General features: G+C 70.2%; 108 protein-coding genes (1 of these 108 cut by a window edge). 56 read left to right on the top strand and 52 right to left on the bottom strand.

Annotated features, from left to right (window positions below; all coding sequences use genetic code 11):
• The 4 genes from ACH34T_RS32775 to ACH34T_RS32760 all read left to right on the top strand — a co-directional run.
• Positions 1–693, top strand: the 3' portion of a protein-coding gene (locus ACH34T_RS32775) for an LLM class flavin-dependent oxidoreductase (protein ID WP_396024818.1). Its footprint begins 276 nt before the window's first position; only the last 693 of its 969 coding nucleotides appear in the window; its start codon lies beyond the left edge, outside the window; it ends in the stop codon at positions 691–693.
• Positions 694–764: 71 nt separating this feature from the next.
• The gene (locus ACH34T_RS32770) at positions 765–2,129 is read left to right on the top strand and encodes a transaminase (RefSeq protein WP_396024817.1); all 1,365 of its coding nucleotides are present in this window, start codon (positions 765–767) and stop codon (positions 2,127–2,129) included.
• A gap of 2 nt (positions 2,130–2,131) precedes the next feature.
• Positions 2,132–3,430, top strand: a complete 1,299-nt coding sequence (locus ACH34T_RS32765; protein WP_396024816.1) for a hypothetical protein — start codon at positions 2,132–2,134, stop codon at positions 3,428–3,430.
• 64 nt (positions 3,431–3,494) lie between these two features.
• Positions 3,495–4,628: an NAD(P)/FAD-dependent oxidoreductase gene (locus ACH34T_RS32760; protein ID WP_396024815.1), complete on the top strand. Its 1,134-nt coding sequence runs from the start codon at positions 3,495–3,497 to the stop codon at positions 4,626–4,628.
• 10 nt (positions 4,629–4,638) lie between these two features.
• Here ACH34T_RS32760 and ACH34T_RS32755 read toward each other — a convergent pair whose 3' ends face one another.
• Positions 4,639–5,325, bottom strand: coding sequence for a response regulator (locus tag ACH34T_RS32755; RefSeq protein WP_396024814.1), 687 nt, complete (start codon positions 5,323–5,325; stop codon positions 4,639–4,641).
• Positions 5,322–6,431: a sensor histidine kinase gene (locus tag ACH34T_RS32750; protein WP_396024813.1), complete on the bottom strand. Its 1,110-nt coding sequence runs from the start codon at positions 6,429–6,431 to the stop codon at positions 5,322–5,324. Before ACH34T_RS32750 ends, ACH34T_RS32755 begins: the two co-directional genes overlap by 4 nt.
• Before the next feature lie 199 nt (positions 6,432–6,630).
• On the opposite strand from ACH34T_RS32750, the gene ACH34T_RS32745 reads away from it, so the two are divergent.
• Positions 6,631–8,877 carry an MMPL family transporter gene (locus tag ACH34T_RS32745; protein ID WP_396024812.1) on the top strand — a complete coding sequence of 749 codons (2,247 nt, stop codon included), beginning with the start codon at positions 6,631–6,633 and terminating at the stop codon, positions 8,875–8,877.
• 94 nt (positions 8,878–8,971) lie between these two features.
• Here ACH34T_RS32745 and ACH34T_RS32740 read toward each other — a convergent pair whose 3' ends face one another.
• The 4 genes from ACH34T_RS32740 to ACH34T_RS32725 are packed head-to-tail and all read right to left on the bottom strand — an operon-like array spanning position 8,972 to position 14,181.
• Positions 8,972–10,750 (bottom strand): dipeptide ABC transporter ATP-binding protein, encoded by a 1,779-nt coding sequence (locus ACH34T_RS32740; RefSeq protein ID WP_396024811.1) that lies wholly within the window; start codon positions 10,748–10,750, stop codon positions 8,972–8,974.
• Between the two features lies 1 nt (position 10,751).
• Positions 10,752–11,597, bottom strand: coding sequence for an ABC transporter permease (locus tag ACH34T_RS32735; RefSeq protein ID WP_396024810.1), 846 nt, complete (start codon positions 11,595–11,597; stop codon positions 10,752–10,754).
• Positions 11,598–11,608: 11 nt separating this feature from the next.
• Positions 11,609–12,589: an ABC transporter permease gene (locus ACH34T_RS32730; RefSeq protein WP_396024867.1), complete on the bottom strand. Its 981-nt coding sequence runs from the start codon at positions 12,587–12,589 to the stop codon at positions 11,609–11,611.
• Positions 12,590–12,621: 32 nt separating this feature from the next.
• Positions 12,622–14,181, bottom strand: a complete 1,560-nt coding sequence (locus ACH34T_RS32725; protein ID WP_396024809.1) for an ABC transporter substrate-binding protein — start codon at positions 14,179–14,181, stop codon at positions 12,622–12,624.
• Between the two features lie 275 nt (positions 14,182–14,456).
• Between ACH34T_RS32725 and ACH34T_RS32720 the strand changes: the two genes are divergently transcribed.
• The gene (locus ACH34T_RS32720; RefSeq protein WP_396024808.1) at positions 14,457–14,921 is read left to right on the top strand and encodes a hypothetical protein; all 465 of its coding nucleotides are present in this window, start codon (positions 14,457–14,459) and stop codon (positions 14,919–14,921) included.
• Between the two features lie 177 nt (positions 14,922–15,098).
• Here the strand turns inward: ACH34T_RS32720 and ACH34T_RS32715 are convergent, their stop codons facing one another.
• A complete protein-coding gene (locus ACH34T_RS32715) occupies positions 15,099–16,109 on the bottom strand; it encodes a LacI family DNA-binding transcriptional regulator (protein WP_396024807.1) in 1,011 nt (336 codons plus the stop codon).
• Positions 16,110–16,289: 180 nt separating this feature from the next.
• Here ACH34T_RS32715 and ACH34T_RS32710 point away from each other — a divergent pair, with 180 nt between their 5' ends.
• From ACH34T_RS32710 to ACH34T_RS32700, 3 genes are all read left to right on the top strand, one after another.
• Positions 16,290–17,084: a class I SAM-dependent methyltransferase gene (locus tag ACH34T_RS32710; protein ID WP_396024806.1), complete on the top strand. Its 795-nt coding sequence runs from the start codon at positions 16,290–16,292 to the stop codon at positions 17,082–17,084.
• 119 nt (positions 17,085–17,203) lie between these two features.
• A complete protein-coding gene (locus tag ACH34T_RS32705; RefSeq protein ID WP_396024805.1) occupies positions 17,204–18,253 on the top strand; it encodes an LLM class flavin-dependent oxidoreductase in 1,050 nt (349 codons plus the stop codon).
• Between the two features lie 94 nt (positions 18,254–18,347).
• Positions 18,348–19,190: a hypothetical protein gene (locus tag ACH34T_RS32700; protein ID WP_396024804.1), complete on the top strand. Its 843-nt coding sequence runs from the start codon at positions 18,348–18,350 to the stop codon at positions 19,188–19,190.
• Here the strand turns inward: ACH34T_RS32700 and ACH34T_RS32695 are convergent.
• From ACH34T_RS32695 to ACH34T_RS32685, 3 genes are all read right to left on the bottom strand, one after another.
• Positions 19,170–19,616 carry a hypothetical protein gene (locus ACH34T_RS32695; RefSeq protein WP_396024803.1) on the bottom strand — a complete coding sequence of 149 codons (447 nt, stop codon included), beginning with the start codon at positions 19,614–19,616 and terminating at the stop codon, positions 19,170–19,172. The two genes, ACH34T_RS32700 and ACH34T_RS32695, sit on opposite strands and share 21 nt — an antisense overlap.
• A 281-nt stretch (positions 19,617–19,897) precedes the next feature.
• Positions 19,898–20,401: a lytic polysaccharide monooxygenase auxiliary activity family 9 protein gene (locus ACH34T_RS32690; RefSeq protein WP_396024802.1), complete on the bottom strand. Its 504-nt coding sequence runs from the start codon at positions 20,399–20,401 to the stop codon at positions 19,898–19,900.
• 276 nt (positions 20,402–20,677) lie between these two features.
• Positions 20,678–21,295, bottom strand: coding sequence for a MarR family transcriptional regulator (locus tag ACH34T_RS32685; RefSeq protein WP_396024801.1), 618 nt, complete (start codon positions 21,293–21,295; stop codon positions 20,678–20,680).
• 67 nt (positions 21,296–21,362) lie between these two features.
• Between ACH34T_RS32685 and ACH34T_RS32680 the strand changes: the two genes are divergently transcribed.
• The gene (locus ACH34T_RS32680; RefSeq protein ID WP_396024800.1) at positions 21,363–21,944 is read left to right on the top strand and encodes a protoglobin domain-containing protein; all 582 of its coding nucleotides are present in this window, start codon (positions 21,363–21,365) and stop codon (positions 21,942–21,944) included.
• Positions 21,945–22,043: 99 nt separating this feature from the next.
• Here the strand turns inward: ACH34T_RS32680 and ACH34T_RS32675 are convergent, their stop codons facing one another.
• Positions 22,044–22,622 carry a hypothetical protein gene (locus ACH34T_RS32675; RefSeq protein ID WP_396024799.1) on the bottom strand — a complete coding sequence of 193 codons (579 nt, stop codon included), beginning with the start codon at positions 22,620–22,622 and terminating at the stop codon, positions 22,044–22,046.
• The gene (locus ACH34T_RS32670) at positions 22,615–23,034 is read right to left on the bottom strand and encodes a hypothetical protein (RefSeq protein ID WP_396024798.1); all 420 of its coding nucleotides are present in this window, start codon (positions 23,032–23,034) and stop codon (positions 22,615–22,617) included. The genes ACH34T_RS32675 and ACH34T_RS32670 overlap by 8 nt, the downstream gene beginning before the upstream one ends.
• 106 nt (positions 23,035–23,140) lie before the next feature.
• Between ACH34T_RS32670 and ACH34T_RS32665 the strand changes: the two genes are divergently transcribed.
• Complete coding sequence (locus tag ACH34T_RS32665; protein ID WP_396024797.1) at positions 23,141–24,487, top strand: sensor histidine kinase; 1,347 nt, start codon at positions 23,141–23,143, stop codon at positions 24,485–24,487.
• Complete coding sequence (locus ACH34T_RS32660; protein ID WP_396024796.1) at positions 24,484–25,086, top strand: DNA-binding response regulator; 603 nt, start codon at positions 24,484–24,486, stop codon at positions 25,084–25,086. Before ACH34T_RS32665 ends, ACH34T_RS32660 begins: the two co-directional genes overlap by 4 nt.
• Positions 25,087–25,128: 42 nt before the next feature.
• On the opposite strand, the gene ACH34T_RS32655 is transcribed toward ACH34T_RS32660, so the two are convergent.
• Entirely contained in the window at positions 25,129–25,767 is a 639-nt protein-coding gene (locus tag ACH34T_RS32655; RefSeq protein WP_396024795.1) for a DUF305 domain-containing protein, read from the bottom strand.
• Between the two features lie 235 nt (positions 25,768–26,002).
• Here ACH34T_RS32655 and ACH34T_RS32650 point away from each other — a divergent pair, with 235 nt between their 5' ends.
• The 3 genes from ACH34T_RS32650 (at position 26,003) to ACH34T_RS32640 (ending at position 29,526) form a co-directional block, all read left to right on the top strand.
• A complete protein-coding gene (locus tag ACH34T_RS32650) occupies positions 26,003–27,391 on the top strand; it encodes an LVIVD repeat-containing protein (RefSeq protein WP_396024794.1) in 1,389 nt (462 codons plus the stop codon).
• A gap of 293 nt (positions 27,392–27,684) precedes the next feature.
• A complete protein-coding gene (locus ACH34T_RS32645) occupies positions 27,685–28,188 on the top strand; it encodes a GNAT family N-acetyltransferase (protein ID WP_396024793.1) in 504 nt (167 codons plus the stop codon).
• Between the two features lie 123 nt (positions 28,189–28,311).
• Positions 28,312–29,526, top strand: a complete 1,215-nt coding sequence (locus tag ACH34T_RS32640) for a DUF5005 domain-containing protein (protein ID WP_396024792.1) — start codon at positions 28,312–28,314, stop codon at positions 29,524–29,526.
• Between the two features lie 62 nt (positions 29,527–29,588).
• Here the strand turns inward: ACH34T_RS32640 and ACH34T_RS32635 are convergent, their stop codons facing one another.
• Genes ACH34T_RS32635 through ACH34T_RS32615 form a run of 5 tightly spaced genes read right to left on the bottom strand, consistent with a single transcriptional unit; the run spans position 29,589 to position 34,746 of the window.
• Complete coding sequence (locus ACH34T_RS32635) at positions 29,589–30,752, bottom strand: PfkB family carbohydrate kinase (protein WP_396024791.1); 1,164 nt, start codon at positions 30,750–30,752, stop codon at positions 29,589–29,591.
• Between the two features lie 20 nt (positions 30,753–30,772).
• Positions 30,773–31,765: an ABC transporter substrate-binding protein gene (locus ACH34T_RS32630; RefSeq protein WP_396024790.1), complete on the bottom strand. Its 993-nt coding sequence runs from the start codon at positions 31,763–31,765 to the stop codon at positions 30,773–30,775.
• A 13-nt stretch (positions 31,766–31,778) separates the two neighbouring features.
• The gene (locus ACH34T_RS32625) at positions 31,779–32,849 is read right to left on the bottom strand and encodes an ABC transporter permease (RefSeq protein WP_396024789.1); all 1,071 of its coding nucleotides are present in this window, start codon (positions 32,847–32,849) and stop codon (positions 31,779–31,781) included.
• Positions 32,846–33,703 carry an ATP-binding cassette domain-containing protein gene (locus ACH34T_RS32620; RefSeq protein WP_396024788.1) on the bottom strand — a complete coding sequence of 286 codons (858 nt, stop codon included), beginning with the start codon at positions 33,701–33,703 and terminating at the stop codon, positions 32,846–32,848. The genes ACH34T_RS32625 and ACH34T_RS32620 overlap by 4 nt, the downstream gene beginning before the upstream one ends.
• Positions 33,700–34,746: a class I mannose-6-phosphate isomerase gene (locus tag ACH34T_RS32615; protein ID WP_396024787.1), complete on the bottom strand. Its 1,047-nt coding sequence runs from the start codon at positions 34,744–34,746 to the stop codon at positions 33,700–33,702. The genes ACH34T_RS32620 and ACH34T_RS32615 overlap by 4 nt, the downstream gene beginning before the upstream one ends.
• Positions 34,747–35,062: 316 nt before the next feature.
• Here ACH34T_RS32615 and ACH34T_RS32610 point away from each other — a divergent pair, with 316 nt between their 5' ends.
• Entirely contained in the window at positions 35,063–36,082 is a 1,020-nt protein-coding gene (locus ACH34T_RS32610; RefSeq protein WP_396024786.1) for a LacI family DNA-binding transcriptional regulator, read from the top strand.
• A 78-nt stretch (positions 36,083–36,160) separates the two neighbouring features.
• On the opposite strand, the gene ACH34T_RS32605 is transcribed toward ACH34T_RS32610, so the two are convergent.
• Complete coding sequence (locus ACH34T_RS32605) at positions 36,161–36,550, bottom strand: ATP-binding protein (protein WP_396024785.1); 390 nt, start codon at positions 36,548–36,550, stop codon at positions 36,161–36,163.
• 142 nt (positions 36,551–36,692) lie between these two features.
• On the opposite strand from ACH34T_RS32605, the gene ACH34T_RS32600 reads away from it, so the two are divergent.
• The 4 genes from ACH34T_RS32600 to ACH34T_RS32585 are packed head-to-tail and all read left to right on the top strand — an operon-like array spanning position 36,693 to position 37,880.
• The gene (locus ACH34T_RS32600) at positions 36,693–37,001 is read left to right on the top strand and encodes a helix-turn-helix domain-containing protein (RefSeq protein WP_396024784.1); all 309 of its coding nucleotides are present in this window, start codon (positions 36,693–36,695) and stop codon (positions 36,999–37,001) included.
• Complete coding sequence (locus tag ACH34T_RS32595; RefSeq protein WP_396024783.1) at positions 36,941–37,507, top strand: DUF5753 domain-containing protein; 567 nt, start codon at positions 36,941–36,943, stop codon at positions 37,505–37,507. Before ACH34T_RS32600 ends, ACH34T_RS32595 begins: the two co-directional genes overlap by 61 nt.
• On the top strand, positions 37,504–37,635 hold the full coding sequence (locus ACH34T_RS32590) for a DUF397 domain-containing protein (protein WP_396024782.1): 132 nt from the start codon (positions 37,504–37,506) through the stop codon (positions 37,633–37,635). The genes ACH34T_RS32595 and ACH34T_RS32590 overlap by 4 nt, the downstream gene beginning before the upstream one ends.
• Positions 37,636–37,691: 56 nt before the next feature.
• Complete coding sequence (locus tag ACH34T_RS32585) at positions 37,692–37,880, top strand: DUF397 domain-containing protein (RefSeq protein WP_396024781.1); 189 nt, start codon at positions 37,692–37,694, stop codon at positions 37,878–37,880.
• Positions 37,881–37,931: 51 nt separating this feature from the next.
• Here ACH34T_RS32585 and ACH34T_RS32580 read toward each other — a convergent pair whose 3' ends face one another.
• From ACH34T_RS32580 to ACH34T_RS32480, 21 genes are all read right to left on the bottom strand, one after another.
• Entirely contained in the window at positions 37,932–38,444 is a 513-nt protein-coding gene (locus ACH34T_RS32580; protein ID WP_396024780.1) for a hypothetical protein, read from the bottom strand.
• On the bottom strand, positions 38,441–38,815 hold the full coding sequence (locus ACH34T_RS32575; protein WP_396024779.1) for a hypothetical protein: 375 nt from the start codon (positions 38,813–38,815) through the stop codon (positions 38,441–38,443). Before ACH34T_RS32575 ends, ACH34T_RS32580 begins: the two co-directional genes overlap by 4 nt.
• A gap of 58 nt (positions 38,816–38,873) precedes the next feature.
• Positions 38,874–39,953, bottom strand: coding sequence for a hypothetical protein (locus tag ACH34T_RS32570; protein ID WP_396024778.1), 1,080 nt, complete (start codon positions 39,951–39,953; stop codon positions 38,874–38,876).
• A 285-nt stretch (positions 39,954–40,238) separates the two neighbouring features.
• Positions 40,239–43,949 (bottom strand): discoidin domain-containing protein, encoded by a 3,711-nt coding sequence (locus tag ACH34T_RS32565; protein WP_396024777.1) that lies wholly within the window; start codon positions 43,947–43,949, stop codon positions 40,239–40,241.
• Between the two features lie 123 nt (positions 43,950–44,072).
• Complete coding sequence (locus ACH34T_RS32560; RefSeq protein ID WP_396024776.1) at positions 44,073–44,840, bottom strand: N-acyl homoserine lactonase family protein; 768 nt, start codon at positions 44,838–44,840, stop codon at positions 44,073–44,075.
• A complete protein-coding gene (locus ACH34T_RS32555) occupies positions 44,837–46,006 on the bottom strand; it encodes an Ldh family oxidoreductase (RefSeq protein ID WP_396024775.1) in 1,170 nt (389 codons plus the stop codon). The genes ACH34T_RS32560 and ACH34T_RS32555 overlap by 4 nt, the downstream gene beginning before the upstream one ends.
• An 8-nt stretch (positions 46,007–46,014) precedes the next feature.
• Positions 46,015–47,454, bottom strand: coding sequence for an aldehyde dehydrogenase family protein (locus tag ACH34T_RS32550; protein WP_396024774.1), 1,440 nt, complete (start codon positions 47,452–47,454; stop codon positions 46,015–46,017).
• Positions 47,451–48,917, bottom strand: coding sequence for an amidase (locus ACH34T_RS32545; protein WP_396024773.1), 1,467 nt, complete (start codon positions 48,915–48,917; stop codon positions 47,451–47,453). Before ACH34T_RS32545 ends, ACH34T_RS32550 begins: the two co-directional genes overlap by 4 nt.
• Positions 48,918–48,925: 8 nt before the next feature.
• Entirely contained in the window at positions 48,926–50,317 is a 1,392-nt protein-coding gene (locus tag ACH34T_RS32540; RefSeq protein ID WP_396024772.1) for a 3-oxoacid CoA-transferase, read from the bottom strand.
• Positions 50,314–50,760 carry a Zn-ribbon domain-containing OB-fold protein gene (locus tag ACH34T_RS32535; RefSeq protein ID WP_396024771.1) on the bottom strand — a complete coding sequence of 149 codons (447 nt, stop codon included), beginning with the start codon at positions 50,758–50,760 and terminating at the stop codon, positions 50,314–50,316. Before ACH34T_RS32535 ends, ACH34T_RS32540 begins: the two co-directional genes overlap by 4 nt.
• Entirely contained in the window at positions 50,757–51,929 is a 1,173-nt protein-coding gene (locus ACH34T_RS32530) for a thiolase domain-containing protein (protein WP_396024770.1), read from the bottom strand. The genes ACH34T_RS32535 and ACH34T_RS32530 overlap by 4 nt, the downstream gene beginning before the upstream one ends.
• A complete protein-coding gene (locus ACH34T_RS32525; protein ID WP_396024769.1) occupies positions 51,926–54,262 on the bottom strand; it encodes a CoA transferase in 2,337 nt (778 codons plus the stop codon). Before ACH34T_RS32525 ends, ACH34T_RS32530 begins: the two co-directional genes overlap by 4 nt.
• Positions 54,263–54,348: 86 nt before the next feature.
• Positions 54,349–55,155, bottom strand: a complete 807-nt coding sequence (locus tag ACH34T_RS32520; protein WP_396024768.1) for an enoyl-CoA hydratase/isomerase family protein — start codon at positions 55,153–55,155, stop codon at positions 54,349–54,351.
• Positions 55,156–55,167: 12 nt separating this feature from the next.
• Positions 55,168–55,593 carry a Zn-ribbon domain-containing OB-fold protein gene (locus tag ACH34T_RS32515; protein ID WP_396024767.1) on the bottom strand — a complete coding sequence of 142 codons (426 nt, stop codon included), beginning with the start codon at positions 55,591–55,593 and terminating at the stop codon, positions 55,168–55,170.
• Positions 55,594–55,605: 12 nt separating this feature from the next.
• A complete protein-coding gene (locus tag ACH34T_RS32510; RefSeq protein ID WP_396024766.1) occupies positions 55,606–56,736 on the bottom strand; it encodes a thiolase family protein in 1,131 nt (376 codons plus the stop codon).
• 53 nt (positions 56,737–56,789) lie between these two features.
• Positions 56,790–57,470 carry a GntR family transcriptional regulator gene (locus ACH34T_RS32505; protein WP_396024765.1) on the bottom strand — a complete coding sequence of 227 codons (681 nt, stop codon included), beginning with the start codon at positions 57,468–57,470 and terminating at the stop codon, positions 56,790–56,792.
• Between the two features lie 143 nt (positions 57,471–57,613).
• Positions 57,614–58,654 carry an ABC transporter ATP-binding protein gene (locus tag ACH34T_RS32500; RefSeq protein WP_396024866.1) on the bottom strand — a complete coding sequence of 347 codons (1,041 nt, stop codon included), beginning with the start codon at positions 58,652–58,654 and terminating at the stop codon, positions 57,614–57,616.
• 110 nt (positions 58,655–58,764) lie between these two features.
• On the bottom strand, positions 58,765–59,832 hold the full coding sequence (locus ACH34T_RS32495) for an ABC transporter ATP-binding protein (protein ID WP_396024764.1): 1,068 nt from the start codon (positions 59,830–59,832) through the stop codon (positions 58,765–58,767).
• Positions 59,832–60,755 carry an ABC transporter permease gene (locus ACH34T_RS32490; RefSeq protein ID WP_396024763.1) on the bottom strand — a complete coding sequence of 308 codons (924 nt, stop codon included), beginning with the start codon at positions 60,753–60,755 and terminating at the stop codon, positions 59,832–59,834. Before ACH34T_RS32490 ends, ACH34T_RS32495 begins: the two co-directional genes overlap by 1 nt.
• Positions 60,752–61,696, bottom strand: coding sequence for an ABC transporter permease (locus ACH34T_RS32485; RefSeq protein ID WP_396024762.1), 945 nt, complete (start codon positions 61,694–61,696; stop codon positions 60,752–60,754). Before ACH34T_RS32485 ends, ACH34T_RS32490 begins: the two co-directional genes overlap by 4 nt.
• Positions 61,697–61,816: 120 nt before the next feature.
• Complete coding sequence (locus tag ACH34T_RS32480) at positions 61,817–63,400, bottom strand: ABC transporter substrate-binding protein (RefSeq protein ID WP_396024761.1); 1,584 nt, start codon at positions 63,398–63,400, stop codon at positions 61,817–61,819.
• Positions 63,401–63,803: 403 nt separating this feature from the next.
• Between ACH34T_RS32480 and ACH34T_RS32475 the strand changes: the two genes are divergently transcribed.
• Positions 63,804–64,625, top strand: a complete 822-nt coding sequence (locus tag ACH34T_RS32475; RefSeq protein WP_396024760.1) for an SAM-dependent methyltransferase — start codon at positions 63,804–63,806, stop codon at positions 64,623–64,625.
• A gap of 84 nt (positions 64,626–64,709) precedes the next feature.
• Positions 64,710–65,612 carry a helix-turn-helix domain-containing protein gene (locus ACH34T_RS32470; protein WP_396024759.1) on the top strand — a complete coding sequence of 301 codons (903 nt, stop codon included), beginning with the start codon at positions 64,710–64,712 and terminating at the stop codon, positions 65,610–65,612.
• 101 nt (positions 65,613–65,713) lie between these two features.
• On the opposite strand, the gene ACH34T_RS32465 is transcribed toward ACH34T_RS32470, so the two are convergent.
• The gene (locus ACH34T_RS32465; RefSeq protein ID WP_396024758.1) at positions 65,714–67,216 is read right to left on the bottom strand and encodes an MDR family MFS transporter; all 1,503 of its coding nucleotides are present in this window, start codon (positions 67,214–67,216) and stop codon (positions 65,714–65,716) included.
• Between the two features lie 422 nt (positions 67,217–67,638).
• On the opposite strand from ACH34T_RS32465, the gene ACH34T_RS32460 reads away from it, so the two are divergent.
• On the top strand, positions 67,639–68,742 hold the full coding sequence (locus ACH34T_RS32460) for a hypothetical protein (protein ID WP_396024757.1): 1,104 nt from the start codon (positions 67,639–67,641) through the stop codon (positions 68,740–68,742).
• Positions 68,743–68,752: 10 nt separating this feature from the next.
• On the opposite strand, the gene ACH34T_RS32455 is transcribed toward ACH34T_RS32460, so the two are convergent.
• The 3 genes from ACH34T_RS32455 to ACH34T_RS32445 all read right to left on the bottom strand — a co-directional run bounded on the left by ACH34T_RS32455 (position 68,753) and on the right by ACH34T_RS32445 (position 72,535).
• Positions 68,753–69,754: a bile acid:sodium symporter family protein gene (locus tag ACH34T_RS32455; protein WP_396024756.1), complete on the bottom strand. Its 1,002-nt coding sequence runs from the start codon at positions 69,752–69,754 to the stop codon at positions 68,753–68,755.
• Between the two features lie 52 nt (positions 69,755–69,806).
• A complete protein-coding gene (locus ACH34T_RS32450; RefSeq protein ID WP_396024755.1) occupies positions 69,807–70,679 on the bottom strand; it encodes an oxaloacetate decarboxylase in 873 nt (290 codons plus the stop codon).
• Between the two features lie 176 nt (positions 70,680–70,855).
• Positions 70,856–72,535: a PLP-dependent aminotransferase family protein gene (locus ACH34T_RS32445; RefSeq protein WP_396024754.1), complete on the bottom strand. Its 1,680-nt coding sequence runs from the start codon at positions 72,533–72,535 to the stop codon at positions 70,856–70,858.
• A 57-nt stretch (positions 72,536–72,592) separates the two neighbouring features.
• On the opposite strand from ACH34T_RS32445, the gene ACH34T_RS32440 reads away from it, so the two are divergent.
• Entirely contained in the window at positions 72,593–73,213 is a 621-nt protein-coding gene (locus tag ACH34T_RS32440; protein WP_396024753.1) for a LysE family translocator, read from the top strand.
• Here the strand turns inward: ACH34T_RS32440 and ACH34T_RS32435 are convergent.
• On the bottom strand, positions 73,195–73,707 hold the full coding sequence (locus tag ACH34T_RS32435) for an Lrp/AsnC family transcriptional regulator (RefSeq protein ID WP_396024752.1): 513 nt from the start codon (positions 73,705–73,707) through the stop codon (positions 73,195–73,197). The two genes, ACH34T_RS32440 and ACH34T_RS32435, sit on opposite strands and share 19 nt — an antisense overlap.
• A gap of 117 nt (positions 73,708–73,824) precedes the next feature.
• Between ACH34T_RS32435 and pdhA the strand changes: the two genes are divergently transcribed.
• From pdhA to ACH34T_RS32415, 4 genes are all read left to right on the top strand, one after another.
• Positions 73,825–74,922: a pyruvate dehydrogenase (acetyl-transferring) E1 component subunit alpha gene (gene pdhA / locus ACH34T_RS32430; protein ID WP_396024751.1), complete on the top strand. Its 1,098-nt coding sequence runs from the start codon at positions 73,825–73,827 to the stop codon at positions 74,920–74,922.
• Positions 74,919–75,929, top strand: a complete 1,011-nt coding sequence (locus tag ACH34T_RS32425; RefSeq protein ID WP_396024750.1) for an alpha-ketoacid dehydrogenase subunit beta — start codon at positions 74,919–74,921, stop codon at positions 75,927–75,929. Before pdhA ends, ACH34T_RS32425 begins: the two co-directional genes overlap by 4 nt.
• Positions 75,926–77,218, top strand: a complete 1,293-nt coding sequence (locus ACH34T_RS32420; RefSeq protein ID WP_396024749.1) for a dihydrolipoamide acetyltransferase family protein — start codon at positions 75,926–75,928, stop codon at positions 77,216–77,218. The genes ACH34T_RS32425 and ACH34T_RS32420 overlap by 4 nt, the downstream gene beginning before the upstream one ends.
• A 242-nt stretch (positions 77,219–77,460) precedes the next feature.
• Positions 77,461–79,350, top strand: coding sequence for an amidohydrolase (locus tag ACH34T_RS32415; RefSeq protein ID WP_396024748.1), 1,890 nt, complete (start codon positions 77,461–77,463; stop codon positions 79,348–79,350).
• 58 nt (positions 79,351–79,408) lie between these two features.
• On the opposite strand, the gene ACH34T_RS32410 is transcribed toward ACH34T_RS32415, so the two are convergent.
• Positions 79,409–80,053 (bottom strand): TetR/AcrR family transcriptional regulator, encoded by a 645-nt coding sequence (locus tag ACH34T_RS32410; RefSeq protein ID WP_396024747.1) that lies wholly within the window; start codon positions 80,051–80,053, stop codon positions 79,409–79,411.
• A 113-nt stretch (positions 80,054–80,166) separates the two neighbouring features.
• Between ACH34T_RS32410 and paaZ the strand changes: the two genes are divergently transcribed.
• From paaZ to paaE, 6 genes are read left to right on the top strand one after another with little or no spacing between them, the layout of a single operon-like run.
• Positions 80,167–82,233, top strand: a complete 2,067-nt coding sequence (paaZ, locus tag ACH34T_RS32405; protein WP_396024746.1) for a phenylacetic acid degradation bifunctional protein PaaZ — start codon at positions 80,167–80,169, stop codon at positions 82,231–82,233.
• Between the two features lie 2 nt (positions 82,234–82,235).
• Entirely contained in the window at positions 82,236–83,219 is a 984-nt protein-coding gene (gene paaA, locus ACH34T_RS32400) for a 1,2-phenylacetyl-CoA epoxidase subunit PaaA (protein ID WP_396024745.1), read from the top strand.
• On the top strand, positions 83,219–83,503 hold the full coding sequence (gene paaB / locus ACH34T_RS32395; RefSeq protein WP_396024744.1) for a 1,2-phenylacetyl-CoA epoxidase subunit PaaB: 285 nt from the start codon (positions 83,219–83,221) through the stop codon (positions 83,501–83,503). Before paaA ends, paaB begins: the two co-directional genes overlap by 1 nt.
• Positions 83,504–83,510: 7 nt before the next feature.
• Positions 83,511–84,395, top strand: coding sequence for a 1,2-phenylacetyl-CoA epoxidase subunit PaaC (gene paaC / locus ACH34T_RS32390; RefSeq protein ID WP_396024743.1), 885 nt, complete (start codon positions 83,511–83,513; stop codon positions 84,393–84,395).
• A complete protein-coding gene (gene paaD / locus ACH34T_RS32385; RefSeq protein WP_396024742.1) occupies positions 84,389–84,877 on the top strand; it encodes a 1,2-phenylacetyl-CoA epoxidase subunit PaaD in 489 nt (162 codons plus the stop codon). The genes paaC and paaD overlap by 7 nt, the downstream gene beginning before the upstream one ends.
• Positions 84,878–84,879: 2 nt before the next feature.
• Entirely contained in the window at positions 84,880–85,932 is a 1,053-nt protein-coding gene (gene paaE / locus ACH34T_RS32380) for a 1,2-phenylacetyl-CoA epoxidase subunit PaaE (RefSeq protein ID WP_396024741.1), read from the top strand.
• Positions 85,933–86,072: 140 nt separating this feature from the next.
• Here paaE and ACH34T_RS32375 read toward each other — a convergent pair whose 3' ends face one another.
• Positions 86,073–86,456, bottom strand: coding sequence for a peptidase inhibitor family I36 protein (locus tag ACH34T_RS32375; RefSeq protein WP_396024740.1), 384 nt, complete (start codon positions 86,454–86,456; stop codon positions 86,073–86,075).
• A 160-nt stretch (positions 86,457–86,616) separates the two neighbouring features.
• Here ACH34T_RS32375 and ACH34T_RS32370 point away from each other — a divergent pair, with 160 nt between their 5' ends.
• The 5 genes from ACH34T_RS32370 to ACH34T_RS32350 all read left to right on the top strand — a co-directional run bounded on the left by ACH34T_RS32370 (position 86,617) and on the right by ACH34T_RS32350 (position 92,572).
• Positions 86,617–87,693 (top strand): ArsR/SmtB family transcription factor, encoded by a 1,077-nt coding sequence (locus ACH34T_RS32370; protein WP_396024739.1) that lies wholly within the window; start codon positions 86,617–86,619, stop codon positions 87,691–87,693.
• A gap of 19 nt (positions 87,694–87,712) precedes the next feature.
• Complete coding sequence (locus ACH34T_RS32365; protein WP_396024738.1) at positions 87,713–88,465, top strand: hypothetical protein; 753 nt, start codon at positions 87,713–87,715, stop codon at positions 88,463–88,465.
• Positions 88,466–89,379: 914 nt separating this feature from the next.
• Positions 89,380–90,108, top strand: a complete 729-nt coding sequence (locus ACH34T_RS32360; RefSeq protein ID WP_396024737.1) for a class I SAM-dependent methyltransferase — start codon at positions 89,380–89,382, stop codon at positions 90,106–90,108.
• A gap of 220 nt (positions 90,109–90,328) precedes the next feature.
• Positions 90,329–91,606, top strand: coding sequence for an aspartyl protease family protein (locus ACH34T_RS32355; protein WP_396024736.1), 1,278 nt, complete (start codon positions 90,329–90,331; stop codon positions 91,604–91,606).
• Positions 91,607–92,110: 504 nt separating this feature from the next.
• Positions 92,111–92,572 (top strand): hypothetical protein, encoded by a 462-nt coding sequence (locus ACH34T_RS32350; protein ID WP_396024735.1) that lies wholly within the window; start codon positions 92,111–92,113, stop codon positions 92,570–92,572.
• An 89-nt stretch (positions 92,573–92,661) separates the two neighbouring features.
• Here the strand turns inward: ACH34T_RS32350 and ACH34T_RS32345 are convergent, their stop codons facing one another.
• Both ACH34T_RS32345 and ACH34T_RS32340 read right to left on the bottom strand, forming a co-directional pair.
• Positions 92,662–92,856: a DUF397 domain-containing protein gene (locus tag ACH34T_RS32345; RefSeq protein WP_396024734.1), complete on the bottom strand. Its 195-nt coding sequence runs from the start codon at positions 92,854–92,856 to the stop codon at positions 92,662–92,664.
• Positions 92,853–93,629, bottom strand: a complete 777-nt coding sequence (locus tag ACH34T_RS32340; RefSeq protein WP_396024733.1) for a helix-turn-helix domain-containing protein — start codon at positions 93,627–93,629, stop codon at positions 92,853–92,855. The genes ACH34T_RS32345 and ACH34T_RS32340 overlap by 4 nt, the downstream gene beginning before the upstream one ends.
• Before the next feature lie 247 nt (positions 93,630–93,876).
• Here ACH34T_RS32340 and ACH34T_RS32335 point away from each other — a divergent pair, with 247 nt between their 5' ends.
• The 3 genes from ACH34T_RS32335 to ACH34T_RS32325 all read left to right on the top strand — a co-directional run bounded on the left by ACH34T_RS32335 (position 93,877) and on the right by ACH34T_RS32325 (position 95,581).
• On the top strand, positions 93,877–94,179 hold the full coding sequence (locus tag ACH34T_RS32335) for a hypothetical protein (protein WP_396024732.1): 303 nt from the start codon (positions 93,877–93,879) through the stop codon (positions 94,177–94,179).
• A 392-nt stretch (positions 94,180–94,571) separates the two neighbouring features.
• Positions 94,572–95,378, top strand: a complete 807-nt coding sequence (locus tag ACH34T_RS32330; RefSeq protein WP_396024731.1) for a hypothetical protein — start codon at positions 94,572–94,574, stop codon at positions 95,376–95,378.
• Between the two features lie 17 nt (positions 95,379–95,395).
• Positions 95,396–95,581 carry a BldC family transcriptional regulator gene (locus ACH34T_RS32325; RefSeq protein WP_396024865.1) on the top strand — a complete coding sequence of 62 codons (186 nt, stop codon included), beginning with the start codon at positions 95,396–95,398 and terminating at the stop codon, positions 95,579–95,581.
• Between the two features lie 65 nt (positions 95,582–95,646).
• Here ACH34T_RS32325 and ACH34T_RS32320 read toward each other — a convergent pair whose 3' ends face one another.
• On the bottom strand, positions 95,647–96,144 hold the full coding sequence (locus ACH34T_RS32320; RefSeq protein ID WP_396024730.1) for a GNAT family N-acetyltransferase: 498 nt from the start codon (positions 96,142–96,144) through the stop codon (positions 95,647–95,649).
• Between the two features lie 175 nt (positions 96,145–96,319).
• Between ACH34T_RS32320 and ACH34T_RS32315 the strand changes: the two genes are divergently transcribed.
• From ACH34T_RS32315 to ACH34T_RS32300, 4 genes are all read left to right on the top strand, one after another.
• A complete protein-coding gene (locus tag ACH34T_RS32315; protein WP_396024729.1) occupies positions 96,320–97,156 on the top strand; it encodes a peptidoglycan-binding protein in 837 nt (278 codons plus the stop codon).
• A gap of 42 nt (positions 97,157–97,198) precedes the next feature.
• Positions 97,199–98,089 carry a peptidase inhibitor family I36 protein gene (locus ACH34T_RS32310; RefSeq protein WP_396024728.1) on the top strand — a complete coding sequence of 297 codons (891 nt, stop codon included), beginning with the start codon at positions 97,199–97,201 and terminating at the stop codon, positions 98,087–98,089.
• Between the two features lie 31 nt (positions 98,090–98,120).
• A complete protein-coding gene (locus tag ACH34T_RS32305) occupies positions 98,121–99,074 on the top strand; it encodes a SpoIID/LytB domain-containing protein (protein WP_396024727.1) in 954 nt (317 codons plus the stop codon).
• 229 nt (positions 99,075–99,303) lie between these two features.
• Positions 99,304–100,407 carry an NBR1-Ig-like domain-containing protein gene (locus ACH34T_RS32300; RefSeq protein WP_396024726.1) on the top strand — a complete coding sequence of 368 codons (1,104 nt, stop codon included), beginning with the start codon at positions 99,304–99,306 and terminating at the stop codon, positions 100,405–100,407.
• A 178-nt stretch (positions 100,408–100,585) separates the two neighbouring features.
• Here ACH34T_RS32300 and ACH34T_RS32295 read toward each other — a convergent pair whose 3' ends face one another.
• Positions 100,586–101,503, bottom strand: a complete 918-nt coding sequence (locus ACH34T_RS32295) for a LysR family transcriptional regulator (RefSeq protein WP_396024725.1) — start codon at positions 101,501–101,503, stop codon at positions 100,586–100,588.
• 98 nt (positions 101,504–101,601) lie between these two features.
• On the opposite strand from ACH34T_RS32295, the gene ACH34T_RS32290 reads away from it, so the two are divergent.
• From ACH34T_RS32290 to ACH34T_RS32245, 10 genes are all read left to right on the top strand, one after another.
• Positions 101,602–103,065: an amidase gene (locus ACH34T_RS32290; protein WP_396024724.1), complete on the top strand. Its 1,464-nt coding sequence runs from the start codon at positions 101,602–101,604 to the stop codon at positions 103,063–103,065.
• Positions 103,046–103,951, top strand: coding sequence for an inositol monophosphatase family protein (locus ACH34T_RS32285; protein ID WP_396024723.1), 906 nt, complete (start codon positions 103,046–103,048; stop codon positions 103,949–103,951). Before ACH34T_RS32290 ends, ACH34T_RS32285 begins: the two co-directional genes overlap by 20 nt.
• 26 nt (positions 103,952–103,977) lie before the next feature.
• Positions 103,978–104,946 carry an aldo/keto reductase gene (locus ACH34T_RS32280; protein WP_396024722.1) on the top strand — a complete coding sequence of 323 codons (969 nt, stop codon included), beginning with the start codon at positions 103,978–103,980 and terminating at the stop codon, positions 104,944–104,946.
• The gene (gene paaK / locus ACH34T_RS32275; RefSeq protein WP_396024721.1) at positions 104,943–106,283 is read left to right on the top strand and encodes a phenylacetate--CoA ligase PaaK; all 1,341 of its coding nucleotides are present in this window, start codon (positions 104,943–104,945) and stop codon (positions 106,281–106,283) included. Before ACH34T_RS32280 ends, paaK begins: the two co-directional genes overlap by 4 nt.
• 77 nt (positions 106,284–106,360) lie before the next feature.
• Positions 106,361–107,155, top strand: a complete 795-nt coding sequence (locus tag ACH34T_RS32270; protein ID WP_396024720.1) for an ABC transporter ATP-binding protein — start codon at positions 106,361–106,363, stop codon at positions 107,153–107,155.
• A gap of 5 nt (positions 107,156–107,160) precedes the next feature.
• The gene (locus ACH34T_RS32265) at positions 107,161–108,093 is read left to right on the top strand and encodes an ABC transporter permease (RefSeq protein ID WP_396024719.1); all 933 of its coding nucleotides are present in this window, start codon (positions 107,161–107,163) and stop codon (positions 108,091–108,093) included.
• A complete protein-coding gene (locus ACH34T_RS32260; RefSeq protein ID WP_396024718.1) occupies positions 108,090–109,190 on the top strand; it encodes an ABC transporter substrate-binding protein in 1,101 nt (366 codons plus the stop codon). The genes ACH34T_RS32265 and ACH34T_RS32260 overlap by 4 nt, the downstream gene beginning before the upstream one ends.
• Entirely contained in the window at positions 109,187–109,825 is a 639-nt protein-coding gene (locus ACH34T_RS32255; RefSeq protein ID WP_396024717.1) for an NADPH-dependent F420 reductase, read from the top strand. The genes ACH34T_RS32260 and ACH34T_RS32255 overlap by 4 nt, the downstream gene beginning before the upstream one ends.
• 15 nt (positions 109,826–109,840) lie before the next feature.
• Entirely contained in the window at positions 109,841–111,247 is a 1,407-nt protein-coding gene (locus tag ACH34T_RS32250) for an amidase family protein (RefSeq protein ID WP_396024716.1), read from the top strand.
• Positions 111,248–111,270: 23 nt separating this feature from the next.
• Entirely contained in the window at positions 111,271–112,098 is an 828-nt protein-coding gene (locus ACH34T_RS32245) for an enoyl-CoA hydratase-related protein (protein WP_396024715.1), read from the top strand.
• Positions 112,099–112,120: 22 nt separating this feature from the next.
• Here ACH34T_RS32245 and ACH34T_RS32240 read toward each other — a convergent pair.
• The coding region (locus ACH34T_RS32240; RefSeq protein WP_396024714.1) for a phytoene desaturase family protein at positions 112,121–113,008 on the bottom strand (888 nt) is incomplete at its 5' end.

The following is a 113,008-nucleotide window of genomic DNA, read 5'->3' as shown; positions in this document are numbered from 1 at the left end:
CAGCTGTCCGGCGGACGGCTCATCGTCGGGCTCGGCGTCGGCAACGACTACCACCGGGAGAACCTCGCCAAGGTGGGGATCCCGACGGACCGGCCCGTCCGGCGGCTCATCGAGGGCATCGGCGTGATGCGCGCCCTGTGGAGCGGGACGGAGGCCAGCTACGACGGAGAGCTGTACTCGTTCTCCGGTGTCCGGGCACAGCCCGACCCGGTGCAGAAGCCGGGCCCGCCCATCTGGATCGGGGCCAGGGCCGAGTCGGCCGTCCGGCGCGCCGTGCGCATCGCCGACGGCTGGACCGGCGCCGCCCCCGCGGCCATGGACGACTTCCTTGAGCAGCTCACGATCGTCAAGCAGGCGCTGGCCGACGAGGGGCGCGACCCGGCCGAATTCACCATCTCCAGGAGCATCTACGTCGCGGTCGAGGACACCGAGGAGCAGGCGCGGCAGAAGCTGATCCCCGCGTTCGACCGGTCGTTCGGCGGGAACCCCGTCTACGACGCGGCCGGAATGGCCGACCGGGTCGCCGTGTTCGGCTCGGCGGAGCAGTGCGCGCAGCGGCTGGGCGAGCTGTTCGACGCGGGCGTGCACGAGCTCGTCCTCTATCCGATGTACGACCGGATGGACCAGCTTGAGGCGTTCGGCGAGCTGGTGTCCTCGCTGACGACCGGAGCACAGCGCGCTCCGCGCTCATGACGGCCGAGCCCAGAGCGACGACGAACGACCGGCCGAGCCCTGCGCCACCGGGTACTTTGCCGCCGGAAACCGTGCCGCCGGGCATCGATCCGGAGCGGCTCGCCGCGCTGCTGGAGGCGGAACGGGCCAACTGGATCAGGGCCAGGCCGCGGGCGGCGGCGCTGCACGAGCGGGCGCGCCGCTCCCAGCTGCACGGCACCCCGCAGCACTGGATCAGCCAGTTCCCGCCCCCGGTGCCCCTCGTCGTTGACCGCGCGGCGGGCGCCCGCCTCTATGACATCGACGGGCACGAGTACGCCGACTTCGGCATGGCCGCCACGGCTGCGCTCTGGGGGCACGACCATCCCGCGATCGTCGCGGCGCTACGGGACCAGCTCGACAAGGGCAGCGTCACCCTCTGGCCGGGCGAGGACCACGTCGCGGTGGCCGAGGAGCTGGCGCGCCGCTTCGGCCTGCCGTTCTGGCAGTTCGCCGTGTCGGCGACGGACGCCAACCGCTTTGCGATGCTGCTCGCCAAGGTCACCACCGGACGGCAGAAGGTCCTGGTGTTCAACCGTGCCTACCACGGTTCGCTGGAGCAGGCCGCCGCCGTGCTGACCCCGGACGGCATGATCCCGGAGCCCGGCGTCGAGCTCAACGGCGTGGACGTCCGCCAGACCACGAAGATGGTCGAGTTCAACGATCTCGGCGCGCTCGAACGGGCCCTCGCCCCGCGTGACGTCGCCGCGGTGCTCGCCGAGCCGGTGATGACGAACGGCGGCGCGGTGATCCGTCCGGAGCCGGGGTTCCACGCCGCGCTCCGCGACCTCACCCGGCGCACCGGCACGCTGCTGATCATCGACGAGACGCAGACGATCCCGGCCGGGCCCGGCGGCTGCACCCGCGAGTTCGGCCTGGACCCCGACCTGATCACCCTGGGCAAGCCCATCGCGGGCGGCATCCCGGCGGGCGTGTACGGGATGTCCGACGCGGTGGCCGCCGCGGCGGAGCGCTACACCGAGCACGGGGACGGCGGCCTCGGCAGCACCATGGCGGGCGGGCCGCTCGCCGTCCGGGCCATGCGGGCGGTGCTCACCGAGGTGATGACCGACAAGAACTACGCCCACATGGGCCGCCTGGCCGAACGCTACGAACGCGACATCGCGGCGGTCATCGCCGAGCACGGCCTGCCGTGGCACGTCGGACGGCTCGGCGGCCGCGTCTCGTACGCGTTCACCCCGTCCCCGCCGCGCAACGCCGGGCAGCTGTACCCGCGGGTCGGCGCGGCGGCGCGCGACGCGCTGTGGCTGTACCTCGCCAACCGCGGGATCGTGATCAACGCCATGAGCGGCGGCGCGCTGATGTCGCCGATGACGGCCGAGTCCGATGTGGAACGGCACGGCGCGCTGTTCGCCGAGGCGATCAGCGCTCTCACCGGCAGGGAAGGGCGGCGGTAGTCGTGGACGATCTGACCGAGGCGCAGATCGCACGATTCCGTGCGGACGTCGACCGTTCCCGGACGCCAGGCGCGTACGAGCCGGGCCGCTGGTCGGTGGCGCCCGCGAACCGCGACAGCGCGGTGACCGGCGCGATGCCCGAACGCGTCCGGCTCCGCGACACGTCCATGCGGGCGATCGAGTCGCTGCCCGGCGTCGTCGCGACCCCTGAGGAGAAGCTCGCGTTCCTGCGGCTGCTCGCCCGGTCGGGGGTGCCGGAGATCGTCCTGGCCACGCCGATCCGGTCCGGGCATCACGGTGACGGGCACCCGCTGGACGCCGTCCGCGCCGACCTGGCACTGGTCAGGGAGGAGCAGCCGGACTGCGTCGTGTACTGCCCGTTCGTGTCCGCGACGGACGGCGTCGACCTCGCGCGGGACCTCGGGTTCGACGGCGTCCAGGTGGCCGTGGCCGCCTTCGGCCCGGCGGCGGGGATCTACCGCGCGTCCGTTCCGGCGTCCCGGGAAGAGGTCGTCGCGCAGGCGGCCGAGGTCGCCGGGCACGCGCACGCCCAGGGCTTGCGGGTCGCGGTGGCGTTCACGATGGTGTCCTTCCTGCCGGACGAGGCGCTGGCCGAGACCGCGTCGATCATGGCGGAGGCGGGCGCCGACGAGATCACCCTGTTCGACGGGCCGGGCGGGGTCGGCCCCGAGGCGTTCGGACGGCTCGTCCACACGACCCTGAAGGCCGCGCCGGACGTCGAGGTCGGCCTCCACCCGCACAACACGTTCGGCCTCGGCGTCGCGAACGCCGTGTCCGCGGCGCGGGCCGGGGCGGTCGTCGTCGAGTCCTCGGTGAACGGGTACTGCGGCGGCCCGGGCAACGCCGATCTCGCCGCGACGGCCGCCGCGTTCGAGGCGCTCTACGGGGTGGACACGGGCATCCGGCTCGCCGCCCTGACCGGCCTGTCGAGGGCGGGCGCGGTGCTGACCGGCCGCGCACCGGCGGCCAACCAGCCGATCACCGGCCGGGACGCGTTCTGCTGGGGCGGCGGCGACTGGGTCATCGTGGAGTCCGAGGTGGATCCGCTGATGCACAACTCCGTCGAGCCCGCCCTGTTCGGCAACGAGCGCCGGATCCCGCTGACCCCGCAGAGCGGCCCGCGCGCGACCGCGGCCGCCCTGCGCCGTCTCGGCGTCGAGGCCGATCCGGCGCTGGTCCCGGCCATCGTGGAGCGGTGCCACGCTGAGCTCGCCAGGCTCGGACGGCTCCTCACCGACGAGGAGATCCGCGCCGTGGCGCACTCCGTCCGCACCGCCTGAACCGCCGTCCGCACGGCCTGAACCGCCCTCGCCAAGCCGGAGGACGGCTGCCATTCTGAGGGGCATGCGGATACTCGTCGTAGGCGCGGGGATCATCGGGGCCGCGCTCGCGGACCGGCTGACCCGTCCGGCGCCCGGCTCGCGCTCCCCCGACGAGGTCACGGTGGTCGAGGCGGACGAGCCCGGCGCCGGAACGTCCGGCACCAGCTACGCCTGGTTCAACGCCAACGACCCCGCCGACCCGGCCTACCACCGGCTGCGGACGGCGGCGATGTCCACCTGGCGGGACCTGGCCGCCGGTTTCGGCGACCCGGACTGGTACCGGCCGTCCGGCAACACCACGTGGGAGGCGGACGACGACGCGAAATCCGACCTGGCCGACCGGGTCGCCCGGCTCACCGACCTCGGCTACGCCGCCGAACTGGTCGACCTCGACCGGCTGCGCCACCTCGAACCGCGCGTCCATGCCCCAAAGGACGCCCTCATCGCGCACTACCGCGACGAGGGTTACGTGCACGGAGGCCCCGCCGCGCGCGCTCTGGCCGGACGCGCACGCGAAGCGGGCGCGAGCATCGTCACCGGCCACCGCGCGGTCGCCCTCACCACCGACGGCGACCGCGTGACCGGCGTGCGGCTGGACGACGGCCGGAACCTGCACGCCGACCTCACGATCTGCGCGGCGGGCAGGCACAGCCCCGCGCTCCTCGCCACCGCCGGAGTGCCCCTTCGGCTGGTCGATCCGTCCGCGCCCGGCTCGGCCGCCCCGTGCCTCGTCGCCTTCACCTCGGCGGCGGAGGGCGTCGTGAACGGGCTCGTCCACGCCCCCGGGCTGTCGGTCAGGTCGGCGGAGCACGGGGGCCTCAACCTGGAGGCCGTCGACCTGGACGCCGGAGTCGACGAGTCCGCGTCCCCGGCGCTGCTACGGACGGTCGGCGCCGAACTCCTCGCGCGGGCGCGCACGGTCATCCCCGGCCTCACGGCCGACGTCGTCGAGGTGCGGCGGTGCGTCCGTCCGCTGCCCGTCGACGGGTACCCGCTCATCGGCCTCCAGCGGCCCGGCCTCTACACGGCCGTCACCCACAGCGGCATCACGCTCGGCCCGCAGCTCGCCGTCCTGATCGACCAGGAGATCCACGGCGACGCGTCACCCGCGCTCGCCCCCTACCGCCCGGACCGCGAGCCCCTCCACCGAGCGTGACCAGCCCGGATCAGGAGTTCGACCGGCCGCGGCGCGGCTCGGATCCCCCCTGCGGCTGGACGAGCCCCGCGTCGTAGGCGAAGACGATGGCGGCGGCCCGGTCGCGGGCCCCCAGCTTGGTGAACAGCGTGCCGATATGGGTCTTGATCGTGGTCTCCGCGAGGAACAGCCGATCGGCGATCTCCCGGTTGGACGCGCCGCGCGCCATCAGGCGCAGCACGTCGAGCTCGCGTTCGGTGAGCGCGTGGACCCGGTTGTCCTGGCGCGCCGCCGGCCTGGCCACCCGCCGGTAGGAGTCGAGGATCGGGCCGAGGAGCGTGCCGTCGATCCAGGTGCCGCCGGACGCGACCGTCCGCACCGCCTCGATGAGGTTCTCGGGCGTGGCGGACTTCAGCTCGAACCCCCGCGCGCCCGCGTCGACCGCCGACCAGAGCAGGTCCTCGTCGTCGAAGGTGGTGAGGATGCACACCGGCGGGCCGTCCGCGGCCCGCAGCCGGCGCGTCGCCTCGATCCCGTCGGTGCCGGGCATGCGGACGTCCATGCAGACCACGTCGGGCGTGCACTCGGCGGCGGCCTGGACGACGTCGCCGCCGTCGTCGCGCTCCCCCACGACCTGGATGTCCGGCTGGCTGCGCAGGATGAGCCCGAACCCGGCGCGGACCATCGGCTGGTCGTCGACCAGGAGCACCCGGATCACGCGGACGCCCCGGCGAGGCGGCGGGGCAGGCGTGCCAGGACGACCCAGTTCCCATCGTCCGGACGGGCCTCGAAGTAGCCGTTGAGTGCGGCCACCCGGTGTTCGAGCCCGGAGAGCCCCATGCCGCTGCCGACGTGCGCGGAGCCCGGGCGGAGCGCGTTCTCGACCCGCACGGTCACCCTTTCCTGGTCGATTCCGATGCGGATCGTCGCCTCCGGCGCGGGGGCGTGTTTGGCGACGTTGGTGAGGGCCTCCCGCAGCACATCGTGGAGGACGATGCGCGGCGCGGTCGACACGCCGTCCAGGTTCCCGGCGACATCGATGTCGATGCGCATTCCGGCGTCGCGGTAGGTGGCCAACAGGACGTCCAATTCACCAGGATCGACAGGGGCGAGCGAGTGCGTGCCCTGGCGCATGAGTATCAAAGCCTGGCGCAGTTCGTCCATTCCCTTGCGGCCCACGTCCTCGGCCTGTCGCAGCGCGTCCGCGGCCTCCGCGGGCGACGAGTCGAGGATCATCCGCGCCCCGGACAGGTGCAGCAGGACGACGGTGAAGCTGTGCCCCACCAGGTCGTGCAGGTCCCGCGCGATGCGCTGGCGGTCCTCGGCCACGGCGGTCTCGGCCAGCCTGGTGCGGGTGCGTTCCAGCTCGTCGATCAGCGCCCACTGCTGCCCGACCACCCGGCCGAAGGCCCATCCGATCAGCAGCCCGCCGAACCAGAGCCAGGCGCCGACGCTTTTGTGCCAGGCATCGCCCCCGAACGCCCAGATCAGGAACGGCGACACCTGGCACAGCACCATCACGACGGTGTCGAGCCGTCGCGGCCGACCGGACGCGACCACCGCCAGCGCGACCACCACCACGAGGTAGGCGCTCTGGGTGACGACGGTCACGCCGCCCACCGCGGCCGGGATCGTCACCCACGTGAGCAGGAGCCAGCCCGGCATCGACCGCCACTTCGCCCGGACGATCAGCGCCGGGACCATCAGCAGCGCCAGAATCCAGCCCCAGTCCACCGCGTAGGCGAGGTTGAGGACACCCAAGCCGGTGGCCAGCACGGCCGCCCCGATGACGAACTCGTCGCGGTCGCGGAGCAGTGAACGCATGTCAGGAACATAGGCCAAGGCCACGGCCCCCGGTTCCGACCAGGGTGCCCGCGCGCCTCCTCCCACGGGAGGAGCGGGCCGCCGTTTCCCGTACCGGGGGCCCGCCCGCCCGGCACCCGGGGCCGAGGACGCCGGGGCCCGCCCGCTCTTAGCTTCGTCGGGACGCGTCCGGATCGGCCGGGCCGTGAAGGAGGTCATGATGTTCACCGCACTCGGGAGGCTCGCCGTCCGGCGCGCCAGGCTGCTCCTCTTCGGCTCCCTGGTCGCGTTCGCGGCGGCCGTGATCCTCGGCGGCGGGGTCTTCGGGAGCCTGAAGTCCGGCGGGTTCGACGATCCGGGGTCGGATTCCGCGCGGGCCGCCGAGACGCTCAAGCACGAGTTCGACGCCGGAACCGCCGACATCCTGCTCGTCGTCACCGCGGACGGCGGCGACGTCGACTCCCCCGAGGCGGCGGCCGCCGGACGGGCGCTGACCGCGGGACTCACCCGCGTCGAAGGAATCGACCAAGTGCAGTCTTATTGGGGGCCCGGGTCGCCGCCGTCCCTGCGCTCCGGCGACCGCGGCTCCGCGCTGATGCTCGCCCGCGCCCCCGGCGAGGACGAGGCCCAGAGCGCGGCCGTCCAGCGGGTGCGGGACAAGCTCGCCGGGGACCGGGGCGCGGTCGACGTCAAGATCGGCGGCGAGGCCGCCATCGGCGAGGCCCTCGGCACCGGTCTTGAGGAGGACCTGGCGCTCGCCGAGATGATCGCCATCCCGCTGACGCTGCTGCTGCTCCTGCTGGTGTTCCGCGGCGTCGTCGCGGCCCTGCTGCCGCTCGTCGTCGGCGGCGCGGCGACGTTCGGCGCGTTCTTCGTCCTGTGGGCGATCTCCCGGTTCAACGACGTCTCCATGTACTCGATCAACCTCGTCACGGCGCTGGGCCTCGGGCTGGCCGTCGACTACTCGCTGCTCATGGTCTCCCGGTTCCGCGAGGAGCTGGACAAGGGTCACGGGGTCGACGCGGCCGTCGTCCGCACCGTGGAGTCCGCCGGACGGACCGTCGTGTTCTCCGGGGTGACCGTGGCCGTGGCGCTGACTGCGCTCGTCCTGTTCCCGCTCTTCTTCCTGCGCTCGTTCGCCTACGCCGGCGTCGGCGTGGTGCTGGTCGCCGTGCTCGTCGCCGTGATCACCCTCCCCGCGCTGCTGAAGGTGCTGGGCCACCGCGTCAACGCGTGGCGGCTGCCGGGCCTGCGTCAGGCCGGCGGGAGCGAGTCCCGCCGGTGGGCTGCCGTCGCCCGACGGGTGCTCCGCCGCCCCGGCCTGGTCAGCGTCGCGGTGCTCGCGCTGCTGCTGGTTCTCAGCGGCCCGCTCCTCGGCGTGCAGTTCGGCAACCCCGACGCCCGCGTGCTGCCGTCCGGCGACGCCGCCCGGCAGGCGACCGAGCAGGTCCAGCGCGACTTCGGCTTCGCCGCCGAAGCCAACCCGGTCGTGATCAACGGGACGCCGGACCCGGCCGCCACCGAGGCGTACTTCGCGGACGCATCACGCGTCGAGCACGTCGCCAGGGTCGTCACCGCACGCGGCACCTGGACGGACGGGCGCCAGGTCGCCGGCCCCACGGCGCAGTCGGCACGCTACGCCGCCGAGTCCGGTCAGTGGTTCGAGGTCGTGCCCACCGCGATGCCGATGTCGCAGGACGCCCAGGACCTCGTGCACGACCTGCGCGCCCTCGACCCGCCGTTCGAGGCCCTCGTCGGCGGCAGCACGGCCGATCTCGTCGACACCAAGCACGCGATCTTCTCCGTCGCCCCGTGGGCCGGGCTCTGGATCGCCCTCGCGACGCTCGTCCTGCTGTTCCTGATGTTCGGCAGCTTCCTCGTCCCGGTGAAGGCGATCGCGCTCAACACCCTCAACCTGACGGCCATGCTCGGCGCCATGGTCTGGATCTTCCAGGACGGCAACCTCTCCGGCACCCTCGGATTCACCGCCACCGGCCTCACCGACACCGCGATGCCGTTGCTCATGTTCGCCGTCGCGTTCGGCCTGTCGATGGACTACGAGGTCTTCCTGCTCGCGCGGATCAAGGAGGAGTACGACCGCACCGGCGACAACCGCACCGCGATCGTCACCGGCCTCGCCAAGACGGGACGGATCGTCACCGCCGCCGCGCTCGTCCTGTCCATCACCTTCTTCGCCTTCGCCACCAGCGGCGTCACCTTCATGAAGATGTTCGGCCTCGGCCTCGGGATCGCCGTGCTGATCGACGCGTTCATCGTCCGTGCGACCCTCGTCCCGGCCCTGATGAAGCTCGCCGGAAACGCGAACTGGTGGGCACCGACCTGGGCCCGCCACCTGCACACCCGAATAGGAATGGACGAAACCGCGCCCCCCTCACCCACCACCGAACCCTCCGAACCCCCGTCCCCCCGCAAGGAACTCACCCCCACCGGGGACGACAGGCCCTGACCAACCCGCCCGCAGGCTCGGCGACCGCGTCCCACTCGGGAGCGGTCGTCGGCCCATCGGCATCTGCTTCCCGGACGGCGGCGGACGCCGTTCGTCAGAGTGCGCGCTCGAACGTGTCGGGTACCTCAAGGGTGGCGGCGAGGAGACTCCGCGTGTAGGGGTGCGACGGCGCCGTGAGCACCCGGTCGGTCGTGCCGGACTCGACGACCCGGCCCTCGCTCAGCACGACGACGCTGTCCGCGATGCTGCGCACCACCGCCAGGTTGTGCGTGACGAAGATCATCGACAGTCCGTCGTCGAGGAGCGAGCGCAGCAGTTCCACCACGGACGCCTGCACCGACACGTCGAGGGCGGAGGTCACCTCGTCGCAGATGAGCAGCTTCGGCCCGCAGACGAGGGCGCGCGCGATCGCGACGCGCTGGCGTTGTCCTCCGGACAGTTCCGCCGGGCGGCGACCGGCGAGCCGTGCGGGGATCTCCACGCGTTCGAGCGCCTCCCGCACCCGCTTTCCGCCCTCGCGCGCGCTCATCCCGAAGTAGTGCCGCAGCGGGACGAGCAGGCTGCTCTCCACACTGCGATGGGGATTGAGCGAGCTGTACGGATTCTGGAAAACGTACTGCAATTCGCGGCGGGTCTCCTTGCCGCGCTCAGCCGCTCTGGCCGGAATCGGGCGACCCTCGAACGTGAGAGTCCCTTTGTGCTCTTCGTGCAGACCGACGAGGCAGCGCGAAAGTGTGGTCTTGCCGCTGCCCGACTCACCGACAAGGGCCAGGCATTCGCCTCGGGCGAGGCTGAAGGAAACGTCGAACAAGATCTGTCTGCCGCCGTAGCCTGCGTTCAGCTCGGAAATGGAGAACACGTCTTTTCCGCCACCGGAGACAGCGGGTGTCTCGGCTGAGAGCCGCGGAATTCGGGGGGTGCGGATCACCTCGTCGATGCGCAGGCAGCGTGTCAGCGTCCCCGATGGTCCGGGCACGAGTTCGGGACGGGTCGTCCCGCATTCGGCCGCTGCGTGCTCGCAGCGCGGCGCGAAGACGCAGCCCTGCCTGCTCTCGTCCGCGCTGCTCGGGGCGCGCCCGGGAATCGGGACGAGCCGCTGCCGATGGGTCGCGGACGGGACGGCGGCCAGCAGCGCGCGCGTGTACGGGTGGGCGCCGCGGACGAGCACGTCCCGGTCGCCGCCGCTCTCGACCACCTCTCCCCCGTACATGACGGTGACGTGGTCGGCGACGTCGGCCACGACGGCGAGGTCGTGGGAGACGTAGATCGCCGCCATGTCGTGGTCGCGGCAGAGGTCGCGGACCAGCTCCAGCACGCGGGCCTGGGTGGAGACGTCGAGTCCGGTGGTCGGCTCGTCGAGCACGATGAGCCGCGGCCCGGCGGCGATCGCCATCGCGATGGCGACGCGCTGCTGCTGGCCGCCGGAGAGCTGCCGGGGACGGCGCTTGAGGAACGCCCGGTCGCTCGGCAGCCCCACGGTCTCCAGCAGCCGCCGGACGCGCGGCAGCGCCTCGCGTTTCGGCGCCCGCAGGCCCTCGGTGAGCTGGGTCGCGAGGCTCAGGCTCGGGTTCAGCGCGGTCGCCGGGTCCTGCGCGACGTGGGCGACCTTGCTCCCCCGCGCGCGACGCAGTTCCGCTTCCGGGAGGGTGAGCAGGTCGACGCCGTCGATGACCACTCGCCCGCCCGTGATGGTCGTGCCCTTTCGCGCGAATCCCAGCAGGGCGAGCGCGAGAGTGCTCTTTCCGGAGCCCGATTCGCCGACCACGCCCATGACCTCGCCGCGGCCGAGTTGGAAAGAGACGTCCTGGACGATGTCATTCCCGGTGGCGTCGACCGTTACGGTGACGCCCGAGACCTCCACCTCTTTCGGCACGTCAGTTTCTCCCTTCCGTGCGGCCGACCGTTCTGGCGACGGATTCGGCTATCAGGTTTCCGCCGAGCGCCATCATGAGAATCAGCGCGATCGGCGCCAGCACCGGAAGGGGAGCGACCGGAAGGCCGTCCTGGTTCTCGCCGACCATCAGGCCCCAGTCCGCCGCGGGCGGCGCGATGCCGAACCCGAGATAGCTCAGCGACGCGATCGCCGAGACCGCCCAGACGAGCCGCATACCGGTCTCGACCATGAGCGGCGAGGTCACGCCTGGCAGCACTTCGCGGACGAGGATGTGCGTCGGCGGCAGGCCGTTCGCTTTCGCCCACAGCACGTACTCACTGCCGATCACCGGAAGGGCCGCTCCGCGCATCACGCGAGAGACACCGGGCACGAACGCCACTCCGACGAGCACCGCGGTCAGCAGCGTGCTCCGGCCGAGCATGGACACGAAGAGGAGCACGAAAAGGATTTCGGGGAAACTCAGCAGGACGTCCATGGCGCGCATGAGCAACGCGTCGACGGCTCCCCCTTTGTAGGCGGCGGTGAGGCCGACGAGGGTGCCGAGGAAAACGCCGAGACCGGCCGCGAGGATCGCCATCCACGAAAGGCTGAGGCCGCCGTGGAGCAGGCGGCTCAGGACGTCGCGGCCGAGGACGTCCGTGCCCAGCGGGAACCGCCCGCCCGGACCTTCCAGAGGCGGCCCGACAATGGCGTCAGGGGCGTGGCGCGCGAGAAAGTGCCCGAACACGATGACGAGTCCGACGATCGTGAGAAGCGCGATGCCCAGCCGGGCCTGCCCGGTGCGGACGGCGCGGCCGAGGACCGAGAGATCGCCTTTCGTTTCCACATTTCGCTCCTTCATCGCGTTCTGCTCATCGCCGCGAGGACGTCAGCGAGAAGGTTGAAGAGGTAGTAGGTGGTCGCGAGTATGAGGATGCAGGCCTGCATGACGGGCAGGTCATGGGAGTTCACGGCGTTGACCACCGCCGTCCCGAGCCCCGGATAGGAGTAGACCTCCTCGACCACGACGACTCCGGTAATGGTGATCGCCGCGACGAGGCCGGCCGCCGGAAGGCTCGCCGCGACCGCGTTGGGAAGGGCGTGCCGGAACAGGATTCGCCGTCCGCTGAGCCCCTTCAATATCGCCGTCTGGACGTAGTCGCTGTTCATCGCGTCGATGAAGGAGGCGCGGACCAGGCGTCCGAGATACATGACGCCCAGGAGCGTGAGGGAGGCGACCGGAAGGACGAGCTTCGCCGGATACCACCAGGGCATGTCCCCGGGCGGAATGTCCGAGACTCCCGGGAGGACGCCGAGAACGGACGTGGCGAAGAACGCGATGAGCAGCATTCCCACGACGAAGGCGGGGAGCGCGGTGAAAAGCGAAGAGGCCGCGACGAACGCCTTGTCCAGCACGCCGTCGCGCTTGTGAGCGGTGAAGACGCCGACGAGCACCGCCAGCGGGATGATGAGGGCCATCGAGACGAAGCCCAGCGTGTACGAGTTGAACATTCTCGGGCCGACGATGTCCGCCACGGGCTCGCCGTTTTCGAGAGACGTCCCCATCTGCCCGGTGAGGACGCCGGTGAGCCATTGCCAGTACTGGGCGACGAGCGGCCGGTCGAGCCCGAGCTGCTGCCGAAGGCGGGCCACCTGGTCGGCGGTCGCGTCCTTGCCGAGGATGATCCGCGCCACGTCTCCCGGCAGCGCCTGCGTCACGAGGAACAGCAGCACCGAGACCAGGAAGAGAATGAGCACGCCCGCAAGGAGACGGCGTACCAGCCAAGGGACCGTCGCGCCATTCGGAGTCGATGGTGAACCGCGATGGGAAATGCGCATCAGCGCCGCCGGTTTCGACATGACGGCCTACGTCACTTTCCGACTGTCACGTTCGACAGGAAGGAGAGGGGGCGGCCGCTCACGTCCGTCACCAGCCCCCGGACCCTGCTGCGATAGGGCAGCAGAACGTTGACGAACGCGGGCGTTATCATCGGCCCCTGCTCGTACTCGATCTTGTGCATCCGGTTCATGATCGGGCACTGCCGCGATTCAGGCGCCGCGAACAGTTCTTCGGCGAGCCTGCCGAATTCGCGGTCGTCCCAGTGCGTGGCGTTCGCGACGCGCCGGGGCAGCAGCGACGTGATCACGTACGGCAGGTAGGGCAGCGTGTTGAAGTCGACGTACACCGGCCACTTGCCCCATTTCGACAGGAACTCCTGCGGCGTGATGACGTTGACGTCGACCTTCACTCCCGCCTTCGCGGCGTTCTCCGAGAACACCTGGGCCATTTCCTGCATGCCGGGCAGAAGCCCGTCGGTCGCGATCGAGAACGACAGGTCGCTCTGACCGGCCTCGGCGAGGAGTTTCTTCGCCTGCCCGATGTCCTGTTGGCGCTGAGGAACGTCCGGCGCCGGGCATTGCGGCGTCCCCGCCTCATGGTCGCTCGCCACCCGCGCGTATCCGCCGAAGGCGTTGGACACCACTTCCCGCCGATCGATGAGAAGGCGCAGCGCCTGCCGCACGCGCACGTCGTCGAATGGCGCCACGGTCGTGTTGAGGCCGATCCGCAGCGTGAAATCGCCCTTGCTGTCGAGCAGCTCGACGCCGTCCTTGCCCCCGAGCGACTTCGCGATGGCGGGGGTCGCGCCCGAGGCCACGTCGACCTGGTCGGAGAGCAGCGCGTTCGCCTGCGCCTGCTGGCTCTGGTACTCGATGATCTCGACCGCTTCGAGCTTGGGCTTGGCGCCCCAGTAGCCGTCGAACCGCTTCAGGCTGGACTGCCGTCCGGCGGTGAAGCTCCTGACGGCGAACGGGCCGGTGCCGATCGGCTTCGCGGGCGCGGTGCCCGCCTTGGTCATGGGGAGGAACACGTTCGCCCAGACGTCCTTGAACGGGCCGAAGGGCCTGCTCAGGCCGACCCGGACGGTCAGCCGGTCCACCGCCTCGACCTCGTCCGGGTCGATCATCTCGATCAGCGCCAGCCCCTGAACGGCGTGCTCGGGGTCGCGCAGGTACTTGATGCTCGCCACGACGTCGGCGGAGGTGAAGTCGCTCCCGTCGGAGAACGTGACGCCGGGGCGGAGCTTGATCGTCCACACGGTGAGGTCGGCGTTCGGCGTCATCTCGGTGGCGAGGCGCCATTCGAGCCTCCCCGTGGGGCTCAGGTGGGTGAGGCCCTCGTAGAGCAGGGCGCTCCGGAGTTCCTGGGTGGGGCTCTGGTTGCTCGCGTAGGGGTTCAGGCTCTCGCCCGCGTCGGTGGAGGCGGCGATGCGGAGCGTGCCGCTGCTGCCGCCGCCCGCCCGGTCCGGAGGGGCGCAGCCCGCGAGCGTCGCCGCGGTGAGAGCGACGCCGGTCGCGGCGGCGAGCAGCCTGACCGGCGGACGTCCGGCGCGCGGCCTGACCGGAGGATTTCCGGCGGGCGTGCCTGACACGGGGACGGATCCGAAGCGTGGGGGTCTGCGCATCACCGGGTCACTCCTGTTCCGAGATCTAATCCGTTAGATCAGGTTCCCCGTTACCTGAACCCGGACGAGCTTCGCCACAGAGTACGTCGGCATCTGGCCTGGGGGAAGAGGTGCGCGACAATCCCTTGGCGGCACCGTCTCGCCGATGTCTAATCGATTAGAACGCTGCTACTCTCGGCGCAGGCCGCCCGGGCGCGAACCAGAGGCGAACCAGAGGCGAACCAGAGGAAAGAAGAGGGACGATGACCAGTCCGTACGAGCACCTGTTCGTCAGGAAGATGCAGAACTGCCTCGACGACCTCGTCAACGAGGGCGCCGCCGCCGGTGTCGTCGAACCGGACAACGTGGGCGCGGCGCTCGCCCTGATGCGGGCGAAGGAGGTCCCGCAGAGCAAGATCCACCTGACCTACACGTGGATCGGGAAGTGCGACGACCCCGTGCAGTGGGTCAAGGAGCACGAGCACGACTACGACGAGGTCCTGATCTGGCACGGCAACGATCCGGACGACGTGGACGACCTCGGCGCGGAGATCTACCTCGACATCGAAGGCGTCCGTCACACGATCACGACGAGCGGCGCCGTGTACCTCCCGGCCGGCGTCCGGCACTGCCCGCTCGGCTTCAACCGCGTCGACCGCCCGTTCCGGTTCAGCGCCCTGTCGTTGAGCCCGACCTACGGGTCGGACGAGCACGAGCCCCCGCGGTAAAGGCCCTGCCGCGGGACCCCGCCCCGCCGTGTGCTCGCGCGGCGGGGCGGCCCCATGCGAAGCGGCCTCACGCCGCGGAGCGGCCCCACGCGGAGCGGCCCCACGCGGAGCGGCCCCACGCCGCGGGGCGGCCTCACGCGGAGCGGCCTCACGCGGCGGAGCGGAAACGGGGCGCGATCAGCAGCCGCAGGTCACGCCGATGCTGAGCGTGCCGTCCAGGACCACGGACGGCACCGGCCCCCCGTCCCCGTAGAAGGTCTCCTCCAGGACGTCGAAGGCGCGTGCCGCGAGGTCCTCCAGCGGAAGGCTGACGGTGGTCAGCGGAAAGCTCCCGAGCCGCGCCTCGCGGACGCCGTCGAAGCCCACGACCGCGAGGTCGTCGGGCACGCGCAGGCCCAGGCTCGTCGCCGCGCGGATCGTCACGAACGCCTGCTCGTCCGTCGTGGCGTAGATCGCGCGGGGACGGTTCGCGCGCTCCAGGACCGGCCGCACCGTCCGCTCCGCCTCGACCCTGTCGAAGGAGACCCGGACGAGCCCGCCGTCCGTGGGCAGTCCCGCGCGCTCCATCGCCCGGCGCCAGCCGCCCTCCCGGCCTTCCGCCGGTCCCCCCTCGATGCCGCCCGCCACGCAGACGATGTCCTCGTAGCCGTGCCAGAGCAGGTGCTCGACGGCGAGTTCCGCGCCCTCCAGGTCGTTGAAGACCACGCTCGGCGAGGCGGTGTCGGGGGCGGCCCACTGCAGGTAGACGCGGGGGGTCTCGTCCTCCGGCGGCGGCTCCTCGCCGGTCGTCACGAAGATCCCGCGCGGGCGCAGCTCAGCGAAGGCCTCGCTGTATTCGTCGCCCAGGGACGACTCGTAGCCGATGTTGCCGAGCAGCGTCAGCATGCCCCGGCGGCGCCCCTCCGCCTCGATGTGGCGCGAGAGCTCGCCGAAGAAGGCGTTCGCCGTGTCGGGAACCAGCAGGCCGATGAGGTTGGACCGGCCACCGCTCAACGCGCCGGCGAGCGGATTGCGCCGGTAGCCGAGCATCTGGATCGCTTCCTCGACCTTGACCCGCGTCTTGGCGGAGACAGGACGGGGACCACCGTTGAGGACATAGCTGACGACGGCCGTCGACGTCCCCGCCAGGCGCCCGACGTCGAGGAGGGTGGGCCTGCGCCCGGGACGCGCCCCGCCATTGGTCCCCACGTCCCTGCTCCCTGTCACCGTCTGCGGTCACCCCTGGTTCCGGCCACCGTTCGCGCGGTCGCACGTCGTCCCAGAATACGCGGGACGGCGACCACCGGCCGTTCTGCCAGGACCGGGCCGGTCAGGCTCCCGGTGGGCTGGAAGTAGCCTTGGGCGGTGTTCTCGGCTCAAGGTCCGTCTTTGCGTGAACTGGCGATCCAGGCGATGTCCTCGGTCGAGCGCGGCTACGACCTGCTCGCACCGAAGTTCGACCACACGCCGTTCCGCACCCCGGACGGCATTCTCGATGCGACGCTCGACGCGCTGCGTCCGCTCGGGCCGTTCGGACAAGGGCTGGACGTGTGCTGCGGCACCGGCGCGGGGATGCGGGTCCTCGGGGCCCTGTGCCAGGACGGCATCACCGGCGTCGACTTCAGCGCCGGCATGCTCGCTCAAGCGCGCGACCAGGCGCGCGGCCAAGCGCGCGGCCAAGCGCGCGGCCAAGCGCGCGGCCAAGCGCGCGGCCAAGCGCGCGGCCAAGCGCGCGGCCAAGCGCGCGACGCGCATCCGGACGCCGGGTGGGTGCGGGCCGACGTCCGTGCCTTGCCCTTCGCCGCGGGCTTCGATCTCGCGGTCACCTTCGGGGCGCTCGGGCACTTCCTGCCCGCCGAACGGCCCGCGCTGTTCGCCGGGGTGCACCGCGCGCTGCGGCCCGGCGGGCTGTTCGCCTTCCCGATCGGCGGGCCGCCGCCCATCGTCTCGGGCTGGTATTGGGCGCTGCTCGCCTTCGACCTGGCCATGCGTGCGCGCAATGCCGTGTGGCGTCCGCGGTTCGTCATGTACTACCGCACGTGCCCGTTGCACGCCGTCCGCGATGACCTGGCGGCAGCCGGATTCAGCGTGACGACCATTCCGCTGGCGGCGCTGGGCCAACGCGACGACGGCAGCCCGCGCTACCGGCTCGTCCTGGCGCGTAAGGCGGCTGTTGAGCCGTAACGGCTCGATTTTGGGGGATGTGCACGGGAAGTGACCCTTTGGGCACACGGCAGCACCTACGATCTCCCACAGCCCCCGAACCGTGCGCTAAGGCGCGCACCACAAGGAGACGTTTCCTCGTGAAGTTCAGCTACGCCATGCTTCCCGACTACCCCCTCTCCGAGTCGCTGGCCTCCATCAGGCTCGCCGACGAGCTCGGCTTCCACGCGGTGTACGCGGCCGACGAGCCGTGGCACAAGGACCTGTGGCTGCTGTTCGCGGCGGCCGCGGCGGGCACCTCGCAGATCCGGCTCGGCCCGTCGGTGTCGGCGGTGACGCTGCGCGAGCCGTCGCTGATCGCGCAGGCCGCCGCGACGCTGGACGAGCTGACCGGCGGCCGCGCCGAGGTCGTCCTCGGCAGCGGCAACTTCGGGGTGCTCGCCCAGTACAAGATCGACTGGGCGACCACCAAGCCGCTCACGCGGGTGAAGGAGGCCGTCGCGGTCGTCCGGACCCTGCTGGACGAGGGCGCCATCACCCGCGACGGCGAGTTCTACTCCTACGACGGGCTGTTCACGTTCGCGCGTCCCGTCCAGAAGCACGTGCCGGTCAAGATCGGCGCGATGCGCGGGCCGAAGTCGTTCGAGGCGGCCGGCGAGCTGTCGGACGGCGTGCACCACGCGCTGAGCTACTCCCGCGGCGCGTACGAGTACGCGGTCGAGCACGTCAAGGTGGGCGCCGAGCGCGCGGGCAAGGACTGGCGGACGCTCGACATCGGCGCCTGGGTGGTGTTCGCCGTCGGCCCCGACTCGGCCGCGGCCAAGGAGGCGGCGCGCAGCATGGTCGGCCTGTACGCGTCGGCGATGCCGCCCGAGCAGCTGGAGCGCAACGGCGTCGACCCGGCGGAGATGGCCCCGATCATCGAGGCGATCGGCGCGGGCGACCTGGCCGGCGGCATCGAGAAGACCACCCCGGAGATCACCGAGCGGCTGTCCCTGGCGGGCACCCCGGACGAGGTCCGCGCCAAGATCGAGAGCGACATCGCCCCGGCGGGCGTCAACCACATGATCTGCGCGATCACCGATCCGGCGCTGGTGAAGACCTTCACCGGGCGGGACCTCACCGGCGTCCCCGACGTGGACGGCCAGCTCCGCCTGATCCACGAGCACCTGATGCCCGCGTTCGCCTAGCGTCTGGCACGGCCCCGTGGCGCGGCTCCGTGGCGCGGCGCCTCGCGCCACGGGGCCGGATTGGTCATAGCTGGGAATGGGAATCAGGGTGAATATGTCCATCGCGCGGGATTTCTGGGTCGTTCTCGAACCGCTCCACTCGGTGACGTACTTTTCGCCCGAGTGCATCGACGGGAACAAGGACGTCGGCCTCAAAGGATTCTGGATGGGCTACTTCGGGAGCCGCGGCGCCCCGCTGGGCCCCGCGCCTTCCGGTGTGATCGAGGCGACCTTCTACGGTTTCCACCCTGGCCGGGTGCGGCGAGCGGTGCCGGACGCTTGGACGTTCGCCTCCCCCGAAAACATCCTGCGCATGCGGGAGGCGACCGCCGCGAAGGCGCTCCGGCGGCTGGCGCAGGGATTCGACGAGGTGGCGGCCGAGGCGGTGCCGCGGCTGCGCACGGCCGTCGAGGCGGCCGACGCCGCCGGGCGGACGCTGTTCGCGGCCAACCGCGACCTGACCCTGCCGGACGATCCCGTCGCGGCGCTGTGGCAGCTGGCGACGACGCTGCGGGAGCACCGCGGCGACGGGCACGTCGCCGTCCTGACGGCCGAAGGCCTGAACGGTCTGGAGGCGAATGTCCTGGCCTCCGCCGTGGGCAACGTCCCCGTGGAATTGCTGCTGCAAAGCCGCGGATGGTCGCGCGAGGAATGGGACGAGGCAGCCGAGGCGCTCGCCGCCCGCGGGCTCGTGGACGGCGAAGGCGCGACCGAAGCGGGCCGGTCCCTGAGAGCGGACATCGAACGCCGCACGGACGCGCTGGCCGTGCCGCCTTACCGGGCACTGAACGACCCCGGGAGCCTCCACCGAATGCTCGCGCCATTCACCCGCGCGGTAGTGGACGGCAGGGAGATGCCTTTCCCCAATCCGATCGGTCTACCGCGTCCGCCTGCGTAGACCTGAGCTGGCCGCGCGCCAGTGGGCTTTCGAGCCCGTCCGGACGCCGTCGGCGGCCGCCGGGCCCGCCTCCAATGCCCACTGGCCGGAAATGATCCGTTCGCGCAGCTCGTCGGCGCAGCCCGCGTGGACGATGCGGATGCGGCCGTCCATGCTCCGGACGGCCGTCCACCGCTGGGTTCGCCGGTCGTAGACGATCCCCCACCCGCCCGCGTGGGAGCTGTTGAATTCGTGCCTGATCTCCGCCAGCTCCTGGTCATGGCCGTCGAAATAGCCGCTGCCCGCGAAATCGTCAGGGCCCTCGAAACGGCCGGGGACGCCGAAATGGCCGGGGACGCCGAAATGGCCGGGGTCGCCGAAATGATCAGGCCCGTCGAAATGGTCGCGCGGATCGGCGGATGGGCGGTACGAAGGGTCGGATGGCATAGCGGCGTTCCTGTCGCGCTGGGGGTGGAGTTCCCGGTGCGCGCCTGGAGGGAACGCGCCGGTCACGACGGGTGACCGCGACTGCCTCCGCCCCGCCGGCGACCGCCGTACGCGGGTGATCGAACGCGGTGGAGCGGAGTTGTCACCCATAGCGATGGTCCCCCACGCCGAGGCCCTGTGCCCAATGTCACCCGGCCATAATCCGGAGGCTATGGCCCCTGCGGGTCGTTCGTGGGTCCGCGCTGCGGATGTTAATCAGGCGGATGTGAATCAGGCGGATGTCACTGCACCTGCAGGTCGACACAGGCGTAGAAGGCATTGCCGGTGTCGGCGATGTTCCAGACCGCGAGGACCTTCTGCCGGCCGGTCACTCTACCGAGATTGACCGTGTGGGACGAGGCGCGGGCATCGTACTTCCCGAGGCTCTTGCCGTTGATGAAGTACTCGTAGTCCCTGGTGCTGTGCCGGGCGGTGAACGTCCAGTTGAAGGTCACCGTGTTGCCGACCGTGCTGGGGCGCCACGGCTTGCTGTCGTCGTCGAGATCGGAGAAGCGGGCGTTTCCGCCGCTGCAACTCTGCAGGCCCTTCGGCCCTTCGACGCTCTGCGGCTCCCACTGGATCTGACCGCACTGGACGATCCGCTGCGCGCATTGGGCCTGCCGGCTCGACGGCGACGAGACGTAGCCGTGGGCGTACGCCGAGGTGGCGGGCAGGACCACGGTGATGAGGGGGGCGATTCCGACGCCTGCGGCGACCGCGGCGACCTTGCGACGTGCTGACTTCATGGCGGGGGGTCCTTATCAATAGGAAATTTTCCTATTTGGGTAGTTGAACGTTAACCCTCCGTCCGATAGGCGGCAAGACTTCGCTTGCGAGCGCGGATTAGCACGGGACAAACCGGCGCAGGCCAGCGACCGAACCAGCGCACCGCCGCGAAATAATCGTCAAAGTCTCCCGAGCATCAGGCGATCAATAGGCGATATCTGCCTAATGGCGTGCCCCGATCGGGTAGGCGTTCCATGGCCGGGTGAGGCAGCCGTGGTCCGCGATCCGAATGGTCGTCAGCCGGGCGCCGGGTCGGCCAGGAGAGTCGTGTCGGGCTGGTGTTCGGGGCAATTGACCCGCAGATCGCCGGCGTCGAGCCGCAGGTTCAGCAGCGCGCAATGGTGGTGCCCGTCGGGCGTCTCATGGAATCGGCAGGTCAGGCAGGTGCGGGCCACGGTGATGACGCCTTCGCGGTGCAGGTGCGCGATGAGGAGCAGGAGCGAGTTCAGGACCGTCTCGCCCGCGCCGTCCGGTAGTGCGCCGACGGCGGAGACCAGTTCCCCGCGCCGGCCGGCGATGCCGTCCGCGGCCTCCAGGCCCGCCGGGGTCAGGGACAGCCGCTGCCTGCGCCGGTCGGCCGGATCGGGACGTCGCGTCACCAGCCCCTTCGAGATCAGCGCGGTCACCGCGTCACTGACCGTGGGCTGCGCGACCTGCAGTTCGCGGTGCAGCGCGTCGATGTGCGCGGCCGGCGGCGGCCCGGCCGCGAGCACCGTGAGCAGCTGCGACTGCAACGGGCTGAGCCGCCGGGCGCTCGCCACCTGCTGGCTGAAGGACCGGTAGGCAACGGTCAGCCGTTCGAGAGCGTCGACCGTCTTCTCTGCGACTTCTTCGCTGTTCGGCGGTCGATCCATGCTTGACATCCTATAGGACTCCTCTCTATAAACACATAGGAGTCCTATTAATGGAGAGGCGGCACCCATGACCACGCAGGTCCCGGCCGGATACACCTATGGCTCGACACCGCCCAGCCCGGTCTCGATGGACGAGCTGGCCCAGCTGGAGGCGAGCGTCCTGTTCACCGCCGAGGACGCGGAGGCCCTGCGCATGGCGGGGGACGTCCTGGAGGACCAGGTCGAGGACGTCCTGGACGTCTGGTACGGGTTCGTCGCCTCCCACCCGCACCTCGTCGCCTACTTCGCCACGCCCGACGGCGCGGTCCTGGGGGACTACCTGGCGCGCGTCCGCGGACGGTTCGGCCAGTGGATCATGGACACCTGCCGCCGCCCGCACGACGAGGAATGGCTCTCCTACGCCCACGAGATCGGCCTGCGGCACACCTACGACAAGAAGAACCAGACCGACGGCGCCCCGTCCGTGCCCCACATTCCGCTGCGCCACATGGTGGCCTTCATCTACCCGATCACGGCGACGATGCGTCCGTTCCTCGCTAAGAAGGGCCACGGCGAAGCGGACGTCGAGCGCATGTACCAGGCCTGGTTCAAGGCGGTCACGCTGCAGGTCGTCCTGTGGCTCAGGCCGTACTCCGCCGACAGATGGTGACGCCCCGCAGCGCACGGCGGTCGCAACGCACGGCCGCGCCGATCACGGCCGGAACCGGCGTGATCGGCGCGGTGATTGGGTCGGGCGCGGTGGGGAGGGTCAAGGGAGGAAGACCAGGCCGGCGGCGATGAGGACGTCCACCACGGCGCACCATTGGGCGTACGAGCGGAGCACGACCTTGTCGAGCTTGAGGTGGACGAGGTCCCAGAGGCCGTGCGCGAACCAGCCGGCCGCCACGATGTAGCGTCCCGCGTCCGTGTCGATGACCAGGCCGATCAGCGCCACCGCGCCGAACCCGATCATGCCCAGCGCCTGGGCCTGGAGAGGCTTCGACCGGAACATGCGTCCCTTCACGGCGCCCCACACCAGGACGGCCAGCGCCACGGCCGCCGCGACCGCCGCGGGGTCGGCCACGTCCACCGCCTCCAGGACGGTGAAGGACGCGATCAGGACGGCGAGCACCGCCCATGACCCCCGCCGCCACTGGAACGTCTCGACCACCAGGTACAGCAGGGGCAGCAGGCAGAGCGCCCGCGCCAGGGACGTGACCTGCTCCGTCCCGCCCCCGCCCAGGTTCGGGACGGCCATCGCGGCCGCGAGGGCGGCGGGCCAGAAGCGCCGGGCGGCGGTGGTGACGGCCGGCCGGAGGCGCCGTCCGGCGGTGACGGTGTCAGACATGACGGGCGCTCCCGTACTCGGCGCGGCGGCGCAGCATGATCAGGAACATCGCGGGCAGCATCACGAGATGCTCCAGGAGCATCAGTGAGTCACCCGGGATCGCGCCCAGCCACAGCAGCGGGAACAGGACGGCGAGCGGCGCGACCATGGCGCCCGTCATCTCCAGGGAGCTCGCCCAGCCGTGCCCGCGATAGCGCATCCAGATGACCATCCCGGCCGACATCTCGGCGGCCATCTCCAGCGAGGACCACTCGGCGCCCCCGGGGAACTCCAGGTCGGCGAGGGTGAGGAGGCCGCGGACGGCGATGCCGAGAACGGCCATCCCGACGACCATCGCCGCGATCATCTCCAAGTAGTGGCGCAGGAAGTGCCGCCAGGCGATCGTTCGCGGGCGGCCGGTGTCCGTCGTCATCACGATGTCCCTTCGGTACGGGGGTGGGGTATCTTCGGGTTCTACGGTGGTGGACGCCGGGAACGTCCGGCAGTGCCGGAACCGCACGGAAGAGCAGGGAGACGTCATGGGATCCGATGACATTTGTCATGCGCCCCCCGGCGCCGGGGCCCGCCGCCTCCCGCTCCCCGACGCGAGCGGCCGCGAGACCGGCGGCCGCGAGACGGACGGGCGCGAGACCGGCGGGCCCGGCTCGGGCGGCCTGGAGCGATTCCGCCGCCACACCCGCTGGACCCTGACCGGGACGTTCGTCCTCTTCATGGCCCTGTTCGCCAAGGACTGGATCGCGCATCCCGACCTTGCCGCCTGGGGACGCGCCGTCGCCGCCGTGGCGCTGCTCGTCCTGACCGCGGCGCTGGTGGTGCTGATCGGGCGGCGGCTGCCGTCCGCCGGGGCGGTCGTGGGGCGTCCGCCGGTGGCGTGGCTGGCGGCCGGAGGGGCGGCCGCGACTGTGCTGGGCGTGATCCCGCTGGCGCTCCCCGATCAGCGGCTGTGGCCGCTCGCGCCCGCGGTGATGGCGTCGGTCGCCGCGACGTTCCTGCCGCCGGAGCGGCGCCGGGTGCTGATCGCGGCCGCGATCGTCGCCGCCGCGGCGATCGGCGGGACGGCGGGCGCGGCCACCGGCGACGGATGGCGGCTCGCGACCGCGTTCCCCGCCGGGCTCGTCGCCTTCACCGCGTGGACGATGCTCGGGATGCTCTGGGCCTGGGACGTCGCCGACCGGCTGAACCAGGCGCGCGGGATGGCCGCGGAGCTGGCGGTCAAGGACGAGCGGCTCCGCTTCGCCGCCGACCTGCACGACATCCAGGGCCACCATCTGCAGGTCATCGCGCTGAAGAGCGAGCTGGCCGCCCGGCTCGCCGACGCCGACCCGGCGCGGGCCGCCGCCCAGATGGCGGAGGTGCGGCAGCTCGCGGTCGACGCCCTGCGCGACACCCGCGCCGTCGTGCAGGGATACCGCCGCACGACGCTGGACGCGGAACTCGCCAACGCGGCCAAGGTCCTGTCCGCCGCCGGAATCGACGCCCGTGTGGAACAGGAGACGAGCCCCGACGCCCTGCCGGACGCCGGACGCCACCTCCTGGGCCTCGTGATGCGCGAGGCGACCACCAACCTGCTGCGGCACAGCCGGGCACGGCACGCCACCATCCGCTACGAGGCGGCGGACGGCACGGCCCGCATCCAAATCCGCAACGACGGCGCGTCCACCACGCCCGGCACGTCTGGATCGGGGACGGGGACCGGGACCGGGCTTCGTGCCCTCGCCGACCGGCTGGAACAGGCAGGCGGCGCGCTGACCTGGCGGCACGACGGCGACTGGTTCGAGCTGACCGGCTCCCTGCCGATGCCGCGGCCGATGCCGCGGCCGCCGTCGCCGCCGCTGCCGCTGCCCGCGACGGGGGACGTCCGATGATCCGGCTGCTGATCGCCGACGACGAGGACCTGCTCCGCGGCGCCCTCGCCGCCCTGCTGGAGCTTGAGGACGATCTGACCGTCGCCGCCGAGGCCGCGACCAGCACCGACGCCGTCCGGCTGGCCCGCGAGCACCGTCCCGACATCGCCGTGCTCGACCTGGAGATGCCGCCCGCGGACGGGCTGCACGCCGCCGAGCGGATCCGCGCCGAGCTGCCCACCCAGATCATCCTGGTCACGCGGCACGCCCGCCCGGGGGTGCTGCGGCGCGCGCTGGCCGCCGGGGTGCGGGGCTTCGTGCCGAAGACGACGCCCGTGACGCGGCTCGCCGAGATCGTCCGGGACGTCGCGGCGGGCCGCCGCTACGTCGACCCCGACATCGCCGCGTCCGCGCTGACGGAGAACGACTGCCCGCTGACCGGCCGGGAGCTGGAGGTGCTGCGCGCGTCCCGGACGGGCGCGTCGGTCAACGAGATCGCCGCCGAGGTGCACCTCGCGCCCGGGACGGTCCGCAACTACCTGTCGTCCGCCATGGCGAAGCTGGGCGTGGGCTCCCGGCACGCCGCCGCGCACCGCGCCTGGGAAGAGGGCTGGATCTGACCGGCACGCGGATCGCGGACCGCGGATCGCGGACGGTACCGATCAGCCCGCCAGCAGCCCCTGCATGCGGCCGATTTCGGCCATCTGCGTCGACTGGACGTCCCGCGCCATCTCCTGGACGGTGACGTCGGTGCCCTTGTCCAGGACGTCCTTCACCATGGTGAGCGCGCCCTGGTGATGGGTGATCATCAGCGTCAGGTAGAGCTTGTCGAACGCGGCGCCGTTCGCGTCCCGCAACCGCTTGAGCTGGTCCGGCGTCGCCATCCCCGGCATCCCGGCGTGCGCGCCGTGGTCGCGGCCGTGGGCCTTCAGGACGGCCTTGGAGTTCTGCTCAAGCCACGACTTCATCGCCCCGATCTCGACCTTCTGCGCCGTGTCGATCCGGGACGCCAGCGACCGCACCCGCCGGTCGGACGCCCGGTCCGGGGCCAGCGCGGACATCTCCAGCGCCTGCGCGTGGTGCGGGATCATCATCTGCACGAACCTGACCTCGGCCGCGGTGGGCGGCGCGGCCTCGCGCGGGCCCGCGACCCTGGTCTTGTTGGGCTCGCCCGGACGGCCCGGGACGACCACGGTCCTCGACGGCGCGGCCTCGGGGTCGTCGTCACCGCCGCCGCACCCCGTCAGGACGCCCGCGGCCATCGCGACCGCCGCGCCCGCCACCGCGATCCGGTGCCTCATCGAACCTCCCGCGTCCCGCCGGCGCCACCCGGACCGTATCCGCTGGACGGGGTGCAACAAAAGGCCTTGGATCTCAAGACGCTCACATAAATGCCCAGACCTAGGCAGAGACCCCAAAACCCTCCATACTCCAGGAAGATCAGGAACCGTGTTCACGACCTGTTCACGGGCCTTCTGGACAAAGGAGTCAGGGGTGACGGCAGCTCCCCAGCGAAGAACCAGACGCAGAACCCTCTTGAGTACCCTCACGGGCATCCTGCTGGTGTTCTCGTCCGTGCTCGTCCCGGCGGCGTCAGCCGGCCGGGCCCCGGGCGGGGACGACATCACCAAGACCCCCAACATGCACCATCTGGCGAACATCCCCAAACAGGGGCCGCTCGCCGCCCCCGCCGCGTACGGCTCGGACTGGGCCTTCAAGGGCCGGTACGCCTTCGGCGGCAACTACGAAGGCTTCACCGTCTACGACATCAGCCGGCCGACGCAGCCGAAGGTCGTCACCGTCGTGCACTGCCCCGGCTCGCAGAACGACGTCTCGATCGCCGGGGACCTGCTGTTCCTGTCGACGGACAGCTCGCGGAGCGACGACTCGTGCCAGTCTGTGCCGAAGCCCGCGACCGAGAAGTCGGCGTGGGAGGGCATCAAGATCTTCGACATCAGCGACGTGCGCAACCCGCGGTACGTCAAGGCCGTCGAGACCAAGTGCGGCTCGCACACCAACACGCTCGTCCCGAGCAAGCGCAACGCCTACATCTACGTGTCCTCGTACTCGCCGAACGACACCTATCCGGACTGCAAGACCCCGCACGACCTCATCTCGATCGTGAAGGTCCCGCTGCGGCACCCGGAGGCGGCGTCGGTGGCGGCCGAGCCGGTGCTGTTCCCGGACGGCGGCAACCCCGGCGACCCGCCGGACACGCAGTGGCCGAACCAGACCCGGGCCACCTCGGGCTGCCACGACCTCACCGCCTACCCCGACCGCGACCTGATGGCCGGGGCCTGCATGGGCGACGGCGTGCTGTTCGACATCTCCGACCCGCTGGAGCCGCGCACCATCACCACCGTGCGCGACGACGACAACTTCGCGTTCTGGCACTCGGCGACGTTCAACAACAGCGCCACGAAGATCGTCTTCACCGATGAGCTGGGCGGCGGCTCGGCGGCGACCTGCAACCCGGAGATCGGGCCCGAGAAGGGCGCCAACGCCATCTACGACATCGTCGGGAAGGGCAAGCACCGGAAGCTGAAGTTCCGCAGTTACTTCAAGATTCCGCGGCACAACACCGCGAACGAGAACTGCGTGGCCCACAACGGCTCGCTGATCCCGGTGAAGGGCAAGGACATCATGGTGCAGTCCTGGTACCAGGGCGGCATCTCGGTCATGGACTTCACCGATTCCCGGAACCCGAAGGAAATCGCCTGGCTCGACCGCGGCGAGTGGGCGAACAACCTCCAGTACCTGGCCGGAACGTGGTCGACGTACTACTACAACGGCTACATCTACTCCAACGAGATCCAGCGGGGCCTGGACGTCATCGACCTCCGGGACCACCGCACCGACAAGGCCAAGCGCGTCAGGCTGGACGTTCTCAACGCCCAGTCCCAGCCGAACTACTTCGACGACTGACCGACGCCTGACCTGCCCACTCGGGTCCCCGGCCCCGCCGAGCTCATCGCTCCGCGGCGCCGGGGACCCGTCACTTTCCCTCCGGACACGTCACTTCCCATCCGTCCGCACCCGCCGCAGGACGCCTTCTTCGGGCGATGGCGGGGTGATGGCCTGGGCATTCTCCGGCGGCGGCGTGGCGCAGCCGGTCGGTGGTGAATGGGTGGCGGTTCCGTGCGGCCACGGATGCCGCGCCCAGGTCGTCGGCGGGAAGATCGACGAGTCATCGCCCGCCGATTCCTGAGGAGGCACAAATGGATTACGGCCAGTTCGTCAAGAAGCTCGTCCTGCCCCCGGGCTTCGCCGTCCCCACTCGATTGACCTATGACGGCATCGAGGCCAGGGCAATCTCGCGCGCCGATCTGTCCGAGGACGTGCGCGGCATCAATGCCAGCATCGAGATCATCCGCCGGACCCGCGGCGGCGACTGGCCGACGGAAGAGGTCACCGAGGAATTCAATTACATCGACCTGGTGTGGCACGAATGCGAGTTCCGGGAAGGGTACTCGTTCGCGTACGCCGTCTACGACGCGTCCGGCGCGTATCTCGGCTGCTGCTACCTGTATCCCATGGGACGGCGCACCCCGCTGACCGAGGAATCGGCGGGATACGACGTGGACGTGAGCTGGTGGGTGACACCGTCCGCGTACGCGAATGGCCACTACACCGGCCTGTACCGGGCGTTGCGCCAATGGCTCGCCGAGGACCTCCCGTTCAAGGAGCCGTACTTCTCCAACCGGGAGATCCCAGCCGTCTGACCTGGCCCGCCGGGCACAGACCGCACCCCCGATTCCCTTGACGGACGTGTGCGCCCTTGGTCTAATCACCACGACAGCTGACAACGTTGTCACCCCCCCTCTGAGCCAGGAGGCGATTCCACGTTGAGCAGTAGAGGGTCCACACGCGTCGCCCGCGACGCGACGAGAATGCGCAGGCGCCCCCGCCTCGCACTCGCGGCGGCGCTACTCGCCGGTGCGACGTGCGGCGCGGGCGCCGTCGCGCCGGGCGCGCTGGCGAGCCCAGTGCCGCACGGCGGCGGCGGGCGGCACGCGCCCGTCGTCGTGAGCGCCACCCCTGACCAGCGGCTGGACGCCGCCTGGCGCCGGTTCGGAAACACCGGCGGTGGCTGGCACAACCGCGGCGGCTGGGCGGCGGCCGACGGGACGTACTCGACGAGACTGCCGGGCGGCCAAATCGCCTGGCTCTTCAACGACACCTTCCTCGGCCCCGTCAACCCCGACGAGAGCCTGCCCTCGCGCGCCGGATTCGTCCACAACTCGATCGTCCTCGCCGGACGCGACGGCCTTCCACAGACAACGTTGACAGGTGGGACGCAGCAGAAACCCGAGTCACTCGTCGGCGCGACGCCGACCAAGCCGCCGTGGGACCCGGACGGGGCGAACGACCGCTGGTACTGGAACACCGACGGCATCGTCGACGGCGGAAAGCTCCGCGTGTTCGAGCTCGCGCAGGCGCCGTCCGACGACGAGCCGCCGTTCAACTTCCAGTGGGTCGGCACCGACATCGCGACGTTCTCGCACGACCTGCGCTCCGCGCGGGTGACGCCCAGCTACGACGAGGGCAACGTGCAGTGGGGCGTCGAGCTGATCCGCCACGGCGGCTACATCTACATCTACGGCGTCGAAGGCGTCCCGTTCAACAAGTACATGCACATCGCGCGCGCCCGCGTCGGCCACCTCGTCGAGCGCTCGTGGGAGTTCTACACCGGCTCGGGCTGGTCGCGTGACCCGACCGCGTCCGCGCGCGTGCTGGACGACGTCGGCTCCTCCTACGGCGTCACGCCGGTGGACGGCTACTTCGTCCTCACGACGAGCAACGCGACGCTCGGCCACGAGGTCTACGTGGCGACCGCGCCGACGCCGACCGGTCCGTTCACCAACCGCAAGGCCGTCTACACGGCGCCGGAGGGCGGCGGCAACATCTACGCGCCGTACAACATCGCCGCGCACCCGGACCTGAGCCGCCGCGGCGAGCTCGTGATCTCCTACAACGTCAACAGCCAGAGGATCGAAGACCTGTACGCGAACATCAACAACAACCGCGCCCGCTACCTCCGCCTGCGCTTCGCACGGTAGGCCGGGATGACGATCGGGCCGTCCTCCAGGAAGGAGGACGGCCCGATTCGGCTGCGACGTGTTCAGAGAAGGTCTTCGAGCTCCGCGCCGGTCGGCGGATCCGCTCCGGGACGCGCACAAGTGATGGCCGCGGACGCCAGCGCCATCGCAATCGGCAGCGACAACGATGTCTCGTCACCGTCCGCGAGATCGGCACGGCGCGCGGGGTCGAGCAGCCCAGCGGTCAGCAGCCCCGCCAGCAGGCCCGACATGAACGCGTCCCCCGCGCCCACGGTGTCGGCCACCTCAACCTCCAGGGCGGGACGTTCGACCTGGCCGGACGCGGTGACGGCGACGCAGCCGCCCGGCCCCCGGGTGACGACGACGAGCGCGGGACCGAGACCGAGCCACCGGCGGGCGACGTCCACCTGGTCGTCCCCGGGATAGAGCCAGGCGAGGTCCTCTTCGCTCGCCTTGACGACATCGGCGAGGGCGACCTGCCGCTCGACCCGCCGCCGTTCGGACTCCGGGTCGCCGAGCAGCGACGGCCTGATGTTCGGGTCGTAGGCGACCGTGGGCGCCGCGGCCATCGCCACCTCGGCTGGACGCCCTCCTGCCAGCCCCGCCGCGATCGAACCTGTGTAGAAGACGTCCGTGTCCGGCGGCAACGAGGGCGCGGACGGCTCCCAGGGAAACGCGAAGTCATAGGACGGCACGCCCGCCTCGTCCACCGACACGATCGCGAGCGGCGTGAACGGGCTCGGCTGCACGGCGAGGGTCACCCCAGACGCGGTGAGATGCCCGGTCACCAGCCGCCCGAACGCATCGTCCCCAAGCCCAGTCACAAGCGTCACCGCATCTCCCGGCGGCCCGAGCTGGCCGAGCCGCCCGGACTGGCCCGGCTGCCCGAGCGCCCCAGGCGGCCCGAGCCGTCCGGGCTGCCCGAGCCGTCCGGGCTGGCCAAGCCGTCCGGGCTCGCCGGGCGGGCCGGGCTCGCCGGGCTCGCCGGGCGGGCCGGGCTCGCCGGGCTCGCCGAGGCGTCCGGGCTGGCCGAGCTGTCCGGGCGGGCCGGGCTGGCCAAGCCGTCCGGGCTGGGCGGGCTGGGTGAGGCGGGCGGGCTGGGTGAGGCGGGCTAGGCCGAGGGCGACGTTGGCGGGGCCGCCGCCCGGGTCGGCCCGGAAGCGGCGTCCGCCGGGCTCCCCGACCAGGTCGACCAGGGCCTCGCCGAACACCACGATCCGGGCCATCCGCGTCCTCCTCAGCAGCCTCAGCAGCCGGCCTTGTAGAGCACCTTCTGGCCCTCAGGCGTGTCGACATTCTCCTTGGTGACGACGGTCGCGTCCGTCGGAATGGACTTGGTGACCGGCTCGTCCTTCACCGCCGCGACCGCCTGCTGGACGCCCTTCGCGCCGATCTCGCCGGGCAGCTGCGCGATCAGCCCCTGGACGACCCCGTCCTTCAGCTGCTTGACCTGCGCGGGACCGGCGTCGAACCCGATCATCTTCACCTTGCCGAGCTTGCCGGCCTGCTGCAGCGCCGAGCCGGCCCCGGTCGCGGAGTTGAGGTTGGTGGCGAACACGCCGGCGAGGTCGGGGTCCTTGGCCAGCGCCGAGTTCGTGATCTGGCCGGCGGTGCCGACGTCGTTGTGCGAGTACTGCACGCCCACGTACTGGACGTTCGGATGCGACGCCTTGATCGCCTGCTCGAAGCCCTTGACGCGGGCGTCCACCGTGCTGACGCCGGGGTCGGTCGAGATGACCAGCACCTTGCCCTTGTCGCCGATCTGCTTGGTCAGCGCGGTCGCCGCGGCCTCGCCGCCCTTGGTGTTGTCGGTGCTGATCCGCGACAGGCCGATGCCGTCGTCCTCCACCACCGTGTCCACCAGGATGGTCTTGATCCCGGCGGCCTTGGCCTGAGTCAGCGGCGCGATCAGCGCCTTGGTGTCGGTGGGCGCGATGAGCATCGCGTCCGGTTTGTCGGCCACCACCGAGTTGACGATGGGGGTCTGCAACGTCGGGTCGAACTTCTGCGGGCCCTGCACGCTGAGCTGGACGCCCAGCCTGGCCGCCTCCGCCTTCGCGCCGCAGGCCATCGTCTCGTAGAACTCCTCGCCCGCCATGCCCTGGACGAGGGTCAGCTTGATCTTGTCGCCGGAGCCGCCCGAACCGCCGGAGCCGCCGTCGTCGCCACACGCCGTCGCGCCGACCGCGAGCACCGCCGCCATGGCAATGCCCGTCACCGGGCCCATCATCTTGCGCATCGTCTGCCTTCCGTCAGTGATCTCGTGCCTTGCGGCGCCATTGGTCGAGGTAGACGGCGGCGATGAGCACCGCCCCCACCACGACCTGCTGCCAGAACGGCTTCACGCCGAGGATCTGGAAGCCGTTCTGCAGGACGGCGGGGATGAACACGCCGATGACCGTCCCGGTGACGGTGCCGACGCCGCCGAACAGGCTGGTGCCGCCGATCACCACGGCCGCGATGGCCTGCAGGTTGTCGGTGGAGTGCGCCGACACACCGGTGATGCCGTACTTGGCGAGCGACAGGTAGCCCGCGAGCCCGGCGAGCAGCCCGGCCAGCCCGTACACCTTGACCAGGTGCCGGTTGACCCGGACGCCGGAGGTCCGCGCGGCCTTGACGTTGGACCCGATCGCGTACGTGTGCCGTCCGAACCGGCACTGCGCGAGGACGACGCCGAGCACGATCGTGACCGCGATGGAGATCCACACGATCGTCGGCACCCCGGCGATCTTGTCGAGGCCGAGGCCGAGGTTGAGGCGGCTCGGCGCCCGCAGGTCCACGCCGCCGGTGATCAGCAGCGCGCCGCCGAGCGACATGCCGAGCGTCCCGAGCGTGACGATCAGCGGCGGGATCCGCCCGTAGGCGACGAGCGCGCCGTTGAGCACGCCCCAGGCCAGCCCGGTGGCCACCGCGACCAGGGCGCCGAGCAGCAGCGATCCGATGGACGACGCGCCGGTCGCCTCCATCGCCTTGGTGGCGGTGACGCCGGAGAACACCAGGATCCCGCCGACCGACAGGTCGATGCCCGCCGAGATGATCACGTAGGTCATGCCGACGGCGAGGAGCAGCAGGATGGCGGCGTCGGCGGCGAGGTTCAGCAGGTTGAACGAGCTGGCGAAGCTGTCCGGGTCGAGCACGGAGAACGCGGCGACCAGGACGGCCAGCACCAGCCCGATCCACACTTCCTGCGCCGAGCCCAGCCGGCCGAGGACACCGGTCAGCGCCGACCCCGGCGGCGGCCCGGCCTGGACGACATCGCCGTTATCAATGTCCTTCGGGCCCTGCGGGCCTTTCGGGCCTTTCGGGCGGCTTGGTGCGCTCATCGCTTCTGCTCCCCCTCCGCGGACCCCGATCCGGGCGTCCCGTCCGATGCGCCGCGTTCGGTCACGGAGGCGTCCGGTACGGAGCTGTCCGGTATGGCCAGGTCCTGCTCCAGCGCGCCGGTCATGGCCCCGACCAGCTCCTCCATGGACACGTCGGCCCCCGTGAACCGCGCCACCCGGCGGCCGAGGCGCAGCACCTCGATCCGGTCGGCGACGGCCTTGACGTCCTGCATGTTGTGGGTGATCAGCACGACCGCGACGCCGGAGTCGCGGACGCTGCGGATCAGGTCGAGGACGCGGGCGGTCTGCACGACGCCGAGCGCGGCGGTCGGCTCGTCCATGAACACGACCCGGCGCGCCCAGGTGACGGCCCGCGCCACCGCGACGCCCTGCCGCTGCCCGCCGGACAGCGTCGACACCGACACCGAGTCCGACTTGAGCCGCACGCCGAGGCGCTCGCACTCCTCGCGCGCCCGCGCCCGCATGGCGGCGTGGTCGAGGAACCCGAGCCGCCCGAGCGGCCCGGACCGCAGCAGCTCGCGGCCGAGGAAGAAGTTCGCGGCCGGGGTGAGGTCGGCGCAGAGCGCGAGGTCCTGGTGGACGGTCTCGATACCCGCCTGCCTGGCCTGCTCGACCGACTCGAACCTGACCGGCTTCCCGTCGATGAGGATCCGTCCGGCGTCCGGCGCCTCCACCCCGGCGAGGATCTTCACGAGCGTGGACTTGCCCGCGCCGTTGTCGCCGATCAGCGCGACGACCTCGCCCGGCGGCAGCGTGAAGTCGGCGCCGCGCAGCGCGTCCACGTGCCCGTAGCTCTTCTCAATGCCGTGCGCTTCCAGCAGCGGTCCCGTCATGACGCCTCCCCGGCGACGGACGCGGGAGGCAGGCAGCGCAGGATCTCGACGTCGCCCTGCACGGTCATCGGCCCGGCCCCGAACGGGACGAGGACGGTGTGCCCCGCGTGCAGCGGCACGGCCTCGTCCGCCCCGGCGGAGTGCAGCTCACCGACGCCGCGCAGGACGATCAGCACCGCGAAGCTCGCGTCCAGCTCGGCCCCGCCGCCGACCAGCTCCGCGCGGAAGAACGCGTCGGCGCCCTCCGGCCACACCCGCCGCACCCCGGGCGCGCGTTCGGGCAGCTCGGCCGGACGCCGGACGAGCCCCGCGACCTCCTCCGCGGAGCGGGCGCGGGCGTCCACACAGGACACGGCGGTGTCCCAGCCGAGCCGCAGGTCGGAGTCCGCGCCGTCCGGCGAGAAGCCCGCCCATTCGAGCATGATGCTGAAGTCGGTCGGCTCCTGGACCTCGACGAGGAAGACCCCGGCGTCCACCGCGTGCGGAAGCCCGGCGGGGACCAGCACCGCGTCGCCCGGACGGACCGCAACCGGGTTCAGCGCCGCCAACATCGCCGCGCCGTCCTGCACACGAACCCACTCACGCAGCCGCCCCGGCCCGACGTCCTCCCGAAATCCAAGGTGGACGCGTCCCTCGCCGCCGCCCGGGACGTCCACGACCAGCCACGCCTCGGTCTTGCCGAACGCGCTGCCGAGGTGGGCGCGGGCGAACTCGCGGCTCGGATGGACGTGCACCGGCAGCCGCTGCCCGGCGTCGAGCAGCTTCACCAGCAGGGCCGGGGAGTCGCCCCAGCGCCGCACGTGCTCCGGGCCGAGCCAGCCGTCCGGGTCGGCGGCGATCGCGGCGCGCAGCGGCCGCCCGTCGGGCAGGACGGTGAGCCCGGTGTCGCCGCCGCCGAACCGGCTGGTCGTCGAGCCGACCCAGTCCTCGGGACGGTGGTCGTCGGGTGGGGGGCCGCCGCGGAACCGGCCGATGTTCTCGCCGCCCCGGTAGAAGTGCCGGGGCTGGTTCGCGGTCAGGGGGATGAGGTGGTGGTCAGACATCGTCCTCGCCGAGGGGGATGATCGGCTGCGGCGCACCGCACGTTGCGCCTCAAGGTCCCCAGTTCGAGACATCGTTGTCAAGCCTTCCCTCACCGCCGTGACCTCTTCGTGACTCATCGCCCACCGCCCCTAACTCCCCAGATCCAGCCCCACCTGGACGAACACAGAAAGCTCAACCTCCTTGCCCCGATCGGCCGACAACCCGACCGACAAAGGGTCAGACGGTCGTTTGATAACGTTGTCTGACCACGGCGGGCGCTAGGTTGGTGACGGCACCGTCGGCGGGCGGTGGGGCGGTCTTGGCAGAAGGGCTCAGGTGAACAGGCAGGACAGGCGGCGCAGGCCGACGATCTCGGACGTGGCGGCCGCCGCCGGGGTGAGCCCGAAGACGGTGTCCCGCGTGATCAACCACGAGCCCAACGTCCGCGCGGAGTTGGTCGAGCAGGTGCTCGCGGCGATCGGCGAGCTCGGCTTCCGCCGCAACGACATGGCCAGCACGCTGCGCTCGGGCCGCCAGACCGCCACCATCGGGCTGATCATCGAAGACCTGGCCAACCCGTTCTACTCCACGATCGCCGCCGCGGTCGCCAGGGTCGCCCGCACGCACGACACGCACCTGATCACCGTCAGCTCGGAGGAGGACCCCGCGCTGGAGCAGCGCCAGTTCCTCGACCTGTGCCAGCGCCGCGTGGACGGGCTGATCATCGTGCCCGCCGGGTCCGACCACTCGTTCGCCCGCGCCGAGGTGGAGATGGGCATGCGGGTGGTGTTCCTGGACCGTCCGCCGTCCGGCATCCTCGCCGACAGCGTCGTCATCGACAACGCGGCGGGCGCCCGCGCGGGAATCGTCGACCTGCTGGAGGAGGGGCACCGCCGCATCGGCGTCATCGTCGACTCCCCCGCCATCTACACGGCACGCGAACGGCTGGCCGGCGTCCGGGCGGCACTGGCCGACTCGGGCGTCCCCTACGACGACTCCCTGGTCAGGGTCGGTGTCGCGGACCCCGGCGAGGCCGCGCGCGCCGTCGCCGACATGCTCGACGTCGCCGACCCGCCCACCGCGTTCTTCGCCGGCAACAACCGGATCACCATCGGCGCCCTCCAGGAGCTGTACCGGCGCGACGACGGCGCCGCGCTGATGGGCTTCGACGACTTCGAGTTGTCCACGCTGATGCCGCGCCCGCTGACCGTGATCGCCTACGACGTCCAGGAGCTGGGGCGGGCGGCCGCCGTCCGGCTCTTCGAGCGGATCGGCGGCGACACGTCGTGGCCGTCCGAGCTCATGATCCCCACGCGCCTCGTACCGCGCGGCATCGACCTCCTGAAGAGCCCCTGAGGCGCGGCGCGCCGCCGTCAGGTCCCCTCCTCGTGACGGCGGCACGCCACGACCCGGCCTGTGGCGGGCCACGACCCTCTACGGACGCATGCGCGCCCAGACCCACTTGCCCCCGCCCAGGTCCCGCGTCGCGCCACACCGCACCGACAGGGCCCGGACGATGTGCAGCCCCCGTCCCCCGTTGTCGTCGAACGCCTCCTCGGAGACGTCGAGGTCGTCGAGAGTGAGAACCTTGCGCGGCTTGGGACGCGGGTACTGGGGGTCCCGGTCCCACACGGCGATGATGAGGCCGTCCGCGTCCCGGCTGACCTGGAAGCGGATCTCCTCGTCCGGCGTCCACTGGATCGCGTTGGTCACGAGTTCCGAGACGATAAGAAGCGCATCGTCGAGAATATGGGAATAGTCCCAATTGCGTAGCCGCGCGGTCGCCAACGTCCTCGCGAGCCCCACCGACGCCGATGTTCCCATCAGGGGAACGATCATTTCCCCCGTCGCCGTCATCACCATCGTCCCCACCCTCGCCCGAGATTCCGATTTCCTGTGACAAGGATCACCGCGATGTTCTACGTTTCGCCTGTAGGCACCAAAGACGGATACAAGGAGGCCGGCAATGCCAATCGTCCGCGAGCCCTTGGACCCCAAGATCTCGATGTGGTACTTCCTGGCCTTCTACCTGCGCTTTTGGCGCGAGAAGATGGGGCTCTCACTCACCCAGTGCGGCCAGATCATGGGAGTGACGCGGGGGACTGTTTCCAATATCGAGGCGGGTCGGCGACGTCTACAGGACGACCACGCACAGGCCCTCGACCGGCATTACGGGACGGGCCTGCTTTTCAACTCTTGCTCTGGTTTGCCCGAATGGCCCACGACCCCAACTGGGGAAAGCAACTCGTCAAGTACGAACAGGAGTCTCATCTGATCAAGACCTACCACGGCCAGGTCATCCCGCTCGCCCTCCAGACCGACGAGTACACCTGGGCCTACGTCCAGTCCGGGACTCCGAAAGACTTCGATGCAGAGATGGCCGAGCGTGTCGCAAGGAAAAAGTCCTTCTTCAGCCGGGGAACCGAGGTCGAGATGTGGGCCACCCTCGATGAGAGCGTCCTGGCGCGTGAGGTCGGCAGTCCGGAGGTGCAGAAGGCGCAGTTGGAGCACCTGCTCGCCATGGCCGACCTGCCGCAGGTCAGCCTCCGTATCGTCCCCTTCAAGTCGGGTGCTCACCTGGGCGTTGACGGATCGCTCCAGATCCTCAGCCTGGAGAGTCGCGACATCGCCTATTCGGGCGCCCAGAACGGTGGCCGCTTGATCGAGACACCTGGCGAGGTCCGGGAACTGTCGGTTAAGTTCGATCGCATCGGCGCGAAGGCGGCTTCCTTGGAAGCCTCTCGCGAGATCATCAAGCGATACTTGGAGAGCTACGAATGATCGTGCAGTGGCGCAAGAGCACCCACAGCGGCGGAGCAGACGACCAGCACTGCGTTGAACTGGGACGTCTCGCGTCCGGAGTCGGTGTGCGCGACTCCAAGGCCCCGAAGGGGGTCACCTCGCCCTGACCCCGGACCAGTTCGCAGGGCTGGTTGAGCAGATCAAGCGGCAGCGGTAGCTGCCCGTGCAGTGGCGCAAGAGCACCCACAGCGGCGGAGCGAACGACGAACACTGCGTTGAGCTGGGACGACTAGCGCCGGGCACCAGCGTCGGCGTGCGTGACTCGAAGAACCCGGACGCGGGCCGCCTAACCCTGACGGTTGCCCAACTCTCCAGCCTCCTAGACCAGATCAAGCAGGACCCCGCCCACTGACCGTCCCATCTCCTGCGCCGCGCGCATCTGTGTGAGGCGCGGGAGACCCACTCAGCCCGTCGCCACCTGTTCATCCCCCTGCCGGGCCTGCTGACCCGCCAGCCACCGCCCGGCATAGTCCGCCGACTCCTGCAGGAATTTTTCCAGGTCAGGCCCTTCAAGTTCCGCCTTGTGGAAAAGATCCAGCAATACGGCGAAGCAGGCCTTGACCATCGCCTCGTTGTCGGCGCCGTACGGTTCACGATCTTCAAGAGTCTTGTCTCGAAGAACAGCGCGTATCATGCCCTCGGCGACACGAGGGTTGATCTGCAACGTTTCCTCGCCGAGGACGGCTTTTCGCAGCTCCGTGACGTACCGGATAATCTCGGGGATCGTGAAGGTGGGTGAGAACCTCCGCAGCACCGCCACCGCGAACGCCGAATAGGCCATCAAATTGAGGGCGATGATGTCGCTCTCGACGGTCGGCTCATCGAACGACTCAGGCCCGACGGCGCCCTCAGTGAGAAAGAGGCGGAGCGGCTCAACGTGCTCGGCCCTCAGGTGAACATTTGAGAAGTTCGTCATGAGAACACTTCGTCCGCCATCTCTCGTGCCGTGGCCAGGAACGCATCGAGTTCGTCGGCGCTGAGCTGCGCGTCGCCAATGAGTCCCGCCAGCAGAAGGATCTTGCTTCCATGCGACACCTCGCCGCTGATGCCCTTACGGGCTTCAGGCGGTAGCTTCCCAAGAGCAATGTTAATCAAGGTCTCGGCCACATTCGGATCGAGCACCTCCGGATCGTCCACCCGTAGGCGCACAGAGGTGACGAAGTCGATGATTTTCCCATCATCCGCAACCTCCTCGCCCTTCATGAAGCGTCGCCTAGCTGCTTCAAAGAACGCAGCAGTGACTAGGGACACGTACTGGTTGGTTGCCGGTCCGTCCAGCTGGTTCAACAGTCTGGTGTGCTCCTGACCCTGCCCCTGGAGTTGCGCTCGAAGTGTCGCTACCTGCTCATCCGTTATCGCCATTATTCCTCCGGAAGATCTTAGTTAGGCCGCTTACCGCGCCGTGCTTTAAGGCAACTCCCACCATCGCGATCGCAACAAGCCCCAGGCCAACGCTCGGACCGTTGATCGTGTCGGTCGGAGCCTCTCCAGGGTAAGGGTTGTCATGTTGCACGCCAGGGCGATAATCGCTGGGTGGACGATGATCGAGGATATTCTGCGCATTATCGTTGAACTTGGTGAATTCTTTAGTCACTTCCTCCAAGTTATCGTCCAAGCCCCGCATGGCCCGCTTCCAGTCCGAATCCCGCTCGGGGTCGGGTTCGGATAGGTCTTGGTTTTCGTTGATGGGGGTGAGGGGGTCGCCGCGTTCGCGGGTGAGTTCTCCGGCGGTGGCGGGGTCTAAGTCGGCGCGGGTCGGGAGTCCGGCGTACGGGTCGGTGTCGGGCTCCTCGGGTGCCGGGGATTCGGGCTGGTCCTCGGCGTTTCCACCACGGTCGGCGGTGTCGTTCGGGGGTTCCTCGCCCTCTGGGGGCGGTTGAGGGTCGTCGTGGTCGGGGGGCTGGTCCTCGGGGCCGGTGGTGTTCTGGTCGCTGGGTTGCGTGGGGTGGTCGTCCGGTTGGTCCTGTGTGTCGGTTGGGCGTGCCCATGACTGTGCTCGCGGGCCTTGTTCGGGCTCTGGTTGTTCGGTGGGCTCTGTGCCTTGCTCGGCTTTCGGCTCCGACGCGTCCTCGGTCTGCGTGTCGGCGCGCTGGTCGTCTGTGCTGGGGGCGTCGCGTGGTCCGGGCTCGCCTGGGGCCTCGGGCTCGACCGGTTCTAGTTCGCCGCGTGCTCGTGCCCACGATTCGGCTCGTGGGCCGCGCGGAACGTCGCGGGTGGGGGTGCCCTCGGGCGCCGCAGGCTCGGGGTTCTCTGGCTCTGGTTTCTCGGTGCCTGCTTCGGTGGGGGCGCGGCTTTCGGCGCGCGATGGCTGGCCCGGGGTGCCTGGACGGTCCGGAGGCGGCTGGTTGGCGTTGTCGGACGCCTGCGGCCGGTCGGTGGTCTCTGTCTTGGTGTCGGTCCCGCTGGTGTGGTCGACGCCCACCATCAGCCCTTCCGCCGGACGGCAACGGTCGGACGCCACCAGGAACGCGCGGGGCCAACGCCCGGAAACGCCGTCCGTCAATGAAACCGCGCCCGTCAGGGAATTGCACCCCTTCCGACCAATGCGCAGGAATTCTTCGTCCGAATCCGCGCTGCCTCGCCTGGTGGGCGTTGTTCTTCGTGCCCTGGCACCGGATGCGCCGTCCGAAGAATGTGCCGAGCGGCGGATATCACCCCGATCCGCAACCGTCCAGAAGCAGGGGGTAAGGCGACGCAGGCCCTTGCGTGGTTATCGGTGGGCGCGGGTTGAGGCTCGGGATGCGCCGTAGGACTGGGCTGTGACCTCCAGGTCCCACCACCGGGGGCGGTCCTGGGACGGGGAGGTGATCGTGATGCTGTGGCGCTCTCCGGGGAGCAGCCATAGGTAGTTGGCGGAGTACGTCGCCGGTAGCACGCGGTGTCCTGAGCGGCGGTCGCGTAGGGAAAGGCGCACCATGGGCGCGACCACAGTCCCTTTGTTGCGTACGGTCACGGTTAGGTGCAGGCGGCCGTGGCGTTCGGTGACACGGGCTCCGGACAAGTGCAGCGACGCGCCGGACAGTTTGTTCAGCGCCTGCATGTCCTTTGGTTCGGTGTAGCGCCAGTACGTGTTCTCCGACAGTGTCTCGTTGTCGGCGTTTGCTAGGCGTAGGCGGATTAGGTGTAGGCGGTGTTCTGTGCCCTGTGGGCGGTCGACTTTGAATGCGGGTGCGGTTGAGGATGCTGCGAGGTCGAGTATCTTCCGCTGCTTTTCGGCGAGGGGGCGGCCAGTTAGGTCGAGCACTTCGGCTTCTACGGCGGCGGCGCGCAAGGCGTCGCGGGTGTGGTTGACGGCTAGGACGTTCCAGTTCCGCGGATCGGCCTGGACGTGGTGCGGTTCGCACCCCGAACGGGCGCCGTAGTAGGTGCCGTTGACGTCGAGGTCGTAGTCGTAGGTCTGCCAGACGACGCTGTGCCAGGCGGGGTTCGACATCCACAGGAGCAGGCCTGTCGCGTCCTGCCAGAGGTTCGCGTTCCAGGCCTCGAACATGGCGCGCATGCTCTCGAAGTTCACGAACTGCGCCTTGGCGCAGAATTCCTCAAGCGAGCGCGACTCCCCCAGCCTTTCGTCGATTGCTGCCTTGTAGCTTTGCGGGTTCTGGCCGCCGCGGGTCGCCCAGTCGTGGTATTTCCACACGGTGTCGATGGGCCAGCCGTTCTCGTCGCCGACGAGGTTGCGCATGCTCTCCGCCACCGGGACGGTCGGAATGCCGATCTCGGTGTGAAAGCCGAACGTGTCGTGCGCGTAGGTCTCGGCCGAGAAGTACTGCGCGGGATCGATCCAGGCGTACGGGCCGCTGCCGCTGACGATGCCGGACGCCGAGTTGCTGACGTACAGCACGCCGCGATGTTCCTCGGCGACGGCCTGCTGCGCGCCCTTGTCGACCTCGCCCGACGGGGTCCCCTCGTTGGCGCCGCACCAGACGACGACGCATGGGTGGGAGCGGTAGCGCCGGATCGTGTCCCGGACGTGCCGCAGGTACAGCGCGTGGTCGGGCGGGTCGAGGAACCACGCGTTCCAGAAGTCGTTCCAGACCAGGAGGCCGTTCTCGTCGCAGCGGGCGTAGAACTCCTCCCGATTGCTGCTGCCGAGCCAGTTCCGGATCATGGTGAAGTTCATGTCGCGGTGGTACTCGATGACCGCGTCCATGCGGCCGTTGAGCATTCTGCGCAGCAGTTCGTCCCAGCCCCAGTTGCCGCCGCGGCACAGGACCGGCACGCCGTTCACGCTGATCTTCAGCTGGTGCGGAGCGTTGCTCACGGCCTGGACGTCGGTCCATTTCTCGCCGTCGTCGGAGATCTGGACCTTGAACGTCAGCGCGTAGGCGACCTCCCAGACGAGGGTGATCCGGTCGAAGTCCGATGGCTTGCCGAGGTCGAGCTGAATGTACTGGTCGTCGGAGTACCCCGATGACCAGCGGGTTCGGGGGTCGCCGTCGACGGCCTTCGCCGCGGGACGGTCGGGGCTGTCGGTCGAGGAGGCGGACGCGGTGGCGTCGCGCGCGAGGTCGACGTCCGGGTGCTGCTTGTCGGTGATCGAGAGCGTCCACAGCGACACGCCGTAGCCCGTCGCGCGGCGTCCGGCCTGGATACGGACGTGGCGGGCCCGCTGCCGCTCCAGGTCGACGACCTGTTCGACGCGGTCGGCGCCCGGCTCGAACCTGATCGGGTTCTCGGACTCGTACGTCATGTGCCGCAGCCCGACCCGGAGGGTTCGGTGATCGCTGCGCGTGCCGCTGACCGAGGCTTCCACATCGAGGTCGTGGAGGGTCGGGTCGCCGTAGCCGTTGGGCCACCACAGGTCGGGGTCGGTTAGCCGGAGGTCGGGGAAGTTTTGTGGCGAGAAGACGACGTCCTCGGTCTTGCCGCCGTCGATGCTGACGGCCTTCTCCACGCGGATGCCGCCGAGCCTCGCCCGGACGGTCACGCGCTCCGTGGACGACGCCGCGTTCCGCACCGGGACGGTCAGCGTGACGTCCGCCCGTGAGCGGTCGGGGAGGTTCGGCAGGGTCGTCTCGACCGCCGGGTCGCCGACGACCGCGGAACCGGTGGAGCGGAGCCGGACGTGGTTCCAGATTCCCATGACGCGGTCGCGCACGGCCGGCATCCAGTCCCAGCCGGACACGGCCAGGTAGGTCGGCCCGTTGCGCATCATGATGTTCGAGCCCGCGTCGTTGTAGGGCTGGCCGTCGTCGCCGCGGTCGCCGGGGCTGCCCGGGAACGGCATCGGGTCGATCCGGACCGCGAGGACGTGCTCACGCCGGTGATCGTCCAGGCGGCCGCCGCGCGCCAGCCGGTCGGTGATGTCGAAGGCGGCCCGCGCGGACGGGTGCGCCATCTCGCCCACCTTCGTGCCGTCCAGCCAGATCTCGGCGCGGTGGTTGATGCCGTCGAACTCCAGCCAGACGCGGTCGTGGCCGTTGGCCGGGAAGCGGGGCGGCAGCCGGAACGTCCGGCGGTACCACCAGGAGTTGCGGCCGAGCGCCTCCGGGCTGCGCAGGTTGTTGAACCCCTCGACGGGGTCGGGGAGATGTCCCTCCGCGACGAGCGAGGCGAGAATCGTCCCCGGGACCTGGGCGCGGAGCCAGCGGCGAGTGTCAACGTTGTCAGCGGAGACGACGGCGCCGTCTCCGGTGCCCGCGAACTCCTGGAGCGTAAGGTTCCAGCCCGACTCGATGGGGACGGTGCCGTCGCGTTCGAGCCGGAGTGGGGGGACGGGGCGGGCGCCGCTCGTCCAGTCCGTCCAGCCGGTCGCGCCGGGGCGTCGCCACTGCTCACGGCCATAGATCTGGAACGAGTTGAGGCCGAGCGGGTTGGGGTTGGAGCGCTCGGTGCCGAGCATGCGCACCCAGCGCGCCGTCACCGGCTCGTCGAGCGCGATCTCCACGACTCCGCCGGTTTTCGTCGATCCCTCGTGGACGGGCTTCCATTGCCGTCCGTCTTGCGAGACCTCCAGGCGGAACTTCGTAGCGTAGCTGGAGAGGACCTCCCAGCCGGTCGTGCCGTTGCGGGGGTTGTTGGCGTCGCCGGTCGGCTTGAACACGGTGTCGCCCTCCGCCGTCTCGAACACCAGCGTCACCGACTCCACGCGGCACGGGCCCTGGAGGTCGACGGCGACCCACTGCGGGTCGCCGTCCGCCGCCCGCCACCCGCTGCCCTGGACGTTCCCGCGCGCCATCCGGTCGACGACGAAGTGGCCGGGCGTGGGCGCGTACGCGGTCGAGGAGACGTGCACCGGGCGGTAAAGCGCGAGGTCCGTGGCCCAGGGCGGCGGCGCGGCGGACGCCGTCGCCGCCGCGCCCTGGCCCGGTAGCGCGCCGGCCAGGCCGACGCTGGCGAGCAGTGTGGAGCCCGTCACCAGGAAGCCCCGCCGGGACACAGTCGAGTTCTCAGCCGTGGTGTGGTCGTGGTCGTCGCGCATCAGCACTCCGCAGGACGTGCAAGGGGGACAAGGGGGCGACGACCGATGACAACGTTGTCATCTCGCGTCGTCGCCGAGTATTCAGTCACCCGGCGGGTGCGTCAAGAGGCGATCGGGCGGCCCTCAGGTCCGGACGGAATGCCGGAACAGCGCGCTGTCGAGAATCCGGTGGTCGTGGCTCGGGATCACTTCGCAGTCGAGTCCGGCGACGAACTCGAAGGTCTCGTAGCACTCGAAGAGGTTGGTGTGGATGGTCGGCGCGATGCTCTTTCGCCAGTCGTTCGGGTTCCAGTTCTCGTAGACGCCCATGGCGTCTCCGGCGAGCAGGTAGCGTCCATTGTCCGCTTCGATGAGCACACCCTGCGAACCGGGCGTGTGGCCCGGCAACGGAACGACGGTGACGCCCGGGCAGATCTGCTGTTCCCGGGATAGCGCCTCCGTGCGGTCCCAGGCCGACATCCAGGGCGCCTGGAGCCCCGGCAGTTTCTCGTACGCGCGCTCGTGCAATGGCAGCGGATGCATCGCGTATTCGAGCTCTCGCCGGTGCACCAGGATCTGGGCGTTCCGGAACAGGTCGTTGTTGGAGCAGTGGTCCCAATGCAGGTGCGTATTGACGACGTAGTCGATGTCGTCGGGGTCGAAGCCGTATTCGCGCAGCGCGGTCTCGGGCAGTTCCTCGGGGGTGCGCACGAAGGCGTACGGGTGATGCCGCCGGACGTATTCGGGGTCCAGCGTTCCGGTGTCGACGACGATGCGCGTGCCCGCGGCCTCGATCACGAACATGAACATGTGAATGTCGATCTTCTCGTCACCGGCCGCGCCGTAGACGGCGGCGGCGAACGGGACGTCCTTCGACCGTCCGACCCGGATCGCGCTGACTCTGACGCTCATCGTTCCTCCAGCACGTCGGCCCCCGGGTCCGCCAGCACGTCAACTCGCAGGTCTTCCAGCACGTCGGCCCCCGGGTCCTCCGGCACGTCGGCTCCCAGGTCCTCCGGCACGTCGGCTTTCAGGTCTTCCAGCACGTCGACTCCGAGGTCGTGGGCGACCTGGCGCAGGTCCGCGATGGTCCGTCCGGGCAGCAGCAGGCCTTCGCGCGCGTTCCACGCTTCGGCGAGGCTCTCGATCTCGCCGGGGTAGTGCACTTCCTCCGCCCCTTCGCGCGACCCGGATTTGAGTTCCGCGACCAGGGCCTTCATGCGCTCCTCGAATTCCTGGACCGGGCTGAACGAGGCGATGTTCAATGCCAGATACAGATGTCCCGACCGGCCGGGGAGCGCGGATTGGTAGGGGCCGCTGACGCCCGACCCGAAACCGCTCCCGCTCAGCACGCCCGACAGGACGTCCATCATCACGGAGATGCCGTATCCCTTGTGACCCGCCATTGGCAGGACCGTGCCGAGAAGGGCCTGCTCCGGGTCACGCGTCGGCACGCCTTCCGCGCTGACCGCCCATCCGTCCGGGATCTCTTCGCCCCTGTTCCGGGCGAGGTAGATCTTCCCTCGGGCGACGGCCGTGTTCGCGATGTCGAGCACCATTTGGGTGTCGCCGTCCACGGGGGCGGCCACCGACCACGGGTTGCTGCCGACGAGTTTTCCGCGGCCGTCCCAGGGGGCCATCGCCGGGCTCGAATTCGTCGTCAGGATCCCGATGCAGCCGCGCGGCGGCGCCATTCTGGTGAAGTACGCTGCGGTCCCGAAATGGTTCGAGTTCCGCACCGAGACGACGCCGATCCCGTGCCGTTCCGCACGGCCGATGGCCTCCTCTGCGGCGCGGGCCGTGATGACCTGGCCGATGCCGTCATGCCCGTCCAGGGTCGCGACGGCGCCGTGGTCGGCGACGAGTTCGGCCTTCGTCTCGCCGGTCATGACGCCCGACCGGATGCGGTCGACGTACCAGCCCACGCGCAGCACCCCGTGCGACTGGTGCCCCCACAGGTCGGCCTGGACGAGGCTGTCGCTCACCAGGTGGGCGTCGTCCGGCGGGACGCCGCATGCGGTGAAGATCCGCGTGGCGGCGTCCCTCAGTTCGTCGGCGGAGATGCGGACGGTCGACATCTGCGGCCCTACCTCGCCCCGCCGGCGGGCTCCATCAGGATGAGCCGTTCCTCCGTCATGTCCCGGATCGCGTAGCGGGGGCCTTCGACGCCGTAGCCGCTGTCCTTCACGCCGCCGTACGGCATCAGGTCGGCGCGCGTGCTCGACGTCGAGTTGATCACGACGCCGCCCATCCGGAGGGTCTTGGCGGCGGTGAGGGCGGTGTCGAGGTCGCGGGTGAAGATGCCCGCCTGGAGGCCGTACGGCGTGTCGTTCACCTTGTCGATCACGGTGTCGAGGTCGTCGAACGGGACCACGGACACGACGGGCGCGAACGCCTCCTCGCAGAGCAGCCGCGCCTCCGGCGCGACGTCGACCAGGATCGTCGGGTGCATCACCGGGCCGGACCGCTGCCCGCCGGTCACGATGTGGGCGCCCTGGTCGACGGCGGCGTTCACCCATTCCTCGGCGCGCTTCGCCGCCGCCTCGCTGATCATGGGGCCGATGTCGGTGGCCGGGTCCTCCGGGTCCCCGAGGACGAGCTTCGACGCCGACGCGGACAGTTCGGCGAGGAACTCGTCCAGGACGTCCGCGTGCACGTAGAGGCGCTGCACCGACGTGCACACCTGGCCCGATTTGCGGAACGCGCCCCGCGCGCACTGCTGCGCGGCGGACAGGACGTCGGCGTCCTTGCACACGATCGTCGCGGACACGTTGCCGCATTCCATCGTCGCCCGGCGCATGCCGAGCCGCGCGGAGATGGCCTTTCCGGCGGCGGTGCTGCCGGTGAACGTGATGAAGTCGACGCGCTCGTCGTCCACGAGGGCCTGCCCGACCGGGTCGCCCGGGCCGAGCACCAGCCCGATCAGGCCGGGGGGCAGGCCCGCGTCCAGCAGCATCCGGCACAGCGCGGCCGCCGCGATCGGCGTGAACGGCGACGGCTTGACCACCGCCGCGTTCCCGGCCGCCAGCGCCGGGCCGATCTTGTGCGCGACGGTGTTCAGCGGCGAGTTGAACGGCGTGATCGCGCCGACCACGCCGACCGGCGTGCGGATCGTGAACGCCAGCCGATGCGCGAACCCGGGCGCGGCCTGGATGGGCACGACCGCGCCGTCGATCCGCTTGGCCTCCTCGGCGGACGTCAGCATCGTCTGCACCGCCCGGTCGGTGTCGCCCAGGCAGTCCTTCACGCTGAACCCGGACTCGCGGGCCACGTCGAGCGCGAGCCGCTCCCGGTTCGCCGCGATCTGGTCGGCGACCGCCCGCAGGATCTCGAAGCGCTCCAGCGGGTTCAGCGGGGTGCGGCTCGCCTCGCGCGCCGCGGTGACGGCGTCGGTGACCATGCCGGGCGTCGCATCGTACGACGTCGCGAGCGGCGCGCCCGTGAACTTGTGGTGCACCGTGCGTTCATGGTCGCTCCGCAGCCACTCCCCGTTGATCAGGTTCTCGACCGTGGGTAGCTCAGTCATGACTGCTGTCCTCTCCCTGTTGCACCTGTTGCACCTGTTGCGCGCATGGCCCGCAGCGCCCGTCCCTGTGCCGCCTCGGCGACGGGCGACCAGCCGGTCTGCCGCTCGTAGGCGCGTCCCGCGCGGAGGACGAGGCCGTCCTGATGGCGGGCGCCGACCAGCTGGAGCCCGACCGGAAGCCCCGAACGCGTACGGCCGCACGGCACGCTCAGCGCCGGTTGCCTGGTCATGTTGAACGGATAGGTGTAGGGCGTCCACGACGCCCAGACGTGTGACTGCTCCGGAGTCGGGCCGTTCCGACCCGCCGCGAACGCGACGCTCGGGAGCGTCGGCGTGACGAGCAGGTCGTACGACTCGTGGAACCGCGCCATCTTGAGGCCGAGGTCGGCGCAGACGGCCATCGCGTCCAGGTACGTCACGGCGGAGACGCCGCGGCCCCGCTCCGCGTACTCCAGCAGGGCCGGGTCCACGCGGGCGAGGTCGTCCGGGCCGTACGGCTTGAGCGTCCGCGCGACCCCGGCGCACCACAGCGTCTGGAACGCCCGGACGGGATCGTCGAAGACCGGCTCGATCTCCGTCACGTGCGCGCCCAGACCGGCCAAGACGCCGACCGCCTCGGCCACCAGCGACGCGACCTCCGGGTGGTTGGCGCCGTAGCCGAGATCGGGCGAGTACCCGATCGACAGGCCCTCGATGCCCGCCTCGATGCCGTCCGCGAACGACCTGTCGGTGGCGGGCAGCGCGGCCCAGTCGCGGTGGTCGGGACGGCCGATCACGTCGAGCAGGAGGGCGGCGTCCAGGACCGACAGCGTGATCGGGCCGCGATGCGACAGCAGTCCGTTGCTGCCCGGCGGATACGACGAGATCACGTCGCCGGTCGGCTTGAAGCCGACCGTCCCGGTGAACGACGCGGGCACCCGGACGGACCCGCCGCCGTCCGTGCCGACCGACCACGTCCCCATCCCGGCAGCGACCGCCGCGCTGGAACCGCCGCTGGAACCGCCGGGCGTCAGCGCCGGGTCCCACGGGTTCCGGGTGATCCCGAACCGGGGCGAGTCGGTGACGCCCTTCCACCCGAACTCCGGCGTCGTCGTCTTGCCGATGAGGACGGCGCCCGCCTCCCGCAGCCTGGCCACGCTCGGCGAGTCCTCCGGCCACGGGCCCGCCTCGTCCGCCAGCCAGGTGCCGCGGAGCGTCGGCCACCCGCGGGTGCGTTCGAGGTCCTTGACGGTGGTCGGGACGCCGTCGGCGGGGCCGCGTTGCGTGCCGTCCGTCCAGCGGGCCTCCGACTCGGCGGCCGCCTTCAGCGCGGCGTCCGCGTCGACCAGGACGAACGCGTTCAGCTCGGCGTCCCGCTCGTCGATGGCGTCCAGCGCGGCGCGGGTCGCCTCCACCGGCGACACATCGCGCCGCGCGTACGCCTCGGCCAGCTCCGCGGCCGTCAATCCAGCGAGATCCGACACGGCTTCCTCTACGCCGCCGACTCGAAGTCCGAGGCGTCGATGTCGAACTCGGTCAGCTCGGCGACCTCGTCGGCGGTGAATCCGGGCGCCACGTATTCGAGCTTGAACGCGTCACCGACCCGGCGCAGCACGCACAGGTCGGTGACGACGATGTTGACGCAGTTAAGCCCGGTCAGCGGGTACTCGCAGGAGTTGACGAGCTTCGGGTTCCCCTTCGAGTCGCTGTGCATCATCAGCACCATCACGTTGACGTCGCCCGCGACCAGGTCCATCGCGCCGCCGATGCCGCCGCCCACCATGTTCGGCGTGCTCCAGTTGGCGAGGTTGGCGTCGGCGTCCACCTGGAAGGCGCCGAGCGCCACGTAGTCGACCTTGCCGCCGCGCACCATCTCGAAGGACGTCACGCTCTCGAAGAACGACGCGCCCTTCTCCAGGTGCACGTACTGCCCGCCCGCGTTGTAGATCTCGGGGTCGTAGTCGTCGCGCGACGCGATCGTGCCGTAGCCGAGCACGCCGTTCTCCGAATGCAGGACGATGTCGCGCCCGGAGATGTAGTCCGAGATCAGCGTCGGGATTCCGAGGCCGAGGTTCATGTAGCTGCCGTTGGGCACGAGCCCAGCCGCGACCTCCGCCATCTGCTTGCGGGTCAGCGCCTGCTTGCCGTTGACCGTGCGGGCGCTGTCGGCGCCGCGTCCCTCCCGCACCACCGGGAAGTCGTGCTCGACGTCCACCGTCTTGCGGACGACGCGGCTGACGAAGATGCCCGGCAGCCCGATCCGCTCCGGGTGCAGCTCGCCGTCGACGATCTCGTCGACCTCGGCGATCGTGATGTGCGCGCCCTTGGCGAAGGCGGGCATGAAGTTGCGTCCGACGCCGTCGAACTCCAGGTTGCCGAACCGGTCGGCGCGGGCGGCGCGGATGAACGCGTAGTCGACCTTCAGCCCCATCTCCAGCACGTGCTCGACACCGTCGATCACGCGGGTCTCCTTGCCGTCCGCGACCGCGGTGCCGACGGCGGTGCGGGTGAAGAACGCGCCGATCCCGGCGCCGCCCGCGCGGAGCCGCTCGACGAGCGTGCCCTGCGGCACCAGCTCGACCTCGATCTCGCCGGCGGCGATCTGCTTCTCGGCCGCCGACGTCGCCTCCCCCGCACGCGCCGAGAAGGACACGATCAAACGGTTGACCTGGCGGTTCTCAACGAGAGTGATCGAACGGTAGGGACCTTCGCCGAGCGAGTTCGCCACCAGGCACAGCCGCCGGGCGCCCTGCTCGCGGAGCGCGACGGTCAGGCTCGTCGGGAAACTGTGGGTCTTACCGAAACCGGCGATCGACACGCTCGCGCCGTCCGGGACGTCCTCGACCGCCGCCAGCGGAGACTCGTACACCTTGTTGATCGTCATGCCTGTTCCACTTCCTCTGAGCTCTGCACCGGACGGAAACGAGGCAGCGCGCTGCCGTTCCCTGTGTCCTCGAAAACGACTTCGACCGCGTCTCCGATGGCGACCTTCTCGACGTCGCAGTCGACGATGTTGGTCATCACGCGGGGCCCTTCCGCCAGCTCCACGTAGGCGAGGACGTACGGCGTCACGCCCTTCCACTCGCCGCCCGCCCGGTGGACGACGCTGTACGAGTAGACGGAGCCGCGCCCGCTGAACTCCTCCCACCGCGTGTTCGAGCTGTGGCAGAACGGGCAGATCGGCCGCGGGTACCAGATCGCCGAGCCGCAGTCGTCGCAGCGGCGGCCGAGGAACCTGCCCTCGGTCGTCGCCTTCCAGAACTCCGCGGTGTCCGGGTTGACCACCGGCCGCGGCGCGGGCAGAACCGGGCTCCGTACCTCGCTCATGAGTCCCTTCCCAAGATCATCGTGGCGCTGCGCATCCGGGTGCCCAGGTCGCCGCCGTTTCCGTGCACCAGGGCGATCTCGCAGTCGGGGATCTGCACGCCCGGGTTCGCCTCGCCCCGCAGCTGCCGCACCGCCTCGATGGTCTTCGTGATCCCGCCGCGGTGCCCCGGATGGTTGTTGCTCAGCCCACCGCCGTCGGTGTTGAACGGGAGCTTTCCGTGCGGGGCGACGAGCGTGCCGTCCATGACGAAGCGGCCGCCCTCGCCCTTCTCGCAGAAGCCGAGGTCCTCCAGGATCTCCAGGACGGTGATCGTGAAGCTGTCGTAGATCGACACGTAGTCGATGTCGTCTGCGGTCACGCCCGCTTGCTCGAACGCCCGCGGCCCCGACCACACCGCGCTCGTGTACGTCAGGTCGAGCTTGCCGCCGTTGGTCAGCTTCGCCGACTCGCCCTGGCCGAGGATCTTCACCGGCTGCCGGTTCAGGCTGCGCGCGACCTCGCGGCTGACGACGACGACGGCGCCGCCGCCGTCGGTCACCACGCAGCAGTCCGCGCGGTGCAGCGGGTCCGCGACCATCGGCGAGTTGACGACGTCCTCGACCGTCAGCACCTTCTGCAGGAACGCGTTCGGGTTGTGCGACGCGTGCTTCGACGCCGCCACCTTGATCTCGGCGAGCTGCTCGCTCGTCGTGCCGAACTCGTACATGTGCCTGCGGGCCGCCAGCGCGTACGTGCTGACCAGCCCAGCGCCGGTGAACATCGCCATCTCGAAGTCGTCCTGCGGGGAGGCCGGGCCGCCGCCGCCCGGCTGGATGCCCGTCCGCGGCTTGCCCGCGAGCGTGATCAGCGCGACGTTGCACTTCCCGGCCGCGATCGCCGCCGCCGCGTGCGACACGTGGTAGATCGGCGAGGCGCCGCCGCTCTCCGTCGAGTCCATGTAGGTGAGATCGCGCAGGCCCAGGTACTCGGCCATCGTGACCCAGCCGCCGCCGTAGCCCGGCGCGTCGTGCCCGCAGAAGTAGCCGTCGACGTCGTCGAGCGTCAGGCCCGCGTCCGCGAGCGCGCCGATCGCGACCTCGGCGTGGATCTGCGCCAGCGACTTGTCCGGCAGCTCACGGCCCGGATGCTCGTACGCCCCGATGATGACGGCGGCGTCATTGACATTCATACAGATCCTCCCGGACGCGGGGACGGGACTTCGGCGGCGGGCCGCGGCGCGGGCACGTCCCCGGCGCCCGGCAAACGGCCGTTTCGTAGGTCGGCGTCATGTTCGCCGAGGCGGGGGGCGGGCCTGGGCTGCGGCGGCTCGTAACCGAACAGCCGCAGCGGGAAACCCTTCTGGCGGCGTGGCTCGTCGAGGAAGACCCGGCGGCGCTTGAAGTGCGGATCCGCGGCCCGTTCCCGGGCGGACTGGACCGGCGCGGACGGTACGCCGGCCAGGGTCAACTCGCGGACGCACTCCTCTTTCGAGCGCCGCCGGGCCCAGGCATCGATCGCCGCGTCGACCTCCCGGTGGTTCTCCTCCCACCAGGCGGCCGGCTCGGCGGCCGGCCGGTCGGCGCCGATGAGCGCGGCAAGCGCGGTGCGCTCGGCGTCCGTCCGGCAGGAGACGGCGATCCACTGGTCGTCGCCTTCGCACCGGTAGACGTCGTGCGGGGTGCTGCCGGGACGCCGGTTCCCGGACGGCCCTGGAACGGTCCCGGTGTCGAGGTGCTCGATCACGCGGTCGGCGAGCGTCCAGCTCACCAGCTCGCGCTGCGACACGTCGAGGTACGTGCCGCGCAGGTCCTGGACGACGCAGTAGGCGATCAGCCCCGCGCCGAACAGCGAGACGATCTGGTCGGGGTAGTTGATGTCGGCCGACGACCACATCGGCCGCTCCCCCGGGTACCCCGTGACCGACGCGAGGCCGGACAGCAGGTCGAGGCTGGAGCCGTAGGAGCGCGTCCCCGACTCGGGGCCCGACTGTCCCTGGCTGGACAGCGACAGGTAGATCAGGCGCGGGTTGACCTCGATCAGCGTCGGGAAGTCGATGCCGAGCCGGCGCGTGACGCCGACCGTGAAGTTCTCGATCAGCGCGTCGGACCGCGCGACGAGCCGCCGCATCTCCGCCCGTCCGGCGTCGGTCTTCAGGTCGAGGGTGATGCCGAGCTTGCCCGCGTTGTTCGACTCGAACAGCGGCGACTCCTCCATGACCTCCGCGTCGCCCGCGCCGGGCACCGGCCACACCCGGAACGCGTCCGGCCGGTCCATCGTCTCGATCTTGACGACGGTGGCGCCGTAGTCGGCGAGGAGGCGGCCGGTGGCGGCGCCCGCCGTGATCGTGCCGAGGTCCAGGACGACGACTCCCGCGAGCGGGGCCCGATCGCGACCGGCGGCAGCACCGTCCGTTGGACGGGGGGCGGGGCGCGAGCCGTCGGATTGGCCGTTGGGTTCGTTGCCGGGTTCGCCGTCGGGTTCGTTGTCGGCGTTGTCGGCGTTGTCGGTCAGGCTCGGTGGGGGGCCGAAGCGCCACGGCAGGCCGGTGACGGGGGCCAGCCGTCCGCCGCCGTCCGCGATGAACGACCTCGCCTGGTACTGCGGGTCGGCGGCGAGGTCGGCCAGGTCGGCGCCGTAGCCGAACGGCAGGCCGAGCCGCTGCGCCTCATGGTAGATCTCCCGCTTCGTGCGGCGCGCGGCCCACTGCTCGACGGCCGGCCACCAGGAGTCCATGAGCTCGAAGCGTTCCTTGTCGCCGCGCAGCCGGGGGTCTTCAAGCGCCGGGTCGCCGACGAGCGTGACGACGCTGTCCCACTGCTCCGGCTGGAAGATGAACCCGACCCAGCCGTCCGCGGCCTGGACGGTCCGCCAGCGCCCGATGCTCGTGCCCGTCCGCGTCGGAATCTGGCCGGTCTCGGTGTAGACGATGTCGCTCTTCCAGTCGATGTACGCCGCCACATCGCAGAGGGCGACGTCGACGATGTCGCCGTCCGGCCGCCGCAGGGCGAGCATCGCCCCGTAGAAGCCGACGAACGCGGCGGCGTGCGCCGTCTGCTCGCCGCCGAGGGTCAGCGGCGGCCGTCCGGGCTCGCCGACCATCGCGGCCAGCCCGCCGTAGCACTCGGCGAGCAGGCTGTCCGCGTGGGCGTCGGAGCGCGGGTCGGTGACGCCGTAGGACGTGATCGCGACGGCGACCAGCCGCGGGTGCGCCGCCCGCAGCCGGGACGGCGACAGCCCCGTCTCCGCCGCCCGGCGCGGGCCGAAGTCGGTGATGACGACGTCCGCCGCCGCGAGCAGCTCCGACAGCCGGTTCTGGCCGTCCGGCGTGTACGGGTCGAGCCGGACGCTCCGCTTGTCGGCGTTCAGCGCGGCGAACGTGTAGCTCAGGCCGTCGGCGCCGACCGGCTCGCGCGTCCGCAGCGGATCACCGCCGGGCGGCTCGCACTTGGTCACGGTGTGGCCGAGGCCGGCGAACAGGCGTCCGCAGACCTGACCGGCGACGCCGTCGGCGAGCTCGACCACGGTGAGCACCCTGGCGCGGCGGTCGCCCCAGGCGATGTCCCCCGGGGGGTCGTTTCCCCACGGGTGACCGGCTCCAGCTGGACGGCTCATCGGGCGCCGTCGCCCGTCCGGCCGACCGCGGCCCGGTGCGTCGCGTGCGGGTCGTCGAGCACGGTCGAGCGTGCTGCGATCTGGTGGCGCACGTCCTCGCCGTATTCGAGGGCCTTCGTCCAGTCCGAGATGTACATGGGAATCTCGTGGAGGGCGCGCTTCGCCCAGGACAGCGTGACCCCGTTGTGCCTGGCGACGCGCTCGGCGAGGGCGAGCGCGGCGGACTGGAGCTCGGCGGCCGGGACGGCGACGTTCACCAGCCCCCACTCCGCCGCCGTCGCCCCGGTGATCCGGTCGGCGGTCAGCACCATCCAGGCGGCGCGCTTCGCCCCGAGCCGCAGTTGCGTCGACGGCCCGGCGAGCCCCGGGTACAGGCCGAAGCCGACCTCGGGCATCCCGATCGGCGCGTCGTCGGCGGCGATGGCGAGGTCGCTCGAATTGATGAGCGTCAGCCCGCCGCCGAGCGCGAACCCGTTGACGGCCGCGATGACGATCGCCGAGTGCTGCCGGATGCGCTCCTGCACCGCCAGCCAGCTGGTGCGGCGGCCCGCGCCGCGGCGGTCGGTGTCGAGTTCCTCCTCGGCGGACTCCTTGAGGTCGACGCCCGCGCAGAAGGCCGGACCGGCCCCGGTGAGGACGATCACCCGGACGTCCCCGTCGCAGCGGTCCAGCACCTCGATCAGCGCCGCCCGCGCGGCGCGGCTCATCGCGTTGCGCTTCTCGGGCCGGTTCAGCGTGATGCGCGCGATGCCGTCGGACAATTCCTCATACCGGACAAGGTCGTGGTCAGCGATCGGATCCATGGGGGTACAACCTCACTTGCCTGCGGCTTCGTCGGTGCTGAACTGCGGAATGACCCGCCCCTCCGGACTCGCCCGGAACACCGCGTGAACCGGCTGGTCGAGGCGCAACTCGGCCGTGTCGTCGGCCATTTCGCTGATCACGAGCGGGCCCTCGGTCAGCCGTACGTAAACAAGCCGGTAGGGAACCTCGTCGGCGAAGGCGGCGAAATACTTCTGGTGCATCGTGCACCAGGACCAGATGGTCCCGGTGCCGCTCACCGGCTCCCAGGACGCCGAGCTGGAAAGGCACTTCGGGCAGACCGGGGCGTCCGGGAAGCGGTACCGGCCGCAGCCCGTGCACTGCTGCAACCGGAACTCACCGGCGGCGCAGCCGTCCCAGAACGGCTTGTTGCGCGGGGTGATGTCCGGCAAGAGTTTCGCGTAGGCCGCGACGTCCATCGGCTTACCCTTCTAGTCGGCCACGAAGATATGCGAAGTCACGATGGGCGAGACGCACATGTACTGGACGGTGTTGCAATTCTCGACCTGCCGTTCTCCGGCTTCGCCGCGCAATTGCCGTACCGCTTCCACATGGAGCGCGAAGCCCTGCATGTAGCTCTCGCTCGTGTGCCCGCCCGACGTGTTCAGCGGACGTTTGCCGCCGAGTTCGATCCGGCCGTCCCTGATCCATTCCCAGGAGCCTCCGCGAGGGGCGTGGCCGAAGCCTTCCAGGGTGAACAGGATCGTCGGCAAAAAGTTGTCGTACACCTGCATGCAGTCGATGTCGTCGGGGCCGAGTCCCGCCTTCTGGTAGAGGTCGCCGGCCACGGCCGCGCTCGTCTCGTAGTAGAAGTCGGGGCTGATGTAGCTGCGGCTCAGCTCGGCCCGGCCCGCCGTGGCCGCGACCCGTACCGGCTTCTTCCGCAGGTCACGGGCACGGTCGGCGGTCGTCACGATGAACGCGACGGCGCCGTCGTTGATGATGCAGTAGTCCAGCTTGCGCAACGGTTCGGCGATGAACCGCGACGCCATGTACTCGTCGTGGTCGATCTCCTTCTGGAACACCGCGATCGGATTGCGGGCCCCGTTGGCGCGATTGTTGATGGCGAGCGGCGCCAGCGAGTCTTCCGGTGCGCCGTACATGGCGCAGTACCGCTGGTACATCATCGACACGTACGCGCCCGTGGACGTCATTCCGTACATCGCGTCGTACGCACCGGCCGGATCGGCGTCTCCGCCGCCGTATTTCACGCCCGCGGTCCGGCCGTTCGTCCCGTAGACGCACGCGACCATTTCGGCGACGCCCGAGCTGACGAGGGCATAGGCCTCCTGCAGGGCGACGCCGCTCATCCGGCCGGTGCCCTCCAGGTCGTGCACGAATCCCGGGCCGGTCAGCCCGACCGTCTCCCCGAACTGGCCGTACTTGATATTGATGCAGAGGAGGCCGTCGATGTCCTGCTGGGTGGCGCCGCAGTCGTCCAGCGCGTCCCGGAACGCCTCCGCGGCGAGTTCGTACACATCGTTCGGTCGGCTCTTGTCCGCGTACAGCCGCCGGAAATCCGACGACCCGACGCCGACGATTGCCACATCCTTCGTCGCCATGGCGATATCACCCTCGTACTCGTACCGATGTGGCTGTCCGCCACGGTGTTGCGCTATGACTTCGGGTGCTCTTTCTCAAGGATTTCCACAGCTTTCAAGGCCGCCTTGGCGGCCGCTCGAACGTGGCGGTGCGCGGCCTCCGACGCGCGCTCGGGCGAGCGGGCGGCGATGGCCTCGGCGATATCGAGGTATTCCTGCCGGGACGCCTCGTGCCGACCCGGAATGGTCACCGAAAGGCTCCGCAGCGCGTGGATGCGCGTGTGCAGGGGCTCCAGCATGGACTTCAGCAGCGAGTTGCGGGCGCCGGCGAGGAGCAGCTCGTCGAATTCGTATATGGCCCGCATGCGCTCCTCACCCGACGGCCGCGGCTGGACCTTCTCCACGAGCGCGGCGACCTCCTCGTCGGTCGCGCGCAGCACGAACAGCTCCGCCACCGCGGGCTCCAGCGCGTCCCGCACCTCGTAGATCTCCCGGACCTCGTCGCGGCCGAGCCTGGCGACGCGGACGCCGCGGCTCGGCGACGGCTCCACGAGCCCCAGGGTCTGGAGGTGCCGCATGGCCTCCCGCACTGACGTCCGGCTCACGCCGGTCAGTTCGACGAGCTCGCGCTCGGTGAGTTGACGACCGGGAGGGAGCAGGCCGGCGGCGATCGCGTCCCGGATACGCCGGACGACCATTTCCGGGACGGATTCGGAGGGCCGGTCGATCATCAGGTCGAGCTTCGGGTCGGTCACGGTAGTCCTTACTTTTGTCTGACGTAGTACAGATTACGTCTGCCGGTATATGACGGTCAACGTGGGTCAGGTCACGGGAAAGGCCTTCTCACAGCGCCGCCCGGTGCCGCCGCTCACGGGGCCGCCGCTCACGGCGTCGCCGCTCACGGGGCCGCCTTGACGCGCGTCGGCGCCAGATCGTTCAACGGCGAACCCGCCAGCGTAGGACCGCTCGTCTGCAGATGGCACGCGACCTCCCCACCACCGTCGACAGCAGTGTGCACGGGCACCTGCTGCTTGCAGACGTCCATAACGAATCTGCACCTGGTCTGGAAGGGACATCCCACCGGCGGCTTGGCCGGGTCCGGCAGGTCCCCTTCCAGGACGATCCGCTCCGACTCCCGGCGCGGGTCCGGGATCGCCGACAGCAGCGCCTGCGTGTACGGATGCGCGGGCGCCGAGTAGACCCGCTCCGCCGGCCCCGTCTCGACGATCCGGCCGAGGTACATCACCCCGACCCGGTGCGAGATGTGCCGGACGATCGCCAGGTCGTGCGCGATGAACAGGTACGTCAGCCGGAACTCCGCCCGCAGCCGCTCCAGCAGGTTGATCACCTGGTTCTGCGTGGACACGTCCAGCGCGGACACGGCCTCGTCGCAGACGACGAAGCGCGGGTTCAGCGCGATGGCCCGCGCGATCGCCAGCCGCTGCCGCTGCCCGCCGGAGAACTCGTACGGGTACCGCTCGGCGTAGCTCGCCCGGAGCCCGACCATCTCGATCAGCTCGTGCACCCGGCCGCGCGCCGCCTTCGCCGAGAGCTTCTCGTGGACGAGGAGCGGCTCAGCGATGCTCGCCGCCACCGTGGACGACGGGTCCAGCGACGAATAGGGGTCCTGGAACACCATCTGCATGCTGCGCCGCGCCTTGCGCAGCGCGCTCCCGCGTAGTGCGGTGACGTCGTGCCCGGCCACCGAAATGGACCCGCTCACCGTCGGCACCAGCTTCAGCAGCGCGCGCCCGGTCGTCGACTTGCCCGACCCCGACTCGCCGACCAGACCGAACGTCTCGCCCTGGTCGATGTGGAAGCTGACGTCGTTGACCGCGCGCACCAGCCGCGCCGCCGCGAGCGTCCGCTTCTTCCGGAACACCACGCTGACGTTCCGGACGTCGACGAGCGGCCCGCTCTCCGAATCCGGCCCGTCCATCGCCACGGGCCCGCCCTTCGCCACGGGCCCGCTCTCCGACAGCAGCTCGCTTTCCGACACCGGATCGGTGTCCGGCACCGGCCCGGTCTCCGCGCCGGTCTTCTTGATGCTCATGGGGAACCCACCAAACGCAACTGCTCGGTACGGCAGCAGCGGGCGCTGCGGCCTGCCTCGACGATCCGGAGCGCGGGCGCTGCGGCCACGCACTCCTCGCTGGTGTATCCGCATCGGGGGCTGAACCGGCAACCCTCTGGCAGCCGCCAGGGCTCCGGGGTGCGGCCGGGGATCGTCGGCAGCTCCTTCCCGCGAACCCCCAGATGGGGCATGGCGCTCAGCAGCCCCGCCGTGTACGGATGCTTCGGCGCGTTGTACAGGTCGAGCGCGGCGGCGGTCTCCACCACCTCGCCCGCGTACATCACGACGACCCGGTCGGCCAGCTCGACGACCAGCCCGAGGTCGTGGGTGATGAAGAGGATGCCGCAGCCCGTCTCGTCGCGGAGCCGGGAGAGCAGCGCGACGATCTGCGCCTGCACCGTCACGTCGAGGGCGGTGGCGGGCTCGTCCGCGATGAGCAGCTTCGGCTCGCACGCCAGCGCCATCGCGATCATCGCGCGCTGCCGCATCCCGCCGGAGAACTCGTGCGGGTAGTCCTTGACCCGGCTGCCCGCGTCCGGGATCCCGACGAGGTCGAGCATCTCCGCAGCGCGGGCGAACGCGGCGCGCCGCGACCCGCCCTTGTGCCGCCGGTAGACCTCGGCGATCTGGTCGCCGATGGTGAACGCCGGGTTCAGGCTCGTCATCGGCTCCTGGAAGATCATCGAGATCTCGTTGCCGCGGATGTCGCGCAGCTCCCGCGCCGGCATCCCGATCAGGTCCCGGCCCTGGTAGCGCACCTGGCCGGACGGGGTGCGGGCGTACGCGTCCGGGAGCAGCCGCAACACCGACAGGCTCGTGACGCTCTTGCCCGACCCGGACTCGCCGACCAGCCCCACGATCTCGCCTGGCCCGACGTCGAAGGACACGCCCGAGACGACGTTCGTCCAGCCGCGGTCGGTCAGGAAGTCGACGTGCAGATCGTCGATCTGCAACAGCCGGTCCTGGTCTTTGGGGGCGGACGCCCGGTGCTTCCCGCCAGCGCCCTTGTCCCGCTTCCCCTTCATCACACGCTTCGCGGTCATCAGGCCTTCCTCTGTTCCCGGCCGAAGGCGTCCCGGAGGCCGTCGCCGACGAGGTTGAAGCACAGCGTCGCGATCGCGATCGCGATGCCGGGGTAGACGGCGAGCGACGGCTGGCTGCGCATCTCCTGGAACGCCTGCCCGAGCATGCTGCCCCAGCTGGCCGTCGGCGGCAGCGCGCCGAGGCCCAGCAGGCTGATCGTCACCTCGGCCAGCAGCGCGGACGCCAGCAGGAACGACAGCTGGACGAGCGTCGCCGGCAGGATGTTCGGCAGCACCCGTCTCCGCAGGATCATCAGGTGCGGCGTCCCGATGCTCGTCGACGCCTCGATGTAGACCTCGCGCCGTACCTCGATGGTGCTGCCGCGGACCACGCGGTACATCCGGGGCGCGTACACGATGCCGAGCGACACCATCGCGGTCGTGAGCCCCGGCCCGACCGCCGCGATGATCGCGATCGTCAGGACGATCGCGGGGAACGACATCAGCACGTCCGCGGCCCGGTCCAGCAGCCAGTCGACGATCCCGCCGAAGTAGCCGCTGACGAGTCCGAGCGGCAGGCCGATGACCGTCGCGATCAGGACGGCGAGCCCGGCCGCCGCGAGCGACACGCGGCCGCCGTACATGAGGCGGCTGAGGGTGTCGCGTCCCAGCGTGTCGGTGCCGAGCCAGTGGACGCCGCTCGGTCCGGACAGCCGGTCGCTGATGTCGACCTGCGCGGGCCCGTACGGCGCGATCAGCGGGGCGGCCGCGGTCACGATGATGATCAGCAGCAGCAGCCCGCAGCCGACGACGGCCGACCTGTTGGCCCGGAACCGGCGCAGGGTGGCGCGCCCGCGGGAGGCGTGCTCGACGAGGTCGCCGCCGCCGTCCTCGACCGGCGCGGCGACCGGCTTGCGGAGGTCCACGCTGTCACTAGAAGTCATGACACTTTGACCTTCGGATTGAAGTAGCCGTACGAAAGGTCGACCGCCAGATTCACGAGCATGATCAGGACAGCGGTGATCAGCAGAATGCCCTGCACCATCGGGAAGTCCCGGGAGAAGACCGAGAAGTACGCGAGTTTCCCGACGCCGGGCAGCGCGAACAATTGCTCGATGACGACCGTCGCGCCGATCAGCCGGTTCGCCTCGACGCCGAACGCCGTGACGACGGGAACGGCGGCGTTCTTCATCACGTGCTTGACCGCCACCCTTCTCGGGTGGAGCCCTTTCGCCCTGGCCGTGCGGATGTAGTCCTCCTGCATCACCGACGTCACCGCCGCGCGGGTCTGCCTGGCGACGACGGCGGTCGGGACGGTCGCGAGCGAGAACGCCGGCAGGAGAAGGTGTTTGAACCAGTCCACCGGACTTTCGGCGAACGGCACGTAGCCGACGGCCGGAAGCGTCCGCATCTGAATGGCGAAGATGAGCACGAGCATCATGCCGACCCAGAAGTACGGCAGCGCCATGAACGTGCTCGCGGTGACGGTCGAGATCCGGTCCAGCCAGCTGCCGGGGCGGAGCCCGGCGGCGAGACCGAGCGCCAGCCCCAGAACGGCCGCGATGAGCAGCGTGAGGACGACCAGCGAAAGGGTGACCGGGAACCCGGCGGAGACCGCCGACCAGACGCTCTGGTCGTCGACGAAAGAGTTCCCCAGATCGCCCTGAAGGACGTCCGTCAACCAATTCCAGTATTGGATCAGGAATGGCTCGTCGAGGCCGAGTTCCTCGCGGATCGCCTGGATTCTCTCGGGCGTCGGATTGCTTCCGGCCAGCGCCACCTCCGGGCCGCCCGGCACCAACGCGATGAGGCTGTAGATCAGGAAGCTGACGATGACCAGCAACGGGATCATCGCCAGGAGTCGCACGCACAGCAACCGCAGCACGCCGATTCCTCCGTTCTGTCTGAGCGGGTCCCAGCCGGCCCGGCGCGTTCTGGTCGAGCGGGTCCCAGCCGGCCCCGTGCTCCGGCTGGAACCCGCTCCGCTATCGGCTCCGGCGAATGGTCACTTCTTGACCGCGACGCCCCGGAACTGGCGTGATCCGTCGACGTAGAGCTCCATTCCCATGACCTTGTTGTTGCTCGCCAGCGGCGTGTTCAGATGGCACAGCGTGATCGGCTGCGCCGCGTCGTCGTGGGCCGCCCGGAACAGCTGCTGGTAGATGCTCTTGGCGGCGTTCCGGTCCTTCGCGGCCTTGGCCTTGGTCGCCAGGTCGGTGATCGCCGGGTTGGAGTAGCCGCCCGGGTTGCTGAACCCGTCGGGCAGGTAGTACGAGGCGATCTGGATGCTCGGGTCGGCGTCCGCCTTCTGCTGCACCATGATCGCGTCGACGCCCTTGTTCACCGAGAAGCCCTCCATCAGCTTGGGCAGCTCGACCGGCCGGATCGTCATCTTGACGCCGACCTCCTGGAGGTTCGCCTGGATGAGCTCCGCGACCCGCTGGTAGGCGTCGAGGTTGTCCGTCTCCAGGGTGAACGAGAGGTTGTTCACGCCCGCCTTGGAGAGCAGTTCCTTCGCCTTGGCCGGGTCGAACTTGTACGCGTCCGGCGTCAGCGACGGGTCGGACGCGTAGTAGTCGCTCGGGAACATCTGCACCCCGGGCTGGCAGAACCCGCCCTGCAGCTCGTTGATCGCGTCCCGGTTGATCGCGTAGTTCAGCGCCTGCCGGACCTCCTTCTTGTCGAAGGGGGCCTTCGAGGTGTTCACGGCGATCGTGAAGCTGGCCAGGCTCGGCTTCTGGCAGACGACGAGCTTCGCGTCCTTCGCCGGCTGGTACATGCTGGAACGCAGGAACGTCGCGTCCGCGGTGCCGGTGATGGTGGCGTTCAGCCGCGCGTTGTCGTTGCTGGAGATCAGGAAGACCATCTTGGCGACGTTGACGGCCTTGGGGTCCCAGTAGCCGGGAACCGGCGTGTACTCGACCTTGGTGTTGGGCTCGTAGGCCGTGACCTTGAACGCGCCCGATCCGCCGGTGGGCTTGCTCGCCTGGCCCGGGTCGTCGAACACCTTCGGGCTCATCATCATGCCCGCCGAGCTGGCGAGGATCCCGATGAGCGGCGCGGCGCCGCTCTTCGTCTTCACCTTCACGGTGGCCTTGTCGACGACGTCCACCCCCGTGACGTCGCTGAGGGCCTGCTTGTTGAAGCTCTTGGCGCCCCGGTGCCGGTCGATGTTCGCCTTGACGGACTCGGCGTCGAACGCCGTCCCGTCGTGGTATTTCCAGTTGTCGATGAGGTTCAGCGTCAGGCTCTTGCCGCCGTCGCCGACCTCCCATTTCTTCGCCAGCATCGGCGTCGGCTCGCCGTTGGCGTCGATCCGGATGAGCGTGTCGTAGACCGGATACAGGTACATCCAGCTGTTGCTCGTCGTGACCTTGTCCGGGTCGAAGCTCGTGTTGGCGACGCTGTACATCCAGGTGAACGTCGCGCTCTTGTCGATCGCGGCCTGGTCGACGGGCGGGCACGCGACATTCTGCTTCGGCTTCGCCGCACCGCCGCCCCCCGGGCTCGGATCATCGGTGTCGGCGCTACACGCGCTCACGACCATCAGGAACGTTGCGGCAGCCGCAACGAAGAGCTGTTTCCGCATCTGGGGGTCCTCCGAACCAGAATGTGTTGACGGGGGTGGTCCTTGCCCTCCGGTGGAGCAATGGGGTGGACGTCCGGAGATGTGGACCCGATCGCTCGCAGGGTTCCTGCGTTCGGAGGTGACGGGCCCGGATCGTGTCGCAGGGGTGCTGCGCGGGGCTGCCTGGGTATGACCGTACTGCCAGTTCGTACTTTGTCTGATGAATGAGAACATACGTATTCTCGCCAGTCAAGATCCGTTCGCCGACCTCTGATAGCCGTCCCGCCGACCTCTGGTGGCCGTCCCGGGACCACGCCGCGGTCGGGGCAGCGATGCCGCTTCCTAGAGCCTGGGCCGGGGGGCGGGATGGGGTTAGATTGTGGGCGGTCCCGGCAGCGCTCGCGCGGTAGGAGTTGTGATCTTCGTGGCCGATGAACCGGACGGCTCGGCCGTTCCCGAGCTCCAGCCGTCGCCCCAGATCGACACCACGGTGCCGCACTCGGCCAGGGTCTGGAACTACTGGCTGGGCGGCCAGGACAACTACCCCGTCGACCGCGCGGCGGGCGACCAGTTCTGCGAGGTCTATCCCGGGATCGTCGACGTGGCGCGGGTCGCCAGGTACTTCCTCGCCCGGGCGGTGCGGTACCTCGCGGCGGAGGCCGGGGTCCGGCAGTTCCTGGACGTCGGCACCGGCCTGCCCACCGTCGACAACACCCATGAGGTCGCGCAGCGGGTGGCCCCCGAGTCCCGGATCGTCTACGTGGACAACGACCCCCTGGTCCTGTCGCACGCGCGGGCCTTGCTGACCAGCACGCCCGAGGGCATGACCGACTACATCGACGCCGATCTGCGCGATCCCGGCAGGATCCTCGACGCCGCCGCCGAGAAACTGGACCTCGGCCGGCCGGTCGCGCTCATGCTGATGGGGATCCTCGGGCACGTCCCCGACGAGGGGCGGCCGAAGGAGATCATCGACCGGCTGCTGGACGGCCTGGCCCCCGGGAGCTACCTGGTGCTGTACGACAGCACCAGCGCCAGCGAGGCGAACGCGAAGGCCCTTGAGGGCTACAACGACAGCGGCGCGGTCCCGTACCGGCTCCGTTCCCCGGAACAGGTCGCGCATTTCTTCGACGGCCTGGAATTGCTGGAGCCCGGGGTCGTGCCGCTCCAGTGGTGGCGGCCCGAGGTCGCCCACATCGAGACCACTTTCGAGGTCAATTCGTTCGGCGGTATCGGGCGCAAGTGAGCGCTCCCCGAAGCGCGGGTGAAAGTGCGGGTGAGAGGGCCTACCGTGGTCGCTGTGCAGGCGACCATCGCGTAAGGAGTGACCATGGTCATTGCCGACCCCGTGGGCGGCCCGCCGAGTGGCCGGGTCCGCGATGACATGCATCCAGGGCCTGCCGTGCCCCGGATGGTGCTGGGCGCGCGGTTACGCCGCCTCCGGGAGGAGTGCCTCGTCAGCCGCGAGGAGGCGGGCGACGCGATCCGCGCGTCCCACTCGAAGATCAGCCGCCTGGAGCTGGGACGGAGCGGCTTCAAGCTGCGGGACGTCGCCGACCTGCTCACCCTCTACGGGGTCGCCGACGAGGCGGAACGCGCCACCCTGCTGGCGCTGGCCGGGCAGGCCAACCGTCCCGGCTGGTGGCAGCCCTACTGCGATCTGATCCCCGACTGGGCGCAGGGCTACCTCGGGCTGGAGCAGGCGGTGAACGTCATCCGCTCGTACGAGGTCCAGTTCGTCCAGGGGCTGCTGCAAACCGAGGACTACGCCCGCGCCGTCATCCGGCTCGGCCATCCGCCCACGCCCGACGAACTCGGCCGCCGCATCGAATTGCGGATGCGGCGCCAGCGAATCCTCACCATGCCCGACCCGTGCAAACTGTGGGCCATCGTCGACGAGGCCGCGCTGCGCCGTCCGATCGGCGGAAGCGAGGTCATGCGCGCGCAGATCCAGCACCTCATCGACATCTCCGAACGGCCCAATGTCACCATTCAGGTACTGCCGTTCCACGTCGGCGGGCATCCCGCGGCGGGCGGTCCCTTCTCCGTCCTGCGGCTGCCCGAGCGGGACCTTCTCGACGTCGTCTATCTCGAACAGCTCACCAATGCGCAGTACCTCAACAAGCAGGCCGAGGTCGACTTCTACCGGCACGTCATGAACCAGCTCGGGACGACGGCCATGGAGTCGTCGGCGAGCCTGGACCTGCTCCACCGGATCCTCAAGGAGACCTAGCACGGCGGCGGGCCCGGTCGCCCGCGCCGTCCGGCGAGGCGACCGGGCCCGTGGCCTGGTCTTGCGGTCTTGCTGTCTTGCGGCCGTGCGGTCTTGCGTCGTCAGGCGACCGGTTCGAGGGCCGGGCCGGCCGTCCGGCGCTCGTCGGCCGTGAGCGGAGCGTCCGACGACCCGGGCTCCGCGTCGGACGCCTCCTGCTCCACCGCCGACGCGGAGTGCTTCGGCAGCAGGAACGCGGCCCCGACCATGACGACGGCCAGCGCGGCGGTGATGAGGAACGCCAGCCGCATCCCGTCGAGCTGGGCGACGGCCTCGCTCGCGCCGTCCGCGATCCGGGACCCGGCGCGTCCGGCCATCACGGTCACCACGAGCGCCGTGCCGAGGGCCGCCGCGACCTGCTGGAGGGTGGCCAGCATCGAGCTGCCGTGCGAGTACAGGTGCATGGGAAGGGCGCCGAGGCCGAGGGTGAACACCGGGGTGAACATCACCGCCAGCGAGATCATGAGCAGCGCGTGCAGGCCGAGGATCTGCCCGTACGGCATCGCCGCCGAGATCTGGGTGAGGCCGGCCAGGGCGAGCACGATGCCCACCGCGCCGGGGATGATCAGCTTGCGGCCGCCGAAGCGGTCGAAGAGGCGTCCCACGCCCGGGCCGATCAGGCCCATCGCCAGCCCGCCCGGCATCACCAGCAGCCCGGTCTCCAGCGGGGAGAGGCCGCGCAGGTTCTGCAGGTAGATCGGCAGCAGGATCATCGAGCCCATCATCGCCATGAAGCCGAGCGACATCAGGACCAGGGAGAGCGCGTAGGTGCGGTGGCGGAGGATGCGCAGGTCCAGCAGGGGCGTGTCGCGGAGCTGCAGGCGGAGCTGGCGGACGGCGAAGACCGCGATCGTGACCAGCCCGAACGCGACGATCGACGCGGGGAGCAGCTTGCCGCCCTCGCCAAACCGGCTGAGCCCGTACACCAGGGAGCCGAAGCCGAGGGCCGCGGCGCCGACGCTGAACCAGTCGATGGTGCTGAGCTGCGGCTCCCCGACGTTCTCCAGCCGGCCGAGCCCGCGCCAGGTGATCACGGCCGCGATCGGCAGCACGGCGGCGAACAGCAGCCGCCACGAGCCGAGCTGCAGGATCAGCCCGGAGACCGCGGGACCCATCGCCGGCGCGACCGAGATCGCCATCGTCACGTTGCCCATCACGCGGCCGCGGTCCCGTTCGGGGACGACGGTCATCAGCGTCGTCATCAGCAGCGGCATCATCACCGCAGTGCCGGTCGCCTGGACGACCCGCGCCAGCAGCAGCACCTCGAAGACCGGCGCGACGGTCGCGAGCGTCGTGCCGGCGAGGAAGACGCCCATCGCGGTGGCGTAGGCGCGGCGGGTGGAGACCCGCTGCAGGAACCAGCCGGTCACCGGGATCACCGCGGCCATCGTCAGCATGAACGCCGTGGACAGCCACTGCGCGGCCTGCTCGGTGATCCGCAGGTCCGTCATCAGCCGCGGGATCGCGTTGATCATGATCGTCTCGTTGAGGATCACGACGAACGTCGCCAGCACCAGCAGGCGGATCACGGCGGGGGTCCTGCCGCGCTCGGGGGTCGGCGTCACGGCGTCGGTCTTACGGAGCGGGGGTTCCGGTGTAGTCGTCATGCCGGGGTAGACCCGGGCCGCCGCGAGAACTCATCGATCTTCCGGAACTTTTTTCAGGCCGGCGGTGCGGTGCCGGGCGTAGCCGCGAGGCCCGCCCGAGGAGCGGCCGCCACCCCGGCCGCCACCCCGGGCGGCCCGGCGATCGGTTCGGCCGGTTCGGCCGCGAATGTGGAAATGGCAGTTATATGTCGATCGGACAATACTGCCGGGCATCCCGAAGAACATTGCACAATATTGCCATTTATTGAACATTTCGGCATCGCTCGTCCGATGGGCCTCGTTAAACTACCGAGGTAGATCAAGTTGTGGGGCCAGTTAATGGATCCGACATTTCAGGTCGTCCGTCCGCAACCAAAAATGGGGGAACGATGACTTTTCGCATGGCAGCGATCGGCATGGTGGCGGCGGGCCTGGTCCTGCTCGGCAATGGCGCGAACGCCGCGCCCCTTCCCGGCGCGTCCCCCGGGCCGGAGCACTCGGGTGGGAAGACCGCCGATCGGTCCGTCACGGTGGTGAACGTCTACGGCGACGACAACGTCATCGTCACCGACCGATCGGTGATGGCGGCCGGCGACGGCACGCGGCTCAACGCCAACGCGGGTGACGTCTCCTCAAGCGGGACGGTCGGGATCGACGACAAGAACTCGGCGCTCACGTCCGGCGCCTCGACGAATGGCGTCAGGGGCGCTCCGAGCCGGTACGCGCCCTCAGGACCGGTGGGCGCCCGCGCCCTTGAACCGGCCCCCGCCACGGAGACACGGCCCGTCTCGGAAACGGGAACAGGGTCTGCGACGGCGGGACGTTCCCCATTCCCGACTCCGGTTTCCGGGGACGGCCAAGGCACGGCCATCTCGGGTTACGAAGACCACTCGGTGGGCGTCTCCGGTGAGGACCAGATCGCCGTGTACGACGACTCCAACCTATTCGTCAATCGCAATGGGCAGCTCAACGCCAACACCGGGGACACCGATTCGAGCGGCCTGAACGCCGTCGACGTGTCCGGCTCGAAGGTCAGATCGGGAGACCACACCGAGGACGGCGAGAACGGCGACGACGACGAAGACGGCGGGCAGGTGGGCACCCGGCCACAGCAGGGCACCCGGTCAGAGGGTGCGCCGACCGGGCAGCCAACGGGGCCGACCGGGCAGCCAACGGGGCCGACCGGGCAGGCAACGGGGCCGACCGGGCAGGCGATCGCGCCGACCGGCACGGAGGGCGGCTCGAAGGGGCAGAGCACCGGGACCGTGACCGATGAGGGCCAGTCCAGCGCCACCGGCAAGAACGCGGCCACGATCGGGGCGGACGGCTACGACAACCTCGGCACCGACGTTCACGGCAAGCGGAACATCGCGGTCTACGACGACTCCAACGTCGTGGTCGGCGGCACGGGCAAGGCGAACGCCCAGATAGGCGACAGCGACACCAGCGGCGCCGTCGTCATGGACGTCCACGACTCGGACGTCGGGTCCGGCAACTCCACCTGACCTGAGAACGTCAGGCGGTGGCGGGAGCGGGCTCACCGGCCTCGGCCGCCGCGAGGCGTTGCGCGAGCCACGAGCACACCAGCAGTTGGAGCTGGTGATAGAGCATCAGGGGCAGCGCGATGGTACTGACGCTGGCGCCCGCGAACAGCACGGTCGCCATGGGCAGTCCGCTCGCCAGGCTTTTCTGCGAACCGCAGAACAGCATCGTGACGCGGTCGGCCCGGGAGAAGCGGCAGATCCGCGAGAGAAGCGCCATCAGGGTGAGCGTGACGGCGAGCAGCGCCGCGATGACCAGTGCCAGGACGAGGAGTTCCGCCGCCGCGAGCCCGTCCCAGATGTCGTCGACGACGCCCTGGCTGAACGCGGCGTAGACCATGAGCAGGATGACGGCGCGGTCGTAAAGGGACAGGGCCCGGCGCCGGGCCCGGACGAATTCGCCGATCCTCCGCTGCGCGGCCTGCCCGAGCAGAAAGGGAAGCAGGATCCGCAGCGCGATGTCGCGGACGGAACCGAGCGAGATCCCGCCGCTCCCCACGGAGATCAGCGCCGTCGCCAGCAACGGGGTGAGCACGACACCGAGCACGTTGGACAGCGAGGCGCTGCAGATCGCGCCGGCCTCGTTTCCGCGGGCGATCGAGGTGAGCGTGATCGACGTCTGCACGGTGGACGGCAGGACGCACAGGAAGACGACGCCCTGGTAGAGGGGCTCCGTGAGGAGTCCGGGGACCAGCGGCGAGCAGACGAGCGCCAGCGTCGGGAAGATGAGGAAGGTGACGGACAGGATCACCGCGTGCAGCCGCCAGTGCCCGAGCCCGCGCAGCGTCTCCGCGGTGCGCAGCCGAGCGCCGTACAGGAAGAACAGCAGCGTGACCGCGACCGTTCCGGCATGGTCGAGGACGTCGGCGAAGCCGCCGTCGGCGGGGAGCATCGCGGCGATTCCCACTGTGCAGAGAATCGCCGCGACGTAAGGGTCGATATGCAGCCGCGCCAGGGTGGTGGAGATAACACGCATCGCCGTTCTCTGCTCCTTTTGACGGGCTGCCGTGATGTTCGCCGGTTTGCGTTCAGACGAGAGAGTCGGTCAGTTCCCGGCCCTCCTTGGGGTGGTTGCGGCTGATGTTGAGTTCGAGTAGCGCGAGCGATTCTTTGACCCCGACGCTTTCGGCGGTGGGCTCGGGCAGCCGGCCGTCGTCGCGCTTGAGCCCGAGCACCGCCTCTTCCATGGCGGTCTGGGCGGCGAACAGGCACGGGGTGCTGTAGATCGCGACCTTCACGCCGAGCTCGGCCAGCTCGGGCAGGGAGATCCGCGGCGACTTCCCGCCCGCGATCTGGTTGAAGAGCAGCGGCTTGTCGCCGATCACCTCGCGGACCTGGCGGATCCGTTCGATGCTCCGGACGCCGTCCACCAGGATGACGTCCGCGTCCGTCGCCGCCAGCGCCTTCGCGCGGAGGAGGATCTCCTCCTCGTCGCTGGCGTCGGTGCGCGCGACCACGACGAGGTCACGCCGGGTCTGCAGGACCATTTCGAGTTTGGTGAGGTACTCGTCCAGCGGCAGGATCCGCTTGCCGTCGACGTGCCCGCACCGGCGCGGCCGCTGCTGGTCCTCCAGGATCACGCCGGACGCGCCGATCATTTCCAGCTGTTCGACCACGTGGCAGGCGACCTCGGGGTCAACGTAGCCGTCGTCGATGTCCACCAGCAGGTGCCGTGCTGGGAAGGCGAGCCGCAGCCGCTGCACGAAGGCCACCATGTCGGGCCAGGCGATGAAGCCGATGTCGGGCAGGCCGTAGTGCGACGCTGCGAATCCGAAGCCCGATACGAACAGACCGTTGAAGTGCTTCGCGGCGACTGAGGCGGAGAACATGTCGAACACCCCGATCAGCGGGGTGGTGCCGGTCGACATGATCTCTCGTCGTAGCTCGTCTCCGTAGTTCACCGATTACTCCTCTCTTCGCGTGAAGGGCGACTTGTCCGACCAAGGCGAAATGCCAACTCTGTGACACCATCACGTCAGTCACTATTCCGTGTCATGAATAGTTATCCAGCTGGCGCGTCAGCGCAGCGCAAAAGAAGACGGCGAAGAATGTAAAAATGGAAGCGGCTGTCAAAAATTTATGGATCGAAATGCTGAATTGCGCTGCGATCGGTCAGTTCCGTCCAGGCGGCGGTCAGGCGCGCGGCGACCTCGGTCAGGACGTCGGCGGGGAAGGTGTACGGCAGCCGCAGGTAGCCGTCGTGCGCGCCGGACGGGTCCATGGTCGCGCCCGGGACGACCTCGACGCCGTGCCGCAACGCCACCTGGGCGAAGGCGCGCGCGTCGCGTCCCGGGAGCTCGATCCACAGGGCCGACCCTCCGGCCGGCGGCTGGAAGCGCCACTCGGGCAGGTGCTCGGCCAGGAGGGCGGTGAGGTGGTCGAGGCGGTCCCGCAGGACCGCGCCCCGGGCCGCGGTGATCTCCGGAAGGCGGGGCAGGAGCCGGGCGGCGAGCGCCTGGTCGAGGACGGGACTGCCGAGGTCGGCCATCGCCTTGTGGCGGGCGAGCCGCTCGATCGTCCCGGCCGGGGCGCGGACCCAGCCGATGCGCAGCCCGCCCCACACCGACTTGGCGAGCGAGTCCGCGGACAGGACCTCGGCGCCCTTCGGCGCGTACGCGGCGATCGGCGGCGGACGGGACGCGCCGCCGATGTCGTACGCGTTGTCCTCCAGGATCGGGACGCGGTGCTCCGCGGCGATCTCCGCGACGCGGCGGCGCCGTCCCTCCGACATGAGGGCGCCGGTCGGGTTGTGCACCGTCGGCATGACGTACAGCAGGTCGGGGCGGTGTTCGGCGAACGCCCTGGCGAGCTCGTCCACGCGGATGCCGTCGCCGTCGAGCGGGACACCGACCAGCCGTGCGCCCGCCGCCCGGAACACGTCGAAACAGCCGGGCCAGCCGGGCGACTCCACGACGACGATCGACCGCCGCCGCAGGTACATCTGCGCGGCCAGCGCCAGCGCCTGGGTCACCCCGGTCGTGACCAGCACGTTCTCAGACGCGGTCGGCAGTCCGGCGGCGGTGAGGCGCGCGGCCGCGGCCTCCCTCAGCGCGGGCAGACCGCTGGGGTGGTAGCCGATGTCGCGCATCAGGACGGGGAGGTCTTCGGCCAGCAGCGCCGCCAGCTCCACGCCGAGTTCGGGCACCGCGCCCTCCATCGCATGACGCAGCGAAATGACGCCGGCTGGACCGTCCTCCAGCCCCCACCCACCACCATCCAACGGACGAGCTCCGCTCGACGGCCCGTCCTCCAGCCCCCACCCACCACCATCCAACGGACGAGCTCCGCTCGACGGCCCGTCCTCCAGCCCCCACCCACCAGCCTTCAATGGACGAGCTTCGCTCACTGGCCCGTCTATCAGCCGCTGGATGATCGACGTCGCGCGTCCGCCGGGGACGCGTCCGTCCGCGCCCGGACGGGACGAGCCGGGCTGCCGGACCACGCGGGTGCCGCTGCCGCGCCGGCTGTCGACGATCCCGAGCCCGCGCAGCTCGTCGTACGCGGCCACCACCGTCGCCCGGCTGACGACCAGCGCCTTGGCCAGGGCGCGTTCGGACAGCAGTCGCTCCCCCGGGTCGAGCGACCCGTCGTGCACGGCCCGCCGGAGGGCCTCGGCCAGCTTCCGGTAGAGCGGACCGGGCCCGCTCATCCAGTCGCCCAGGATCTCCGCCAGCTCGGACGGATCCCGAAGGCGGTCGCCGTGGTCGGGAAAGCGGTCCACCTGCGGCCCGATTGGCCCGGGTTCGCCCGCGTTCATGGCGTCAGGCTAGCCGTAGTGCCGCGGCAGGCGGCCAGGACAAGGGAGCGGAACAGCATGAACACCCTTCTCGCCTTCGTCGCGGCGTCCGTCGCGCTCATCGTCATCCCAGGCCCGAACGGGATCTACATCCTGACTCGCAGCGCCGCGCAGGGATATCGGGCGGGCCTCGTGTCCGCGCTCGGCGTCGAGACGGGCACGCTGGCGCACATCGCGTTCGCGGTGCTGGGCGTCTCGGCGCTGATCGCGGCCTCGCCCGTCGCGTTCAACATTCTGAAGTTCGCCGGTGTCGGCTACCTGCTCTACCTGGCGGCGCGCACCGTCCTGCGGCGCTCCGAGCTGGACCTCGGCGGCGGTGGCGCGCCCCCGCTCCCGCTGCGCCGCGTGTTCCGGGACGGCATCGTGGTCAACGTCCTCAACCCGAAGGTCGCGCTGTTCTTCCTGGCGTTCCTGCCGCAGTTCGTCACCGCCGGCGCGGGGACGGCGGGCGCGCGGGCGCAGATGATGGTGCTCGGCGCGGTGTTCTTCGTGCTGGCGCTCGTCCTGGACGCGGGCTACGCCCTCGCGGGCGGAGCGGCCCGGCGCTGGCTGGGCCGCCGGTCCGGTTCGACGCACCGCTACGGCTACGCCATCGGCGGCATCTACCTGACCCTGGCCGCCTACGCCGTCGCCGCCTGACCGTCCGCGGCCGATCCGGGCGAGGTCTCGTCGAAGACCAGCCAGGTGCGGGTCGAGCGGACGCCCTCGACCGTATGGATGCGGGACAGGACGATGTCGCGCAGCGCCGCGTTGTCGGGCGTCCGCAGCAGCATGACCAGGTCGACGTCCCCGCCGACGAAGGCCAGATGCTCGATGCCGGGGACCTCCCTGAGCTGGGCCGACACCTTCCGCCAGGAGTTCTGCTCGATGTTGATCAGGACGTAGGCGGCGGTGCCGAGGCCCGCGCGGACGGGGTTCACCCGGGCGGAGAACCCCGTGATGACGTCGTCGGCGATCAACCGCTCGACGCGCGAGTAGGCGTTGGAGCGGGAGACGTTGACCCGCTCGGCGAGGGCGCGCATGGACAGCCGCCCGTCGGCGACCAGCTCGCGGAGGATCGCGCGGTCGAGGTCGTCGAGGGCGGCCGGCGTTCGTCCGGCGGGGCCGGGCGGGAACGGGTCTCCGGAAGACATCTGGTCCATGGAACCTCCCGAGAAGTGGCCAAGTGTCCTGACTTTTAGCTGGGTATTGAGACTTCTGTTCCCATCGGTTCATATTTCTAGCATCGATGGAGTGCGGAGGTGGAGTCGATGACGGGTCGGACGGAGGCGCTGCTTCCCTCGGCGGAGCCCGTGCGGTTCCTGACCGACAGCGGCGCGGCGGCGCGCGGACGGACGAACTACCCGCTGCCCGAGACGGAACTGCTGCGCCGGGCATATCGGGCGATGGTCGTCGGGCGGCGGTTCGACGCGCAGGCGACCGCGCTGACCAAGCAGGGGCGGCTGGCGGTCTACCCGTCCAGCCACGGGCAGGAGGCGTGCCAGGTCGGTGCCGCGCTCGTCCTGGACGACGGCGACTGGCTGTTCCCCACCTACCGGGAGTCGGTCGCGCTGGTGACGCGCGGCATCGACCCGGTCGAGGTGCTTTCCCTGCTCAGGGGCGACTCGCACTGCGGATACGATCCCCGGCGCCATCACACGGCGCCGCAGTGCACGCCGCTGGCGACGCAGGCCGTCCACGCGGCGGGCCTCGCGTACGCGGAGCGCCGCAAGGGGACGGGACGCGTCGCGCTCGTCTGCGTCGGCGATGGAGCGACGAGCGAGGGCGATTTCCACGAGGCGCTCAATTTCGCCGCCGTGTTCAAGGCGCCGCTCGTGATCCTGGTCCAGAACAACCAGTACGCCATTTCGGTGCCGCTGGAGCGCCAGACCGCCGCGGCCTCTCTGGCGTACAAGGGAATCGGCTACGGCGTGCGCTCCGAGCGGGTGGACGGTAACGACCCGGTCGCCGTACTGGCCGTCCTCTCGGCGGCCGTCGAGCACGCCCGGGCGGGGAATGGACCGTTCCTCGTCGAGGCGCACACGTACCGGATCGAAGCGCACACGAACGCCGACGACGCGTCCCGCTACCGCACGGACGCGGAAACCGAGGAATGGCGGCGGCGCGACCCGATCGCCCGGCTGGAAACCTATCTGCGGCGCCGCGGACACCTCACGGACGCGGACACCACGGCCTTCGCCGAGGCGGGCGACCAGCTCGCCGAAGATCTCAGGACGCGGATGAACGCCGACCCCGACCTCGCCCCGCTGGGGCTGTTCGAGCACGTCTACGGCACCCCGACCCCCCAGCTCGACGAGCAGCGCGCGCTGCTGAGCGCCGAGCTCCACACCGAGGGGACGCCATCATGATCACGATGGCCAAGGCGCTCAACAAGGCCCTCCAGGACGCCCTCGACGGCGACGAGCGAGTGCTGGTGTTCGGCGAGGACGTCGGCGCGCTCGGCGGCGTGTTCCGCGTCACCGACGGCCTCGCCGCGAAATTCGGCGAGGACCGGTGCTTCGACACCCCGCTCGCCGAATCGGGCATCGTCGGGTTCGCCGTCGGAATGGCGATGGGCGGATTCCGTCCGGTCGTGGAGATGCAGTTCGACGCGTTCGCCTACCCGGCCTTCGAGCAGATCGCCTCGCACGTCGCCAAGATGCGCAACCGGACGCGCGGACGCGTCGAACTGCCGCTGGTCATCCGCATCCCGTTCGCGGGCGGAATCGGCGGCGTCGAGCACCATTCCGATTCCAGCGAGGCCTATTACGCGCACACGCCCGGGTTGAAGGTCGTCACGCCCGCGACGGTGGAGGACGCGTACTCGCTGCTGCTGGAGGCGATCGAGGACCCCGACCCGGTCGTGTTCCTGGAGCCGAAGAAGCTGTACTGGTCGAAGTCCGACGTCGACCGGCTGGAGCGGGCTGAGCCGTTCGGGCGCGCCGCCGTGCGGCGGTCCGGCGCCGACGCGACGGTCGTGGCGTACGGGCCCGGCGTCCCGGTCGCGCTGGAGGCCGCCGAGGCGGCGACGGCGGAGGGCTGGGACCTGGAGGTCGTCGACCTGCGGACGATCGTCCCGTTCGACGACGCGACCGTGGCCGCGTCCGTGCGCCGCACGGGCCGCTGCGTCGTGGTCGCCGAGGCCGCGGGCTTCGCCGGGGTCGGCGCGGAGATCGCCGCCCGCGTCCAGGAGCGCTGTTTCCACAGCCTGCTCGCGCCGGTGCTGCGCGTGACCGGGTTCGACATCCCGTACCCGCCGCCGATGCTGGAGCGGCACCACCTGCCGGACGTCGACCGCATCCTCGACGCCCTCGACCGCCTCCAGCGCGACGACCGTCCGGACCCGCGGTACCTGAATCTCGGCGGTGCGGCATGAGCGGCACGGTCTTCCGGCTTCCCGACCTGGGCGAAGGGCTCACCGAGGCCGAGATCCTGGAATGGAAGGTCGCGGTCGGCGACGTCGTGACCGTCGACCAGGTCGTGGTCGAGGTGGAGACGGCGAAGGCGGCCGTCGACGTCCCTGTCCCGATCGCCGGGACGGTCGCCGAGCTGCACGCCGGAGCGGGTTCCGTCGTGGACGTCGGCGCCCCGCTCATCTCCGTGACCGTCGAAACGGCGCGCGCGCGGGAGAACGGGACGGCGGCCGAACGGTACCGGGAGGAAGAACGGGCCGGGTCGGGCAACGTCCTCGTCGGCTACGGGACGACGACCACGGTTCGGCGTTCCCGCCGTCCGGCCCAGGCCGCGCTCCGCGCCGAGCCATCCCCCGCTGCGCCATCAGGGCCCCCTCCCGCCGCGCCGTCAAGGGACGAGGCGCCACGCGTGATCTCCCCCGTGGTGCGCCGCCTGGCCAAGGAGCACGGCATCGACGTCGCCGCGCTCACCCCGAGCGGCCCGGGAGGCGTCGTCCTGCGCAAGGACGTCGAGAACGCGATCGCCGCGACGGCACGTCCAGCGGAACCCCGCGACGCGGACGAGGTGCGCATCCCGCTCAAGGGAGTGCGCCGGACGATGGCGGACCGCGTGTCCCGCAGCCGCCGCGAGATCCCCGACGCGACCACCTGGGTCGACGCCGACGTGACCCGCCTGGTCAAGCTGAAGCGGAACCTCCAGCAGGCCGATCCCGGCGCGCGCGTCGGGATGCTGGCGCTGTTCGCGCGGATCTGCGTGGCGGGGCTCAGGCGCTTCCCCGAGCTCAACGCGTACGTGGACGCCGAGCGGCAGGAGATCGTCCAGGTGCCGCGGGTCCATCTCGGGTTCGCGGCGCAGACCGGCCGGGGCCTCGTGGTGCCGGTCGTCCGCGACGCGCACCGACTGACGCTGGCCGAGCTCGGCGCGGAGCTGGCGCGACTGACGGACGAGGCGCGCGAGGGCAGCCTGTCCCCCGCCGACCTGACCGGCGGCACGTTCACGCTCAACAACTACGGCGTGTTCGGCGTGGACGGGTCCACCCCGATCATCAACCATCCCGAGGCGGCGATGCTCGGCGTCGGCCGGATCACGGAGAAGCCGTGGGTGTGGAAGGGGAAGGTCCGGCCGCGGAAGGTGACGCAGCTGTCGTTCACGTTCGACCACCGGGTCTGCGACGGCGGGGTCGCCGGCGGTTTCCTGCGGTTCGTCGCCGACTGCGCGGAGCGTCCCGAGACCCTGCTCACCCACCTCTAGCGAAACCGTCCGTCTAGTTGAGGTTGTCAACAGACCACCAAAAGACGGCCTTCCATACTTGCCTATCTCCCGGTCATGTCCCTGGTTAGGTGTTGACTTTATCAACACCACGTGTCGAAACTGAGTCTCGACATCCCCTCCATTTCCTTGACCTTCCCCCGTGGGCCTCGTCGCGGCGTGCCCCCGTTCGCGTCCGGGACGGCGCCCACCGGTGAAAGCCGAGACCAGGACAAGGAGCTCGCATGGCCCCCGAGATGGACCGTCGCCAGGTGCTGCGCGGAGCCGCGGCCGTGACCGCCGGAACCGCGACCGCGGGAATGCTGCCCGCCGCGACCGCGCACGCGGACCCGGCCCCGGGCACGGCAGGCGGCACCGGCCGTCACCGTGACGCCGACTTGATCATCCACAACGGACGGGTGCTCGTCCTCGACAAGCACTTCCGCAAGGCGGAGGCGGTCGCCATCCGCGACGGGCGCATCCTCGCCGTCGGATCGGCCCGCGACGTCCAGCGCTACAAAGGCCGCCGGACGGAACTTCTCGACGCGGGCGGCGGCACGGTCCTGCCGGGCATCAACGACTCGCACGTCCATCTCGTCTCACAGGGCCTGAACATCCCGCCGTTCAACATCAACGTGGACACGGCGACGATCGAGGAACTGGTCGCCGTCGTCCGGACGGCGGCGAACGAGGCCCCGGCCCCGGACTCGTGGATCCGCGGCCGGGGATGGCAGGAGCTCCGGCTGCCGCGCCCGCCGGTGGCGGCCGACCTCGACGCCGTCTCGGGGAACCATCCGGTGGTGCTCGGCGACTTCTCCGGGCACGCGACGGCCGTGAACTCGATCGTCCTCCGGCTGGCCGGGATCACCCGCGACACCGTCCCGCCGCCCGGCGGCGTCATCGACAAGGACGCCAGCGGCGAGCCCACCGGCGTCCTGCGGGAGAGCGCGGCCGGGCTGGTCAGCCGCGTCGTCCCGCCGTTCACCCGCGAGGAGCGCTCGCAGGGCATCGACGCGGGGATCAAGGTCCTGCACGCGATGGGCGTCACCAGCACCACCGAGCCGGGCATCAACCTGGAGACTCTGGCGCTCTACGCGGAGAAGGCGCGCGCCGGTGCGCTGCCCCTGCGCCTGACCGCCCTGCTGGGCAGCGGCCGGGGCCCGCAGTCGCTGCGCGACATCCTGGCCGAGTACGAGCCGCTCCGCGACGTCGACCCGCGGACGCTGCGCGTCGCCGGAGTGAAGGTCTTCGCCGACGGCATCCCCAGGTTCCGGACGGCCTGGATGAACAAGCCGTACCCGAACGGCGCGAACGGCAGCCTCACCATCGACGGCGCGTCCCCGGACGAGCAGCTCGCCAACCTGCACGAGATGATCAAGATCGCGGTGGACGCCGATCTCCAGATCGGCACGCACGCGTGCGGCGACGCCACCACCGACGCGACGGTCGCCGGCTACGTCAAGGCGGGCGGACAGCACTGGCGCCGCGCCGACCTGCGGCACTACGTGATCCACTGCAACTTCCCGTCCGCGCGGACGCTGCGGACGATGGCGCGCCACGACATCGGCGCCAACCTGAACGCGGAGATCCTCTACCTCCAGGGACGCGTGCTCGAACCGATCATCGGCCGCGAACTGACCGAGTACCAGTGGCCGTACCGCAGCGCGCTACAGGCGGGCGTGCAGGTGACGTCCGGGTCGGACGCGCCCGTGGTGCCGCCGCACTGGCTGCGCGGCGTGATGACGGCCATGCTCCGCGAGGGCGCGAACGGCGGCGTCGCGGGCACGGCGGAGCGGGTCGGCCTGGCGGACGCGCTCGCCACCTACACCCGCCTAGGCGCATGGCAAGACCACGCCGAGCGCTGGAAGGGCACCCTCGAACACGGGAACGTCGCCGACATCTGCATCGTCGACGGCGACATGGTCGGCCGGGACCCGCACGGCTTCGACGAGCTGCACGTGACCACGACACTGGTCAGCGGCCGCGTCGTCTACGAGCGGCCGGGCCCCGCCGCCCGTCCCGCCGCCGCAGCGGCAGCGGCCGCGCCGTTCCTCCGCAAGGGCGGCTCCACGCCGCACAACTGCGCGGACGGCGACAAGTGCTGCTGCCAACTCTCCGACGAGATCCTCAGCTGATCGGATAATCCCGCATCGGGCGCCCTGGGCGGGCGCCCGATACGGACTCCCCAGATGCTTACTCGGCCTCGGCCGGACGGGTGCGGAGCCCGTCGAACGCGACCTTGCACAGCGCGTCGGCGATCTCGTCCGCACCCGCCCCGCCGCGGCGCGGCCGGTACCACTCGATCAGCGAGTTGACCAGCCCGAACAGCAGCCGGGCCGTGATCACCGGGTCGATGTCGGGACGGATGTCGCCGTCGCCCTCCGCCTCCGCGACCAGCCCCGACACCAGGCGGTCGAACTCCCGGCGGCGGGCCAGCGCCCGCTTCTCCACGGCCGTGTTGCCCCGCACCCGCAGCAGCAGCGTGACGAACGGCTGCTCCGCGACCAGGACGGCGACGCTGGCCCGGACGAGGTGCTCCAGCCGCTCGATCGCGCGGCCCTCCACGGCGGCGGCTCCGTCGGCGGCGGCGAACAGCCCGTCGAGCGCGCGGTCGACGGCGAGCTGGAGCAGCTCGTCCTTGCCCGCGACGTGGTAGTAGATCGCGGACTTGCTGATGCCGAGGCGCTTCGACAGCTCGTCCATGCTGGTGCCGTCGTAGCCGCGCTCGTTGAACACCCGGACGGCGACGCGCAGCAGGGACTCCTTGTCGTAGCCGGGCCGCCCCCGCCGGTTCGCCCGGCCATCGCGTCCGTCGCGTCCGTCCCGCACGTTGCTCACAACGGCCCATTATCGCAGCGTCCGCACCTTCTCCGCCGCCGCCTTCCGGGGTAACATACTGACTGAACGGACGGTCGGTAATTCGAGTCGGCCGGTGACTCCGAGGAGGCCCGATGGCCCCGCTGTCCAGCTACGTGTCCGGCGTCTGGCAGGTTCCGGCGGACGAGGGCGCGCCGCTCACCGACGCGGTGACCGGTGTGGAGATCGGCCGGATCTCGTCATCCGGCGTCGACATGGGCGCGGCCCTGGAGCACGGGCGGCGGGTGGGCGGCCCGGCGCTGCGGGAGCTGACCTTCCACCAGCGCGCCGTCCTGCTGAAGCGGCTCGGCCTGCACCTGCGCGAGCACCGCGACGAGCTGTACGCGCTGTCCGCGCGCACCGGCGCGACCCTCGCCGACTCGAAGATCGACGTGGACGGCGGCATCGGCGTGCTGCTGTCGTACGCGAGCAAGGCCAAGCGCGAGCTGCCGAACGACACCGTCCTGGTCGACGGCGACGTGGAGCCGCTGAGCAAGGGCGGCACGTTCGCCGGACGGCACATCTGCACGCCGCTGCAAGGCGTCGCGGTGCAGATCAACGCCTTCAACTTCCCCATGTGGGGTCCGCTGGAGAAGCTCGCGCCCGCGTTCCTCGCCGGGATGCCGACCCTGGTCAAGCCCGCGAGCCAGACCGCGTACCTCACCGCCCGACTGGTGGAGCTGATCATCGAGTCGGGCGTCCTGCCGGAGGGGACGCTCCAGCTCGTCTGCGGAAGCACCGGCGACCTGTTCGACCACCTCACCGAGCAGGACCTGGTCGCGTTCACCGGCTCCGCCTCCACCGCCCGCAAGCTGCGCACCCACCCCGTCGTGGTCGGACGCTCCGTCCGCTTCAACGCGGAGGCCGACTCGCTGAACTGCTCGATCCTCGGCCCGGACGCGGCGCCCGGCACGCCGGAGTTCGACCTGTTCGTGAAGCAGCTCGTCACCGAGATGACGGTGAAGGCGGGCCAGAAGTGCACGGCGATCCGGCGCGCGCTCGTGCCCGCCGCCCTGATGGACGCCGTCGCCGAAGCCGCTGGCGAGCGCCTGGCCCGGGTGACGATCGGCGACCCGTCCAACCCGGACGTCCGGATGGGCGCGCTGGCCGGGCTCGAACAGCGCGAAGAGGTGCGCCGCCGCCTGAAGACGCTCCTGGACGCCGGACGGATCGTGTTCGGCGACCCGGAGCGCGTCGAGGTCGTCGACGCCGACGCCGAGCGCGGCGCGTTCATGTCGCCGGTCCTGCTCCGCGCCGACGACGCCGGACGCGCCGAGCCGCACGAGGTCGAGGCGTTCGGCCCGGTCGCCACGCTGCTGCCCTACGACGGCGCCACGGCGCAGGCGGCGGCCGAGCAGGCCGTCGCGCTGGCGGCACGCGGGCAGGGCAGCCTGGTCGGCTCGGTCGTCACCGCCGACCCCGTGTTCGCCCGCCGGGTCGTGCTGGGCGCCGCGCCGTGGCACGGACGGCTGCTCGTCCTGAACGAAGAGGACGCGAAGGAATCGACGGGCCACGGCTCGCCGCTCCCGCCGCTCGTCCACGGCGGGCCCGGACGCGCGGGCGGCGGCGAGGAGATGGGCGGGATGCGCGGCGTCATGCACCACATGCAGCGCACCGCCGTCCAGGCCGGTCCGTCCATGCTGTCCGCCATCACGGGCCGCTGGACGCCGAACGCACCGACCACCCAGACCGATCCGCACCCGTTCCGCAAACACCTCGAAGAGCTCCGCGTAGGCGACACGGTCGTCGCCGGTCCGCGCACGGTCACGCTCGCCGACATCGAGCATTTCGCGGAATTCACCGGCGACACCTTCTACGCGCACATGGACGAGGACGCCGCCAAGGCGAATCCGTTCTTCGGCGGACGCGTCGCACACGGCTACCTGGTGCTCTCCTTCGCCGCCGGTCTGTTCGTCGATCCCGACCCCGGGCCCGTCCTGGCGAACTACGGCCTGGAGAACCTGCGGTTCCTGGCGCCGACGTTCCCCGGCGACGAGCTGACCGTCCGGCTCACCGCCAAGCAACTGACGCCGCGCGAGGACGCCGCCTACGGCGAGGTCCGCTGGGACACCGAGGTCACCCGGCAGGACGGCGCGGTCGTCGCGAAATACGACGTCCTGACCCTGGTCGCCAAACGTCCCGAGCGTCCCGAGGGGAAATGAAAATGGCGCAGGAGCACTTCGACCGCACCATCGACCGCGACCAGCGCATCGAGCCGCGCGACTGGATGCCCGACGCGTACCGGACGACGATGATCCGGCAGATCGCCCAGCACGCCCACTCCGAGATCATCGGGATGCAGCCCGAGGGCGAGTGGATCACCCGGGCGCCGTCGCTGCGGCGCAAGGCGATCCTGCTGGCCAAGGTGCAGGACGAGGCGGGCCACGGCCTGTACCTGTACTCGGCGGCGGAGACGCTCGGCGCCGACCGTCCCGACCTCACCGGCAAACTGATCTCCGGCAGGCAGAAGTACTCGTCCATCTTCAACTACCCGACGCTGACCTTCGCCGACGTCGGCGTGATCGGCTGGCTGGTGGACGGCGCCGCGATCTGCAACCAGGTGCCGCTGTGCCGCAGTTCCTACGGCCCGTACGCCCGCGCGATGATCAGGATCTGCAAGGAGGAGTCCTTCCACCAGCGGCAGGGCTATGAGCTGCTGATGACCCTCATGCGCGGCACGGACGCGCAGCGCGAGATGGTCCAGGACGCGGTGAACCGCTGGTGGTGGCCGTCCCTGATGATGTTCGGCCCGCCCGACTCCGACTCCACGCACACCGCGCAGTCGATGGCCTGGAAGATCAAGCGACACACGAACGACGAGCTCCGGCAGCGGTTCGTGGACATGAGCGTCCCGCAGGCGGAGGCGCTCGGCGTCACGCTCCCCGACCCCGACCTGCGCTGGAACGCCGAGCGCGGCCACCACGACTTCGGCGAGATCGACTGGTCGGAGCTCAAACGAGTGATCAGCGGCGACGGCCCCTGCAACGCCGAACGCGTCGAGGTACGGCGCGCCGCCCACGAGGACGGCGCCTGGGTCCGCGATGCCGCCGCCGCCCACGCCGCCAAACAGGCCGCCGCGCACCCGGCCGCCCACCCCGCCAAAGAGGCCGCCGCGCACCCGGCCGCCCATGCCGCGAAGGAGGTGTGATGGACAAGGACTGGCCGCTGTACGAGGTGTTCGTCCGCGGCAAGCGCGGACTGAACCACGTCCATGTCGGCTCGCTCCGCGCCGCCGACGACACGATGGCCCTCCGCAACGCCCGCGACCTCTACACGCGACGCAACGAGGGCGTGAGCATCTGGGTGGTGAAGGCGCGGGACATCACCGCGTCCAGCCCGGACGAGAAGGACCCGTTCTTCGCCCCCAGCGGCGACAAGGTCTACCGGCACCCGACGTTCTACGACATTCCTGAGAACGTCCCGCACATGTGAGGCCGCAATGGCGTTCGACAACGCGCTCGGCGCGATAGCCGAGGACAACGACGAGACCCGCTGGGCGTTCGGCACCGGTTTCCACGACCCGCTCGCCGGAATCGACACGTCTGTCCCGGACGGGATCGACGCGGCGGCTCTCTCCACGTACTGCCTGATGCTCGGCGACGACGCCCTGATCATGTCGCACCGGCTCCAGGAATGGTGCACCCACGCACCCGAACTGGAAGAGGAGGTCGCCCTCGCGAACATCGCACTGGACCTGCTGGGCCAGGCCCGCCTCCTCCTCTCCCGCGCCGCCACAGCCGAGGACGCGGGCCGGGACGAAGACGCCCTGGCCTATTTCCGCGACGCCCCACAATTCCGCAACATCGTTCTGGCCGAGTTGCCGAATGGAGACTTCGCGCATTCCACCGTCCGTCTCCTCCTCTTCTCGACCTGGCGTCTGGCCCTGCTCGACCGGCTCACCGCGTCCCGCGACCCGGTGCTGGCCGCGATCGCCGCCAAGAGCGTCAAGGAGGTCGCCTACCACCGCGACCACGCCGCCCTCTGGACGATCCGCCTGGGCGACGGCACCGCCCTCTCGCACGCCCGCACCCAGCAAGCACTCGACACCCTCTGGCCGCACACGGGCGAGCTGTTCACCACCCACAAGGTCGAGCGCGATCTGGCCATCGCGGGCGTGGCCGTCAACCCGTCCGCGTCCGACGTCCGCACAGAGTTCGACACCGTCCTGGACGAGGTCCTGACAAAGGCGACCCTCCACCGCCCCGCCCCCGTCCCACCGCCGCCAACCCTGGCCGGACGCGACGGCGAGCACTCCACATCCTTGTCCGGCCTGCTGGCCGAGCTGCAGAGCGTGGCCCGCGCGCACCCGGGAGCGACGTGGTGACCGCCCGCGCCATCGCCGAAACGGTCACGGACCCCGAGCTCCCGATGATCACCCTCGCCGAACTCGGCGTCCTGCGCGGGGTCCGCGAGACGTCCGGCCGCGTCGAGGTGACCATCACCCCGACCTACACCGGCTGCCCCGCCCTGGACGCCATGCGCGACGACCTCCGAGCACGGCTCACCGAGGCCGGTTACGCGGACGTCCAGATCCGCACCGTCCTCGACCCACCCTGGACGACCGACTGGATCACCGAGCCCGGCCGCCGCAAACTACGCTCCGCCGGGATATCGCCCCCGGGCCCCGCACCTCGCCGCGCGACCGGCCCGATCCCCCTCACCCTGGGCCCGACCCGCGGCGTCACCTGCCCCCACTGCGGTGCTTCCGACACGGTCGAGCTGTCCCGGTTCGGCGCCACGGCCTGCAAGTCACTGCGCCGCTGCGCCGCCTGCCACGAGCCGTTCGAGCACTTCAAGGAGATCTGACCGTGCCCGGTTTCCACGCGCTGCGCGTCGCCGACGTCGAGCCGCTGTGCGACGACGCGGTCGCGGTCACCTTCGACGTGCCGCCGCCTCTCGCCGACGCGTACACATTCCGCCCCGGCCAGTTCCTCACCCTCCGCCGGACGATCGACGGCCACGAGGAACGCCGCTCCTACTCGATCTGCGCCCCGTCCGGCGCGGCTCCCCGCATCGGCGTCCGCGAGATCCCGGACGGCCTGTTCTCGGCCTGGCTCGTCCACGACGTACGCCCCGGCGACGCCATCGAGGTCCTGCCGCCCTCGGGCACCTTCACCCTCACCACCGCGAAGACTGAGCACCACGTCCTGATCGCCGCCGGTTCGGGAATCACACCCGTCCTGTCGATCGCCGCGACCGCCCTCACCGCCCCCGACACCCGTGTCACGATCCTCTATGGCAACCGCCGCAGCACCACGGTCATGTTCGCGGACGAATTGGCAGACCTGAAAGACGCGTATCCAGACCGGCTCGAACTCGTCCACGTCCTGTCCCAGGAGCCTCGCGAGGCCGAACTGTTCAGCGGCCGCCTGGACGCGGACAGACTCCGCATCCTCCTCCCCCGCCTGGTCCCCGTAACCGACGTGGATCACTGGTGGCTGTGCGGCCCCTTCGCCATGGTCGAGGACGCGAAACGCGTCCTCCAAGGCTTCGGCGTCCCCCGCGACCGCGTCCACCAGGAACTGTTCTACGTGGACGAGATCCCACCCGAACCCAACCGGAAAAAGCCCGCCCCCACAGGCCCGGCAAGCGAAGTCACCGTCATCCTGGACGGCCGCTCCACCACCCTCTCCCAACCGCAGGACGCAACCGTCCTGGAATCGGCCCAACGGATACGCCCCGACCTCCCTTTCGCCTGCAAGGGCGGCGTCTGCGGCACCTGCCGAGCCAAACTCGTAGAAGGCGAAGTCGAAATGCGCCGCAACTACGCTTTGGACCCCGCAGAACTAGACGCCGGCTACATCCTCACCTGCCAATCAACCCCGACCACCCAACACCTCACCATCAACTACGACACCTGACCCCTCACCCTCGCCCCCAATTGTGCGCGTCACTGAGGGGTCGGCTCGCCGGCGGGTCGGCCGGAACCTCGCGGCTCCGGCCTCCCCCGCGATCGGCGCCACACGCCATGCCCCGTCAGGACGGAAGCGGACGGCGAACGTCAGAGAAACTGATGTGACGAAGCCCGGTCGTTTCCCACCGGTGTTCCACTCAGATTCCAGCGCTTCCCGTCCGCCGGGACGTTCCAGCCGGCGCCGTTCTGATCTCCGTTCACGAAGATGCGGACCCCCTTGCCCCTTCTGTTGACAACGGACGAGCCGGTGTCCTGGACGGTGCCGCCCGCCAGCGGGTAGGTGTCGTTGGAATAGGAGTTGTCGGTGCGGCCGGAGTCCCACAGGACATTTCCGGTCGTGTCCCGGTACACACAGAACTCGCCGGCTTCGCAGACCCCGTTTCCCGTCGCCGCGTTGGCAGGGGTGGCGCTGAGCCCGGCGCCCACCATTGTCACCATTCCCACGATCGTCACAGTTGCTGCTTTTCGCATCGGCACTCCTTGCGTTCCGGTTATCGGACGTGTCCAGTTTTCGGGCGCTGGCCGATTCCAGTCAAGCCAGTTCAGTCCTGGCTTAATATGCAGTACAAAATAGGTGGCGCCCCCCTCGCCGAGGTCGCAGGAAAGCCCGGGGAACCAGGAGCGAGGCGACATGTTGCGACTGCACCTGACCAGCGATGACCTGGCCGGTTTACGTGTGCTGCCCACGCTGGGGCCGCTGCTGGAGACGCGGTTCAGCCTGGGCGTCCTGCAGGGCCGCGGCCGGGAGCTGTTGTTCGGCGAGTGGCGGCGCCAGGCGGCCGCCCACCTCACACCCGCGGACGCCGGCGCCGTGCGGCTGCTGTTCCCCATGGACGGCCGAGGGCCGCTCAATATCGTCCGCGGAGCCGAGACGGTGCGAAGGCCCACCCTCGACGCGGTGGACGACCTGCTCGCGGCGCAGGAACCGATTCCGAGAAGGCGGCGCGAGGACCCAGGACCGGCCATCCTGATCAGCGCGGCGGACATGGCCGCCTCTCCCACGCCCGTGCGGTATCCGACCGGACGTGACGAGCAGGTGCACGACCGGCTCCTGACCGCGTTCACGACCACCTACCGAGTCGCAGTCCGGCCCTATTGGCAATCGATTCACCTACACCTGGAGGCCCGGCACGCAGCGGCGATGCACGCCCAAACCCGCGGCGGAATCAACGAGTTGCTCTCCCACCTGCATCCGGACCTCCGCTGGCATTCGCCCGTTCTGGAGATCGGCACGCCAGGCCCGGCGCCCCGGAACCCGGCGGACGATCTTCACCTGGAGGGCCGCGGCCTGATCCTGATCGGCTCGGTGTTCTGTTTCACCCCGACCGCCGTCTGGTCCCCGGCGGAGCGCACACCCGTGATCGTGGTCTATCCCACCCTCATCGACGTGGCGTCCGCCGCGCGGATCTGGCACGGTTCGCGGCCCGGCACCCACCGCGCGCTCGCGGCGTTGCTCGGCACGACCCGCGCCACGATCCTGTGCCTCATCTCCGACAAACCCCGTACCACCAGCGAACTCGCCCAGATCACCGGGACCACGCCGGCGAACACCAGCCAGCACGCCACCGTCCTCCGCGAAGCCGGCCTCATCGCCACCCACCGCCACCACAACACGGCCCTCCACGTCCTCACTCACGCCGGGGCCGGCCTGCTCAGCGCCCATTCCGCCGCAGTCGACGACGTCCGCCACTCAGCTGACCGCCACTGAACGAAGGGCGCATGTCTCCATGGGCCACCGCCTGGACGCCGAAAGCCTCGCCGTCCGAACCGAACTCCTCGACCTGGGCAGGCTGTTGACGCCGCGCAACGTCCAGCACGACCCCGCGCTCTCGGAGGCCTACCGGCGCCGCGACGAGCTGTCGCACCGCTACCGGCAGTGGCTGCCCGAGATCCCCCTCACCCGTGACCCGCACTCCGGCGAAACCCTCCACTGGCCGCTGGACCCGGTCGACCTCGACGGCTGGTTCTGGAACCACGAGACACCGGTCCGCCGCATTCCCGCCCGGCTCCCACCGTCATGGCTCACACTGACCGGCGCCATGCGGATCGCCGAACCCGTGACCCACGCGCCGTTCGAGTGCCGGCCCGGCCCCGGCGCTCCTTACGTCGTCCCACGCATCCTGGAGGCCCCGGACGTACGCGCCGTCATCTCCGAGGTCCCCGTCGGCCGCCACACCGGCTGGGCCATCGCCTACTTCGGCCCCCTTCCGAACGTCCCCCTGGAGAACGAATGGGGTGGCCACGAGTACTACGTCTACGACGACAACGGCGAATGGAAGGGCTGGTCAGAGAACACGCCCCGGCCCGCCGACTGGGACTTCGACCTCCGCCCCTGGCTCACCTCGGGCCGCCTCCTCTGGATCGCCCCCGGCGACTCCGCCCTCACCCTCCACGAAGGCGCCGCCTCCTGCCCCTATACGGGCATCGAAGGCCCCCACAAATGCGCCCTAATCAAAAACGGCAAACTCACCTACCACTAACCGCGACCGTTATCCCCGAGTCTGGAACCTGACGAAGATGGTCTGGTGGACGCTGCAGGTCACCTGCGAGACGGAACCCACCGGCACCCGCGGCCCAAGCAATCGAGATCACCGAGGACCGGGACGTACTGCCGTACCCACCACGCGGTGCTCTCCGGTGCCGCCGGGGCACCGGCTCTCCGAGTTTCTGGCCGTCGACCTGAGTGGTGAAGCAGCCGGTCGGGGTGGCCGCGGCGCTGGACGCGGTGCCCACCAGCGCTTCGGCGTCCACAACGGCAAGCCCCGTGATCGGCCGGCCTCCGGCCGCCCAGTCCAGCCCCGGCTCACCGCACACCGGGCTCGACCAATCGGCCCCCGGCCATAAGGCTCGGTGGCGTCGACGGCCGTATGGCCATCGACGCCACCGAGGTCCTGGAGAAGCTCCCGCCCCATTGGACGGACGCGGGGCGGGAACGGGTGTTCTACGGTGCTGGCGGTCGCAGTGCCGACCGTAGCGCCGAGGGCAACGCTGAGCGCTCCGGCGAACAGCGCGGCGGCTGAGATGCGGGCGGGTCGGCTGTCCTGCGGATGGTCATGGGATACCCCTTCGATGGGATTGACCACCCCAATGGCACAATGAGTAGTCGTACAGACACTCAACGCAGTGGACAAGCGCGCATGACTCCCCCGTAAGCATCAGATCCCGAACGGGGCACGCACGACGTTGCCGCCGCCGGGGTTCGGAGCGCCGAGACGCTACGAACGTTCCGCCGTCCCACCAGGACGTTCACGAAGGTCGCAGATGCATCATGGCCTCGTTGCTGAGATTTCTGATCGGCGAGGCCTCTCACTCTCGAAACCCTTTAGCCGTCCGCCCTGGACGGTCCGGTCGAAACACGGTCGCTCATGCACATCGCCACCGCTACGGTCACCAGGTGCCGGACGCGCTATTCGCCCACCCTCGCCTCGCACCGATCTATGACGCGTTCGACGGAGACCGCGATGATCTGACCGCCTACCTCGGCATCGCCGACGAGCTGGGCGCCGAATCGGTTCTGGACGTCGGCTGCGGGACGGGTTCCCTCGCGATCCTGCTCGCACGCGGCGGCCGTACGGTCGTGGCGGTCGACCCGGCTGAGGCATCGCTCGACGTCGCGAAGTCCAAGGACACCGCACAAGCGGTCACCTGGGTCCACGGTGACGCCACGACCATGTCAATGCCCAGCGCCGACCTCGCCACGATGACGGGAAACGTGGCGCAGGTCTTCCTCACCGATCACAACTGGGCGCGGGCCCTCCGAGGAGTCCACGCCATTCTCGGCCCACACGGCAACCTGGTATTCGAGACCAGACGACCTGAACGACGGGCCTGGGAGGAATGGGCCGCTGATGCCGCTCCCCACACCCTCGACATCCCCGGGATCGGATCGGTCGAACGATCCTGCGAGGTCACCCACGTGAATCTGCCGTTCGTTTCCTTCCGCTACAGCTACAGATTCATGGCCGACGGGGCCGTGATCACTTCCGACTCGACCCTGCGATTCCGCGACCGCGCCGAGGTGGAACTGAGCCTGGCCGTCCAGGGCTACCGGATCCTGGACGTGCGAGAAGCCCCCGATCGCCCAGGTCACGAGCTCGTGTTCATCGCCGAACGCACAACCTGAACACCGGGCACATTGGCCCGGGCCTACTCCCTGCGGCCGCCTGCGTCATCACGCCCTCCATGTTGGACGCACTCATAAAGTGACCTCCCGGCAATTGCTCGCGTGCCACCGCTTCCACGTCGCCGCACGGGGACGGGAAGCCGCCCCGCCCCTGCCCGCCTCGTTCAGGGACGAGGGCGGAAACGCGGAGGAAACAGGGTTCTGGCTTCACTGGGGCACCGTGACCATCAACCGACGGACCTTCCTGGCGCGGACGTGCCTGACGGCCGGTGCCGCGACGCTCGTGCTGCCGGACGGGTCCGCGGCGGCGTTCTCGTCCCCCGGCGGCCCCGACCGGCTCTTCAAGGCGGGCAGGTTCGCCCAAGCCGACCATGCCTACGCGCGCCTGCTGCGCGAGAATCCGGCCGATGCGCATGCGCTGGCCCAGCGCGGACGCATCGCGTTGCTGTCCAACCGGTTCGAGCAGGCCAGGCGCTTCCTGACCGAGGCCGTCCGGCTGGCCCCCGGCGACGCCTTCACCAAGCGGCAGCTTGCCGAGTGCCACATCCGCCAAGACGACCTGCCGCCCGCGGTGCCGCTCCTACGGGGCACCGGACGGGAAACCGACGCGGCGTTCGCCGACCAGTACGCGAGCGTGACCGGCGCCCCGTATCGGCTCCAGGGCGCGCAAGAGACCCGGCTCCCCTTCCTCTGCGTCGATCCGCTGCCCTGCGTCCAAGCCTCGGTGGACGGCGCCGAACCCCGGCCGTTCCTCATCGACACCGGCGCCACCCTGGCCCTGTCCACCGCGACGGCCGAGCGGGCGGGTCTGCGCGCCGTGTCCACCAGCACGACCCATCCTGCCGGGCAGACCCTCACCACGTACCACGGCGTCATGCGATCGTTCGGGCTGGGCGACATCACGCTGGGTACCGTCCCCGTGGTCTGGTACGACCTCCGCATGCCCGCCCTACCGGACGGCACCAAACCGGCCGGCGTCATCGGCACCACGCTGCTCTACCACTTCATCGCCACGATGGACTACGCCGACCGGACACTCGTCCTACGGCGCAAGACCGCCGCGCAGGCACGCCGGGCCCGAGCCGAGGCCGCGCGCAACGGCTGCGACCGCCTGCCCCTGTGGCTGGCGGGCGACCATGTGCCCTGCACGCTGGGCAGCGTCAGCGACTACGGGCCGCGCGTGGCCTCGGTCGACACCGGCGGCATGGGCCTGGGCATCATGATGACCGAGGAGAACGCCGGACGGGCTGGCGTCGAGATCGACTACGACCATCCGCAGAACTCCGGAGGGATGCCGTCCTACCCGATCCGCCCGGCCCGGATCAGCCTGGGACGGGCGGTCGGCAGGAACGTCCCGGGCGTCGCGGGCGCCTGGCCATGGCTCGACCTGTTCGGCTTCGAGACGGTCGGCAACTTCACCCACGAATTCCTCAGGTCCCGCGCCATCACCTTCGACTACGCCGAGATGACCATCTACGTCACCGCCAACCAGGAGTAGCGGACAGCCGCGCGCGTCTCGCAAGGAATGCGTCGCCTGAGGCCGCGCGTCCAACCCGGGCTTGGTCCGCGCGGCCCGCGCCCGAGCGCGGCAGGGCTGGAACGCGGCACCCGGGTGCCGGTGCCCAACCGCGACCTGGTCGACGGCCAGGCGAGGGTGACCGGGCTGTGGACACTGATCACGCGCGGCCTGCAGCAACGCCGGGCGGGTGCACACCGGATCGGCGGCCCAGGAGCCGGTCGCTGGTCAAATGCGGGTTCTCCCCGGGACCCCTCCCAGAAACTTGGAGGTCTACTTTCTGGACGCGCACATGGACTCCCAACCCGGGACGACATTGGAGGGCCAGGCACGCCCATGAAACGGTCACCCCTCGTTATCCCACTCGCCCTGCTCACCGCCGCCACAGGGATGGCGGGGTGTTCTTCGGGAGACCGCGAGAGTCGTCCATCCGGCAAGCCCGCCTCGTCGAGCCCGGCGACTCCCGACCAGGCCATGGTCGCCTGGGTGGGCAAGGTCTGCGCCGCCGATGCGCTCCTCCAGCAACTGGTCAACACCGAAGTGCCGACCATGTCCGAGCCCCCGCGATCCCACGTACGTGCGTTCATCAAGAACATCGGTCAGCAGCTACGTACGGGAGTGGCCACCTTCGAATCGATCGGTCACGCACCGGTCGCCGGAGGAGACGACGTGGTAGCCGCTTATATCCGTGGTTTGAAGGACAGAATCCCCGACATCAAGGACGCCGACTCCTACGTCCGCGGCAGCGCCCCGATGATGGTGGCGGGGAGCAACCTCCCGCTGCTCTACGTGTCCACAGCCATCCGAAGCCTCGCCCCGAAGGGCCCGGACCTGCCGAGCCTGATCAGCCGCAACACCGCACTCGCACAGGCATACCAAGCCGCCCAACCCTGCCAGGGGCGCCTCCCACTCAAGGCACACTCACCCACACCGACACCAAGCGGATGAACAAACAACCGCAATCCAGCAGACGTGTGCCTCTCCATTCGGCGGAAAGAACGAAGCTCCCGACATCAGGCCGGGAGCTTCTGGGCGGGTTACAGGTCCAGGTCACCGGCCTTGATCCGGCCGACGAGACTCGACAGGGCCTCACGGCCGACAATCAGGTGCCGCTCCTTGGGGGCCTTGCTGTCCCGGACACCGATCCTTCCGTCCAGGTCGGCGAGCTCGACGCAATCGCCGTCCGTGCCGCTGATCGACCTGCTGCTCTTTCGCCAGACGGCTTCACTCATTGGTACCTCTCCATCGCTTGCTTGAGCAGCTCTATGGATGAGTCCACGGACTCGGCCCTCGACCCGATGAGCTCGAACCGCTCCATGAACCACCGAACCTCTTCGCTGTCGGTGACGAGCCTCCCGGCCCGAGCGGCGTCTACGAAGACGTCCGCGTCTCCGTCTGGCCCGCTCATGATCAGGAATGGCCCGTCCAGCCCCGGATAGGCGCCTGCCGCCCTGCGCACTACGCGCAGCCACACGTTGGGCAGCTCCGCGACCTCCACCAGCCTCGCAAGCTGCTCTCTCATGACCTCCGGGCCTCCGACCGGCCAGTCGAGTACGTTCTCCGAGATCGTCACCCAGAGCCGCGGTGGGGTTGTTCGGGCCAGTATGCCCTGCCTGGCCATGCGCCGCTCCAACGATTTCTGGGGGTCCGGCTCCTGGCCCGACATCAGCAGCGCCCTGGCGTACGCCTCGGTCTGGAGCAGCCCGGGAACGGTCGAGTTCGCGAACATCCGTATGACTGCGGCGGCGACCTCCTGATCCGTATAGGTCCTGAACCAGTCGGGATCAGAGGCCCGACGGGCGTAATAGACCATTAGCCCGAGTAGGCCGCCGGTCTTCCACGCCTTGTCGATCTCTTCCGCCTGCCGCTCGGTGAGCTTCTGCTCTCCCGTCTCGATTCTGGAAGTGGTGGATTCGGCCACACCCATTGTGTCCGCCATCAGGCGGAGTGTCTCTCCCCTCTCGGTGCGAAGAAACCGCAGGTAGTACGCGATGAGGTTCCACATCGACCCCTTTGGATTCGGGCTTGGCCTGCGCGACATCGGATCTCCCTCCACCACTCCCTCACTTCCATGCCTTCTATGGAAGTGGCCTGTTCTGTGGACAAGCTAGAACGTAAATAGCACCCTAACCAGTGGTTCCGACAAAAGCCGAAGGGCGCAAAACGGAAATACTTGGACCAGGAGAAGAAGTCGGGCAGAGGTCGTTAGCTCGCCGCTGTCGACGAAATCGGAGAAGGCAAGGAAACCGACCATGGGTACAAACGAATCTCAGCCGGGAGACGGCGTCGTCGCGGTTCCGCGCATTGACCACACGGACCCGCTTCCCAGCGTGCCCGAGCCCAAGGGCCGGTGGGCGGTGCCGTACATCTCCGACCGGACAGGTCAGCCGACCGTCTACACCAGGCGGCCGTTGCAGCCGCCGGAGGTGCGGTTCGGGCTGAGGTCGTGCCTGTCGGCCGACACCTTGGAGCGGTTGAAGGTGCTCATGTCCGAGGAGGACGAGAAATACGAGCGGTACGTCCTCCGGCAGGACTCCCGCCCGGATGCCAGGTGATCTCTGTGGAGGAGATGGTCGGGCAGGTCATGGTGCAGATGGCGGTCCTGGCCGGTGGGTGCGTCCTCGGCGGGATCGTGATCGGGTTCCTGCTGTTTCCCCGGCTCTTTCGGAGCAAGGGCCGACACGTCCTTCCGGGACCCAACCTGGAACGGTCACCTTCCGCGCGGCGTAGAGCCTCGTCCGGTGCGGCGCGATACACGCGGTAGGCGGTAATAGCCGACCGCACACCCAAACGGAAGAAAGTAGGTGGTTTATCGACCCCAAACGGTCCAGACGTGATGCATAGGGGCCCCGGAGTGGACGACGGGGCCCCACTCACCAGACGTTCGGAAAAGTCAATGACAATCGCCGTCCAGGCCCCGACCCGTCACCGACCGTAGGGAAACATGATGAGAAGCGACTGGGGTGATCTGCCCGCCTCAGAGCGGGAGTTCATCACCGATCGATACGGGCCGATCAGGGAAATCCGGCCCGCCGACTCCGGCAACCACGCCGACATCGCCTCGACGGTGATCGGCGAGAAGGGAACCGTTTTCGTCAAAGCGGCGCGCAAGCTTCCCGACAAGGACGGCCCGGAGGTCAAGTCACTTCGGTGGGAGGCCAGGGTGAACCCGTTCGTCCGCGAGTTCGCGCCTCGGCTTCTGTGGAGCACGGAGATCGATGAGTGGTTTGTGCTGGTGTTCGCGCACGTGCCAGGCCGTCACCCGGACTACTCCCCGGGTTCCCCTGACCTGGATCTGGTCGCCCAGGCGGTAAAGCTCCTCCAAAAGACGGCTCCGCCTGCGGTAGTGGACCGTCCTGTCACTACGCGCTGGGACGGCATCGGCGGGGACGTGTCCCCGATGGCCGGGGCGGCGCTTCTCCACACCGATATCAACGCCAAGAACGTCCTCATCACCCCTGAGGACGGGGTCTACATCGTGGACTGGGCGTTCGTCAGCCACGGAGCCCCATGGGTCGAGATGGGGCAGATGATCCCCTGGCTGCTGTCGGCCGGACATACCCCCGCCTCAGCCGAAGAATGGCTGTGTCAGTTTCCCGCCTGGCAGGAGGCTGACCCAGCCTCCATCGACCAGTACGCCCGTTTGCACGCCGCCGTGTGGACCCGCCGCCACGAGATGGTCTCCGCGGAATGGATCGGCCCCTACCTGGCGGACGTTCGGCGCTGGGCTCGGTACCGAGGAGTGGTCGAATGAGCCGTCAGTCCGGCCGGATGGCCTCACCACCTATTGAGCCCCTGCTGACCCCCGCCGAGGTGGCGTCGATGTTCCGTGTCGACCCCAAGACCGTCACGCGGTGGGCGAAGGCGGGGTTGCTCACGTCCGTCCGGACGCTCGGCGGGCACCGCCGCTACCGCGAGCAGGAAGTGCGAGCTCTGCTCACGAGGACCCCGCAGTAGAGGGCGAGATGGTGTCGGCCCCCGTTTAGGACGGGGCCCTTCTCCGCAGTTGTATCCGGCGAGCTTCATCTGAGGGCGGCGGGGTTTACCCATGCGGTGAGCGTGTCGCCTTTTTGGGTGAGTTTCACGCCCAGTCTTTTGAGGAGTTTCAGGACGGGTGTGTTGTCCGGTGTTGTGCTTACGAAGACTGATTCGAAGCCGTCGGCGTGTGCGAGTGCCAGGAGTTGTTTCAGCACCGCGCCACCGACGCCGTGGCCGCGTTCGGTGCGTCCGATCCAGACGCCGGCTTCGGCCGTCCTCTGCGGTTCGGGCAATGGGTACAGGCGGGCGGCCCCTACCACTTTCTGGCCTACGAGGATGGCGTAGGTGGCCTCCACCGGTTCGGCCGCGAGCGTCCTGGAGCGGTGGAACTGCAAGAAGGCGGTCCGGCGTTCGGGGGTCCATCCTGGCGGTCCCGGTACGGGCGGCATGACGTCGGACGGGTCCGCGCCCGCGACCGCGGCGTCCAGCAATTGCTTGAGCAGATCCTCATCGAGCGGCCGGAGCGTGACGTCGGAGCGCATGATCACATCCTGGCATCCCCTTGTGTGGCGTCGGGGTGTGTCAGTGGGGTGTCAGGGCTGTAAGGGCGTCTGAGGACAGGCTGACAACAGGGATGTTCTTGCGGACACGAGGGCCGTCCCGTGACGGTGAATCTCGCCGCGGGCAATCACCGACCGCCCGCAATCGGGAGATTCCATGAAGCCATTCTCATCGGCCGCTGCCCTCGTGGCGGGCGTCCTGCTCGCTTCGCTGGGCGGTGCGTCCACCGCGCTGGCGGACGGTGTGGCGGCCCAGCCGACCGTGAACATGGAGGCCGTCGTCAAGGCGGCCCAGATCGATCCCCGGCGGGCCGACGACACGCTGACACCGGGCGCCAAGACCAGCGTGCTCCAGGTGGAGCAGGCGCTGCGTGACCGGGAGCTGCTCGACGAGAAGTGGGTGGACGGCTACTTCGGCACCACGACGATCGCCGCCTACGCGAAGTACCAGAAGTCGCTCGGCTACACCGGTATCGCCGCCAGCGGGCTGCCGGGCAAGGCGTCGCTCACCAAGCTCGGAGCGGACCGCTTCACGGTCACCCACGCCATCGGCCCGGGTCCCCGGGTGCCGATGGACGGCGCCGTCGTCAACCGCCGGACGCTGGACATGCTGGCCGAGGCGGAGCGGCTGCTCGGCCGCAAGCTCGTGCTGGATCAGGGGTCGTACAACCCCGGCGGCGACCCCACGTCGGCGGGCACCCACGACGGCGGGGGCGTCGTGGACGTCTCGGTCAACGGAATGGAGCCCGCCACCCGCAAGGCGGTCGCCCGCGCGCTGCGGCGCGTCGGTTTCGCGGCGTGGGTGCGCAGCCCCGCTCAGGGCGACTGGCCGTGGCACATCCACGCGGCCGCCATCAACGACACCGACCTTTCGAGCCAGGCCCAGCACCAGACCGGTGACTACTACCTCGGTCTGGACGGGCTCTCCGGCCGCGGCCCGGACGACGGTCCAAAGGTCGCCATCCGCACCTGGGAGGAATACCAGCGCGATTGATCCACCGTCCGAAACACGACCTGAGAAAGAAGGAGAACAGCAATGCGAACGCTCAACCGGGTCCTCACCGCGACGACCGCCGTGATCGCGCTCAGCGGGGCGGCGTCCGCCCTCGCGATGCCCGCCTCCGCGGCGAGCCGCAACGGCGAGTGCGAGACGGGCGAGTTCTGCTACTACTTCAACAGCGACAACCAAGGATCGGTCTCGGACTTCACCGGCTCGCTCGGCGACTACGGCACAGAGCAGCCCTCATGCTACGACTTCAAGGGCGCGGGAAACGGCCAGGGCGTATGCATCAAGAACAACGCCGCCTCGGTCTGGAACCGCAGCGACAAGACCGTCCGCGTCTACTTCAACAGCAATTACGGCGGCGCGTCCCAGGCCTTCGAGCCTGGCGCCAAGGGCAACCTGAACTCCACCCTGAAGAACCAGAACGCCTCGCACGAATTCGTCTCGTCGAACTCGCGCACGAACCTGTCGAGCGCCCTGTACGTGGGCGGCGGCGGCCAGATCACCTGCGGCTACGACGGTTACACCACCACCCCGGGACGCCACGAGGGGATCGATCTCGCGCGCGGCGTGGGCGCGGACGTCCGCGCCCTGGTCGAGGGAGAGGTCATCTACCTCGCGCGCGGGCACACCGGCAGCGGCGGGCTCTCCACGATCTCCATCTACAACGCCGCGTCGAACAAGTCGGTGATCTACCTGCACTCCGCTCCGCTGTCCTCCCTGAGCACGGGCCAGCGGATCGGGCGCGGCCAGGTCATCGCCGACGAGTCGTGGCGCGGGGTGTCGTCCAGTTCGGGCGCGCACACGCACATCGAGATGCGTCCCGGAAGGCAGACGCACGCGGCCAAGAGCGTCAACGACTGGAACCTGGAGAACCCGAACCCGACCAGTTTCTGGCAGGCCCAGGGCTACAACGTCCGATGACCGGCCGCGGCCTCTAGAAGGGAGGACGATCATGTCGACACGAACCGCGCGGCTGATGTCGCGGCTTGCCGTGACGACCGTCGCGATGGTGCTCGGCGGGGCGCTGCTCGCGCCCTCGTCGCCCGCATCGGCCGCGGCGGCGCCGGAGAGCCGCAACGGCGAGTGCGAGACGGGCGAGTTCTGCTACTACTTCAACAGCGACAACCAAGGATCGGTCTCGGACTTCGATGGCTCGGTCGCCGACTACGGCACAGAGCAGCCCTCATGCTACGACTTCAAAGGCGCAGGAAACGGCCAGGGTGTATGCGTCAAGAACAATGCTGCCTCGGTCTGGAACCGTAGCGACAAGACCGTCCAGGTCTACTTCAACAGCAACTACGGCGGTAATTCACAGGCCTTCGAGGCGGGCGCCAAGGGCAACCTGAACTCCACCCTGAAGAACCAGAACGCCTCACACCAGTTCGTGACCGGGCCGACCGGCTGCAAGACGGACGGCACTCACACCAAGCTGCCCACGACCATTCTCGTCTACCGGTCTTCCCTCAACCGGGTGGACCGGGTCCCGTTCAAGGACTACGTCAGAAACGTCCTGCCGAACGAGTGGATTACCAGCTGGCCGAACGAGTCCCTCAAGGCCGGGGCGATGGCCGTCAAGAACTACGGCTGGTACTGGGCGCTCCACTCGACGCGCAAGACGTCCGACGGCCGTTGCTTCGACGTCTACGACACCACATCGAGCCAGGTGTACAGGCCCGGCTCCGCGAAGGCCAGCACGGACGCCGCCGTCAACGCGACGTGGGGCACCCGTATGACCCGCGGCGGGAAGATCCTGCAATCCCAGTACTGCTCCACGGAGACGGCGTGCGGGGCGTGGGTCGACGGGGACTGGATGTCCCAGTACGGCTCCCGCGACAAGGCCAACGCCGGCTGGGGCTACGCCAGGATCCTCACGCATTACTACGACGGAATCGCCCTCAATTCCTGACCCCCTCGAAAACCGTCCGGCCCTGGTTCCCCGCCGTGTGACGCGCGGCGGGGGAGCACGGCGTTTCGCGACCTGACCCCCGCGGGGCCGGGCGACACGTGAACGCCAGGTGCCCAGTACGGCTACACGCCGGGAACGATCTACACAGAACCTCACCGACCTTGTAACCTACGGGGCGCGCGCGAGGCCGACGCCGTCGCGCTCACGTGCGGTAGCGAGGGAGCTGGACGTGTCGGGCGGACCCGGGGACTCACCAAAGGACCGTGACCGCGCGATCGCGGGTTTCGCCGCGCTGTTACGAGGGTTGCGCGTCTCGGCGGGCACTCCGTCGTTCCGCGAGATGGCGGGCCGCTCGCGGGCCATCTCGCACACGACCCTGCACGAGGCCGCCCAGGGGAACCGCCTGCCGAGCTGGGCGACGACGGCCGAGTTCATCAAGGCATGCGGCGCCGACCCCGCCGACTACCGCGACCGCTGGGAGGCGGCGAACCAGGTGGTCCGCGCGGTGAGCGCCGGGGTGCGGGCGCAGGCTCCGCTCAGCAGCCCTCCGCCGTCCGACCCGGGCCTGGCGAGCGCGAGCGCCGTCGACCGCCTGCCTGCGGCGACGGACCAGCCCACCGCCGCTGACAACTCGGACGACCGGCTCCGCCAGCCTGGTGGCACCCCGGCTCCGGCCGTGGCCCAGGAGGGCGGCGCTCCAGGATCCGCGGCAGAGGGCGGCGCTTCGCAGTCCGCATCGCGGGAGGGCGGCGCTCCGGCGTCCGCGGTGCGGGAAGGCGGTGCCCCACGGTCTGTGTTGCCGCGGCATCGCTCCGCCGTGATCGGGGCGTCGGTCGTGGGGACGGCCGCCGTCATCGTGGCCGGGGCCTTCCTGGTGCAGCGCTTCACCGACGATCAGCCGAGTTCGCTCGACGTACGGAACGCGACCTCGGCCGACTGCCCGGTACGGCAGCAGAACCCGCCGCCCAGCCCGCCCGCGCAGAAAGGCGACCTCGCCGATTTCGTCTCCGACATCACCCTGCCCGACTGCACGCATATCGCTCGCGGCAGCACGGTCGAGAAGGTGTGGCGGTTCCGGAACAAGGGCACCGTCCGGTGGCACGGTTACACGCTGCACCGGATCGACCTGCCGCAACGCCGCGGCCAATGCCAGACGGTCGTGGACACCCCGATCCCTGAAACGCCTCCCGGCGGCCTCGTCGACATTCGGACCTGGGTCACCGCCCCGGCCGAGCAGGGCTTCTGCTTCGTCCGGTTCAAGATGCTGGACTCGGACGGCAACGTCGCCTTCCCCGGCAGCCGCCCGCTGAACTTCCAAGTGATCGTCGACTGACCCCGCAGACGGACGCGGACCGACGCAGGCGGACGCGCCGCGCCGTCATGGCGAGCAGTCGCCGCGATTTCCATTCGCGGCGCCACCAACGTCGACCAGATCACCTCGTCGCTGCGCGCGGCGGAGCTGACCGGACGCACCGACAGCGCCCAAGCCGCCGGCGCGCCCGACGTACCGATTACGAGTCCTGAGCGGTCGTTTGCTCGTAGAAGGCGAGGGCTTCGCGGATGCGGGCGCGGAGCCACATGTGCGGGCGGTCGTTGTCGTAGCGCTGGTGCCACGCGAGGATGATCGGGACGGGCGGCAGGTCGAACGGCAGCGTCCGGGTGCGGAGGCCGAGCTTCGTCAGCGTGGGGCGGCACATGTGCTCGGGGACCGCGACCACCAGCTCGCTCTGCGCGACCAGGTACAGCGCGGCGGTGCTGGTCGGGACGGACGCGACGACGCGGCGGCGCAGGCCAACCGCGTCCAGGGATGTGTCGATCGGGTCGCTGAGCCTGCCGCGCCGCGACACGATGACGTGATCGGCGGCGGCGAACCGTTCGGCGGTGAGGTCGCCCGCGGTGCACGGGTGGTCGGGGCCGATGGCGGCGACGAGGCGGTCGTGGCCGATCGTGACGTGGTTGATCTCCGGTACGTCCGGTTCGGTGGAGCCGATCTCCAGGTCGACCTGGCCGTGCCGTAGCTCGTTGGTGTCGCTGCTGGCCTCGGCGAGGAGCCTGATCGCGACGCCGGGCGCCTGTTCGCGGACGGTGGCCAGGAGCACGGGCCCGATCGCCGTCGTGACCGCGTCGTGCCCGCGGACCGAGAACGCCCGGTCGAGGCTCGCCAGGTCGAGGTCGTGTTCGGGGCGTAGCACGCCGCGCGCCCGCTGGACGAGGTCGTGCACCTCGCCGCGGATCTCCAGCGCGTACGGCGTCGGGATCATCGTGCGGCCCGCGCGGACGAGGATCCGGTCGCCGGTGACGCGCCTGATCCGGCCGAGGGTCCTGCTCATGGCGGGTGCGGACAGGTTCAGCCGCTCCGCGGCGCCCGCGACGCTGTTCTCCTCCAGCAGCGCGTCCAATGCGGTGAGCAGGTTCAGATCCAAGTGCACGAGAGTAAATGTAGCCCTATCAAACATGCACTGGCCATAAGTATTCGTCGCTCTTAGTGTCGGTGGCAGACCGGAACACCGACGGAGGAGCCGAGGCCATGGAGATCTGGCAACTGTCCGCCACCGAGGTCGCGCGGCTGCTCCGGACCGGGGCCGTGTCGTCGGTCGAGGCCACCCGGTCCGTGCTCGGCCGGATCGCGGACGTCAACCCGGCGGCGAACGCGATCGTCGACGTCCGCGAGGACGAGGCGCTCGACGCGGCGCGGAAGGCCGACGCGCGGCTGCGGCACGGCCGCGCGACCGGCCCGCTGCACGGCGTGCCGGTGACCGTCAAGGTCAACACGAACGTCGCGGGCCTGCCCACCACCGAGGGCGTCGCCGCGTACCGGGACCACATCGCGACCGAGACCGATCCGCAGGCGTCGAGCTGGCTGGACGCCGGGGCCGTCCTCGTCGGCCGGACCAACTGCCCGCCGTTCGCCACCCGCTGGACGACGGAGAACGACCTGTACGGCACGACCGTCAACCCGTGGGATCCGGCGGTGACGCCGGGCGGGTCCAGCGGCGGCGCGGCGGTCGCGGTGGCGCTCGGGATGGGCGCGCTGGCGCACGGCAACGACATCGGCGGGTCGATCCGGTACCCGGCCACGTGCTGCGGGGTCGTCGGGATGCGGCCCACGCCGGGACGCGTCCCGGCGTGGGCGGGATCGCCGTCCCATGATCCGCCGATGGCGGTGCAGGCGTTCGTCGAGCAGGGGCCGCTCGCCCGGACGGTCGCCGACCTGCGGCTCGGGCTCCGGGCGATGGAGGCCTACGACTCCAGGGATCCGCGGGCGATCGCCCGCGCCAGCCGGATTCCCGCGTCGGCGGAGCGGACGCGGGTCGCGGTCGTCACCGACCCCGGCGGGCCGGGGCTGCGGGGCTCGACCACGGCGGAGAGCGTCGCGGCCACGCGGACCGCCGCGGAATGGCTGGCCGACGCCGGCTACCAGGTCGACGAGGTCGAGCAGCCGCTGTTCGGCGAGGCCGCCGAGCTGTGGTGGAAGCTGGCGCTCACCGAGTTCGCGCTCGGCATGACGGCGGAGGTCGAGCGCGTCGGCGACCCCGGTTTCCGCCGCTTCTTCGACCTCATGTTCACCGTGTACCGGGACGCGTTCGGCGAGGTCGACCTCGCCGGGTTCGTCGCCGGATGGGCCCGCCGCGGCATGCTCCGCCGGCAGCTGTCGGTGTTCACGGACCGGTACCCGCTCGTCCTGACGCCCGTGTCCGGCGAGCCGCCGTTCCCCATGGGCTCGGACGCGAAGTCCGTCGAGCGGACGGCGGAGCTGATGGGACGGCAGTGGCCGCTCATGTCCGTCCCGGTCCTCGGGTTCCCGGCGCTCGGCGTCCCGGCGACCCGGAGCGCGGGCGGGGCGCCGGTCGGCGTCCAGGTGATCGGACGGCCCTTCGAGGACGACGCCGTGTTCGCCGCCGCCGAGGTCATCGAGGCCAGGGCCGGATTCACGACCCCCATCGACCCGTCCCCCTCCGGAGAGAGCCACGATGTCGCTGCACTCGGATGACCGCGTGAACCCGTCCCGGACGTCCCCGGCATCGCGGGCGTCCTCGGCGTCCCGGACCTCCCTGACGACCTTGACCGGCGACAACCCCGACCTGGCCGAGGATCGCGCGCTGGTGCCGCACGTCGCCGCGGCGGTGCGGGCGGCGGGGGCCCGGATGGTGGAGCGGTTCTCGACAACGCCGCGCCTCGCAGGACGGGACGACGTCGTCGCCGGCATCTACGCGAACGACGCGGCGTCCCTCGAAGTCCTGAAGCCGGCGCTGACGGCGCTCCGCCCTGACGTCGGCTGGATCGACGACGAGCTGGAGAGCGGCGTCCTCCCGGACGGGGAATGGTGGGTGACCGACCCCGTCGAAGGCAACATCAACCACGTTCACGGCATGACCGACTGGGGCGTGACGGCGACGCTGGTCCGCGACAACGTGCCGGTGGTCGCGGCGGTGCATCTGCCGCTGGTCGACGACACGTATACGGCGGTGCTGTCCGGCGGCGCGTTCCTCAACGGGAAGCCGCTGCGCCACTCCCCCAAGGCCGGGATCGACGGCGCGCTCGTCGGGACGGGACAGGCCGCGCCCGGCGAGTCGGCGGAGACGTTCGTGCGCATCGGGGCGTCCGTCACCGCGATGCTCAACGCCGCGATGGTGATCCGGGTGTCGGTGCCCGCGACGCTCCAGCTGATCCAGATCGCCGCCGGCCGGATGGACGTGTTCTGGCAGTTCAGCCAGGTCCGCTCCGGGCTGCTGGCGGGGGCGCTGCTGGTCGCCGAGGCGGGCGGCGTCATCTCCGACACGCGTGGGCGGCCGTGGAGCCTCGACAGCGACGACTTCCTCGCCGCCACCCCGACGCTGCACGCCGCCGCCGTCCAGACCCTCTCGGCGATCACATGAAACGACAGACAGAAAGGCGTCCGACCATGCGCAAAGTCCCGCTCGGTGCGTCCGGCATCGAGATCAGCGAGTTCGTGTTCGGCGCCGGTTCCATCGGCGGGGTCGGCACGTCGGCGAGCACGCGCGGCTTCGGGCTGAACGCCGAGGAGGGCTTCGAGCGGCTCGACGAGGCGTGGGACCTCGGGATCAACATCGTCGACACGTCCGACTCCTACGGCGGCGGCGAGAGCGAGCAGGTCGTGGGCCGCTGGCTGCACGCGCGGCGGCCCGCGGACGCGATCGTGTCGACGAAGGTCGGCCTGATCAGCAACCCGGACGGCTCCCGGGCGCGCGACCTGTCCGCGAAGCACATCGAGCGGCGGCTGGCGCGGAGCATCGAGCGTCTGGGGCGGGTGGACCTGTACCTGTCGCACGTCCCGGACCCGGGGACGCCGATCGCCGAGACGCTGGAGGCGTTCTCCGCCGCGCAGGACGCCGGGTCGATCGGGGCGTACGGCGTCAGCAACGTCGACCGCGCGCTCCTGGAGGACATCCTGCGGACGGCGGACGCGAAGGGCCTGCACCGTCCCGTCACCGTCGAGAACCGGCTGAACCTGCTCGACCGCGGCGACGAGGCCGAACTGCTGCCGCTGGTGGTGGGCGAGGGGCTCGGGTACACGCCGTTCTCCCCGCTCGCGGGCGGGGTGCTGTCCGAGCGGTACCTGGACGGAGCGCCCCCGGAGTCCGGGAGCCGCATCGCCGTCGCCGGAGACCTCTACTACAAGGGGTTCTACTCGCCGGAGAACCTGGAGAAGGTCGCCGCGCTCCGCGAGATCGCGCGGGAGCTGTCGGCGACCGTGTCCGGGCTGGCGCTCGCCTGGCTCCGCGACCATCCGGCGGTCACCGCGCCGATCGTCGCGCCGCGCACGTCCGCGCACTGGGACGCCGTCCGTGAGGCCATGGACGTCCGGCTGGACGAGAAGGACCACGCCCGCATCTCGGACATCTTCCGATGACCCGGCCGACGCTCACCGAGACCGAACGGCTCGGACGGCGCGAAGGGCCCGGGGAGCTCGAACGGATCGAGACCGCGCCGGTCGACGAGATCCGCGCCGTGCAGCTCGAAAGGCTGCGCCGGACGGTCCGGCACGCCTACGAGAACGTCCCCCACTACCGGACGGCCCTGGACGCGGCCGGAATCCACCCCGACGACGTCCAAGATCTCTCCGACCTGCGCAAACTGCCGTTCACGACCAAGGACGACCTGCGCGCGAACTACCCGTACGGGATGTTCGCCGTCCCGCCGGAGCGGGTGGCGCGCGTCCACGCGTCGTCGGGCACCACCGGACGGCCCACGATCGTCGGCTACACGCGCGAGGACCTGGACACCTGGGCGGACGTCGTCGCCCGCAGCATCCGCGCCGCGGGCGGACGGCCCGGCGACCGGCTGCACAACGCCTACGGCTACGGGCTGTTCACCGGCGGCCTCGGGCTCCACGCGGGCGCGGAGCGGCTGGGCTGCGCCGTGATCCCGGTGTCGGGCGGGATGACCGAGCGGCAGGTCCTGCTGATCAGGGACCTGCGGCCGGACATCATCACCGTCACCCCGTCGTACATGCTCGCGCTGATCGACGAGCTGGAGCGGCAGGGCGTCGACCCGCGCTCGACGTCCCTGCGCGTCGGGATCTTCGGCGCGGAGCCGTGGACGGAGGAGATGCGCCGCGAGGTCGAGGGCCGCCTCGGCATCCACGCGGTCGACATCTACGGCCTTTCCGAGATCGTCGGGCCGGGCGTCGCGCAGGAGTGCGCCGAGACCAAGGACGGCCTGCACCTGTGGGAAGACCACTTCTATCCCGAGATCGTCGACCCGGCGACGGGCGAGGTCCTGCCGGACGGCCACGAGGGCGAACTGGTCCTCACGACGCTGACCAGGCAGGCGACGCCGGTGCTCCGGTACCGCACCCGCGACCTGACCCGGCTGCTGCCGGGGACGGCCCGGTCGATGCGCCGGATCGCGCGGATCTCCGGCCGCACCGACGACATGATCATCCTGCGCGGGGTGAACCTGTTCCCCACGCAGATCGAGGAACTGCTGCTCAGCACCACCGAACTGGCCCCGCATTTCCAGTGCGTGCTGACGCGCCGGGGCGCCCTCGACGGGCTGACCGTACGGGTGGAGCGGCGCGGCGCCGTGGCCGCCGGGACGGCGGCGATGGCGGCCGGAGAGCGCCTGCGGGCGCTGGTCAAGAACACGATCGGGGTCAGCGTCGACGTCGAGGTCGTCGACCCGGGCGGGATCGAGCGGTCCGCGGGGAAGATGCGGCGCGTCGTCGACGAACGCCCGCCCCGCTGAAGGCACGGGAAAGGAGGCCAGTCATGAGCGGAGCGAACCGGGGGGTGCGGGGGGTCGTCCCCCCGCAGGGAGCAGGTATGAAAGCGAAATCGAGCCGGAGCGGAACGGCGGGCGTCGCCGTCCGGTTGCGGGGAGTCGGGAAGAGATTCGACGGCGGCGTCGAGGCGATCAGGGAGCTGGACCTTTCCGTGGGCCCCGAGGAGTTCGTCTCGATCGTCGGGCCGAGCGGCTGCGGGAAATCGACTCTGCTGCGCATCATCGCCGGGTTGACGCCGTGCGCGGACGGGACGGTCGACGTCCACGGCGAGACGGTCACGGCGCCCCGGCGGGACGTCGGAATGATGTTCCAGCGGCCCGCGCTCCTCGCGTGGAAAACGTCTCTGGAGAATGTGCTGCTGCCCGTCCGGATGCACCGCAGGGTCCGGGACGACGACCTCCGCGAGGCCATGCGGCTGCTCGCCCTTTTCAATCTCGAAGGGTTCGAGCACCATTTTCCCGAGCAGCTCTCCGGCGGGATGCAGCAGCGGGTCGCGCTGGCCCGGCTGATGATGACCGGGGCCCGCGTCCGCCTTCTCGACGAGCCGTTCGGCGCGGTCGACGAGCTGACCCGGGAACTGCTGAACCTCGAACTGCTGAAGATTCACGAGCGGACGGCGTCGGCCACGCTCTTCGTCACGCACAGCATTTCCGAGGCCGTCCTGCTGTCGGACCGGATCGTCGTGATGACGCCGAGGCCGGGAACGGTCGCGGCCGACGTGACCGTCTCGCTGCCGCGGCCCCGCTCGCTCGACATGGCCCATTCCGCGCAGTTCCAGGAACTCGCCTCGACGGTGCGCGACGGGCTCCACCTCGTCCAGGCCGAAGGGGGTTGATCGCGGTGAACCGGCAGTACGGCACCGCGCGGATGTCCGGACGCGGCCGGGTGATCGCCCCGGCGGCCCTGTTCGCGGTCGTCGTCCTCGTGTGGGATCTGGCGAACACGCAGGGCTGGGTCAGCGACCTGATCCTGCCCCGTCCCTGGGACGTCGTCGTCGCGACCTACGACCTGTTCTCCGGCGGGCTCGTCTGGGAGCACCTGCTCGCCACCTTCTACGAGACCCTGGCCGGGTTCGCCGTCGCGGCGGTGCTCGGGATCGGCACGGCCCTGGCGGCCGGGTCGTCGCGGCTGGTCAGGCAGATGGTCTACCCGTACGCGGTGACGCTGCAGGTCCTGCCGATGCTGTCCATCGCGCCGATCCTGATCTCCGCGTTCGGCTTCGGCTACACCTCGAAGATCGTCATCGCCGCGATGATCGCGTTCTTCCCGGTGTTCGTGAACTCGCTCACCGGCCTGCTCGCCCCGGACCCCGACGCCGAGGAGCTGTTCCGGTCGCTCCGCGCGGGCAGGAGGCGGACGTTCCTCAGCCTGCTCCTCCCCACCGCCGCACCGATGATCTTCGCGGGGCTGCGGATCGGGCTGACGCTCGCGCTGGCGGGCGCGGTCGTCGCGGAGATCGTGTCATCGCAGAAGGGGCTCGGATTCCTCGTCCAGAGGTACAGCTCGCAACTGAACCAGGACGACGCGTTCGCCGTCGTGGTGGTCCTGACCGTGATGGGCCTGCTGCTCTACGGCGCCATCGGCCTCGCCGACCGCACCATCGTCTTCTGGCGGCACACCGGGCGGCTGGCGTCCAAGACCAGGCGCCGGGAGAGAAGCGTCCGGCGACGCCTCGGGAAATCACCGTCGCAGCCTTCGACGTCCTCGGAATTTCGGAATTCCGCGGCCTCATCGTCCTCGAACGCTTCGGCTTCGGAGGAGAGAGTCTCATGAAAAGAACGTTGTCCACGAATCATGCGCGGCTGGCCGGAGCGCTGGCCACCGCCCTGCTCGCCGCCACCGCCCTGTCCGCGTGCGGCGGCGCGGGAAAGACCTCGGACGGCGCGGACGGCACCCTGACGCTCGCCACCCCCGCGCCCAACTCGCTGTTCACCTTCAACGAGGTCATCGCGGACAAGCTCGGCTTCTTCAAAGAAGAGGGCATCACGGTGAAACTCGCCCCGGTGACCGACAACATCCCGATCGCCGGGCTGGTGGAGAACGGCAAGGCGGACGTCGGTCTCGTCGCCGCCACCGACGCGATATCCGCCGCCCTGAAATCGGACGAGCTGCGCCTCGCCTACGACGAGCGCACCGGCGGGAACGGATTCCTCATCGGCCTCGTCGTCCCCGAGAAGAGCCCCATCAAGAAGGTCGCCGACCTCAAGGGAAAGAACGTCGGCCTCGCCTCCCCCGACCAGGACCGCGCCTATCTCACCGCCGCGCTGAAAAAGGCCGGGATGAGCATCGACGACGTCAAGACGACGATGGTCGGGCCGGGGAGTCCCTCGGTGGCGCAGACGCTGGAGTCCGGACGCATCGCCGCCTACGCCGGGACGCTCACCGACTTCTTCGCCTTCGACGAGGCCGGGCTCCCGGTCAGGGACATCACCCCGGAAGGGCTCGAAGGCATTCCCGTCGGCGGCTACATCGTGCGCGCGGAGACGCTGAAGAAGAACGACGTGCTCGTGCGGTTCTTCCGCGCCCTCGCCAGGGGGACGTACGCCGGCCTGGAACGTCCGAAGGTCGCGGAGGCCGCCACGCGGCAGGTCGCGCCCGAGCAGTGGAGCGACGCCGAGCAGTCCCGGGGCCTGCTCGACGCCATGTCCAAGACCCTCGTCCCCTTCGACAAGAAGAACTTCGGCGAGATCAAGCCGGACCGCTGGAGCAACGCCCAGACCCTCCTCCGGGAAGCCGACGTGATCGACGGCTCCGTCGACCTCAAGCGATTCCTCGTCCCGGACATCCTGCAGAAGATCAACGACTTCGACCGCAAAGCGACCCTGACCACGGCCGATACTTGGCTGACCAAGAACGGGAGCACCACATGACGAACATCGCCATTCTCGGATCCGGACGCGTCGGCGGCACCCTCGCCGCCAAACTCGCGGAGGCCGGGCACGACGTCACCATCGGCAGCCGCAACGCCGCGGACGTCGCGTCCGGCTGGGCCGGGAAGCCGGTGACGGTCACCGGCACGGCCGCCGCCGTCGAAGCGGCCCAGGTCGTCGTCAACGCGACGCCCGGCGACACCTCGGTGGAACGGCTCGGCGCGCTGCGCGACGCCCTGGCCGGGAAGATCCTCGTCGACGTCGCCAACGCCTCGGTGCGCCGTCCCGACGGGATGCCGGGCGGCCTCGTCTACCCCGGCGGCAGCCTGGCGGAGCACCTCCAGGAGGCGCTGCCGGACACGAAGGTCGTCAAGACGCTCAACACGATGCTGTTCACCGTCATGGTCGACCCGCACAGCCTCAAGGTGCCCCCGACCGCGTTCCTGTCCGGCGACGACGCCGACGCGAAGGCGACGGTCGCCGGGCTGCTGGGCGACCTCGGCTGGCCCGCCGACTGGATCGAGGACCTCGGCGGCGTCGCCACCGCCCGCGGCCCGGAGACGATCATGCTGATCGTCCCGTCGATCCTGCGCAACCATGGGATGGTCCCGTTCGCCCTGAATGTCGCGCTTTAGGGCAGGGTTGCACCCATGGCTGAAGACCTGCACTGGCTGACCGCGACCGAGGCCGTCCGGCGGCTGCGCGACGGTGAGCTGAAGCTCGCCGAGTACGTCGAGGCGCTGATCGAACGGACCGGGCGGCTCGCGCGCCTGAACTCCTACATCACGCACGACCCCGAGCTCGTCCGTCAGTCGGTCAGGGACCGGCGGCCCGGGCCCCTCCACGGGTTGCCGTTCGCGCTCAAGGACATCATCGACACCGCCGACCTGCCCACGACGGCGAACACCCCGGCGCTGCGCGACTCGCGCCCGCGCCGCAACGCGCCGATCGCGCAGAAGCTGCTGGACGCCGGCGGCACGCTGATGGGCAAGCAGGCGCTGGGCGAGCTGTCCTTCGGGATGACGAACAACAATCCCGCGTATGGGACCGTCCGCAACCCCTACCGCGAGGACCACATCCCCGGCGGGAGCAGCGGCGGCACCGCCGTGGGCGTCGCCGCCGGGCTGGTCCCCGCCGCGCTCGGCGCCGACACCGGCGGGTCCTGCCGGATCCCGGCCGCGCTGTGCGGGTGTGTCGGGTTCCGTCCGACGCATGGACGCTACGACGGGCGCGGCGTGGTGCCGATCTCGTCCACCCGCGACACGACCGGGCCGCTCGCCCGCACCGTGGCGGACGTCCGGCTGATCGACGCCATCTGCGCGCCGTCCGCGTCCGGCACGGACGCCGGTCCGGCCGACCTGGACGGGCTGCGGCTCGGGGTGCCGCGCGGGTTCTTCTACGACGATCTCGACCCGGACGTCGCGGCGGCGACCGAGAGCGCGCTGTCCGGGCTCGCCGCGCGCGGCGCCGTCCTGGTCGAGCGGGACATCCCGGACCTGGTGCGGCTCAACGAGCTGTCCAGCTTCCCCGTCGTGCTGTACGAGGTGGGCCGGGAGCTCTCGGCCTACCTCTACCAGCACTCCTCGCCCCTCACGCTGCGCGACCTGGTCGCCCAGATCGCGACCGACGAGATCCGGGAGACGCTCGAATCCCTCCTGGACGAGGACCAGATTCCGGGCGCCGACTACCGGGCGGCCCTCGCCGTCCATCGCCCGGCGCTCCGCGCCGCCTTCGCGGCCTACTTCGCCGGGAACGACGTCAGCGCCTTCGTCATCCCGACGACGCCGCTGCCCGCGCGCCCGCACAAGCCCGCCGGGGAGGACCGCACGGTCGAGCTGAACGGCGCCACCGTCGGCACCTTCCCCACCTACATCCGCAACACGGACGCGTCGAGCGGCGCGGGTCTGCCCTGCCTGTCGATCCCCTCCGGGACGTCCCGCGACGGCCTCCCGATGGGCCTCGAACTCGTCGGGCCGGACTCGTCCGACGACCGGCTCCTGGCCATCGGCGAGGCGGTCGAGGCCACGCTGCCGCCCCTGCCGCGCCCGCCCCTGTGACCCACCGGGAGTTGAACCGCACCATGACCGCGAACAAGACGGCGCAACCGAACAAGACAGCGCAACCGGCCGAGAACGAGACGGTGCACTACGAGCGGCGGGGCAGGCTGGCGCTGATCGGGCTGAACCGGCCGGGGACGTCCAACGCCATCGATCCCCCGACCCTCCAGGCGCTCGGCGCGGCCTACCACCGCGCCGACAACGACGCCGAGGTCGTCGTGGTCGTCCTGCACGCGGAAGGACCCGACTTCTCGGTCGGGCTCGACCCGAAGAGTTTCCTCCCGACCCTCAAGGCCCGCGAGTACAGCGCGGAAGGACCCAGCCGGATCAACCCCTTCGGGACGACCACGCGCCTGTCGAAACCGCTGGTCGTCGCCGTCCAGGGAACCGTCGGGGCGATGGCGCACGAGCTGATGCTCGCCGCGGACGTCCGCGTCGCCGCCGCCGGGGCCCGGTTCGGCCAGGGCGAGGTCAGCAGGGGCACCACCCCGGCGGGCGGCGGGGCGCTCCGGATGGCGGCGGAGGCGGGCTGGGGCAACGCGATGCGCTGGCTCCTCACCGGCGAGAGCTGGGGCACCGAGGAGGCGGTCCGGCTGGGGCTCGTCCAGGAGGTCGTCCCGTTCGGGGAGCAGCTGCCGCGCGCCATCGAGATCGCCGAGAAGATCGCCGCCAACCCACCGCTGGCGCTCCGCGAGACCCTCGAACTGGGCCGCCGCGCCCGGGAGGCCACCGCGCACCAGGTCTTCGCCGACCTGATCCCCACGCTCTACCGCCTCCTGAACACGGCCGACTTCGCCGAACGCCTGACCGCTCTCAAGGAAGGCCGCGACCCCGTCTACACAGGCCGCTAGCCGGGCCGCCCCCGTAGGCGAGCTAGCGGAGGTTGCGCAGGGCGGAGCGGGCGGCGTTGTAGCCGCACATTCCGTGCGCTCCGGCTCCGGGTGGGGTGGCGGCCGAGCACAGGTAGACGCCGGGGGCGCCCGTCGCGTAGGGGTCGAGGGCCATGCGGGGACGGAACACCAGCTGGGACGGGTTGTTCGCGCCGGTGAGGATGTCCCCGCCGACGTAGTTCGCGTTGTGCGCCGCCATGTCGGCGGCGGAGCGCACGCGGGTCGCCTGGACGCGCTCGCGGAACCCGGGCGCGAACCGTTCGATCTGCGCCACGATCGCCGCGGTGGCGTCGCCGGTGTATCCGGCCGGGACGTGCGCGTAGGCGTAGAGGGGGTGGACGTCCCGCACGGATCTCGTCTTGTCCGCCACGTACTGCTGCCCGACCAGCACGAACGGGCGCTCGGGGAGCCGTCCGCCGGTCACCTGCTTCTCGGCGGCGGCCATCTCCGCGAAGTCGCCGCCGAGGTGGACGGTCCCGGCCCGCCGGGACGGCTCGTGCGTCCAGGGCACGCCCCCGGCCACCGCGAAATCGACCTTGAACGCCGCCGGACCGTGCCGGTACCGGCGGTAGGCGGCGCGGACGCGGCGCGGCATCCGGTGCCCCGCGATCCGCAGCGCGGCGGCGGGCGAGGTGTCGAGCATGACGATGTCGGCGTCGAGTTCGTCGATCGAGCGGACCGTGCGTCCGGTCTCGACGGTGACGCCGTGCTCGCGGGCGCGGACGAGGATCGCGTCGCGGATCGCCGCCGACCCTCCTTCGGCGACCGGCCATCCGTAGGCGTGGGCCGCGGTCGTGAGCGCGACACCGATGGCGGACGACAGCACCGCGCTGAACGGGCTCAGCGCGTGCGCGGCCGCACCGCCGAAGAG

This window comes from Actinomadura sp. 9N215, from assembly GCF_044326345.1.
Classification (GTDB): Bacteria; Actinomycetota; Actinomycetes; order Streptosporangiales; family Streptosporangiaceae; genus Spirillospora.
Note: the sequence above shows the minus strand (reverse complement) of the source record. Positions and strands in the feature narration are given on the sequence as shown.

What these genes read in the sequence shown, in the direction of transcription:
- ACH34T_RS32760 (WP_396024815.1), top strand. Translation starts at nt 3,495, where the DNA reads ATGCGGATACTCGTCGTAGGCGCGGGGATCATCGGGGCCGCGCTCGCG.
- ACH34T_RS32750 (WP_396024813.1), bottom strand. Translation starts at nt 6,431, where the DNA reads ATGCGTTCACTGCTCCGCGACCGCGACGAGTTCGTCATCGGGGCGGCC.
- ACH34T_RS32745 (WP_396024812.1), top strand. Translation starts at nt 6,631, where the DNA reads ATGTTCACCGCACTCGGGAGGCTCGCCGTCCGGCGCGCCAGGCTGCTC.
- ACH34T_RS32730 (WP_396024867.1), bottom strand. Translation starts at nt 12,589, where the DNA reads ATGCGCATTTCCCATCGCGGTTCACCATCGACTCCGAATGGCGCGACG.
- ACH34T_RS32720 (WP_396024808.1), top strand. Translation starts at nt 14,457, where the DNA reads ATGACCAGTCCGTACGAGCACCTGTTCGTCAGGAAGATGCAGAACTGC.
- ACH34T_RS32700 (WP_396024804.1), top strand. Translation starts at nt 18,348, where the DNA reads ATGTCCATCGCGCGGGATTTCTGGGTCGTTCTCGAACCGCTCCACTCG.
- ACH34T_RS32695 (WP_396024803.1), bottom strand. Translation starts at nt 19,616, where the DNA reads ATGCCATCCGACCCTTCGTACCGCCCATCCGCCGATCCGCGCGACCAT.
- ACH34T_RS32690 (WP_396024802.1), bottom strand. Translation starts at nt 20,401, where the DNA reads ATGAAGTCAGCACGTCGCAAGGTCGCCGCGGTCGCCGCAGGCGTCGGA.
- ACH34T_RS32685 (WP_396024801.1), bottom strand. Translation starts at nt 21,295, where the DNA reads ATGGATCGACCGCCGAACAGCGAAGAAGTCGCAGAGAAGACGGTCGAC.
- ACH34T_RS32680 (WP_396024800.1), top strand. Translation starts at nt 21,363, where the DNA reads ATGACCACGCAGGTCCCGGCCGGATACACCTATGGCTCGACACCGCCC.
- ACH34T_RS32675 (WP_396024799.1), bottom strand. Translation starts at nt 22,622, where the DNA reads ATGTCTGACACCGTCACCGCCGGACGGCGCCTCCGGCCGGCCGTCACC.
- ACH34T_RS32670 (WP_396024798.1), bottom strand. Translation starts at nt 23,034, where the DNA reads ATGACGACGGACACCGGCCGCCCGCGAACGATCGCCTGGCGGCACTTC.
- ACH34T_RS32665 (WP_396024797.1), top strand. Translation starts at nt 23,141, where the DNA reads ATGGGATCCGATGACATTTGTCATGCGCCCCCCGGCGCCGGGGCCCGC.
- ACH34T_RS32660 (WP_396024796.1), top strand. Translation starts at nt 24,484, where the DNA reads ATGATCCGGCTGCTGATCGCCGACGACGAGGACCTGCTCCGCGGCGCC.
- ACH34T_RS32655 (WP_396024795.1), bottom strand. Translation starts at nt 25,767, where the DNA reads ATGAGGCACCGGATCGCGGTGGCGGGCGCGGCGGTCGCGATGGCCGCG.
- ACH34T_RS32645 (WP_396024793.1), top strand. Translation starts at nt 27,685, where the DNA reads ATGGATTACGGCCAGTTCGTCAAGAAGCTCGTCCTGCCCCCGGGCTTC.
- ACH34T_RS32635 (WP_396024791.1), bottom strand. Translation starts at nt 30,752, where the DNA reads ATGGCCCGGATCGTGGTGTTCGGCGAGGCCCTGGTCGACCTGGTCGGG.
- ACH34T_RS32630 (WP_396024790.1), bottom strand. Translation starts at nt 31,765, where the DNA reads ATGCGCAAGATGATGGGCCCGGTGACGGGCATTGCCATGGCGGCGGTG.
- ACH34T_RS32625 (WP_396024789.1), bottom strand. Translation starts at nt 32,849, where the DNA reads ATGAGCGCACCAAGCCGCCCGAAAGGCCCGAAAGGCCCGCAGGGCCCG.
- ACH34T_RS32620 (WP_396024788.1), bottom strand. Translation starts at nt 33,703, where the DNA reads ATGACGGGACCGCTGCTGGAAGCGCACGGCATTGAGAAGAGCTACGGG.
- ACH34T_RS32615 (WP_396024787.1), bottom strand. Translation starts at nt 34,746, where the DNA reads ATGTCTGACCACCACCTCATCCCCCTGACCGCGAACCAGCCCCGGCAC.
- ACH34T_RS32605 (WP_396024785.1), bottom strand. Translation starts at nt 36,550, where the DNA reads ATGGGAACATCGGCGTCGGTGGGGCTCGCGAGGACGTTGGCGACCGCG.
- ACH34T_RS32600 (WP_396024784.1), top strand. Translation starts at nt 36,693, where the DNA reads ATGCCAATCGTCCGCGAGCCCTTGGACCCCAAGATCTCGATGTGGTAC.
- ACH34T_RS32595 (WP_396024783.1), top strand. Translation starts at nt 36,941, where the DNA reads ATGGCCCACGACCCCAACTGGGGAAAGCAACTCGTCAAGTACGAACAG.
- ACH34T_RS32590 (WP_396024782.1), top strand. Translation starts at nt 37,504, where the DNA reads ATGATCGTGCAGTGGCGCAAGAGCACCCACAGCGGCGGAGCAGACGAC.
- ACH34T_RS32580 (WP_396024780.1), bottom strand. Translation starts at nt 38,444, where the DNA reads ATGACGAACTTCTCAAATGTTCACCTGAGGGCCGAGCACGTTGAGCCG.
- ACH34T_RS32570 (WP_396024778.1), bottom strand. Translation starts at nt 39,953, where the DNA reads ATGGTGGGCGTCGACCACACCAGCGGGACCGACACCAAGACAGAGACC.
- ACH34T_RS32565 (WP_396024777.1), bottom strand. Translation starts at nt 43,949, where the DNA reads ATGCGCGACGACCACGACCACACCACGGCTGAGAACTCGACTGTGTCC.
- ACH34T_RS32560 (WP_396024776.1), bottom strand. Translation starts at nt 44,840, where the DNA reads ATGAGCGTCAGAGTCAGCGCGATCCGGGTCGGACGGTCGAAGGACGTC.
- ACH34T_RS32555 (WP_396024775.1), bottom strand. Translation starts at nt 46,006, where the DNA reads ATGTCGACCGTCCGCATCTCCGCCGACGAACTGAGGGACGCCGCCACG.
- ACH34T_RS32550 (WP_396024774.1), bottom strand. Translation starts at nt 47,454, where the DNA reads ATGACTGAGCTACCCACGGTCGAGAACCTGATCAACGGGGAGTGGCTG.
- ACH34T_RS32540 (WP_396024772.1), bottom strand. Translation starts at nt 50,317, where the DNA reads ATGACGATCAACAAGGTGTACGAGTCTCCGCTGGCGGCGGTCGAGGAC.
- ACH34T_RS32535 (WP_396024771.1), bottom strand. Translation starts at nt 50,760, where the DNA reads ATGAGCGAGGTACGGAGCCCGGTTCTGCCCGCGCCGCGGCCGGTGGTC.
- ACH34T_RS32530 (WP_396024770.1), bottom strand. Translation starts at nt 51,929, where the DNA reads ATGAATGTCAATGACGCCGCCGTCATCATCGGGGCGTACGAGCATCCG.
- ACH34T_RS32520 (WP_396024768.1), bottom strand. Translation starts at nt 55,155, where the DNA reads ATGGATCCGATCGCTGACCACGACCTTGTCCGGTATGAGGAATTGTCC.
- ACH34T_RS32515 (WP_396024767.1), bottom strand. Translation starts at nt 55,593, where the DNA reads ATGGACGTCGCGGCCTACGCGAAACTCTTGCCGGACATCACCCCGCGC.
- ACH34T_RS32510 (WP_396024766.1), bottom strand. Translation starts at nt 56,736, where the DNA reads ATGGCGACGAAGGATGTGGCAATCGTCGGCGTCGGGTCGTCGGATTTC.
- ACH34T_RS32500 (WP_396024866.1), bottom strand. Translation starts at nt 58,654, where the DNA reads ATGGACGGGCCGGATTCGGAGAGCGGGCCGCTCGTCGACGTCCGGAAC.
- ACH34T_RS32495 (WP_396024764.1), bottom strand. Translation starts at nt 59,832, where the DNA reads ATGACCGCGAAGCGTGTGATGAAGGGGAAGCGGGACAAGGGCGCTGGC.
- ACH34T_RS32490 (WP_396024763.1), bottom strand. Translation starts at nt 60,755, where the DNA reads ATGACTTCTAGTGACAGCGTGGACCTCCGCAAGCCGGTCGCCGCGCCG.
- ACH34T_RS32480 (WP_396024761.1), bottom strand. Translation starts at nt 63,400, where the DNA reads ATGCGGAAACAGCTCTTCGTTGCGGCTGCCGCAACGTTCCTGATGGTC.
- ACH34T_RS32470 (WP_396024759.1), top strand. Translation starts at nt 64,710, where the DNA reads ATGGTCATTGCCGACCCCGTGGGCGGCCCGCCGAGTGGCCGGGTCCGC.
- ACH34T_RS32460 (WP_396024757.1), top strand. Translation starts at nt 67,639, where the DNA reads ATGGCAGCGATCGGCATGGTGGCGGCGGGCCTGGTCCTGCTCGGCAAT.
- ACH34T_RS32455 (WP_396024756.1), bottom strand. Translation starts at nt 69,754, where the DNA reads ATGCGTGTTATCTCCACCACCCTGGCGCGGCTGCATATCGACCCTTAC.
- ACH34T_RS32445 (WP_396024754.1), bottom strand. Translation starts at nt 72,535, where the DNA reads ATGAACGCGGGCGAACCCGGGCCAATCGGGCCGCAGGTGGACCGCTTT.
- ACH34T_RS32440 (WP_396024753.1), top strand. Translation starts at nt 72,593, where the DNA reads ATGAACACCCTTCTCGCCTTCGTCGCGGCGTCCGTCGCGCTCATCGTC.
- ACH34T_RS32435 (WP_396024752.1), bottom strand. Translation starts at nt 73,707, where the DNA reads ATGTCTTCCGGAGACCCGTTCCCGCCCGGCCCCGCCGGACGAACGCCG.
- pdhA (WP_396024751.1), top strand. Translation starts at nt 73,825, where the DNA reads ATGACGGGTCGGACGGAGGCGCTGCTTCCCTCGGCGGAGCCCGTGCGG.
- ACH34T_RS32425 (WP_396024750.1), top strand. Translation starts at nt 74,919, where the DNA reads ATGATCACGATGGCCAAGGCGCTCAACAAGGCCCTCCAGGACGCCCTC.
- ACH34T_RS32420 (WP_396024749.1), top strand. Translation starts at nt 75,926, where the DNA reads ATGAGCGGCACGGTCTTCCGGCTTCCCGACCTGGGCGAAGGGCTCACC.
- ACH34T_RS32415 (WP_396024748.1), top strand. Translation starts at nt 77,461, where the DNA reads ATGGCCCCCGAGATGGACCGTCGCCAGGTGCTGCGCGGAGCCGCGGCC.
- paaZ (WP_396024746.1), top strand. Translation starts at nt 80,167, where the DNA reads ATGGCCCCGCTGTCCAGCTACGTGTCCGGCGTCTGGCAGGTTCCGGCG.
- paaA (WP_396024745.1), top strand. Translation starts at nt 82,236, where the DNA reads ATGGCGCAGGAGCACTTCGACCGCACCATCGACCGCGACCAGCGCATC.
- paaB (WP_396024744.1), top strand. Translation starts at nt 83,219, where the DNA reads ATGGACAAGGACTGGCCGCTGTACGAGGTGTTCGTCCGCGGCAAGCGC.
- paaC (WP_396024743.1), top strand. Translation starts at nt 83,511, where the DNA reads ATGGCGTTCGACAACGCGCTCGGCGCGATAGCCGAGGACAACGACGAG.
- ACH34T_RS32375 (WP_396024740.1), bottom strand. Translation starts at nt 86,456, where the DNA reads ATGCGAAAAGCAGCAACTGTGACGATCGTGGGAATGGTGACAATGGTG.
- ACH34T_RS32370 (WP_396024739.1), top strand. Translation starts at nt 86,617, where the DNA reads ATGTTGCGACTGCACCTGACCAGCGATGACCTGGCCGGTTTACGTGTG.
- ACH34T_RS32365 (WP_396024738.1), top strand. Translation starts at nt 87,713, where the DNA reads ATGGGCCACCGCCTGGACGCCGAAAGCCTCGCCGTCCGAACCGAACTC.
- ACH34T_RS32345 (WP_396024734.1), bottom strand. Translation starts at nt 92,856, where the DNA reads ATGAGTGAAGCCGTCTGGCGAAAGAGCAGCAGGTCGATCAGCGGCACG.
- ACH34T_RS32340 (WP_396024733.1), bottom strand. Translation starts at nt 93,629, where the DNA reads ATGTGGAACCTCATCGCGTACTACCTGCGGTTTCTTCGCACCGAGAGG.
- ACH34T_RS32335 (WP_396024732.1), top strand. Translation starts at nt 93,877, where the DNA reads ATGGGTACAAACGAATCTCAGCCGGGAGACGGCGTCGTCGCGGTTCCG.
- ACH34T_RS32330 (WP_396024731.1), top strand. Translation starts at nt 94,572, where the DNA reads ATGAGAAGCGACTGGGGTGATCTGCCCGCCTCAGAGCGGGAGTTCATC.
- ACH34T_RS32325 (WP_396024865.1), top strand. Translation starts at nt 95,396, where the DNA reads ATGGCCTCACCACCTATTGAGCCCCTGCTGACCCCCGCCGAGGTGGCG.
- ACH34T_RS32320 (WP_396024730.1), bottom strand. Translation starts at nt 96,144, where the DNA reads ATGCGCTCCGACGTCACGCTCCGGCCGCTCGATGAGGATCTGCTCAAG.
- ACH34T_RS32315 (WP_396024729.1), top strand. Translation starts at nt 96,320, where the DNA reads ATGAAGCCATTCTCATCGGCCGCTGCCCTCGTGGCGGGCGTCCTGCTC.
- ACH34T_RS32310 (WP_396024728.1), top strand. Translation starts at nt 97,199, where the DNA reads ATGCGAACGCTCAACCGGGTCCTCACCGCGACGACCGCCGTGATCGCG.
- ACH34T_RS32305 (WP_396024727.1), top strand. Translation starts at nt 98,121, where the DNA reads ATGTCGACACGAACCGCGCGGCTGATGTCGCGGCTTGCCGTGACGACC.
- ACH34T_RS32290 (WP_396024724.1), top strand. Translation starts at nt 101,602, where the DNA reads ATGGAGATCTGGCAACTGTCCGCCACCGAGGTCGCGCGGCTGCTCCGG.
- ACH34T_RS32285 (WP_396024723.1), top strand. Translation starts at nt 103,046, where the DNA reads ATGTCGCTGCACTCGGATGACCGCGTGAACCCGTCCCGGACGTCCCCG.
- ACH34T_RS32280 (WP_396024722.1), top strand. Translation starts at nt 103,978, where the DNA reads ATGCGCAAAGTCCCGCTCGGTGCGTCCGGCATCGAGATCAGCGAGTTC.
- paaK (WP_396024721.1), top strand. Translation starts at nt 104,943, where the DNA reads ATGACCCGGCCGACGCTCACCGAGACCGAACGGCTCGGACGGCGCGAA.
- ACH34T_RS32270 (WP_396024720.1), top strand. Translation starts at nt 106,361, where the DNA reads ATGAAAGCGAAATCGAGCCGGAGCGGAACGGCGGGCGTCGCCGTCCGG.
- ACH34T_RS32260 (WP_396024718.1), top strand. Translation starts at nt 108,090, where the DNA reads ATGAAAAGAACGTTGTCCACGAATCATGCGCGGCTGGCCGGAGCGCTG.
- ACH34T_RS32255 (WP_396024717.1), top strand. Translation starts at nt 109,187, where the DNA reads ATGACGAACATCGCCATTCTCGGATCCGGACGCGTCGGCGGCACCCTC.
- ACH34T_RS32250 (WP_396024716.1), top strand. Translation starts at nt 109,841, where the DNA reads ATGGCTGAAGACCTGCACTGGCTGACCGCGACCGAGGCCGTCCGGCGG.
- ACH34T_RS32245 (WP_396024715.1), top strand. Translation starts at nt 111,271, where the DNA reads ATGACCGCGAACAAGACGGCGCAACCGAACAAGACAGCGCAACCGGCC.